Raw genomic sequence first — 114,535 nt, 5'->3', positions numbered from 1 at the left:
AAATGCTGGCAATCTGCAGCCGAACCGCCATTGCCGCAAGCAAGAATCTTGTTTCCATTAGACAGGGCACCGAACATTAGTTCCACGGCCTGCTCAATTGGGCGTGCCAATACTGATGCGGACTGGATTTTAAGCTCGGCACTTTCGTGGAAGTGACTGAGTATGCGTTGATTAATCATGGTGTGGGAATTATAGAGCAGTCCATCGCCAAGAGTGGCGCAAGACGTGGGATTTCAGGCTTCAATCGCGTTCTTCAGCCATGTCATCTGCTTGTCATCCAGAGCAATGACGTCGAAACGACAGGGCGGAGGGATGCCGTAACGCTGCAAGTAAATCTGCGCGGCCATGATCAATCGTTTCTGCTTGGCACTGCCGATGCTGGCAGCAGCACCGCCGAATTTTTGATCACTACGCATGCGGACTTCGACAAACACCAGCACTTTTCCATCTTGCATGATGAGGTCGATTTCACCGCCCTTGCAGCGGAAATTCCGCTCCAGCAGTTGCAAACCCTGCTGCTGCAAGTAGACCAGTGCCTGGTCTTCACCAGCTTGCCCGGCACGCTGCTGCGCAGTGCGCGGACGCAGGAATCCGGGCATGCGCATCAAAAACTTACTGCGCTTCGAGTGGCTGCACCATACCTTCACGATAAGTTGCAGGCTGCAGTACGCGTTCAAAGTAAGGCGCGCCCCGGCCAAAACGCACCGTCAGCTTGCCGGTCACGCCGTCCAGGGTGAAATCTGTTTGTTTGATGGCGATGTTCGCCGCTACCCGATAAGCATCGATACCCAGCGCATACAGGCGCTCAACGTCGGGGCTGCTGCGTTGGCCACTCACCTTCGCCAGACGTGGATAGGCCATCACGGCGGCATGATCCGGCTGCAATTGCCATGGCATATCCACCAGGCGTACACCTTCCAGGTCAGTCAGACGATCCGCATTCGCCCAGTCATCAAGTGCAAACGGATTCAACTGCGAAATACCGTACATCGTGACTTCGCCGCCGATCGCCAGACGCAGCTGTATAGCTTGTGCCGCGTCGAGCCCGACAAAAATCAGCGCTGGCTTTTCTGTCTGTATGCGCTTCTTGAGTTGCACCAGGGCATTCGCATTCATGAAACCACCGCTCATGGTGAGCTCCATCACTTCAGCCGTCATGCCCAGCTGACTCCATTGCGCAGCAAAGGCACTGACCGCACGGCGCTGCCATGCCGCATTGGTAGACAGCGCGAAAGCCTTCTGGCGTGTCCGGTTCTTGCCGACCCAGTTTGCCACCTGACGTGCCTCATCTTCTATCGACAAACCCATTACCAGCATACTGGTCGGCACCTTTACTTCGGCTTCGCCCGCGGCATTCAATTGCGTCAGCGTAATCGTCGGTTTGGTGACAGCATGATTTTGTACGATAGCCGTCGCGCCGCTACGCGTCAGTGGACCGACCACGATGTCATTGTTGGCAGCTGCTTCGGCATAACCGCTCAGTACGTCTTGTGCGGCATCGCCGGTTTCTACGAAATTGATGACGATATTGCCCGGTTCATGCTGGTAGGCCGCGATGAAACCGGCGCGTACCGCGTCCGACACTTGCGCCAGCGACTCCGAACGGCGCGGCAGCAACAGTCCGATCCGGACCGGAGGTAAGCGGGTGGTGATGACAGGGACTTCTATCGGCTCTACGATAGGGTCATCGAGCGGGGCGCTCATCGCTTCCGGCAATGCCAGATCGGTCTGCGCCAGCTGCATCATGTCCAGTGATGACCGCTGAGCCTGAATGCCGGGTACACTGGCAGAACTGTCAGCAGCGATGTCGGCAGTTGTATTTGCCAGCACAGGCGAGCACAATCCGCTGATGAAGCTTGCCAGCACGAACATTCTCGCTAAATTTCCCAACATCCGACTCTCCCCATGACTGAAACAAGCAACAGCCTTTCCACTATCTTGCCGATTATGCACGATGTGTCTAACCAGACCTATCCTCCGGCAACATTATATGTGGTGGCTACCCCGATCGGAAATGCAGGCGATATATCGTTGCGCGCTTTGCACACTTTATCGATAGTCGATGCGGTCGCTTGCGAAGATACGCGCAATACCGGCCATCTGCTGACACGTTACGGGTTATCGAAGAATCTGATCGCCGCACACCAGCACAATGAACGAGAAGTAGCGGAGAAACTCATCAGCCGCCTGCAGGCCGGTGAGCGCATCGCACTGGTATCGGACGCCGGCACGCCTGCCGTTTCCGATCCCGGCGCGCGCATCGTCGATGCCGTACGCACTGCAGGTTTACGGGTGATACCACTGCCTGGCGCATCTGCTGCGGTCACCGCCTTGTCCGCCAGCGGTTTGCTGAATGACCAGTTTTACTTCGTCGGCTTCCTGCCCGCCAAAGCCAAACAACGCGAAAGTATACTGTTCGGCTTGCAGGCAGTCGCCGCTACCATGGTGTTTTACGAAGCGCCACACCGTATTACTGAAACCGTCGCCGCACTGGCAGCGGCTTTTGAACCGACACGATACATTGTTTTCGCGCGTGAACTGACCAAGCTGTTTGAAGAAACACACAGATGCACGCTGGCCGAAGCCGTGACGTGGATCAACGCAGACGCCAACCGGCAAAAGGGCGAATTTGTCGTATTGCTGGAAGGCGCTCCCAGCGCGGGCGATCAGGATCAGATCGAAGCCGAACGCATACTCGGCATCTTGTTACAGGAATGTTCGGTGAAACAGGCGGCCGCACTGGCGGCTCAGATCACCGGACAGAAAAAGAATTCTCTGTACGAGCGTGCCCTGCAAATGAGGGACACCAGCGATCAGGACGAAACGTAACTCCGGATGGCACGTCCTGATTTTTTAATCAACGCTGTACGACAAATGGTTTATTGAGGCCGCTTTGCTGTACCTGCAAGGCGGCCGCAGCAGCTTCATCACGGCTGGCAAAAGGCCCGCTGTATAAGCGATACAGATTGTTCGACGGCTCCACTTTCAATTGCGGCAAGCTGCTGCCCACATCCTGCGTCACGCGCGCGCGTACCGCTTCCGCATTCGCCATTTGCGCATAGGCGCCGAACTGCAAATAGAAGCCCGACTGCAAAGGCGTCGCTGCTGCCGGTGCACTGTTGCCAGTTGCCGGGGGTGTGATCGGCGCGGCCAGTGCGACTGTCTCTACGGTCGGAGCCTGCACCGGCGAGGCATCCGAAGCGACGACTGTCGCCCCCTTGTTGGCATTGATGCGCTCAATATCCGCAGGCAGCAAACGCTCGACTTCCAGCTCGGCGCTGCCGTGCCCGATATAACCCAGCTTCAGCGCTGCGGTATACGACAAGTCAATCACACGACTCGAATGAAACGGCCCGCGATCATTGACGCGCACAATCACCTGCTTGCCATTGCTCAGGTTGGTCACACGCGCATACGAAGGAATAGGCAAAACCGGATGTGCCGCCGTCATCTGATACATATCGTAAGGCTCGCCGGATGAAGTCTTTTGTCCGTGGAATTTTTTGCCATACCAGCTGCCGCGTCCACGCTGCTTGAACGGACGCTCATCGGCGATAGGGACATATTTCTTACCGAACACGACATAAGGCTTATTACCGCGATTCGCATAAGGCTCTACGCGCGGCTCGGCATCGGGCAAATTTTCCAGGCCTTCCGGGATATTCTCACCAGGGCCATCGTCCTTGTAATAGCCACCACGACCGGAACCGGCAGGCGGCAAGACTGGCGTCGTTGAAGAACGGCTAGCGGAACTGCCGGGCGCCGGCTTACCGGCGGAAGGCGTGCTAAGAGGTGTGGTACTGCAACCTGCTAAAGCGACGATAGACGATATCGCCAGGACTTGTATTACAGTGCGAAATTGCATCGCTTGCTCCTGTTGATGACTGCATTGCACCTGCTACCTGCAATGCAGTCGATAAACGGTACATCAGCTTTGCATTAACTTCCTGTGCCGCTGAATGCTCATCAAAATGCCGACGCCCAATCCGAGCGTGACAAAGGCGGTGCCGCCATAACTGAAAAAGGGCAACGGTACGCCGACGACCGGAAGAATACCACTGACCATGCCCATGTTCACAAATGCGTAAGTAAAGAAAATCAGGGTAATTGCACCTGCCAGCAAACGACTGAACAAGGTCGGTGCATTCGCCGCGATGATCATGCTGCGCCCGATCAGCAATAAATACAGGAACAGCAGGACGCAGTTACCGATCAAACCAAACTCTTCCGAAAACACCGCGAAGATGAAATCGGTGGTTCGTTCAGGAATGAATTCGAGATGGGCCTGCGTACCGTTCAGCCACCCTTTACCGGTAATACCGCCGGAACCGATGGCTATCGTTGACTGGATGATGTGAAAGCCTTTACCCAGCGGATCGGTGGTCGGATCAATCAGCGTCAACACCCGTCCACGCTGGTAATCGTGCAGCATCGACCACACAACCGGCAAGCTGGCTGCCACTGCCACCGCTGCTGCCACCAGCACCTTCCAGGACAAACCCGCGAGGAAAATGACATAGAAACCCGCCGCCAACACCAGCAACGCGGTACCCAGATCGGGCTGGCGCATGATAAGGCCAACCGGTGCAATCAGCATCAGGCCTGCCACCAGGAATTCACGCCAGCGCGTTACGCCTTCACGTTTCTGAAAGAACCAGGCCAGCATCATCGGCATCGCGATCTTCATGATTTCTGACGGCTGCACCACCACACCCAGATCGACCCAGCGTCTTGCGCCATTGCGTATCAGGCCAAACTGCGCAACCGCCAGCAACAACACGATGCCTGTGATGTACAAAGGCACGGCAAAACGCATCAGCGTCTGCGGCGGAATTGCGGCAGCTACCCACATCACGACGAAAGCAATCGCGATGTTGCGCAGATGATCTTCCACCCGACCAGGGAAATCGATGCCGGCCGAGTACAAGGTGACCGTACCCACCGACAGAATCAGGCAGACGATCAGCATCAATGGCACATCAAACATTTGGATGTAAGGCTGAACGATTTGCCCGACGGAGCGTCGATTCATCTCATTACTCATTCGACGAATTCCTCCTTCGGCTCATTCTTGGGCTTGGGTGCCGGCTTGTCGTCAGGGCGCTTACCGAGCAGATAAAAATCCATCGCCTTCTTCGCAATCGGCGCCGCCGCTGCGCCGCCAAAACCGCCGTTTTCGACAATCAGGGCCAGTGCTATGCGTGGATTGTCGGCAGGTGCAAACGCGGTGTATAGCGCATGGTCATGATGGCGATCGGAAATCTTGCTGGCGTCGTACTTCTCGTTTTTCTTGATCGCAATCACCTGCGCGGTACCGGTCTTACCAGCCGATACATACTCGGCGCGCGCAAATGCACGGGCACCGGTACCTTCCTTGTTGACGCCCACCATTGCATTCTTGATGACGTCGATATTTTCCTGCTTCAACGGTATGCGGTAGCTTTCTTTCGGCACAGTCAGCGTGCGCTGACGCGTGGTGCCGTTTTCCAGCATCTTCACCAGATGCGGCTTCATTACCACGCCGTTATTGGCGAGGACTGCCGTCGCATGCGCCAGTTGCAAGGGTGTGAATGAGTTATAACCCTGACCGATACCGATCGAGATTGTTTCACCGGCGTACCATTTCTTTTGCTCCGGCTTGCGATAAGCCGCCGCCTTCCAGGCAGTGGACGGCAACACACCGGTACGCTCGAAGCGCAAATCGATGCCGGTCTTTTGACCAAAGCCGAACGGTTTCATGAAGTCATGAATTGCATCCACACCGAGATCGTTCGCCAGCATGTAGTAATAGGTGTCGCAGGATTGCACGATAGATTTGTACATATCGACAAAACCGTGCCCGCCCTCTTTATCGTCGCGGAATTTATGGTTACCAAACCAGAAATAACCCGGATCGGAAATGGCATCCGACGGCTTCCGCTTACCCAGCTCCAGCGCTGCCAATGCCATAAATGGCTTGTAGGTCGAGCCCGGAGGATAAGCACCGGACAAAGGACGATTCAGCAAAGGATGATCCGGCGAGTTATTCAGCGCATCCCAGTTTTGCTGGTCGATCCCTTCCACAAACAGGTTGGGATCAAACGTCGGCATCGAGACATAAGCCAGAATGTCGCCAGTGGACGGCTCAATTGCAATCAATGCACCGCGACGGTCACCAAAGGCCTGCTCAACCACCTTTTGCAATTCGATATCGATAGAAAGAATCAGATTGTCGCCCGGCGTCGCAGCAGTGCGCGACAAGGTACGGATAGGACGGCCACCAGCCGAGACTTCCACTTCTTCGTAACCGGTACGGCCGTGCAACTTGTCTTCGTAACTCTTTTCTACGCCTTCCTTGCCGATGTGCTCAGTGCCACGGTAATTGGTTGCGTCATCGCCCTCATCGATTTCCTTGGCTTCACGCTGATTGATACGACCGATATAACCAATCACGTGTGAAGCAACCGAACCAAGCGGATACTGGCGGAACAGACGCGCCTGAATTTCTACGCCGGGAAAGCGGTAACGCTGCGCCGAAAAGCGGGCCACTTCTTCATCCGTCAGACGCACCCGGATCGGTGAGCTGCCGAGCTTGCGCGACTCTTCCTGCAACTTCTTGAAACGACGCCTGTCTTTGGGCTGGATATCGACCAGTGTAGCCAATTCATCGATCAGCTTTTCGAGGTCACCGTTGATTTTCGACGGCGTGATTTCCAGTGTGTAGGCTGAATAATTACGCGCCAGCACCACGCCATTGCGATCCACGATCAGACCCCGATTCGGTACCACCGGCACGATGGAAATACGATTGTCTTCGGCCTGTGCAACGTAATCGTTGTGTTTGTATACCTGCAACCAGATAAAACGCGCCAGCAGACAGCCGAACAAAATGAACACCACAAAGCCTGCGACCGACAGGCGCAGGCGGAAGAGTTGTAGTTCGCGTTCGGTATTTTTTAATTCAGTCATGCGGGTTCAAATACCGGCTAAACATCAGATCAGGGCGGCCGCTTACAGCGGGCGCGTATCGTCGCGATTAATGGCGCGACGTTGGGGTGCCAGCAGGATCCAGGTCACCACCGGCCATAACAAGGCCGCCACAGCGCTTTCGGCAAAATACAACCAGCCCGGAAAACTCCCGCCGACAAACAGGCGCACGATGAGTTCGATGATTTGTGTCATCAGCAACAACAGGAATACATGCAAGGCTTGCGTCCCGATCGGGAACCACAGCACGCGGCGGTGGATCATGATCGCGATGTAAGACAGCAAGGTATAGGCCAACGCGTTCTCACCCAGCACAGCCGCATCATGCACATCCATCAGGATACCCATGGCGAACGCCACGCCGATACCGACCTTGCGTGGCTGGTGCATGCTCCAGAATACCAGCAGCAATGCCACAAAATCAGGCACACCTATCCATTGCCCCCACGGCAGCAGATTCAGCAAGAACGCCATAATCAGGCTCAACGCTATAAACGCCGGGCTCGCAGGCAACAGTATGTAATGAGGCTGGTGGTTCATCGCGGTGCACTCGCTGGCTGTGCTGGCGCAGGAGGCGCGGGTTGTAGATCGATACCCTTGCCTGAAGTTCCATTGGTACGGCTGGCGGCATGTCGCAAAATACCGGCCTGCTTCGCATTCTTGTCTTTTGCATCATCCGGTGCCCGCGGCGCCAGTTTGTTTTCAGTCAATAGAATCAACAACTGACGATTACGGTCGATACCAGCCGATGGCTGGCAGATGATGCGTGCAAACGAATCAACTGATTTATTTTCCACCTGCGCCACAGTCGCAACCGCCAGACCGGGCGGATAAATACCGTCGATACCGGAAGTCACCAATACATCACCCTTCTGGATATCCGCATTGGTCGGCATGAAGCGCAAATCCAGCACATTCGACTGACCGCGACCATAAGCGACACTACGGAGGCCGTTGCGCACCACTTGCACCGGGATCGCCTGGTTCTTGTCCGTCAGCAAGGTCACTTCAGAGCTGAAAGGGAACACCCGCGTGACCTGGCCGACTACACCGACATGATCAATCACCGGCTGGCCGAGCGCGACGCCATGCTGTGTACCGCGATCAAGTACGATCTTGCGGGTGAAAGCGTCACGGGTGTCGTACAGGATTTCGCCGAGTACCGACTTGACCGGCAGGCGTTCGCTGGTGCCCAGCAATTCACGCAGCTGGGTATTCTCAGCCAGCAGTTGCTGACCTTGCTGCAAATTGCGCGCGTTGAGAATTTGCTGTTGCTTGAGCTTTTCGTTTTCCTGCTTGATGTCGGAAAGCGAAGTGAAGTAATCGCCGACGTAATAAAGCGCGTCGCGCGGGGCGAGGGCAACTACCTGCAGAGGATAGAGTGCTGTCGAGATGACCTGGCGCACCACTGCGAGTGAGCGCATATGTGAATCCACTCCCAGCAGCACCAACGCAATCAAGGCGAAGAACACCATCTTTGCACGTGCCGAGGCACCTTGTTTGAAGAGTGGCGGTGGGCTGTATTCCATTTATTACTTGTTGGCCAAGCTGCCGAGGAGGTCCACAACAAACTGCGCTGCCGGGACATTGCGTCCGGCAGCGGCAGCCTGTGTTTCAAAAATATATGCTTTCATGACATTGTTCATGTCAGCCAGTCAGATGGGTAATGCGGTCAGGAACCGATTATTCGTAGGAGAAAATCGAACCCAGCTTATCCATACGTTCCAGCGCCATGCCCGAACCGCGCACCACGCAAGTCAGCGGGTCTTCTGCGACGATGACCGGCAAGCCTGTTTCTTCCATCAACAAACGATCCAGGTCGCGCAGCAAGGCGCCGCCACCGGTCAGCATCATGCCTTTTTCGGCAATATCGGCACCGAGTTCCGGCGGAGTTTGTTCCAGCGCGTTTTTGACGGCGGAAACGATGTTGTTCAGCGGGTCGGTCAGTGCTTCCAGGATTTCATTGCTGGAGATGGTGAACGAACGTGGAATACCTTCGGACAGGTTACGGCCCTTGACTTCCATTTCACGCACTTCGGAGCCCGGGAAAGCCGAACCGATCTCTTTTTTGATGGCTTCAGCAGTTTGTTCGCCGATCAGCATGCCGTAGTTACGACGGATGTAATTGACGATGGCTTCGTCGAACTTGTCGCCGCCAACGCGGATCGAGCCTTTATAGACCATGCCGCCCAGCGAAATGATGCCGACTTCAGTGGTGCCACCACCGATATCGACCACCATCGAGCCAGTTGCGTCAGATACCGGCAAACCGGCGCCTATCGCTGCTGCCATCGGTTCTTCGATCAGATATACCTGTGCCGCACCTGCGCCCAGCGCCGATTCACGGATCGCACGACGTTCCACCTGAGTGGAGCCGCAAGGTACGCAAATAATGATACGAGGGGAAGGTTTGAAGAGCTTGGTGTCGTGCACCATGCGGATGAACTGCTTGAGCATTTGCTCGGTAACGGTAAAGTCGGCAATCACACCGTCTTTCATCGGGCGGATCGCCTCGATATTGCCCGGTACCTTGCCCAGCATCTGCTTGGCTTCCTTACCGACGGCCATAATGGTTTTTTTGCCATTTGGGCCGCCTTGCTGGCGAATTGCCACTACAGAAGGCTCATCCAGCACGATTCCTGCACTGCGAACATAAATCAGGGTATTGGCGGTACCCAAGTCGATAGCCAGATCATTCGAAAAATAACTACGTAAAAATCCAAACATGAATTGTCCTGGTGCGCAGCAGTGGTGCGCTTAAGTAAAAAAAGGGGTTTATGGCCGCGGCGACCCCAATATCGGCGCCAGCAAGGCATTAACCCGATATTCTACCTTATAATTTACCTTAAATTAGTCGTCTAAAAAGGCAAAAATATCCGCTGGATGCGCTATTTTGCAAAGCTTTTGCCAACACTAGAAGACTTTTGCATCTTCCGATTTTCTTAACATTGAACAGCGGCACGACCGCAATCCGACCATGTCCCTCGAACTTTCCGATGTCAAACGCCTATCAACGCTCGCTCAAATCGAACTGACTGCAGAGCAATCCGCGCAAACGCTGGACAAGCTGAATGGCATTTTTTCGCTGGTTGAACAGCTGCGTGCCGTCGACACCACCGGCATCGAACCATTGAATCACCCGATCGCCGCCATGCAGCCTGACCTCGCGCTGCGTCTGCGCGAAGACATCGTCAGCGAAGCGAATCGCCGCGACGACTATCAGGCTGTCGCCCCTGCAACGCAGGACGGGCTCTACCTGGTACCGAAAGTCATTGAATAAGTCGCGCATCATTTATACGAGTACGCGCGCGGGCAGCATCCTGCCCCTCTAACCGAACACCAGAAATTCACTATGCATACCAAGACTCTAAAAGAATTATCCGCACTGCTGCATACCAAACAGATCTCCGCGACCGAACTCGCGCAACTGTTCCTCGACCGTATTGCGCAGAGCGATCTGAATGCATTCCTGCACGTCGATCCGGCACTGACGCTGAAAGAAGCCGCAGCGGCCGATCAGCGTCTGGCCAGCGGTGACACTACTGCATTGACCGGCATCCCGATTGCGCACAAAGATATTTTCGTGACGCGCGACTGGCGCTCGACTGCCGGCTCCAAGATGCTGGAAAACTACGTCAGCCCGTTCGATGCAACCGTCGTTGAACAATTCCGTCAGGCTGGCATGGTGCATCTGGGCAAACTGAATTGCGATGAATTCGCGATGGGTTCGTCGAATGAAAACTCTTACTTCGGCGCAGTCAAAAATCCGTGGGACAAGACTGCAATTCCGGGTGGCTCATCGGGTGGTTCTGCGGCTGCAATTGCTGCGCGCCTGACGCCGGCATCAACCGCGACCGACACTGGTGGCTCGATCCGTCAACCAGCAGCACTGTGCGGCGTCACCGGCATCAAGCCGACCTATGGCAGCGTTTCGCGCTTCGGCATGATTGCATTTGCTTCGTCGCTGGATCAGGGCGGCCCGATAGCAAAAACAGCAGAAGATTGCGGCTTGCTGCTCAACGCAATGACAGGTTTTGATCCACGCGACTCGACCAGCATCGAACGCGCGAAAGAAGATTTCACACGTGACCTGAACCAGCCTTTGCAAGGTTTGAAAATCGGTTTGCCACGTGAGTACTTTGGTGCAGGTCTGGCTGCCGATGTGGAACAGGCAGTACGCGCAGCATTGAAAGAATACGAAAAACTGGGCGCAACCCTGGTCGATATTTCTTTGCCTAAAACTGAACTGTCGATCCCGACTTACTACGTCATCGCACCAGCCGAAGCATCGTCCAACCTGAGCCGTTTCGATGGCGTGCGTTACGGCTATCGCGCACAGGACTACAGCGACTTGTCCGACATGTATCGCAAGACCCGTGCTGAAGGCTTCGGCGAAGAAGTCAAACGCCGCATTCTGGTCGGTGCTTATGTACTGTCACACGGCTACTACGATGCTTACTATCTGCAAGCACAAAAAATCCGTCGCCTGATCGCACAGGATTTCCAACAGGCGTTCACACAATGCGACGTCATCATGGGACCGGTATGCCCGACCGTTGCATGGGATCTCGGCGACAAAGCAGACGATCCTATCGCCAACTACCTGGCCGATATCTTCACACTCTCGACCAGTCTGGCTGGCTTGCCTGGCATGTCTATTCCTTGCGGCTTCGGTCAGGGCGAGAAAAATTCAAAACGTCCGGTCGGTCTGCAAATTATCGGTAACTATTTTGCTGAAGCGAAGCTGCTCAACGTGGCACATCAATACCAGCAAGCGACCGACTGGCATTTGCGCCAGCCTGCAGAATAAGCGTCATCAATACATCGCGAAGAATAATTAATCCGCTCAGTTAATACGCTAACAAGCGAGTAAGGAAATATATGCAGTGGGAAGTGGTAATCGGTCTGGAAACGCACACGCAGTTGACGACCCAGACAAAAATTTTCAGTGGCTCGCCGACCCAGTTCGGTGCAGAACCAAACACACAAACATCGCCGGTCGACCTGGCCTTGCCAGGCGCCTTGCCGGTGATGAATCGCGGCGCAGTTGAACGCGCGATTCAGTTCGGCCTCGCCATCGGCGCGACCGTCGCACCGCACTCGGTGTTTGCACGTAAAAACTATTTCTATCCTGATCTGCCGAAGGGCTACCAGATCAGCCAGATGGACCTGCCTATCGTACAAGGCGGCCGTGTTTCTTTCCCGCTCGAGGTTGATGGAAAAACTGAAATCCGCTCGGTGCAACTGACACGTGCACATCTGGAAGAAGACGCCGGCAAATCACTGCATGAAGACTACCATGGCATGACCGGCATCGATTTGAACCGTGCCGGCACACCGCTGCTTGAAATCGTTACAGAACCGGACATGCGCAGCGCAGCTGAAGCAGTTGCCTATGCCAAAGCCTTGCACGCACTGGTGACCTGGCTCGGCATCTGCGACGGCAATATGCAGGAAGGTTCATTCCGCTGCGACGCCAACGTATCGGTACGTCCGGTCGGGCAAAAAGAATTCGGCACACGCTGCGAAATCAAAAACCTGAACTCCTTCCGTTTCCTCGAAGACGCCATCAACTATGAAGTGCGTCGCCAGATCGAATTGATCGAAGACGGTGGCCGCGTGGTGCAGGCCACACGCCTCTACGATCCGGACAAAAAGGAAACCCGCGAAATGCGCAGCAAGGAAGACGCGCACGACTATCGCTACTTCCCTGATCCTGACTTGCCACCTCTGGTCGTCAGCGCGGAATGGATCGCACGTGTAAAAGCAGCGATGCCGGAATTGCCCGGCGCAATGCGTGAACGCTTTGTGCGCGACTACAGCCTGTCCGAATACGATGCAGCAGTGCTGACGCAATCGAAAGCCATGGCGAATTACTTTGAAGCCGTCGTCGCTGCTGCAGGCAAGGAACAAGCCAAACCTGCCGCCAACTGGCTGATGGGTGATGTCGCATCGACGCTGAACCGTGAAGGCATAGAAATCGCGGCTGCGCCAGTCGCAGCTACGCAACTCGCATTGCTGCTGCAACGCATAGCGGACGGCACGATTTCCAACAAGATTGCGAAAGAAGTATTCGGCGCAATGTGGGATGCCAAATCGGACAGCGCCAAGCTGGCAGATGACATCATCGAATCCAAAGGCCTGAAGCAAATCTCCGACAGCGGTGCCCTGGAAAAAATCGTTGATGATGTATTGGCAGCCAATACCAAATCCGTCGAAGAATTCCGCGCCGGTAAAGAGCAGGCGATTAACGCACTGATGGGTCAGGCGATGAAAGCCAGCAAGGGCAAAGCCAATCCGGCACAGCTCACTGAATTGTTGAAGAAAAAGCTGACCGCTTAATTCAGTCTGCTCATAAAAAAACGCGCTCCGTAAAACGAGCGCGTTTTTTGTTGTCTGCAGACATCGCTTAAGGTGCCAATGCCGTCTTTGTAATCTCGCGATAGCGTCGCAAAGTCAGGTCATATTTTTCATTGATCTGCGCCAGCTCAGCCTCGCAGTCTTTAATGCGTTTTTTTAAATCCTGCACGCTTTGCTCGGTGCGATCGTACTTGGCTTGCATGGCCGGTGAGAGCGCGCCTTTTTGCTTTTTCTCCAGGCCTGCAGCCTGCTCTTTCTCGGCACCATGCAAGGCTGCTTTGTACTGCGTGATTTGTATACTGACCAGATCAGTGTCACGCTTGCGTGCGGCAGCGATATCGTCCTCGCTGCGATAGCGTGCCGAGAGGGCGCGGTCGGCTCTCTTTTGTTCGGCGGCTGCCACCTGTTCAGCTTTTATCCGCTCCTGTTGCAATTCCAGCGCCTGCTTTTGCTCGGCGGTGAGTGGCGCTGCATAGTCCTTATGCTTGCTGCCATTGTTGCTGTATTCACGTACCGGACGGTCGGCACACTCCGGAATCGGGCGATCAGAGGAGAGTGTTTTACCGGATGCATCTTTGCACATGTAAATCTTTGCCTGTGCACTTGCCACCATCAACATCGAGAGAAAAAACAGTGTCTTGATTGCACCTTTCATTTCACTCCCCGCGGAAAAAAGTCTTGTTATGCCACGCCGTACCTCTTGCGGTAGGCCGCGACAGCTTCTTTGTATTTCGCCTGTTCCGAATCCGCACCGGCATTCGACAGGTATTCAAACAGATCCGACAAATTGCCTATCGACACTACCGGCATACCGTAGGTATTACTGACTTCCTGCACCGCCGAATGCGCAGACAGTGCGTTGTCTGCACCCGAGCGCTCCATACGATCCAGCGCAATCAATACTGCACATGGCGTCGCACCGGCCGCACGTATCATGTCGACCGATTCACGCACCGAGGTACCGGCCGAAATCACGTCGTCGATGATCACGACACGTCCTTGCAACTTGGCACCTACCATGGTGCCGCCTTCGCCATGATCCTTGGCTTCCTTGCGGTTAAACGCAAACGATACGTCGCGCCCCTTGTTCGCCAGCGCCACGGCCGTCGCCGAAGCGAGCGTGATGCCTTTGTAGGCCGGGCCAAACAACATATCGAATTCGATGCCCGAATCGATCAGGGTTTGTGCATAAAACTCTGCCAGCGTCGCCAGCGTACCGCCCTGGTTGAACAAGCCAGCGTTAAAAAAATAGGGCGATGTGCGACCAGCCTTGGTCACAAACTCGCCGAAACGCAGTACGCCGGTTTCAACCGAAAATTTGATGAATTCTTGCCGTAAATTGTTCAAAACGACTCCATAACGGATAAAAGTGACGAAAATTGTCGTTATTTGCTCGACTAAGGCCACATTTTAAAGCGTTATCGGGTCTGCATGCCTGTAAATGCAAAGGATATGCCTGCCCGCACCCACCGCTAGGGCCGAAGGCAAGCCGCACGGCTGCGAATCGGTTATCCTGATCGCCTCATTTTTTTGAACGACGCTATGTTGAAAATTGTTTCCGCCAACCTGAATGGCATACGCTCCGCCGCCAAAAAAGGCTTTTTTACCTGGATGGCCAGGCACGACGCCGACTTTATCTGTGTGCAAGAACTGAAGGCGCAGGCACCTGATATGACGCCTGAATTCCTGACGCCACCGGGCTATACCGGTTATTTCCACTATGCCGAGAAGAAGGGCTACTCCGGTGCCGGTGTGTACTGCAAAACCGTACCCGACAACGTGCAGATCGGCTTCGGCTGCGCCGAGTTCGATGCCGAAGGGCGTTATGTGCAATGTGACTTTGGCAAGTTGAGCGTGATTTCGGTGTATTGCCCGTCCGGCTCGTCCGGCGAGGAACGGCAACAGGCCAAGTTTCGCTTCATGGATGTATTCCTGCCGCACTTGCTGGAACTAAAAGCGCAAGGGCGCGACTTCGTCATCTGCGGCGACTGGAATATCGCGCACAATGAAATCGACCTGAAGAATTTCAAAGGCAATCGCAAGAACTCCGGCTTCCTGCCAGAGGAACGTGCATGGCTGTCGCGTGTATTTGATGAAGTTGAGCTGGTCGATGCATATCGTCGCCTGCATCCAAATACCACCGATGAGTGCTACACATGGTGGAGCAACCGCGGCCAGGCATATGCAAAGAACGTCGGCTGGCGCATTGATTACCAGGTGGCAACACCGGCACTGGCAGAGACCGCGCGTAGCGCTGCCATCTATAAAGATGAACGCTTCAGCGATCACGCGCCGTTGACGATAGATTACGACTGGAAACAGTAATGGCATGACCGCTTTTCACGAAGCGGTCATAAAGCATTTTTATAATCCCGGACTACGCGGGGATCGCACGACAATTTCCAAAACTCATTTCAACCATATCCGCGAACTTGGATATGATCGATAAGGGTTCAGCTTGGGGCCACCGGCGCATCGCAACTCAACCATCCTGGAAATAACCATGTCCGATCAGCCACAGCCTTCACGGAGACTAGCTCTTAAATTCCTCGCCAGCGCACCTTTGTTGCCGCTGGGCGCATCATCTGCCTTCCTTGCAGCCTGCAGCACAGCAGCACCATCCGCCGCAAAAGAATACGTCGCCACCAGCTTCACGACTATGGCTGCGCCGTCACTGGCGGATGCAGCCGCCATGGCCACTACTACGGTCGGCTCCACACTGAATGTGCACTACGGTGACAACTCGGTACAGAGCTATCGCCTCGCTTACCAACCATTCTTCATCACCGGACAAGCGGTACCGGATGGCAAGGGCGGCACCATTATTAGCGGCGGCTACTACGACATCAATAACAAGCCCATCATCGATCGCTCGGTTGCGGGGAAAGAAAGACAATTTTTCTCCGACTCGCCGGACGGCACTTCGCTGCTCGCACTGCCAAATGCGAACGTCGCCAATATCAAAGGCAAGGCAATATTCGGCGTCGTGCAGTTTGAATACACCACACGCGACCAGGCAGGTGCAGCAAGCGGCAAGAACAATGCATACGGCACCTTGCCTTCACCAATAGCAGTACTGACCCTGGACCAGGATCAAAGCAACGGCAAACTCTCACTGGTCAAATATCACAACGTCGATACCTCGTCCGTGCATGGCTTGTGGATCACTTGCGGCGCCAGCCTGTCACCGTGGAATACACATCTGTCCAGCGAAGAGTACGAGCCGGATGCGCAATTCATCAACGACAGTCCTTTCTTCAAAACTTTCAGCAAGAATTTGTTTGGTGATGAGAGCAAAGCCAACCCCTATCACTATGGTCACCTGCCGGAAATCACCGTGCATGCAGATGGCAGCGGCAGCATCAAGAAACATTTCTGCCTCGGTCGTATCTCACACGAATTGATACAAGTGATGCCTGACAATCGCACCGTATTGATGGGCGATGACTACACCAATGGCGGCCTGTTCATGTTCATCGCCGACAAGGAAAAAGATTTATCGGCGGGTACCTTGTATGTCGCCAAAGTAGGTGCGGGTTTCTCGGTCGATCCGGCTGCACCGGGTGCAGCACTGAGCTGGATTAAATTGGGTCATGCCAGCAGCGCAGAAATCGAAAAACTGGCGAACACCTTAAAGCCGTCCGACATCATGCACAGCGTCAAAACCGATCCGAATGACGCCAGCTATACCAAGCTATATGCCGACGGCATTGCGAACTGGGTCAAGCTGAAACCAGGCATGGAAAAGGCGGCAGCTTTCCTCGAAACACATCGCTATGCGAATCTGGTCGGCGCCAGCATGGGCTTTACCAAGATGGAAGGGACGACTGTCAACATCAAGGACAAGATCGCTTACTCTGCTTTGCAGAACATCCAGAACTCGATGGTAAAGAACGATCCGGCATGGAATCCGGCCAGCAACATCAGCGTCAACAAAGCCATCGTGGCTGGCGGCGTGTACGCGCACAAACTGACAGGCGGACAACGCGACACCGGCGGCACCGCAATCACCAGCGAGTGGGTACCGGTGCAAACCCGTGCCCTGTTAATCGGTGAAGATATCGCCGCCGATGCTTTGGGTAACCTGGCGAATCCGGACAAGATTGCGAATCCGGATAACCTGAAATTTTCTGAAAAAATGCGCACGCTATTCATCGGCGAAGACAGCAGCACGCACGTCAACAACTTCCTGTGGGCTTACAACGTAGACACCAAAAAGCTGGCGCGCATCATGTCTGTGCCGGCAGGCGCCGAATCCACCGGCCTGCACGCAGTCGATGAAATCAATGGCTGGACTTACATCATGAGCAACTTCCAGCATGCCGGTGACTGGAGTGGCAAATTGCACAGCAAGGTCAAAGACAAGCTGGATCCTTTGATTAAGGCCAACTACAACGACAGATTCAGCGCGGCAGTTGGTTACCTGACAGCAGATCCTATGCAACCCAGGTTGTCCAAATCTTGAGCCTGATTAAGATAAGCAGTCATGCATAAATAACAGGCGCTGCTTTTGCGCCTGTTTTTACATCTGCCGTACGCGATCCGGCCGAACACAATACAATTCAGCATTGCGTGCAAACGCAACCATTCCGCTTCTAGTTATCCGATGTCCACTGAATCCCTGTTATCCGCTGCGCCCCGCTTTGCCCGTTTGCGTTCTGCCGCCACGCCCTTTCTCTTCATTCTGCTGGGTGTGATCTATGCATCATGGGCAGCACGCATACCGGCAATCCGTGACGCATTGCAATTGAATCCGGCACAACTGGGCATGGTATTGCTGGGCGGTGGTTTTGGCGCAGTCGCATCCTTCCCTCTGGCTGCATGGCTGGTCGGGCGCTTCGGCGGACGACGCGCCGCCTGGTACTCGGGACTCGGCCTCATCGTTGTATTACCCGCGCTGGCATTAGCACCCAGCATGACATGGCTGGTGATCGTCGCGGTGGCGCTGGGCGCAGGCTCCGGTTGCTTCGATGTTGCGATTAATGCGATCGGCACCGAACAGGAAAAACAGGCAGGGCGCTCAACTATGTCGCTGCTGCATGCGTGGTTCAGCGTGGGTGCAGTCAGCGGTGCTCTGTTCGGCAGCCTGATGGCAGGCATAGGAGTCACACCGACCGTACACTTCATCATCACTGCACTTGCCTTGCTACTGCCCTTGTACATCGCTTACCAGGCATTGCCCACGGACCAGATAGAGCATGTCAGCAGCAAACAATACTTTGCAATTGCGCACGGCCCGCTGGTTGCGCTTGGCATCATCGGATTTTGCGGTGCAGTTGCAGAAGGCTCGATCGCCGACTGGAGCGGCGTCTTCATGAAGGATCGCATGGCTGCACATGATGGCGTTGCGCCATTGGCCTATGCAGGTTTTGCAGCACTCATGCTGGCGGCTCGCCTGGTGTGTGATCGCTTCAAGGACAGATACGGCGCGCGACGTGTGGTTGCAGTCGGTGCCTCATTCGCCGCATGCGGCATCTTTATTGCCGTTGCTGCGATCAACATTCCACTAACCATATTCGGTTTCGCGATAGCGGGCGCCGGCTTTGCTTCCGTCTTTCCATTTGTGTTCAGCTCTGCCGGACGACATGGTGCGACGGCATTGGCGGCGGTAGCCACCTTCAGTTACAGCGGCGGTCTGATCGGACCGCCTGTCATTGGCTTTCTGGCGCAAGGCTGGGGCATGCAGGTCGCACTTGGCCTGATTGGTGTCATGGCTATCGCGATTGCCATCTCAGCCAGCCGTGCACGCTGGCTTGAATAATATTAAAAACGTTTGGATACAGGTTGTCGGCTTCGGAAGCGCAAGGCGAGCATAGCCGACAGATACAGCAAGACTAGTCCGCCACTCAGCAAGATTTCATCCATCCAGTCGAAACGCTCATCGAATGCATCGCCGATGATGGCGAGTGTGAGCAACACCAGAATCAGGTGCGCACAGAACACCGGCAATGACGCAGCGCCCATCGTTTCCAGAAATTTAAAGCGAGGAAGCTCTACGCGCTTGGCACTGCCGATGTGCATGACGATCACTAGCAGTGCCATAAAATTAAGCAGGCGTAATGGCCCGAGGTGCCATTTATCCAGCCACAGATTCAATGTTTCATTGCCGGGGAACGGTATCTGCCCGACCGTATGACGCCAGATGAAAAACATCAGCGCCAGTGCAACTGCAGTCCACACCAGGCGCGGCATAAATGCATTACGTCCTTGCAAAACACCGTTCGCATCCAGCGAACCCAGCCACAAACCAAATACCCACAACAATTGCCATGCAAAGGTTTCAAAGGATCCGGTCTCGCGGAATGGAACTGGCAAACCAGTAACCGCAACCAGCATGCTGTACAGGAACGAAGACAGGCCGAACTGTGCGGCCAGCCACAAGGTTATGCTCACGATAAAGATGCCACGCCAGCCATGTCGCATGCCATGTGCGAGTATCCACGGACTGATCAGCAGCAACATCACATACAGCGGCAGGATGTCGAGCAAGGGCGGGTTGTAAATCAACATGATGCCGCCCAGCAAACCCGACACTGGATTTTCCAGATAGTAGCCAATCAGATTTTTCAGGCCGGACTGATCGAATTTCAATCCCAATGCGGCAATCAGCGTGAATAGCAGGAGCAGGCAGGCGACGTGGCAGGCGTAAACCGTCAGTGTGCGTTTGAAGAAAGCCCTGCGCATAGCGTCTACACCATCCCGCATAGCCTTGCTGGTGTAGATCATGCCCGCCATGAAAGCAGACAGCATGACAAAGCCTTCCGCCGCCGACACATAGCCCAGCGTCTGTCCGAATCCGATACTGAAACGGGTAGGCAGGTGAGTGGAAAACATCATGACCAACATCAAGCCGCGCAGGGCATCGAGCTCCCAGCGGCGCTGTATTACTGTATTCATGGATAGCGGCAGGCATATGCTGACGAGTAACAGCAATGCCTTGTTCGTTCAGGCAAGAACGACGGTAGACCTGTGTATGTACTAAAGGTTCGCGCAGATTGCTTACATCTGCATACGACCGCGCTGCTGCAGGTGATGCAGGACAACACCGACCACGAAACCAGCACCGACATTCCACATGCACAAGGCGGCGGTCAGCAACACTACGACGCGTGCGCCACGATCTGCGGGAAAAACGCTACTACCCAGTGCCAGCTGAGCTCCGGTGAGAAACAGAATGACGCCCAGCACCGCTGTGGGAAACAGCTTAAACAACACTTCTACTGAATCGCTGAAGAAAAATGCCAGCATCAGCAACACTGCCCCCAGGATGACTACCGCACCGCCGGTCCTCGCACCGAACGCAATATGTCCGGCCATACCACCTGCGCCATGACACATCGGAACGCCACCGACCGATGCACTGAACAAATTCATGAAACCAGTTGAGATCGATACGCTGCGCTCGCTCACTGGCCGCTGCGGAAACAAGCGGTTGTTCTCTTCCTTGATGGCGATCACGGCATTGCCGAGAGTCAAAGGGATTTGCGGCAATGCGAGCAAAACCGCACCCACAAAGAATTGATTCCACGATAGATCAGTCAGGGCAAATGTCGGTAAATGAAAACCTATATTGCTTTGTGCCAGTGCCGTCAGCAATTCCGGATTTTGCACTACTCCGACTGCCGCACCAAAGGCCAGCAAGACAAACATTGCGGGTATTTTTTTATTTCCCATCAACAGCAAGGTACCGCTACCGCCTATTACCGCAATCAGCCAATCGGTCTGCATCATCGTCACGCCTTGCAACATGAAGCCAAACCCCAGACCGAACACGATACCGATAATGACCGGTGGCGGCACCAGTCGCGCCACGCGCGAGACCAGGCCGGTCACGCCGAGCAACAGCCAGATGACGCCTGTCACCAGCGTTGCGCTATACACTGCGGCCGGAGTCACGACTGCAGTCTGCACCGCCTGCAAAGCCGCAACCGCGCCGATTGCCTTCATAGGTTGCACCGGGAATGGCGTCTTGTAATACAGGCCACACACCAGCATACAAATACCGAATGCAAACAACACGCCGAACGGGTTCATCTTCAGCACGCCGATATAGGCAGCAATGAACGGAATCAGCGTGCCCAGGTCACCAAAGGCACCGGCCCACTCCATGCGGTCGTAGCGATTATGCGGTGCGCTGTCGGTCAGCGGCGTATTACTGGATGCGCTCATATATCCGGTCGTGACAAATCAGGAGATCGATGCCAGCGGCAGATTCAACAATAAATTCTGCGGCTTGATGCGCAACAATTCTTCCGCATTCATTGCACAAGCCATATACACAGGGCGACCTGCGACATCGGCACGCACCACGGCCGGATCAACGAAGTCGAGCTGGAACAGGGACAGGATGCGGCGATTGCGCTCCTCTTCCAATTCCGACCCTGTATATAAATCATTCAGGATGGCGCTGGCTTCGGCATCCAGGCCTATATGCCAGGCCCAGTGCCTGGCTTCAATCGCACGCAACGGCCGCACGACTACGGAGACGCCGTAGAAGTGCTGTATCCACTTTTCCACGATCCGACAAAATGCTGTTAACGCGGCACGACCGTAGGCAAAGCTGATGACCGTATCGTGTCGTTCGTTGCGCGCCCAATAGGTGTCGGCGTTTTCCTGATCCAGCACATCCAGCTCGACACGCCGTGGCTTGGTATTAGCCTCTATCAGCAAACGACCGATATCGCCGTAATTGCCGCCAGTCGCATGCAACTCGACGGTATCGGCATCAGCCAACATGACGGCACCGTTTTCTATCGCTACTTTTTGTTTGCGGAAAAACAGTTCGGCAGCGCGGATTTGCAAGGCTTCTTCACTGCCATCCAGCATGCCGTGTACGATCATCTGTGTCAGCTGGTCGATGAAAACCGGCGGCACATTGATGCTCCCCCCACGGAATAAATCGAGATACGCCGCTTCCAGCGTAGGCGCTGCCAGCAAACGGTCACGCCACGCCAGCAGGATGCGATAGTTATCCTGCGCATCGGCATCCTGCAGCGCGCTGATGTCCGCTTCCGTGACGACCCGCCGTGGCTCGGCCAGCAAAGCAGCATGCAACGCACGTTCACGTTCACAAGATTCATCTATCGGCGCCACTTCCGGCCGGTGCCACCAGGCACGCAACAGGTCATCACTTAACAGCAAACGGCCGTCAACATCGCGACGGGTCAGTTTGTAACCAGAATGCGGCCAGAACTCCTGCCGGAACTGGGCCGCCATTATTTGCACACCCTTAGCTCGTTTGTCGTCAGTTCACAGTGCACACGGCTCTCCCTTACAACAAATCATCCGGCGGCTCATCGCCGGCCAATACACCGTAGTTGAATGGCAAACCTTCACCCTTACGTATCAACTCATCGGCCGTTTCATACACATTGGGACAACCTGTTTCCGCAATCAGCGCCTGCACAATGGCGACTTTCCAGGCATCGACACCTGCCGACTGAAATTCGCAGATCAGGTAACCCTTCTGGTCGCCATACCAGTCCACCAGCAAACCCGACAATTCATCTTCATCGCCTATTACCAATGGCAAACGCTTGGTCACACCCACCCGCTTACCCTTGGCAGCAGCAACACGTTTTTGGATCGCAGCCTTGACGCGACGTTTGATCAGCGCATGATCGACCGGTTGCGCTTCATCGAAAGTCCAGACGCGTGCCTGGATCTGGGATTTCGGTGCATGCGCAGCGCGCGCCAGGAATTTGCCTGACGACGAGCGCACCAGCGCGGTTGCACCCTGCTTCATGCGTTCCGCCGGCTTGCCATCAACGCGTTCGACTGCGGATGCATAAATCCATGGCTGGCGTGCGAGCAGGCTTTTTTCTTTGCCTTGTTTAATGGTGATGATCAGCATAGGAATAATTGCAGCGGTATAGGGAAGGCTCCCATGATAAACCGTCGTTAGCAGTTGCAGCAGAAAAACCCCCGTTATCCCTGCATTCCGGCGACAGGCATCGCTGCATCGCTTGCTGCCAGGGCACTCTTGTGTCAGCATCTCAGCCTGTTGGCGCAATGTCGCCACTCCTTTCAATCAAGGTAAGAAAAGATGATTTTTCGCAACAGCGATGGTGTACGGCGTTCATGGGCAGACACTTTCAAGGTCTATCTGGAAACCGCCACTTTGCGCATGCTGTTGCTCGGATTTTCCGCCGGATTACCCCTGATGCTGGTACTCGGCACGCTCAGCTTCTGGCTGCGCGAGGCCGGTATCGATCGCAGCACCATCGGCTACCTGAGCTGGGTCGGCCTGGCCTATGCGTTCAAATGGGTATGGGCGCCACTGGTCGACCGGGTACCTATCCCGCTGCTGACACGCTGGATGGGACGGCGCCGTAGCTGGCTGCTGCTCTCGCAACTGGCAATCATGGCCGGACTGGTCGGCATGGCATTGAACGATCCGCACGTCGCGCTGGAACCGGTGGTCTGGTGCGCGCTCATGGTGGCCTTCGGCTCCGCCACACAAGATATTTCCCTCGACGCGTTCCGTATTGAATCCGCGGATACCGACCGCCAGGCAGCACTGGCGGCCAGCTACCAGACCGGCTACCGACTCGCGATGATCTGGGCCGGTGCAGGCGTCTTGTGGATCGCGGCACGCGCGGAGATCGTCGGCAACGGCAGCTACCAGCCCGGTGCCTGGCGCGTCGCGTACTTCGCGATGGCGCTATCCATGCTGGTCGGTGTGATCACGGTCTTGTTCTCGGCGGAACCGGCGCGACGCGTCCTGCCGCCAGCCAAGAATGTCGCTGCGTGGCTGGACGACGTATTGATAGGGCCGTTCCGCGAATTCATCGTGCGCTACCGCTGGCAGGCGCTGCTGATCCTGGCCCTGATCGCGACTTACCGCATCAGCGATGTCGTGATGGGCATTATGGCAAATCCGTTTTATGTGGATATGGGTTACAGCAAGGATGAGGTGGCAGCTGTCACCAAGATCTTTGGCATCATCATGACGCTGGTGGGGGCCTTCATAGGCGGGGCATTGTCGATGCGCTTCGGCATGATGCGCATACTCGCGCTCGGCGCCATCCTGAGCTCTGCCAGTAATCTGCTGTTTGTCTGGCTGGCCGGGCACGGCCACGATGTGCAGGCGCTGGTACTGGTAATTTCTGCAGACAATCTGGCCAGCGGCATCGCCAGTGCCGCCTTCATCGCCTACCTGTCCAGCCTGACCAACATCAGTTACTCGGCCACGCAATATGCATTGTTCAGTTCGATGATGTTGCTGCTGCCGAAATTCATCGCCGGTTATTCCGGTGCGTATGTCGACAGTTTTGGCTACGCCAGCTTCTTTACCGGTACTGCCTTGCTTGGCCTGCCAGTCATCGTCCTGCTGTGGTTTGCGGCGCGCACGTCACCAAAAACGGCAGCGCAGGGAACGACAACCGCACAGCAGGAAAGTTAAGCCTTACTGCTTTTTCCGCAAACGGAATACAGCGAGGCTGCCGCGCCAGTTACGCATGAAGCTGACGGGCTCGCCTTCGTTCAGGGCGACACATTCCACGACTTCCAGCCCGACTTCATTCGCCAGTTCTTCAAAGTCATTGATCGTCGCGCAACGCAGGTTGGGCGTGTCATACCATTCATACGGCAGGCTTTTGGATACCGGCATGCGTCCGCGCAACAAGGCAATCCGATGCGGCCAGTAAGCAAAATTAGGAAAAGATACTATTGCCTCACGGCCGACGCGTGAAATATCGCGCAGCACACCCTCAACGTCTTTCATCATCTGCAGGGCAGACAGACACAAGACCGTATCAAATGCGTTATCGGCAAAAATCGCCAGGCCGGCTTCGAGATCGCGCTGGATCACGGAGACGCCACGATCGATACACAGCGGTATTTCCTTGTCGTCGATTTCTATGCCATAGCCGCTGCATTGCTTGTCCGATTGCAGATAGTCCAGCATGACGCCATCGCCACAACCGAGATCCAGCACCTTGGTGCCTGGATTGATCCAGTGTGCGATAAACGCGAGGTCAGGTCGCAGGGCGCTTAATTGTTGGAAGTTCATGCGCTTGCTCCTGCTTTCAGGCTACCGCCATCAATTTCTTCATACACCCGTGCAAAGTAGGAACGCACGACATTCATATAACGCTGGTCGTCGAGCAGGAAAGCATCGTGCCCATGCGGCGCATCGATCTCTGCATAGGTGACGGTGCGATTATTATTAACCAGTGCCTGCACCATTTCATGGCTGCGCTCAGGCGAGAAACGCCAGTCTGTTGTGAACGACACCAGCAGGAACTTGGCGCGTGTATGCTCCAAAGTCTTGGTCAGGTCGCCGCCGAAGTCCTTGGCCGGATCGAAGTAATCCAGCGCCTTGGTAATCAGCAAATACGTATTCGCGTCGAAGTAGGTCGAGAATTTGTCGCCCTGATAGCGCAGGTACGATTCAATCTCGAAGTCGATACCGAAACCAAATTGATACGAACCGGAACGCAACTCACGGCCAAACTTGGCCGCCATATCGTCGTCCGACAAATAAGTGATGTGACCCAGCATGCGCGCCACACGCAAACCATTCTTCGGCACTACACCGTGCGCGTAAAAATCGCCACCGTGATAATCAGGGTCGGTCAGGATCGCTTGTCGTGCCACATCATCGAAAGCTATGTTTTGTGCTGTCAGCTTCGGCGTGGATGCGATCACCACGCAATGGCGCAAACGTTCCGGGAACAGAATGCTCCAGGCCAGCGCCTGCATGCCGCCCAGCGAACCACCCATGACGGCAGCAAATTGCTTGATGCCCAACTCATCCGCCAGGCGCGCCTGCGACTGTACCCAGTCCTCTACTGTCACCACCGGGAAATGCGCGCCGTACTGTTTGCCGGTCGCCGGATTGATATGCATAGGCCCGGTTGAGCCAAAGCAGGAGCCGAGGTTATTGACGCCGATAACGAAGTACTTATTCGTATCCAGTGGCTTGCCCGGCCCGACCATATTGTCCCACCAGCCGGTAGTGCCCGCGTCTTCGCTATAGGTGCCCGCGACGTGGTGCGAAGCATTCAGTGCATGGCACACCAGTACCGCGTTCGAATGATCGGCATTCAAGGTACCGTAGGTTTCATACACCAGCGTGTAGCCGGCAATTTCCGCGCCGCTCTGCAAGGGCAGCGGTTTCGCGAAAAACATGGATTGCGGTGCAACGATTCCGATTGAGGTCATGTTATCTATTCAGGAGAAGGGCCTGCTGCTTCAGCACTGGTTTCTCTGGCATTACAAAAAAACAAAAGCCCGAAAGCGATCCGCTTATCGGGCTAAATTCGAGACTCAGTTGCGAGCACGCTTTAGCCGTATTTATTATGCGCCCGCAAGCTGATGTCAAATCGGCGCAATGCCATAAGAATAAACAAGTCGCCCCGCGCCGTCAAACGGGCTGCGCTTCTGCGGCAAACCATCATGGACAAATAAACAATAAAAAGACAGCGCCAGCAGCGATTCTGACCAAAAACAGTTGAAACAGCATGAAATCCGGCGCAGTCCCGAGTCCGCACCACAAAACCGAACGCAACATCTGATCAGGATAAGCGGCAATGTGTGTCGGAACATTGAGTTCGATTACCATAGGTTAAGACGGCTTATCGCATACCCGAATATATAAATTGAATACTCATGACCATTCATAACGCACGCGACGAGGACATACAACCCAAGACCGGGCCGCGCTCGCTTGCCGATCTGTTTTTTTCCTTCACGCTATTGGCACTGCAAGGCTTCGGCGGCGTACTCGCCATCGTGCAACGCGAGCTGGTGGAAAAGAAGAAGTGGCTGACACCGGAAGAGTTTGTGGAAGACTGGGCTGTCGCGCAAATCATGCCGGGGCCGAATGTCGTGAATATGTCCATCATTGTCGGTGGTCGCCACTTCGGCCTGGCCGGTGCGATGGCGGCTCTGGGCGGCATGCTCCTGCTGCCCTTGTTGCTGATCCTGACGATTGCCATTATCTACGCGCCTTTTGCACATTACCCGCCGGTGGTCGATGCCTTGCGCGCGATGGGTGCAGTGGCTGCAGGTCTGATACTCGCTACCGGCGTCAAACTGGCGCGGGGCTTGAAGAAGAATCCACTCGGGCCACGTCTGTGTCTTTTGCTCGGGGCACTGTGCTTTATTGGTGTCGCGCTGCTACGGCTGCCTTTGGTATATCCATTATTCGGCCTCGGTCTGGTCGGCTGCATACTCGCTTACCGGAAGCTGGCACCGTGAACACTTCCTTGCATCTATTCATGCAAACCAGCGACTGGTTGCATCTGTTCCTGCATTACGTATCCCTCTCCCTGCTCTCACTCGGTGGCGCGATTGCAGCGGCACCGGAGATGCATCGCTATCTGGTGGATGAACAGCATTGGCTGACCGATGCGCAATTCAGCACCTCCATCACCATCGCGCAGGCAGCCCCCGGTCCTAATGTTTTGTTCGTGGCTTTGATGGGATGGAATATAGGACTGAATGCAGGCGACATGAGTACGGGCTTGCTCGGCATGGTGGTCTGCATGACAGGGATACTGCTGCCCAGCACCACCTTCACGTATCTGGCAACGCGCTGGGTGCATCGCAATCGCGAGCTGCGCTCCGTGCGCGCGTTCAAACTGGGGATGGGACCTATCGTGGTTGGCCTTGTATTTGCAACCGGCTGGATACTCGCCAGCGCACATAGCAAGCCGTCCGAAGACTGGCCGTTATGGCTCATCACAGTCGTCACCGTATTGCTCATGTTAAATACACGCATCCACATCCTGTGGCTGCTGGCAGCGGGGGCGGTGATCGGTGCTCTGGGCTGGATTTAAAGTAAACGGGTAGTCACAACTGCGCTCGCAGACAGATTACAAAGTACGTAGTTTTTCTACCGCTTCGTTAATCGCTTTCGGCTCAAAGATGCGTGTGATTTTTTTGGTCACCGGTTCGAGTACGGTCAGATCGCTGTTCAAAATTTCATTCTTGACCGACAGCAGCTGCGACGGATGCATGGAGAATTCGCGCAAACCCATACCCAGCAAGAGACGCGTCATATTCGTATCACCGGCCATTTCACCGCATACCGAAATAGGCACGCCCGCTTTGGCCGCTATCGCTATCGTGCTCGATAACAGATACAAGACCGCAGGATGCAATGGGTTATACAAATGCGCGACTTCATGATCAACACGATCAATCGCCAATGTGTACTGAATCAAATCATTGGTTCCGAGCGACAGGAAGTCCATACGCTTGATAAACAAGGGCAGGGTCAATGCTGCAGCAGGAATTTCGATCATGGCGCCAACCGGCAGCTCCGGATCAAATTTGATTTTCTCTTCGCGTAACTGGGCCTTGGCCTGCCCTATCATCAACAGGGTCTGGTCGATTTCAAATGCATGCGCCAGCATAGGCACCAGCAGTTTGACCGGGCCAAAAGCCGAAGCGCGCAAGATCGCACGCAACTGCGTCAGGAACATTTGCGGCTCGGACAGACAGAAACGAATTGCGCGCAAACCCAGCGCCGGATTCAACGCCGTCTGCTCGGCAAAATCAAGCGGCTTGTCGGCACCGATGTCCAGGGTACGTATCGTGACCGGACGTCCTTTCATCGCAATAACGGCGCGCTTATAGGATTCGAATTGCTCGTCTTCCGAAGGCAGTTTATTCGCGTGACCAGTACGTCCCATGAAAAGGAACTCGGAACGGAACAAACCTATGCCATGCGCACCCGCATCCATCGCGTGTGCGCAATCGTCAGGGAATTCAATATTCGCCAGCAAGGTAATCGGTGTACCATCCAAAGTCAGCGATGGCGTTTTCTTCAGCTTGCCCAGTTTCTTGCGCTCGCGCACCTGGCGCGCCTGTTTCTCACGATACTGATCCAGCACGACCGGAGTCGGATCGACTACCACGACGCCGGCATCACCATCGATGATGAGCCAGTCGCCTTGCACGATCAGTTCAGACGCATTCGAGACACCGACGGTAGCCGGAATATCCAGGCTACGCGCGACAATCGCCGTGTGCGAGTTTTGGCCACCTACGTCGGTGATGAAACCATTGAAGGCACGATTGCGGAATTGCAGCATATCGGCCGGGGAAATATCGTGCGCGACCACGATCATGCTGGCACTGCCTTCACTGCCATCCGACTTCGGCAGCAGATTGGCGCTACCGGTCAGGACTTTGAGTACGCGTTCACCGACTTGCTGAATATCGGCACGTCGTTCGCGCAGGTAGGGATCTTCTATTTCCTCAAACTGTGCAGACAATTCTTCGATCTGCGTGACCAGCGCCCATTCGGCGTTGTAGTAGCGCGAGCGGATGATATCCAGCGGCATTTCCGAAATCATCGGATCAGAAAGTATCAGTGCGTGCACATCGATAAATGCGCCGAGTTCGGCCGGCGCATCCTGCGGCAATTCATTCCAGATGGTTTGCAATTCGGCGTGAACTGCCGCGATGGCTGATTGCAGACGCGAGACTTCCGCTTCGACCTGATCGTCGGCGATGAGGTAATGCTGTACATCGAGCGCTGCCGGCGCAAGCAGATGTGCGCGGCCGATTGCAATGCCGCGCGATACTGGAATGCCGTGTAGCGTGAAAGAAGTCATCGGTTCGGTCCGAAGCTAGGGAACAACAAAACGGAAATAAGGCCAGTCTGTGCAAGCAAGGTGCTTGCCAAGTTTATCGGCTTATTCGCCTTCGCCGAATTTATTTTGGATCAGCAGCTCGAGTGCATCGAAGCACTCTTTTTCATCCGGCCCGTCTGTTTCCAGGGTCACCTTGGAACCCTTGCCGGCGGCCAGCATCATCACGCCCATGATGGACTTGGCATTGACGCGGCGCTTGTTGCGCGTCATCCAGACTTCGCTTTTGTATTTCGCTGCCAGTTGTGTGAGTTTGGCTGATGCGCGTGCATGCAAGCCGAGTTTGTTGATAATTTCGATTTCTTGTTCGATCATTTTTCTTATAGATTTGGGTTCAAATTAATTCGGCGAAAGTCGTACGCGGTTGTCCACCCTGACCGCGCCGCCCTGGCCACCCGCCAGCGCCATTTCCACTACTACATCCAGTGTGTCTTGCCGATACGTAATTGCGCGCAACAGCATCGGCAGACTGATACCTGCAATGACGGCTACATTATCAACATTGCACAAACCCAAAGTACAGTTGGACGGCGTACCGCCCATGACATCTGTAATCACCAGCACACCAGAGCCATCATCCAGACCAACAATGGCTTTCTTCGCCAGGCGCTCAACTTCGCCTGTGTCCTGATCTGCGTTCACATCGACTGCGTCGAGGCGCTCCGGACGCGTGCGGAAGACATGAGTCGCAGCCGAGATAAAGGCTTGTCCCAGCGGCGCGTGCGTCAATAACAAAATACCGACCATCTATTTAATCCGAACCTTTTTCACGCCAGAATTTGCCCGGCAAGCGCAAATTCTATCAATTACTCAGGAATTCCAGGTTTCAACATTTTTTTCCAGTGCATCAACAAACATTCCGGCAACATCAAAGCCGGTTTGCTGCTTGATTTCCTGGAAGCAAGTAGGGCTGGTTACATTTAATTCAGTCATGTAACTACCAATTGCGTCCAATCCTACCAGTAACAAGCCTCTTTTTAGTAAAAGTGGCGCCAAAGCCTCACCGATTTCACGATCACGCGCCGAAATTTCACGCGCTACGCCGATGCCACCGACCGCCAGATTACCGCGTATTTCGGTCCCTTGCGGGATGCGCGCCAGGCAGTAAGGCACGACTTGTCCGCCGATCAGCAGGATGCGCTTGTCGCCATCGGTAATTTCCGGGATGTAACGCTGCACCATGATGGTACGGCTACCGTTATCAGACAGGGTTTCGATGATGGAACCCAGGTTCAGGGCATCGTCTTTAACACGGAAAATACCGGCACCACCCATGCCGTCCAGCGGCTTGAGGATGATGTCGCGATGCTCCTCATGGAAAGCACGCACCCGCGTCGCGTCGGCAGTGACCAGCGTAGGCGCAATGTATTGCGGGAATTGGGCAATCGCAAGCTTTTCGTTGAAGCTGCGTATCGCTTCCGGTTTGTTGAAGACACGCGCGCCCTGTTGCTGCGCCAGCTCCAGCAAATAGGTCGCGTAGATGTACTCCATATTGAAAGGCGGATCAGTGCGCTCGAGGATGGCGTCGAAGCTGGTCAACTCCTGCGCCACCGGCGCCTCCTGGCGATACCAGTCTTCCTGCCCGCCGCCTGTGAGAATCACGGGCGAGACATTGGCAATGACCTTGCCGCCTTCGAACGCCATATCCTTGTGCTGGAAAACATGGATGCTATGACCGCGTCGAGCCGCTTCGGCCATCATCGCGTAGGTAGAGTCCTTGTAGATTTTAAAACCAGCGAGCGGATCGGCAACAAAGACTATTTTCATTCAACACGTCCTGAAAAGCGCGCGGCCCGACTGCATCGGACCAGCATGTTATTGGTAGGTATTACAAAGGACTCAATTGTGACACCAAGTCGGATTTTTCACCGAAAGTGAAATCGCCACCGGCGAGGGTGGCGATGTGGGTCTTAATATACTTCTGGATTGGGATCGGTTTTTTCCATCTCCAGCGACGCCGCCAGCAGCGCCAGCCGTGCCACCACGCCGTACATATAGAAGCGGTTCGGTGCCACGGTTCCCGGCTTGGCCTGGTAATCCGGCAATGCATGCTGATGCGCAAAAGCCAGCGGTACGAAGTGCGCACCAGGCGCATTCAGGTTTTCATGATTGCCGCGTTCCGAGTGGACGCGATAGAAACCACCGACCACATAGCGATCTATCATGTACACCACCGGCTCCGCGACGGATTCATTGATACGCTCGAATGTCGGCACGCCTTCCTGCAGGATGACGTCTGTCACTTCCAGACCATCCTTGACCACCGCCATCTTGTTACGCTGTTTGCGATTCAGGTCTTTCACCTCACTCGCATCATGCACGGTCATGATGCCCATGCCATAGGTACCGGCGTCGGCTTTGATGACGACGAATGGTTTTTCCTTGATGCCGTATTCCTTGTACTTCTTGCGCATCTTGGCGAGCAGGGTATCCACATTCGAAGCCAGGCAATCTTCACCTGTATTGTCATTGAAGTTAATGCCTTCGCACTTCATGAAAAATGGATTCAGCATCCATGGATCGACATCAATCAGCTTGGCAAATTTCTTGACCACTTCGTCATAGGCGGCAAAGTGATTGGTCTTGCGTCGTACCGCCCAACCTGCATGCAAAGGCGGCAGCAGGTTTTGCTCATTCACGTTTTCCAGTATGGCTGGCAAGCCGGATGACAGGTCGTTGTTCAGCAGGATAGTGCAGGGGTCGAAGTTTTTCAGGCCGACACGGCGACCGTTCTGCGAACGCTCGAGTGGCTCCAGCGTCAGCGTGGTGCCGTCCGGCAATTCGATCGGCGTCGGGCCGGTCACATCCGGCGACAACGAACCCAGGCGCACATTCAAACCGGTCTGACGGAAGATTTGCATCAGGCGCGCGACGTTTTGCAGGTAGAAGGTATTGCGGGTGTGGCCTTCCGGCACCAGCAGCAAATTCTTGGCATCTGGACAATATTTTTCTATCGCCGCCATCGCCGCTTGCACTGCCAGCGGCAGCATTTCGGGCGAAAGATTATTAAAACCACCAGGGAACAGGTTGGTATCGACCGGTGCCAGCTTGAAACCTGCATTGCGCAAATCGACCGAGCAATAAAACGGTGGGGTATGTTCTTGCCACTCCAGCCTGAACCAGCGCTCGATGGCAGGGGTGGCGGTCAGGATTTTCTTTTCGAGGTCAAGCAGCGGACCGTTCAAAGCCGTGACGAGATGCGGAACCATATAAACCTTTTGTGCTGAAACTATCGTTAATTGAAGCTGATTCTAACGGGAAAAGCCGCTTGCGTCGTCCGCATTGCAGGCGGATTTGCTCAATTTGGCATACGTAGATTAGGGCTGGAAAGCCTTTTTAAAGTCCCAAACCAGCTCGCAAATGAAAAAAGCGCCCCGCGAGGGGGCGCTTTCTTTAGGTACCCCACTTGCGCGGGGCCATCACGTTACAACTGTTATCAGGAGTGATAAGCCGTTTCACCGTGGCTGGTGATGTCCAGACCTTCACGTTCCGCTTCATCCGAAACACGCAGACCGATGACCAGATCAACCAGTTTGTAGATGATGAAGGCAACCACAGCCGTCCACACTACAGTGATCAATACAGCTTTGAACTGCACCATCACTTGGTGAGCGATCGAGAAGTCTGCTGCACCGGTACCACCAAACGATGGGGCAGCCAGAACACCAGTCAGGATCGCGCCGACGATACCGCCAACACCGTGCACACCGAATACGTCGAACGCATCATCCGCACCCAGCAGGCGTTTCAGACCGCTCACACCCCATACGCAGACTGCACCGACGATCAGGCCGAGAACGATGGAGCCCATAGGACCGACGAAACCGGCAGCAGGTGTGATACCAACCAGACCAGCAACCGCACCGGAAGCAGCACCCAGCATCGAAGCCTTGCCTTTGAGCATGGATTCAGTGGTGATCCAGGCCAGTGTTGCAGCGCCGGTTGCCAGAATGGTGTTGATGAATGCCAGGCCAGCGATCGGGTTTGCACCCAGTGCGGAACCAGCATTGAAACCGAACCAGCCCACCCACAGCAACGATGCACCAACCATCGTCAATGTCAGCGAATGCGGAGGCATTGCTTCTTTGCCGAAACCGATACGCTTGCCGACCATGTACGCACCAACCAGGCCAGCTACACCAGCATTGATGTGAACCACGGTACCGCCAGCGAAGTCGAGTGCACCGTCACCGAACAACAGACCGGTAGGAGCCCAGACCATGTGCGCAACCGGGATGTAGCTGAAAGTGAACCACAGGATGCTGAACGCCAGCACTGCAGCAAACTTCATACGTTCTGCGAAGGCACCGACAACCAGTGCACAGGTAATCGCTGCAAAAGTCGATTGGAACGCAACAAACACATACTCAGGGATCGTGCCGGACAAGGTGTCTGGTTTGATACCGTTCAGGAAGAGTTTGCCGAAGGTTCCGACGAAGGAGCCGCCATCCGCGAACACCAGGCTATAGCCATACAGGCACCACAGCACGGTGATAGTCGAGAAGATCACGAAGACCTGCATCAACACGGACAACATATTTTTCGAACGGCCAAGGCCGCCGTAGAACAATGCGAGGCCAGGGATGGTCATCAGGATAACCAGCATCGTCGATGTCAGCATCCAGGCGGTATCACCTGTATTAAGCACGGCTTCCGGCGCAGGAGCAGCTGGCGCCTCAGCAGGTGCTGCGACTTGCGCTTCGGTCACAACCACAACCGCTTCAGCGGCTGGCGCTGCAGCCGGAGCTGCCGCGTCTTCTGCCATTGCAGGAGCCGAGAATCCGACTGCCAGCAACAGAGCACCTGTGGCAAGGGCACTTGTGAACATTTTCTTCATACTCATCTCATTCCCCTTAAAGTGCTTCTTTACCGGTTTCACCGGTACGGATGCGGACGACTTGTTGCAGGTCATAGACAAAGATCTTGCCGTCGCCGATTTTTCCGGTTCTTGCTGCAGTTTCGATCGCTTCAATCACGCGATCAACGATCGCATCATCAACCGCTGCTTCGATTTTTGTCTTAGGCAGGAAATCAACGACATACTCTGCACCGCGATACAACTCGGTGTGACCTTTTTGGCGACCGAAACCTTTAACTTCGGTAACGGTGATACCTTGCACGCCGATTGCAGACAAGGCTTCCCGCACTTCATCCAGCTTGAAGGGCTTGATAATGGCAGTAATCAGTTTCATGGGAACCTCTTACGTTATTTTTAAAATTAAAATGCTTTGGAGATCGACAGCACGCCTGTGGTACCAGCGGTTTTCTTGATCTTGCCGTTGCTGCCTGTTACTGGAGCGTCGCCACTGATATCGGTACCGATGATAGCCAGGCCAATTGTTGCGAAACCGAAGTCACGAGCCAGCGAAACTTTGTAATCGGTGTAATCAGATGCGCTGTTGTGACGCACTTTTTGATGACCGACGTGGAAGCCCAAAGTAGTTTTATCCATGACTTCGAAGTTTGCGTTCAACTCGAGGTAGCCCGAACCTTTGGAATCAGGTGTTGCAAAGAAATCCGATACGGTGTGGCTGTATTTCGCGGTGAACCATTTGTAACCGATCGAGCCGTATACTTCAGTCGTGTTGTACTTTTTACCGGTCGCGAAATTGTCTGCACCTGGGTAGTAGTAGTACAGAACACCGACATCCGCTGCGACGTCAGGTGTAATATTGAATTTGTAACCACCGTACAGATCCATTTCGATCGAACCGTTGGTAAACGAATTGCCGCTTACGCTCGAGTTCCAGTTACCAACGTAGAAACCGCTGGAGTGTGCGTAGTCGAAACCGCCTTGTACAGCTGGTTGTTTAAATGTTTGTGAAACACCACGGAAACGATAGTCGCTGACTACAGAAAGGTTGCCCGTAAACGAATGTTCTGGAATAACGTCTTCTGCGTGCGCCAGGCTACCGGCGAATGCACCCATTACAGCAACCGCGATAATCAGTTTTTTCATGATGTTCCCTTTAAAGTTTTGAAAGTAGAAACCAAACATTGGTTGTCTTCGATACATATTTAGCAGGACTCATGCCAGCCTTTTTTATGCTGGTTGTACTATCATTTTTATCGTTTACAGTTGCCGACAGACATATTTCTCGTAGCAAAACCTTGAAATATGCACTTTTATAGCACACGGACAGACGGATCGCACCATTATGGTGCCAAATATTTTTAATTCAGAGGATCACATGGAAAAGCCTAATTTCTTTAACGAGATGCAAGACAAGATCAACCAGGTGCTGGAAAACTCACCCGCCAAGGACATCGAAAAAAACGTAAAAGCAATGATGAGCCAGGGCTTCTCCAAACTGGATCTGGTCACACGTGAAGAATTCGACGTGCAGGCACAGGTACTGGCTAACACCCGCGCCAAACTCGAAGCACTGGAAGCACAGGTAGCAATACTGGAAGCGCAGCTGAAAAAGTAAGGCAGTAAAAGCACTATATATATGTCGCACACGATTCAGGCCGGCAACGCGCCAGTGCTGATCGTTTGCGCCAGGCAGTAGCGATACACAGTCGGCATCGGCATCCAATCAAAAATAAGGAGCAAGCCATGCGTATGAGCGACGAAGAGTACTTCCGTAGTTGCGTCTCCAAGGAGCGCCAACTGGCCCAGCTACTGGGCTGCCACAATGTCGAAGAGTTCTATGAGAATGCTGGTTCGCTCTGGGACAACGGCAGACAACTCCCGAAATGGACGCGCGACTGGCAAGCCTGCGGCCCATTGATTGCAGCTTATGAGTTAGCAATCACTTACCAGCAAACCCCCTCCGATCCTCATGGCAAAGCCATCCATATAGGCAGCACCGTGGTCCACATCTCGGATCATCCGAGCAAAGATCAAGCCTTGATGTTTGCCATCGTCAAGGCGACCATCGCACATCTCGAGCACGCCAGGCACTGCAAGCAGCGCGCGGAGCACCATCTTTAGCTATATATAGTCAACGCAAGGAGAGGCATGAGCTTAGCGGTTTTGACCAGCCGCGGATTGAGCGGCATGCAGGCACCGGAAGTCACGGTCGAAGTACATCTGGCAAACGGCCTCCCTTCTTTCACCATCGTCGGCTTGCCGGAAACCGAGGTCAAGGAATCCAAGGATCGCGTCCGCGCCGCCCTGCAAAACGCAGGCTTTGAGTTCCCGGCACGGCGCATCACTGTCAACCTCGCTCCCGCCGATTTACCGAAAGAGTCCGGGCGCTTCGATCTGCCCATCGCCCTCGGCATCCTCGCCGCCTCCCAGCAAATGCCGGCCGACACACTGAGTCAATACGAGTTTGCTGGCGAGCTATCGCTGTCCGGCGAACTGCGTCCGATACGCGGCGCCCTTGCCATGACTTACGCGATGCACCGTCGTGGTGATCGGGGTGGCCAACAACGTGCATTTATCCTGCCGCGCATGAATGCTGATGAGGCGGCACTGGTCGCAGATGTGACCATCTTGCCCGCTGATTCCCTGCTGCAAGTATGCGCACATTTTGCAGCGCATGATCCGGATACACGCCTGCTTCGTCATGTGGCCACACCGGCAACAGTATCGCCCGACTATCCGGATCTGGCCGACGTCAAAGGACAAGTTCAGGCCAAACGCGCATTGGAAGTGGCTGCCGCGGGAGGCCATAGTTTGCTGATGGTCGGACCGCCGGGAACCGGCAAGTCGATGCTGGCCAAACGCTTTGCCGGCATCCTGCCGCCCATGACGGACGAAGAAGCACTGGAATCCGCTGCCGTGCAATCGTTGACCAGCGGCTTCAGCAGTGCACGCTGGAAGCTGCGGCCATTTCGTGCCCCGCATCACACCGCATCCGGTGTGGCACTGGTCGGTGGTGGTGGCACACCCCGTCCCGGAGAGATTTCCCTCGCGCATCACGGCGTACTCTTTCTTGATGAGCTGCCTGAATTCCAGCGCTCCGTGCTGGAAGTTTTACGCGAGCCGCTGGAATCCGGTCACATCACGATTTCAAGGGCAGCACGACAAGCGGACTTCCCTGCACAGTTTCAATTGATCGCGGCGATGAATCCCTGCCCATGCGGCTATCTGGGTCACACCTCCAACAAATGTCGTTGTACACCGGATCTGATCGCGCGTTATCAAGGAAAAATTTCCGGCCCTCTGCTGGACCGTATCGATATGCAAATCCAGGTTGGCGCACTGCCACATGAGGACTTGCTCAGGCAGGCAGACGGCGAATCATCTGCAGATATAGCAGTGCGCGTTGCACATGCCGCAGCGACGCAACTTGCGCGTCAGGGCAAATCCAATCATGCCTTGGCGGGTAGTGAAATCGAATGGCACTGCAAGCCGGATAACAGCGGCGAACAATTGCTGCGTACCGCCATGAGCCGCCTCAACTGGTCAGCACGTGCTTATCATCGCGTATTGAAAGTAGCGCGCACCATCGCCGACCTGAGTGACGCCGTGATCATCAGCAAGCCGCATGTGGCAGAAGCGATTCAATATCGCAGGGCTTTGCGTGAGCAATAAGTATTTAATTCTGGCCCGCAATACTGACATGTCACTGGCATGATGCTTGCTAAGCTATCACTGCCGAATTGAAAGCGGTAGTTACACGTGATGACATTGCCGGTCGATATTCTTCCCTTTTATCGATCGGCAATCGAGCGCCTGTGTGACCAGTTATAGCAACACATCAACGCGCGTCAACGATCTCAGGCTCGCCATTCGGATATGGATGCAGACAATAGACTTTGCCGGTCTTGCCCTGCATATGCGCTTGCGACCATTTACCGCGAATCTTGTACAGGATGTCGCCGGCAAACAAAACCGGACCTTCGATTACTTTGGAATTTTTTAAGCCGCTCTTTTGCAGGCATGCATGTGCGGTGCTTTTGTACAAGGCATCCCATGCATCAGGAGATGATGCGTGGGCAGAGGCATTGAGAAAAATGAATGCAGCAAATAAAAGGATGTGACGCATAGCGATTTCCTCTTCAAGTATTCAACAGGTCTGCAGATTTATTCGACCGGGATGATTTTGGTTTCATACATTTTGGCCAGCGGCTTTTTTGCCTTGGCCCACGCCACAGCCTGTTGTGCTTCGGCCAGGCTCATGGTCGAAGCCTTGTCTTTGCTGCGTATGAAAGAGACTCCCTCAAATACGCCTTCCTTACTTTTCATCAGCTTGGCATAGACCGGCAAGTCTTTCTCCTGCGGCCCCGTTTTGCGTTGTTCGATGAAATAGAGTTGTTCTTTATCAGTCATAAGATTCTTTAAATAGTAGCTGAGTGCGCCGGGAAGACTCAGCCCAGTTTGCTGTTGTCGAAGGTCAGCATATTCCAGGTCACGCCCATGCGCACGTCATCCTTCAGTGCAACCAGCTGGCGCGACATATAAAGCTGATCCTTATCCTTGCGCAGTTTCTCACCCAGGGTATTTTTAAGGATGCCGGCACCCGCCATGATGCGATCTATATTGCCGTAGCTTTGCAGTAACTTGGCAGCAGTCTTCACGCCGACTTTGGACACACCGGGAATGCCGTCCGATACATCCCCCATCAAAGCCAGCAGATCCGTAAGCATTTCCGGCGGCACTCCGAACTTTGCTTCAACCCACTTGCTATCATGCCATTCACCTTTGAAGTGATCCCAGATCACTGCGCCGTGCTCTATCAGCGTATGCAAATCCTTGTCGGTGGAAACGATGATCGCTTCTCCACGGCCTTCACCCAGCCAGCGCAATACGCCGGTTGCAATCACGTCATCCGCCTCCACCTCAGGCACAGACACGACATGCAAGCCCAGCTCGGCAAGCTGCGCATAAAAATCAGGCAGGCGCTCTTTCAATGCTTCCGGCATAGGCGCGCGATTCTCGCGATAGCGTGCGTACAGATCATGGCGCCATGTAGGGCCACCAAAATCAAAAGCCGGCAAGACGTGCGTAGGCTGGTGCGCCACCAATAGTTTGCGAAAGGAGGCGACGGAATGGCGCAGGGCGGTATCTGCCTTGATGGCTTCATCCTCTTCCATATTCGCTTCATAGACGCGGCGCACTATATTCAGGCCATCTATAGCAAGCAGTTTTCCCATATTTCCCAGCCTTCTGCTAACAAGCGCCGCAGCATGCCGACGCATATAAAGATGGCCATTTTACAAGCCTTACGCAGGTCGGCACGTCTTTGAATTGCCATTATCACAATCAAAATGCCGTGGACATGTCACATATTTGACGAAATTCGGCAAAACCAATGTTTCCACATGGAAATATTGGTCATTTCCACCGATAATAGCGTCCGATTTACTGCAAAGCCACGTCATCTTCGGGCTTCAGCCAACTTCTTGCATATTTCACAGCAAGACAGTAGCCAGCAATCCAAGAGCTTCAACGTACATCGCGCAGCTTCGTCCACCCTGCCGTATCTTTGGAACAGATCATGAAAATCACAAACCTGAAAATCAGTACGCGTCTCAGCCTCGGCTTCGCACTACTGCTCACCTTAATGGTCGTCATGACCGTCGTCGGCATTCTGCGCCTGCAACAAGTCGGCACTTCGACCCAAATCATGGCCGATACCATGTTGCCGAAAGAACGCCTGGCACAGGAATGGCTGTCGGCAGTCGACGTCAACGGTGCGCGCACACTGGCCTCTGTGAAAACGACCAGCGCCGAAGACCAGGCTTTTTTCCAGAAGCAAATGGAAGCGACCAGCGCACGAGCCAGCGAACTGCAAAAAATCATAGAAGGCATGGTCAGGACGCCTGAAGACAAGCGCCTGATCGAACAGGTAGGCGTTGCGCGCAACACTTACCGCGACATCCGCCAGACTGTGCTCAAGACCAAAGCCAACGGCCAGATCGCAGAAGCGCAAAGCATGATCAGAGAAAAAATGTTGCCCGCGATGGAAGCGTATAGCAAGTCGATCGACGCGGTTCTGCAAAATGAAAAGAAAATGATCGATGAAGCCGGCGCCAGCATACAGGCCGCCTTCCTGTCCGGTCGTAGCTTGCTGATCGGCTTGCTGGTCGCCGCAGTCGCACTCGGCGTCTTCTTTGCATGGCGTCTTGCAATCAGCATTACGCGTCCGTTGAACCGTGCCGTCACGGTTGCACGCACGGTCGCTTCCGGTGATTTGTCAGCCAAGATAGAAGTCGCTTCGAATGACGAAACCGGACAGTTGATGCAAGCGCTGAAAGACATGACGCAGAGCCTGAACAAAACCGTTACTGAAGTACGCAGTGGTACCGAAACCATCGCCACCGCATCACGTCAGATCGCATCCGGTAATCTGGACTTATCCTCACGCACCGAAGAACAGGCCAGCTCACTCGGTGAAACCGCAGCATCGATGGGTCAGCTGACATCGACCGTGCGCCAGAATGCCGACAATGCACGTCAGGCCAACAGTCTGGCTATGTCTGCTTCCGATGTTGCCATCAAGGGTGGCTCGGTCGTATCCGAAGTTGTCGATACGATGGAGTCCATCAATGAATCGGCACGCAAAATTGTCGACATCATCAGCGTCATCGACGGCATCGCCTTCCAGACCAACATCCTCGCGTTAAATGCGGCAGTCGAAGCAGCACGTGCAGGTGAGCAGGGTCGCGGCTTTGCAGTTGTCGCAACCGAAGTGCGTAATCTGGCACAACGTTCAGCCGCTGCCGCCAAGGAAATCAAAGTACTGATAGGTGACTCGGTAGGCAAGGTTGAAGCAGGCAGCAAACTGGTCAATGAAGCCGGCAGCACCATGAATGAAATCGTCGATAGCGTCAAACGCGTCACCGACATCATGGCCGAAATCATGGCAGCCAGCCAGGAACAAAGCTCGGGCATCGACCAGGTCAATCAGGCGATCGGACAAATGGATCAGGTTACGCAGCAAAATGCAGCGCTGGTTGAAGAAGCCGCGGCAGCCGCCGAATCCTTGCAAGACCAGGCCAGCAACCTCGCGCGCGTGGTCAGCCAGTTCAAACTGGACGGCAATCAGGTCGCCTTTGCCAGCACGCTGGACGACATTCCGCTGGTGCGCAGCAGTACGCCAGCGATCCGCAACCAGGCTGCCAAACCTTTGTTGTCTAATCCGGCGCACGCACCCAAGCGCGAAAAAGCATCTGCCGGCGCAGATGACTGGGAAGAGTTTTAATCCGGCATACGCCCGATATCTCAGGCCAGCCTTGTGCTGGCCTTTTTTATTGCTGCTATCTGCGGTGTACCATAAGCATCCGATTGCCTGCATCCGCGCCTATTGCCGCTTACGCTCATGAAATTTGCTACCCGTTCTGTTACCAGCATCGTGTTGCTCAGTACTGTCTTCGTACTGGCAGCATGCTCGCCCAAATTTGACTGGCGCGAAATCCGCAGCAATGACGCACCGTACGCGGTCGCCATGCCCAGCAAGCCGAACACGGTGACACGTCAGATCGATTTGAATGGCAGCCAGGTTGCGATGACGATGACAGTGTCTACGGTGGAAGGCGTCACCTTCGCGGTGGGCACTGCAGAGTTGCCGGACGCCACCCAGGCGCAAGTTTCATTGAACTCTATGAAAACAGCGCTGGTCAAAAATATAGCTGGCACCGTCAAGGAAGAAAAAGTGCTGACGATGCCGCACGGCACGGCCAACGGGCAATTGGCAGTGACGGAAATGCAGGCGCTCGGCGCTGCCGGTGCCAACGGCGACGATCAGGTACGGGTGTTATTTGCCAGATTCGTGGCAAAAGATAAACGGGTATATCAACTGGTCGTTACTGGTGCAGAAAAAGCCGTAAAACGTGAATTAGTGGATACTTTCTTTTCGTCCTTTAAATTGAACTAAAAAACAGCTGTAAGCATCACTACACACCCGGCACAACTTCGCTAGAACACTTGCAGAAATCGTGCTAAGGTTTAAGCGTCGTTCACTTCAAGGAGGCTGCTCATGTTAATCACGTTCAAATCCAAAGCCGCAGCCGAGGTACTGATGTATGAAGAGCATGCAAAACGCATACTCGACCTTCTGCACAAAGATCATAAGCGCGGTGTCATTACCGCTGCAGAAACAGCAAATGCCATCAAATTGCTGGAACATGAAATCACCGAAAGCAAAGCCCATTTCGCCTCGGAAGCAGTACAACGCGATGTCGTCGCACATCATGGCGAGAACGGCGACGACAATGAACACGAGCAACCAGAACCAGTACGCTTCTCCTCGCGCGCCTATCCTTTACTGGAAATGCTGCGTGCAGCCCGCGCAGAAAACCAGGATATCGTCTGGGGCGTTTAGCAGCCAGCTCATACCCATAGCGTAAAAGGCCGGAATACGGCCTTCCACCCCAGCGCAACATAGTCTCCCACAGCAGACGCGGAGCAGTTTGCCCCAGGCAACTGTCTCCGCGTTTGTCTTCCAGCCGGCGCTTGCCGCTAGCTGTTCACCTGATCTGTTCCAAATATCCCCGGTTTTTTTCGATTTATCTGGCCCGTGAGCGCGTTTAGCGCGCGCGCACCGCTACAATCACGTCATTGAGAAATTCAGGAACCGGCGACCATCGGTTCTGGCTGGAGCATGCGACGCGGCACACGAGACGCGTGCGCTACAGCTTTAACGAAAAGATAACGTGACCACCATCAATTTAAAGCCCGACTCCCTCGCCTTCAGCTTGCATGGCGCCGCCCAAGCCGTTGCGGCCGTAGGACGCGGCGTTGCCCTGCCACAAGCACTCGCGCAAATCTTTGCGCAAACCCATGCCCTACCGCAAGCACGCGGTGCCATCCAGGACCTCTCTTACTACAGCATGCGCCATATCGGCCGGGCCGAGTCATTGCTCAATGCGATGACGACCAAACCAACCGAGCCTGCCGTTTTGCACGGCCTGCTGTGCTGCGCGCTGGCGCTGGTTTCTGACGCGCAAGAAGGCGAACCGCGTTACAGCGATTTCACCGTGGTCGATCAGGCGGTAACTGCCGCCGCTGCAGATCCGGACATGGCGCATGCCAAAGGTATGGTCAATGCGGTATTGCGCCGTTTCCTGCGTGAACGCGATGCATTAATGAAGAGTGCGGCGGGCAAACAGTTTGCGCGCTGGAACTACCCGGACTGGTGGATAGACCGCATGCGTTCAGCTTATCCGGAAACCTGGCAAGCCATACTCGAAGCAGGCAATGCTGCGCCACCACTCACCTTGCGCGTGAATCGCCGCAAGACGACTGTGGATGACTACCTCGCGATGTTGGCGGCACAATCCGTGCTCGCTACCCGGGTCGGCGCAGATGCCGTCAAGCTGGCGCAACCGACGCCAGTCAACCTCATCCCGGGCTTCAATGAAGGTTTGGTCTCGGTACAGGATGCCGCCGCCCAGTTGGCTGCTCCGTTGCTGGACTTGCGCGACGGCATGCGGGTACTCGACGCTTGTGCTGCACCAGGGGGTAAAAGCGGGCATATTCTGGAAAGTGCTGATGTCGAACTGATCGCGCTCGACAATGAAGCCCGCCGTGTGCCGCGCATTGCAGAGAACCTCGAACGCCTGCAATTGCAAGCCCAGCTGTTGACCGGCGACGCCAGCAGCACTGACTGGTGGGACGGCAAACCGTTTGACCGCATCCTGGCTGATGTACCGTGCACCGCATCCGGCATCGTGCGTCGTCATCCGGACATACGCTGGCTGCGTCGCAAGGGAGATACAACACAGTTGGCGGCAATTTCTGCCAAAATTCTCGACAACCTTTGGCAGATGCTACAAGCGGATGGTAAATTGCTGTTTGTCACCTGTTCGCTGTGGCCGCAGGAATCGGAAGCGCAGGCAGCGGCATTTGCCGTACGTAATAATGCAACCCGCTTACCTGCGCCCGGCCAATTGTTGCCAACGGCAAGTGCGGATCATGACCATGACGGTTTGTTTTATGCATTGTTTCAAAAAACCGTCTCCTGATTTTTAGCGTAACCACTTAACTTACCAGGCAGTTTGTTCTGCCTTCCCAAGACGCGTGAAACGAAAACTTTTCTTTCCCCTTTACTGGCTGTGCGCCATTATGTTGCTGGCGTTCTCGCTGCAACATAGCAATGCACAAGCAGCGGAAAGCATAGAAATCGTCGAAGCCCATCTGGAAGACAGCACCGAAGGTTACCGCCTGGCAGCTACCTACTCCTTTGATTTGAGCCGCGGCCTCGAAGATGCATTAACGCGCGGCATCCCGCTGTACTTCACCACCGAAATTGAAATCAACAAACCGCGCTGGTACTGGTTTGATGCCAAGGAAGTGAGTGAAAGCCAGACCATACGCATCTCCTACAACGTCCTGACCCGCCAATATCACGCCGCCATCACCGGCCGCTTGCAACAAAGCTTTGCCTCACTGGACGATGCCTTGTCCATGGTGCGCCGTCCGAATCGCTGGATCATCGCCGACCGCAACACGCTGAAAGTCGGCCAGACCTACGAAGTCGCGGTGCGCATGCAGCTGGATGTGGCGCAATTACCCAAACCGTTCCAGGTCCATGCGATGAACAGTAGTGACTGGCGACTGTCGTCGAGCTGGAAACGCTTCACTTATACGGCGGAACGTCAGTGACCCGACTCCTTCGGTATCTGCTGGTCGTCGGCGGGGCGGTAGTCAGTATATTGTTGTTCCTGCTCGCGTCTGCATCTGAAAATTCCAACCTGTTTGAACAAAACTATCCGTGGCTGCTGATCCTCAATGCAGTCGTCGCCGGAGCCTTGCTGCTGCTGGTCATCCTGCTGCTGGTACGCCTCTACAAACGCTATAAACGCGGCAAGTTCGGTTCCAAGCTGATGGCGCGGCTGGTGCTGCTGTTCGCCGTCATCGGCATCTTGCCGGGCGCCGTTATTTATACGGTATCGGTGCAATTCGTCTCGCGCTCCATCGAATCCTGGTTCGACGTACGGGTTGAGTCAGCATTGGAATCCGGCCTCAACCTTGGCCGCGCCGCACTCGACTCCTCGCTGAGTGACTTGCAAACCAAGGCGCGCAATATGGCGCTGGAACTATCCGACTTGTCGGATGCGATGCAGATCACCCAGCTGTCACGCATGCGCGACCAGAACCTGCAGCAGGAAGCGGTGATCGTGACCAGCAACGGCCAAATGATCGCCAGCTCCGGTTCGCAACTCAGCTCGCTGCTGCCGGATCTGCCGACCGCCGCCATGTTGCGGCAGGCGCGTCAGACCCGTTATTACGCGGTCATCGAAGGCAATAACGAATTCCAGGACGAGACCAGCACCAGCAAACCGGCGACTAACACCAATCCGGTCGCCAACAATGCCAACAGCATGTATCTGCGCGTAGTCGTTGAAATCCCTACTTCCAGCAAGGCCTTGCTGCTGCAGACCGATACGCGCTACCTGCAATTACGCCAGCCGGTACCGGAACAACTTGCCAGCAATGCGGAAGCCTTGCGCCTTGCCTACAGCGAATACCAGGAGCGTTACCTGGCCCGTACCGGCTTGCGCAAGATCTACATCGTCACACTTACACTGACGCTGCTGCTGGCGATCTTTGGCGCAATTGCCGCCGCCTTCCTGATTGCCAGTGACCTGGCCAAACCACTGCTGTTGCTGGCGGAAGGTACCAAGGCGGTGGCCGAGGGCAACCTGTCGCCGCGTCCGATTGTGGCCTCCAGGGATGAGCTCGGAACACTGACCCAATCCTTTAATACGATGACGCGCCAGTTGGCCGATGCACGCGCGTCGGTCGAGAAAAATCGCTTCGAACTGGAAAACGCCAAAGGCTATCTGGAATCGGTGCTGGCCAATATGTCGGCGGGTGTGATGGTCCTCGACCGCAACTTCAAATTAGTCACCTGCAATGAATCCGTTGAGCGCATACTGCAGCACGACTTTGCCCAGCACATAGGCAAACCGTTGAAGGACATAGATGGTCTCAGCACCTTCGCCCAGGTGATCACGCAATCCTTCTCCGAACAGAGCGCACAATCAGCCGCTGGCCGCGCTGGTGGTGACAGCCTGCATTGGCAGCATCAGATCGATGTGCCGCGCCGCATGGGCGGACCGGAAACCGAGAACGACATCTCGCTGCTGGCACGCGGCTCACGCCTGCCGGGTGGACGCGAAGGTAGTTATGTGGTCGTGTTCGATGATATTTCCGACGTGATTTCGGCACAGCGCTCGATCGCCTGGGGCGAAGTCGCACGGCGCCTGGCGCATGAAATCAAAAATCCGCTGACACCTATCCAGCTCTCCGCCGAACGCCTGCACATGAAGCTGGAAGGCAAGCTGAACGAGGCCGATGCCAAAGTGCTGGAACGCAGTACCGAAACCATCGTGAACCAGGTCTCTGCCATGAAGCGCATGGTGGACGATTTCCGCGACTACGCGAAAACCCCACCGGCAGTATTGTCTTCGCTCGATCTGAATGCGTTGATAGAAGAAATTTTGCATCTCTATCTCAACGGCGACGGTGGCGACATCATCCATGCGTCACTGGCACAGGACTTGCCACTCATCATGGGCGATCCGACACAACTGCGCCAGGTCATCCATAACCTGCTGCAAAATGCGCAGGATGCGGTGGCCGATCGCGGTGAAGAGGCCGCCGCAGCCCGCATCGATATCATTACCGAGGAAATCCACTACCGCAGTTCCGACGGCGCGGTGAGCAACGCAGTGCAGCTGACCATCACCGATAATGGCCCGGGCTTCACGCCAAAAATCCTGGCGCATGCATTCGAGCCCTACATTACGTCGAAGCCGCGCGGCACCGGCCTCGGTCTGGCCATGGTCAAAAAAATTATCGAAGAGCACGGCGGCCGCATAGATATTCAGAACCGTAGCGATACGAACGGTGCGAAAGTAGCTATTTTGCTGTTAAAGTTATCCTCCGAATGAAAGCTGAAATAAAACACGGCGCATTAGGGGGGCAATCAAGATGAGGGAGGGAAACAGATGGCAAATATTCTAGTTGTTGACGACGAGATGGGCATACGCGAATTGCTCTCGGAAATCCTTGGGGATGAAGGGCATGTCGTGGCAACCGCGGAGAATGCTCAACAGGCGCGCGAACTGCGAGCCGCTGCCAAACCTGACCTGGTCTTGCTGGATATCTGGATGCCTGACACCGACGGCGTCACCCTGCTCAAGGAATGGCAACGCGATGGCATGCTGACGATGCCCGTCATCATGATGTCCGGCCATGCGACGATAGATACCGCCGTCGAAGCGACCCGTATCGGTGCACTTAATTTCCTCGAAAAACCGATTTCGCTGCAGAAATTATTAAAAGCAGTACAGCAGGGTCTGACCCGCGGCCAGGAAGTCACGCGTATCGCCAGCATGCCAGTGCGCGCGCCTATCGCCGCTACCGACCATCATCACGCACCGCTGGACAAGGCGCTCCCTGCCACCTCCAGCCAGATGTATCCGCCTATCGCCAGCGCACCGTTGATGTCGGCTGATACGCAATTTTTCACCGCGTCATTTGAACTGCCTTTGCGTGAAGCACGCGATGCATTTGAACGCGCCTACTTCGAGCACCATCTCGGCCAGGAAGGCGGCAGCATGACCCGCGTCGCGGAAAAGACCGGCCTCGAACGCACACACTTGTACCGCAAGCTCAAGCAACTCGGCGTTGAACCCGGCAAAATCGCTAAAAAAGGGGTATGACACTCACCTCGCTGGTTCTGGGCGGACGCGCCGCCAACCGTGAAAGCACGATACACAGCCGTATTGACGCCACACAAGATACCGCCATCATTCTCGAAGGGCTGCCCGACGGGCACAGCGCCCTCGATGACTTGCCTGCAACAGCTCCACTCCTGAAAATCGCCCGTATCGCCCCCGGCTGCATGCATTGCACCGGCAGCCTGATCATGCGCGTCACACTCAACCGCATACTGCGCGACAAACCCGCCCGCCTCTATATCAGCGTCGCCAACACCGAGCACCTGGAACAACTGCGCCTGTCCCTGACGCAAGCCCCGTACGACGCCTGGCTCAAGCTGACGGACGACCTAGACTGCACCGCGCAGGCAAACTGAGGCCCGGTTTTGCCAGAATTGTGGCCTGAATTGTTAATCTTTCTGTCGGGCACTTAATTTCTTTTCTTACAGTCCGTTACCAACTTATGGGCGGAATCCCTGTCCAACACTTGAAATTGCTCCGAACAACGCCATTTCCCTATCAACGCGATGATTTCTTCATTGCAATAGCGACAGGAGATTATATGAACGTGATCTACAACAGCGAGCAATACAGCGTCGTAGAATTCGGTGCTGATGACGGGCAGGACGCCCTGCGCTTTGGCGGCTATGAAATCATGGATAAGCCAGCCAAACGTGAAATATTCATCGCCGGTGCTTCCGCCGAATCCTTCCGCAAAAATGTCCGCGATTTGATCGCAACCGAACCGAGCGTCGAAGAAATCGATGAGTTTCTGGCTAATTACGATGTCTACATGAGCCAGGCACTGACCATACACTAAGCCGCTTTTACCATGCCTGCATAGCCCTTTGCGGACTATGCAGGCATAATTTAGCCTTCTCTGTTAACGCTTCATCGCGATGTACGCGAATTCCCATTTCATCACCAGCAGTCAGACCGAAGCGCATGCGCAATTGCAAACGCAGGTAGTGCGTCACGCGCAACACCCGTTCCGCAAACCAATCACGAGCTACAACCGCAGCGCGTTTGACGACAGCATCGCGCGCTGGCAAGCCGCAGGCGCTAAACCACTGATACTGGACGCCGGCTGCGGCGTCGGTTTATCCACCTTCAACCTGGCACAGCAATACCCGGATCACTTTGTCATCGGCGTCGATCAGTCAGAAGATCGTACTAGCCGCAACACGCAATGGCCGGATGCGATACCGGATAACTGCCTGCGCGTACGTGCGGATCTGGTCGATTACTGGCGGCTGCTGCTGGACAGCCGCATCCGTCCGGCACGTCATTACATCCTGTATCCGAATCCGTGGCCAAAGATAGGGCACCTGACGCGACGCTGGCATGGCCATGCCATCTTCCCGACCATCGTCGCATTGGGAGGTGCGCTGGAGTGCCGCAGTAACTGGCAGATTTATATAGAAGAATTTGCTGCTGCCCTACAACTTTTGGGACAGCAGGAAGTCGCTTGCGAGCGCTATGCACCAGATCACTGCATCACGCCTTTCGAACAAAAATACCTGGCATCCGGGCATGGCTTATGGCGTTGCCGGCTACAACTGGCAGCAAGCTAAACACCGCGCTCACTTAGTCTTGCTTAGCCCCGCGCAATATGGCAAGCAATTTATTCCCCGCCACATCCAGCGGCCCGCTATTATCCAGCCGGATTACCTGCCCCTGTGCCGTCGGCACGAATTCCTTTGCACGCTGCAAACGTTTCAGCAAAGCCGGGCCTTGCTCGCGCTGGCGCGCTTCCAGGCGTTCACGCACTATGTTTTCATTCGCGTCTATCCAGATCACAATCGCATCCGGAAAAGCCTGCAGCAATTGCGGCACATACGCCCGCGAACCATTGATCACCACATCGCGCCCGGCTTTAAGGTCTGCTTCTATGCCGCGCCGTACGCCGTAACACAGGTCATTCGCCTGCCACACCATCGCGAACTGACCACTGGCAGCCAGCCGCCAGAAGCCGGGCGCATCCACCACCTCGTGCACTTCATTGCCTTGCGTCGCGCGCGTGATCGTCCGTTGCGCAAACACCAATTTCTCGTCGCCGGCACACTGTGCGCGTACCCAATTCAGCAAGCTATCCTTGCCAACGCCGGACGGACCGACACAAAAAAATATACAGCCGCTATCCGGCAAGCCTGCACGTTCAGATAATCCAGAAAAGGGGATGCGTTGCCACTCGACAAAAGGGGCGCCCGGGTATTCTTCACGCGCTATCGTCAATGCATCTATCGTCAGCGGTGCGCTTGCAGCCGCGGCTGCAAAGTGCTGTTCCGCCGTCTTGCGTATCGTATAAATCACATCCGCATCGGCGTGCATCATGGCATCCGTCAGCGTCATATGGAAACGGAAGAATTCCTCCGTAAATGGATAGCCCCAGCGCTGCAAGAGCGTACTCTGGCGTGCCGTCAGACCCGCCTGGCGACGCCTGGCCAATTCCGGCTCGGTCAGCGGCGCACGTAAAAGGTCAAAGTAAGTGACGCAGCGCATCGCAAGTCCGCCGATTTCATCCAGCGGGCCATTCACCTGCAAGGCCAGAAAATCCATCAACGGCCGTACCCGCACCTCATCCAGCACGATCGCTTTCTGGGTAGAACAAAATGCCCGTGCCATGTGCAGCAGATGGTCTTCGGTAAAACCCTCGAACAGACGAAAGGGCGCTTTCAGCGTCGCATGAAAGCCATAGCGACGTGCGTCTGCCGTCAGGCTGGCGAGTAAAAGCCTGGGTATGCCTGGAATATTGACTTGCTCGACAAGCTCGGCACTGGCGTGGCGCCTGCCCAGCCAGCTGCTACCGGCCTGCGCCCACGGCGAGTCGTTTGCAGGCGTATAGTAAAGGGCGTAGCGCGTCATGTTTACAGATGATACTCGCACGCCGGGCAAAGGGCTGGCCATATCGCCGTCAGCCCGTGCGCCCTGCACGAAACCGGTACTGCCGTGCATCAGCAAATCCCGAGTGCGCATACGTCACCTGTATATGGGTTAGTTGCTGCCATGCTAGTCGCCGATTGTGACCGGACTTTGACATGGCATCAATCTCGCCTCATGCCGTGTAACAAATGAGACAGAGCGGAATACCGGGCAATACGCCTGATCCAACATACAACTGGCATTCCTTATATCAACGGAGATTGTCATGACAGCAAAACGCTTCCTCCATCTGGCACTCATCAGCCTCGTCATCACCCTGGTGGGATGCTCAACAACACCCATACCTGCAAAAATCAAAGCGCAGATGAGTACCAGCCAGGCCGTCGTTGCCTATTTCAGCAATGGCGAGACGGCACAAAGTTGCAACTGCACGTCAGGAGTGGATTCGAACTACTCGCTAACGCCGGTTCCAAACGGCTACTACCGGGTTCTGCTGGGACGTAATGCCGAGGGTCTGTTTCTGGTTCAGGATTTTTATCAAAAGAATAAACGCCCACAATCCTCACCGGTGTGGATCAAAGAGCCCGACGATATCTTTAACTTCAATAGCAATATCATCATAGGCTCCGCAACGCTGTACTACCCTGACGGCAAGATACTGGAAACCTTCACTAACACCGACAAGGAAAGCAGAAGCGGAGAAGGCTTTTATAAAAGCGGGCAACGCGCAACAAAATACGTAGAAGACAATACGGGTACCCAGTTTGAATACTGGTATCAGTCCGGCAAGCCGGCCGCCAGATACGGCCGATCCGCATCTGGTCAACTAAACTATGCGGAAGCCTGGGATGAGAGTGGCGATAAAACCGAGAACATAGATGCCATCATCATCGATATCGCCAGGAAAATGGACCCCGAACCCTGAGCATCTGTCCTGCCAGTACGATCCTACCCAGATCCATAACGATAGTTACGCCATCACGTTTTTACAGGCGCAGACTTACTCCCTCTTACCCATCACCTGCCAGCCAGCGCAGCGGTGGTGGGTGAGCTGATCCGCCGTTTCCCGAGCCAACAAGAAAACTCTACTTTTAGCGGCACCGCTTTTTCATCAGGAATTACTGAGTATGATGCCCTGATCAAAACGCACATGAGTCTCTATCAATGGAATCAGTCATGACATCAACACGTTACCTCTACCTGACACTTATCGGCATCGTCATCACACTGAGCGGGTGCGCAACAACGCAAATACCAACGGACATCAAAGCCCAGATGACAACGACTGAACCCGTCATAGGTTATTTCAGTCGCACTCCGACCATGCAAGGCTGCGGTTGCGGCTCATCACGTATAGACCCGCAGTATTCTCAGACTCCGGTCGAAGATGGCTACTATCGCGTGCTGCTCGGACGCAATGCCCAAGGCCTGTTCCTGATCCAGGACTTTTATCAGAAGAACAAACAGCCGCAATCATCACCACTCTGGGTCAAGGATCCCCTGCACGTATTCAGCTTCGAGAGCGATGTGGTCGTAGGTCCGGGCGTACTTTATTATCCTGATGGCAAGGTAGTAGAGAAATTCAATAATACAGACCGCGATACCAGGCAAGGTGAAGGCTACTATCCCAGCGGCGAACGGGCGCTGACCTACACACTGGATCGCCAAAAGACCTGGTTCGAATATTGGTATAAATCCGGCAAGCCTGCAGCCAAATACGTCGAGTCCCTTAACCGAGGTTCGGAAGAAACAGAAGCCTGGGATGAAAACGGCAATAAGGCAGAAAATGCGAACGACATTATTGATCGCATAATTGCAGAACTGAAATCAGGCTCAACCAAATAATGCACCACGGTGCTCCCTCTCTGGGAGCACCTTACTCGCCGCTCTGGCTATCCCACATCATTCTGCCTCCAGGCGCTCAAGCCAAACGCTCTAAGCTGTGTTTTTGTGTGAAAATTGAGCCATGTGTCACTGCGTCGCGTTCTTCAATACCAGTTGCGTCACCTCGCAAATCTGCAGGTGTTCCCACTAAGCCCTTGTATCCACAAGCTGTTGAGCCGGCAGACCACCCTAACTAAGGAAGAAAATGTGCCAGCTTCTCGGAATGAACTGCAATGTCCCGACTGACATTGTGTTCAGTTTCACCGGCTTCGCCACGCGCGGCGGCCGTACCGATATCCACAACGACGGTTGGGGCATCGCATTTTTTGAAGGCGCCGGCGTGCGCCACTTTGTCGATCATCAGGCTGCGGTTGAATCGCCGGTCGCCGACCTGATCCGCCGTTACCCGATCAAATCGAAGAATGTCATCGCGCATATCCGCAAGGCGACCCAGGGTCGTGTCGCACTGGAAAACTGCCATCCCTTCGTGCGCGAACTATGGGGGCGTTACTTCGTGTTTGCCCACAATGGCGACCTGAAGGATTTCAATCCTGAACTGAACGGCCCTTACCAGCCGGTCGGCACCACGGATAGCGAAGCTGCGTTCTGCTACATCCTGCAAGAGCTGCGTCGTCGCTTTGACGATGCCTTGCCGATGCTGCCGCAATTGACGGCTGCAATCGCCGAGCTGACGAAAGAGATCGCGCAATACGGCACATTTAACATGATGCTGTCAGACGGCTCCGCACTGTTCGCGCATTGCTCAACCAATCTGCACTACATCGTGCGCCAGCATCCGTTTGCCGAAGCGACCTTGTGCGATGAAGATGTGAAAGTGAATTTCTCGGAAGTGACAACGCCGAATGATCGCGTCGCCATTATCGTGACTGAACCGCTGACCACGAATGAGACATGGACAGCATTCAAAAGCGGAGAACTGAAAGTATTTATAGATGGTACGCCGCTGGCCTGAACGGACCTAGCCGTTCAGCCAGCGACTATATGCTTCAGGACAGATTAGGTGCGAGCCAGCGCTCTACATCTTCCTTGGCTACACCGCGACGCTCTGCCATATCGTTGACCTGATCGTCGCCTATCTTGCCGACTACAAAGTACTTCGCTTCCGGGTGCGCAAAGTAGAAGCCCGACACCGCCGCGCCCGGGAACATCGCGTAGGAATCGGTCAGCATCATGCCTATCTCTTCCGCCTGCAAGGTGTCGAACATTTCCCTCTTGACTGTGTGTTCAGGACAAGCAGGGTAACCTGGCGCAGGACGGATGCCGCTGTACTCTTCCTTGATCAGCGCTTCATTCGGCAACTGCTCATCCGGCGCATAGCCCCACAAGTCTTTACGCACACGCTCGTGCAAATGCTCGGCAAAGGCTTCCGCCAGGCGATCTGCCAGCGACTTCAGCATGATGGATGAATAGTCGTCATGCGCATCTTCGAAACGCTTTTCATACTTCTCAATGCCGAGGCCTGCAGTGACCGCAAACAAACCGATGTAGTCGGCGACACCTGATGATTTAGGCGCAATGAAATCTGCCAGACACTGGTTAGGACGCGCGACACCATCGATCACAGGCTTCACGGTTTGCTGGCGCACACCGTAGTAGGTGAACGCAACTTTCGTACGGGTTTCGTCGGTATAGATTTCGATATCGTCGTCATTCACCGAATTGGCTGGCAACAGTGCGATCACACCATTCGCCTGCAACCAGCGGCCTTCGATGACTTTTTTCAGCAAGGCCTGACCCTCAGCAAATACCTTGGTCGCCGCATCACCCACCACCTCGTCTGTCAGGATGGCCGGATAAGGGCCCGCCAGATCCCAGGTCTGGAAGAACGGGCCCCAGTCGATGTACTGAGCAATCGTCGCCAGATCCACATTCTTGAATACGCGGCGACCGATGAATTTCGGTTTAACCGGCGCGAACTTGCCGCTGAACTCAAGCTTCATCTTGTTCGCACGCGCTTCTGCCAGTGTCAGCATAGGCACGGCTTTTTTGTTCGCATGCTGTTCGCGTATGCGTTCGTAATCAGCCGCGATTTCGGCGATGTAAGCATCGCGCTGTTCCGGCGTCAGCAGCGATTGCGCAACCGAAACCGAACGCGACGCATCCGGCACATACACGACCGGGCCGTCATAGTTGTGTGCAATCTTGACCGCTGTATGCGCACGGCTGGTGGTTGCACCTCCGATGAGCAATGGCATTTTCAAACCACGGAAGTATTCATCGCGCTGCATTTCCTTCGCGACGTACGCCATCTCTTCCAGTGACGGCGTGATCAGGCCGGAGAGACCGATGATGTCAGCGTTCTCTTCCTTGGCCTTGGCCAGGATTTCAGAGCACGGCACCATCACGCCCATGTTCACGACTTCAAAGTTATTACATTGCAGCACGACCGACACAATGTTCTTGCCGATATCGTGCACATCGCCCTTGACGGTGGCGATGACGATCTTGCCTTTCGGTTTGCTGACGATGCCAGTCTGTTCCTGCAGCAAACGCTTTTCTTCTTCGATGAACGGAATCAGATGCGCGACCGCCTGCTTCATCACACGTGCCGATTTCACCACCTGCGGCAAGAACATCTTGCCCTGGCCGAACAGGTCACCGACGATGTTCATACCGTCCATCAGCGGACCTTCGATCACATGGATAGGGCGACCGCCATTGGTCAGCAATTCCTGACGCGCTTCTTCGGTGTCTTCCACGATCCACTGCGTAATACCTTGCACCAGCGCATGCGCCAGGCGCTGCTGCACCGTGCCGCTACGCCATTCCAGCGTGGCTTCTTCCTTCTTGTCGCCAGCCTTCAACGTCGAAGCGATTTCGATCATGCGCTCAGTCGCATCTTCGCGGCGGTTCAGCACCACGTCTTCGACGCGCTCGCGCAATTCTGCCGGTAAGTTATCGTAGACGCCAACCATACCTGCGTTGACGATACCCATCGTCATACCAGCTTTGATCGCGTGGTACAGGAATACTGTGTGTATTGCTTCACGTGCTGGGTCATTGCCACGGAAGCTGAAGCTGACGTTGGATACACCGCCGCTGATTTTTGCGTGCGGCAGGTTTTCCTTGATCCAGCGTACGGAGTTAATGAAATCAACTGCGTAGTTATTGTGTTCTTCAATACCGGTTGCGATCGCAAAAATATTCGGATCAAAGATGATGTCTTCCGGCGGGAAGTCCACTTTATTCACCAGCAGCCAGTAAGCGCGTTCGCAGATTTCTATCTTGCGCTCGAAGGTATCGGCCTGGCCACGTTCATCAAAGGCCATGACGATGACGGCCGCACCGTAGCGACGGCACAGCTTGGCTTCATGCAGGAATTTTTCTTCGCCTTCCTTCATCGAAATCGAGTTGACAATAGCCTTGCCCTGCACGCATTTCAACCCTGCTTCGATCACCGACCACTTCGACGAATCGATCATGATAGGCACGCGTGCGATATCCGGCTCGGAGGCAACCAGGTTCAGGAAGCGCGACATCGCAGCCTGCGAATCCAGCATCGCTTCATCCATGTTGATATCGATGATTTGCGCGCCGTTTTCTACCTGCTGGCGCGCAACTGCCAATGCTTCATCGTATTGCTCGTTGATGATGAGACGTGCGAATGCCTTGGAGCCGGTGACGTTGGTACGTTCACCGACGTTGACGAACAGGGACTGGTCATCAATGATGAAAGGCTCCAGGCCGGACAATTTCAGGGTCGGCTCTACCGTCGGTATCACGCGTGGCGCGATGGTCTTCACAGTGTCGGCAATCGCCTTGATGTGATCCGGCGTGGTACCGCAGCAACCACCGGCCACATTGACGAAACCGCTATCTGCGAAATCTTTCAGCAGTGATGAAGTAACGTCCGGTGTTTCATCAAAGCCGGTATCACTCATTGGATTCGGCAAACCCGCGTTCGGGTAGATACAGACATAGGTGTCGGCGATCTTCGACAACTCTTCCGCATACGGACGCATCAGCGCAGCACCAAGTGCGCAGTTCAGACCGACGGTCAGCGGCTTCGCATGACGAATCGAATGCCAGAACGCAGGAACGGTCTGACCGGACAGGATACGGCCCGATGCATCAGTCACCGTGCCGGAAATCATAATAGGTAAACGCTTGCCGGATTCTTCGAAGAACTGATCAATCGCGAACAGCGCGGCCTTGCAGTTCAAGGTATCGAAAATAGTTTCGACCAGCAGCACGTCGGCGCCGCCTTCGACCAGACCACGTGTCTGATCCAGGTAGGCAGCAACCAGTTGATCAAAGGTGACGTTACGCGCAGCAGGATCGTTCACATCAGGTGAAATCGACGCAGTCTTCGGTGTAGGTCCGAGTGCGCCCGCGACAAAACGCGGCTTGTCCGGTGTCGAATACTTATCGCAGGCGGCACGTGCGAGGCGCGCCGAAGCGACGTTCATTTCATAGGCCAGGTGACCCATGTGGTAATCGTCTTGCGCCACGGTGGTCGCACCGAAAGTATTCGATTCGATCAGGTCGGCACCGGCCGCCAGGTATTGTTCATGAATCTGGCTGATGACGTCGGGACGTGTCAACGACAGCAATTCATTATTGCCTTTGACGAAGAGTTCCTTGCCCGGAACAGAGAAGTCGGCGAAACGCGTACCGCGATAATCCTCTTCCGTCAGCTTGTATTGCTGAATCATGGTTCCCATCGCGCCATCCAGGATCAGGATGCGGCGTGCCATCAGGTCGCGCAGGAGAACTTCGGTAGGGCAGAGTGCGTCGCGTTTCATCTTTAATTCTTTATCTATTCGTTATCGGTTCAGCCACATAAAGACAAAAACCCGGACACAGGCTGCGCCGGGTTGTACGTGTATGAAAACTAAGGATAAATTATACGCCAAAGCCCCGCTCCCCAGTCGTTTCCGGGGCTGACTGCCATGTATTACTTAGCATTTCCGCAACAGGGCAGTAAGGGCCGACAGGGGCTAAAGAGCGGCAGTCGCCTCCGTCAGGCGGCCATGTCCGGCCTGTAAGGCTCGTGGTTCGTTCATTTTCAGGGTCAGGCATTTGGCTGCACCGCCTGCTTTCATGAACTCGGTCAGCGCAATTTGCTGCACAGTGAAGCCCCAGCGTTCCAGTTGTGTACACAAGGCTGGCGACGCCTGGTTCAGGAACACATGTTTGCCGCTGTTGACTGCATTGCAAGCAAAGCTGAGTGCATCCTGCTGCGTCACCGCATAACGTTTATGCGCCGGAACCCGCGCAGCGATACGTTCTTGCGCAGCAGCATCAAAAGCGCCGGGGTAGTACAGCAGATAACCGCCCTGCAAAGGACAGAAACAGGTATCCAGATGATAGAAACGCGGATCGGCCAGTTTCAACGGCTGCACCTCTATCTGCAGTATGTCGGCGATGACAACAGCACAGCCGATATCCGAACGATGGCCATGGCCCAGCCACAAGAGTTCACTCCCGCGATCCAGCAAAGCATCTCCCGCACCTTCGAACGGCAAACCTGCAGGCATGCGCAACACCTGCAAACCACGCGCGGCGAACCAGGCAGCAAAGTGCGCTTCTTCCGCTTGCCGCTCTACATGTTTGAACGCTGACAGAATCACTTTATCGCCCAGCACCAGACCGCCGTTTGCAGTGAATACCATATCCGGCACACCGGCTGCCGACGGCATGCAAGCGACCCGCGCCACGCTGCGCAGCGCATGGTTCAGCTCCTGCCATTGACCCTGTGCGGTGAGGCGATCGCCATGTGCGACATTACCTTCCATCCAGGGATTGATGATGTAGGCAACTTCAAAGTGTTCAGGTGCGCACATCAGGAAGGTATCGGGCGCGATGGACGTGATTGTTGTCATTTGCAGACCTCCATATGTGTGGTCGGAAAAGTGGCGAATACATGTTCGATGATGTGCAAGGCAGCATCGACTTCATCCGCGCTGATAATCAGCGGCGGTGCGAAGCGCACCACTGTGTGATGCGTTTCCTTCGATAGGACGCCGTTCTCCATCAGACGTTCGCAAAAAATGCGCGCCGAGATCAAAGCGGGGTCCAGTTCCAGCCCTATCAGCAAACCCTTGCCACGTACACTGCGTATCGCCGGATGCCGTATTGCATGCAGGCCGGCACGCAATTGCTGGCCACGTGCCTCCGCCGCCTCTATCAATCCGCCATCGCGCAGTAGCGACAAGGCCGCGTAACCAACAGCAGCGGACAAAGCGTTACCGCCAAAAGTGCTGCCGTGGTCACCAGGTGTAAACACATCCATCACATCACTGCGCGCAAGAAAAGCCGAGACCGGCAATAGACCACCACCCAATGCCTTGCCGAGGATCAGGCCGTCCGGCCGGATGCCTTCATGGTCGCAAGCCAGCAGGCGTCCGCTACGACCAAGCCCGGTTTGCACTTCGTCGCAGATCAGCAAGACATTACGTCGGGTACAGATCTCGCGGCATTGCGCGAGATAGCCATCCGGCGGCACGATGATGCCGCCTTCGCCCTGTATCGGCTCGACCAGAAAAGCTGCCGTGCGTGATGTGATCGCCGCCTCGAGGGCCGCCGCATCACCGTAAGGAATGGTCACAAAGCCACCGTCAAACGGGCCGAAGCCGGCGCGATATTGTGCTTCCGAAGAAAAGCCGACGATGGTGGTGCTGCGTCCGGCAAAGTTACCCGCACATACAATAATTTGCGCCTGTTGATCGGGCACGCCCTTGACCTGGTAGGCCCATTTGCGCGCCGCCTTCAATGAGGTTTCCACTGCCTCGGTACCGCTATTCATAGGCAATGCCCGGGCCATGCCCGTCATCTCGCACAGCAGTTGCAGGAATTTGCCCAGTTGATCGCTATAGAACGCACGTGAGGTCACGGCCAATTGCCCTGCCTGCTGCGTGAGCGCAGCGACCAGATCGGGATGACTATGACCAAAGCTGACAGCAGAGTAGGCCGACATCATGTCCATATAGCGCTTGCCGTCTTCATCCCATAACCAGATGCCGCGCCCTTTGCTCAACACCACCGGCAGCGGTGCGTAGTTATGCGCGCAGTAACGATCTTCCAGTGCAATACGTGGGCTGCTCACGATAAGGCTCCTTATGGCAACAGGACGGGGCAAGGACGCTTACATGGTAAGGCTTATGCAATGAAATATTTCTGCGTTATTCAACGTGAATTGGGTATAAAGTGAACGTATCTTGCGCGTAAGGAGGGATTTATGAATGAATTCGATCGCTATGACCGCATCTTGCTGCAAACGCTGCAAAACAACGGGCGCGCGTCTAACGTGGAATTATCCGAGCAAGTGCATCTGTCTCCGCCGCAATGCTATCGACGCGTGCAAAGGCTGGAGCAGGAGGGCGTGATACGCGGCTATAGCGCGCAAGTCGATGCTGCTGCACTCGGGCTGGGCGTAACTGCTTTCGTGAATCTGAACATCGCACGCGAACAGTTCAAGCAAGTGCGCGAACTGGAAAAGGCGATCCGGCAATTTCCGGAAATCCTGGAGTGTTACACCATCTCCGGCGACTTCGACTATTTGCTGAAAGTGGTGGCGACGGATCTGAAATCGCTGTCTTCATTCCTGACCGACAGGCTGATGCAGGTACCCGGCGTGGCCGGCGTGCGTTCCATGGTGTGCCTGGAAGAGATCAAACCCGCCAGCCCTTTACCGCTGCCGGATTAACTCTTACTCCATCAGGCGACCACGTTCGCCGCAGCCTTGCAGCTTGCGCTTGCCTATCGTGACTTCGGCAGTCCACGGATACTGCGCACCCGACATGCTGTCTGTGCATGTTTGTTGCAACATGCGTATCTCTATGGTCGTGTGCTCGTTGCTGGCTTTGAAGGTACGCGTACTTTCATCGTGACCGAATTCTGAATACGGGAAGTATTCAGCTGCTTCACCCAGGCTCTCGAAGCGCACCTTGCCGGAGTCTGAGGTGAATTTCCAGAACGGTTCATTGCCATGCGCCCACCAGATCACTACATTCGCCATCGAGAGATTGCGCTCCGGCGCGGAGCCCGGCGTTCTTTCCCTGATGGCATCCGGACTTTGGCAGGCAGCCAGCAATAGCGTTAATAAAATCAGGCAACGTCGCATCGCATTTCTCCAGTCTTTGCAGATCAAACAGAGTGCATGAACTTACTGGAAGTGTTTGTCTTCCAGCGTAAAACCTTTAAGAAATTCAACTGCCGATAAACGCTTGCCACCCGGCTTTTGCAGCTCAGTCACACGCAAGGCGCCGTCGCCGCATGCAACCAATACACCGTCATGCGGATTGGCTGCAATCACCTGCCCTGGCGGCAATTGATTCGACGCAGGCAGCGCCTGTGCATGCCAAAACTTGATGAGGGTGCCGTCGCAGGTCGCGGCAGCGCCGGGGAAGGGATTGAAGGCGCGTATCTTGCGCGCCAGTTGCTCGGCCGATTGCGTGAAGTCCAGCGTCGCTTCATCTTTCAAAATCTTTGCTGCGTAGTTCGCGCCATCCGGCTGCGGCACTGCATGCAAATCGCCTTGCTCCATCTCGCGCAAGGTCTGCACAATCATCTCGCCACCCAGCGCCGCCAGCTTGTCGTGCAGGCTCGCCGTGGTGTCGTCAGCTGTTATCGGCAAGCGTTGCATCGCCAGCATAGGGCCCGTATCCAGTCCCAGCTCCATCTTCATGATGGTGACGCCGGTTTCTGCATCGCCGCTTTCTATCGCGCGATGGATAGGGGCAGCACCACGCCAGCGCGGCAACAGGGATGCGTGAATGTTGATGCAGCCGCGCGGCGGAATATCGAGTACCGATTGCGGCAGGATCAGGCCGTAAGCCGCCACCACCATCACATCATGCGGCGTCGCCTTGAGCAGTGCATGCGCTTCTGCCGCCACCTCAGGATATTTACCATCGAGACGCAAGGAGACCGGTTGCGCCACCGGAATGTCGTGTGCCAGCGCAAATTGCTTGACCGCTGACGCGTGCAATTGCATGCCGCGACCGGCAGGGCGATCCGGCTGCGTTAATACCAGCGGGATTTCAAAACCTGCAGCGTGCAAAGCCTCAAGGGCGACTGCCGCGAATTCCGGCGTGCCGGCAAAAATGATTTTCATGGAATGGATTGTAGTACGGGCAGCGCCGGATGCGAACCCGGGCGTACCTAATGATATTAACGAGGGGAACTGCAGGCCCGATGGGCCTGCCAGTGATCAGCGTTGTCCGACGCGCTGTTTGTTGGCGCGCGCCAACTCGCGCTCTTCCTTGATCATCTTGGCTTTGATGCGATTGCGCTTGAGCGGCGACAGGTATTCGACAAAAACCTTGCCCTTGAGGTGATCCATTTCATGCTGGATACATACTGCCAGCAAGCCATCCGCCTGCAGCTCGAACTCTTTGCCATCAGCATCAAAAGCCCGCACCTTGACCTCGGCATGACGCTCAACGCCGTCGTAGACGCCAGGCACCGACAGACAGCCTTCGTCATAGACCTTCATTTCCGGGCTGGCCCAGATGATTTCCGGGTTGATATAAGCACGCAATTCGCTGCGGTCTTCGGTGGTATCGATCACGATGACCTGCTCATGCACGTCGACTTGCGAAGCGGCCAGACCCACGCCCGGCGCGTCGTACATGGTTTCCGCCATGTCTGCGACCAGGGTTTTGATGCGCTCATCGAACACAGTGACTGGCTTGGCAACTTTATGCAGCCGTGGATCGGGGTAACGCAAGATATTTAATATGGACATACGTGCTTTTGCGCAACAAGGCGACAGGTTGAGAGCGTGGTTCTTCTTGCTACTTCAATGATTTATGGGCAGAATTTGATTCAATTTGGCAAGTTTTTTCACGAATTCCTTGATTCGTTATTAACATGCAGCAGCGCGGTAATGGCGTCACAATTGGTCAAGCTCACCGGACAAACCATGAAAAATTTTAGCACAGCTGCACTCTTCCTAGCATTTGTCTCAGCCGTCATACCTGTCAGCGCGCTCTCCCAAACACCAGCAAACGCCACTCCGGGCACAGCCCGCTGTGCTTTCTTGCCAAATGCACCAGATCAGCATGTGGTGGTACGCGGCGATACCTTATGGGACATCTCTGGAAAATTCCTGCAGCGCCCCTGGTGCTGGCCGCAAGTCTGGGACATGAATCGTGATCAGATACGCAACCCGCACTGGATCTATCCTGGCCAAATCGTCTATTTCGACCGGGTGGCCGGCAAACTGCGCCTCGGCAAAGGAGTGGGCGCAGACAATAGCGGCGTTCCTACCGTGCGCCTGTCGCCGCAAGTACGCTCGACCGATTCGGCATCGGATGCGATTAGCACCGTATCCTTCAAATCAATAGAACAATTCCTGACCAAACCGCTGATCGTCGAACTCAATGAGTTGAAGGACGCACCTCGCATCGTCGCAACGCAGGAAGGCCACGTGTTCCTGGCCAATGGCGACAAGGCATATGTGCGCGGCGACCTGAAAGACAAAACCAGTTTCGAAGCCTTCCGTCCGGGCAAGCCGCTGAAAGATCCGGTCACCAAGCAAATTATCGGCTACGAAGCCATGTACCTCGGCACACTCAAGGTACAACGCGTCAGCAAGGTTGAAACTGAACCCCATACGCTGACAGTACTGACAGCGAAAGAAGAAATGGGCGTCGGCGACCGCCTGATCCCGACCGAGCCGACTCCGTTCATCAACTACGCGCCGCATGTGCCGGCACAACAAACTGATGCGCGCATCATCTCGGTCTACGGCGGCGTGTCGCAAGCAGGACAAAACCAGATCGTTGCCATCAATCGCGGCAGCAAGGACGGCCTCGATATCGGTACCGTACTGGATTTGCGCCGTCTCGGCCTGATGGTTCCGGACCGCACTACCGGCAACGGCCGCGGCCTGATCAAGCTGCCGGATGAACAATACGGCGAACTCTTTATCTTCCGCGTATTCAATAACATCTCCTACGGCCTGGTGATGCAGGTGCAGGATACGGTGCAAGTTGGCGACATCGCCACCTCACCGGAATAAACGACAGGGCACGGCCACATGCCTGCACCGGACGATCTCGCAGACTGGCTCAGGCTGGAGCAGACGCCCGGTGTCGGAGCCGACAGCGCACGCAAGCTGCTGTCGGTATTCGGTCTGCCGCACAACATCTTCAACAGCAGCTTGTCCGCACTGCAGGAAATCACCGGCAGTCGCATCGCACAGGCATTGCTGGCGCCACCTTCCGACACCCTGATCGCGCAGATAGCACGCACGCAGGAGTGGGCTGCGCATAGCGAGAATCACGTCTGCACGCTAGGCGATGCCGACTATCCACAGGCCTTGCTGGAAATCCACGATCCGCCCATCCTGCTGTATGCCAAAGGTCGCATCGATTTACTGAACCAGCCATCAGTCGCCATCGTCGGCAGCCGCAACGCCAGCGCACAAGGCATCAGCAATGCCGAGCTGTTCGCCACCGCACTCAGCACCTCCGGCCTGACCATTATTTCGGGTCTCGCACTCGGCATAGACACCGCGGCACACCAGGGCGCACTGGAAGCACTGTCAAACCAGCCACAAGCCGGCTCCACCATCGCCGTCATCGGCACCGGCGCCGACATCGTCTACCCGGCACGCAATCGCGCACTTGCACACCAGATCGCTGAACACGGCTGCATCCTCAGCGAATACCCGCTCGGCATGCCTGCGATCGCTTCCAACTTCCCGCGCCGCAATCGCATCATCAGCGGGCTTGCGCGTGGCGTGCTGGTAGTGGAGGCAGCCCTGCAATCCGGCTCGCTGATCACCGCCCGCATGGCGGCAGAGCAGGGACGCGATATGTTTGCGATACCCGGCTCGATACATTCGCCACTGGCAAAAGGTTGTCACCTGTTAATCAAGCAAGGCGCGAAGCTGGTCGAGTCGGCACAAGACATCCTGGAAGAACTGGAATATGCCAGCACAACTACGCTGCAGCCTGCGGCCACAGCGCCTGCCGACGATGCACCGTACGCGCATGTGTTGCAGCACATGGGCTATGACGCGGTAGATGCCGACACTCTGGCGCAACGTTGCCAGCTCGACATGGCAGAACTGCACGCCCACCTGCTGGCGCTGGAACTGGACGGGCATGCAGAAATGCTGGCCGGTGGCCTGTATCGCCGCGTAGATCGCCGCATTGCCTGAACGATATCGCCGATTTCAATTTGTCATCAGCCACTAACAAAAAATCCGTCCGCTATAGTCAGCATCATTTTTAATGGTATGCTTCTTCTCAGTAAGCGCTGTTTTTGATCTGCCGCTGTCGTAACACCTCTTTGTAGTGTGTGTTGTGTAAAGAGCGTGATTCATACGCATCCGATCCTGACGGCACCAAATGGTGACGTCTTAACCCAAGCGCTACGGTGAAGCCATGTTTGACGTCCTAGTCTATCTGTACGAAACCTATTACCGGCCCGATGCCTGCCCGGACTCTGAGGCGCTGGTAAAGAAACTATCCGCTATCGGCTTTGAAGAAGAAGAGATCGCGAAGGCTCTCGGTTGGCTGACTGCGCTGGCTGAGACCACCAACGAACTTTCCGACTCCTATCCGCATCAGACGGCGTTCTCCTTCGGCATCCGTATCTACGCAACACAGGAAATGGATGTGCTGGGCACACCTGCGGTCGGCTTCATCCAATTCCTCGAATCGGCCAAGCTGATCAATCCGGTACAACGCGAGATCGTCATCGAACGCGCACTGGCAGCCGGAGAATCGCCTATTTCCCTCGAAAAACTGAAAGTCATCGTGCTGATGGTGTTGTGGAGCCAGGGCAAGGAACCGGACGGCCTGATTTTCGACGAACTCTTCGTTGACGACGAAGATGCACCCCCACGGATGTTGCACTAAGCAACAGGCCGAGCAGGCATGCCCGCCCGAGCCGGACATGCCTCTTCAACAACATCCGTTTTGTCTCCCGCTTGCGGATTTCCCAGCAACGCGCTTATCATTGGCCGCTTGACGGCTATGCAATTATTATATTAGGCGGCTTTTTCATGAGAAATTGCCTCTGCGGTATGCTGCAAGCCGTCGCATGTAGTACCTATTGTGCGTATAGAAACGCGCCACTTTCGAGATCCTATTTACTATGACAAAGACCCTCATCATTGCCGAGAAGCCATCCGTCGCGAACGATATCGCGAAGACGCTCGGCGGCTTTACCAAGCACGATGAGTACTTTGAATCCGACGAATACGTCCTGTCTTCCGCGGTCGGCCATCTGGTCGAAATCACCGTACCGGAAGAATATGACGTCAAACGCGGCAAATGGACCTTCACCCATTTGCCGATGATTCCGCCGCATTTCGCACTCAATCCCATCGCCAAGACCGAATCACGCCTGAAAGTGCTGAACAAGCTCATCAAGCGTAAAGACGTCACCGGCCTCATCAACGCATGTGACGCCGGGCGCGAAGGGGAACTGATTTTCCGCCTGATCGCGCAATACACGAAGGCCAAGCAACCTATCAAGCGCCTGTGGCTGCAGTCGATGACACCGGGTGCGATCCGCGAAGCGTTCAAGAATCTGCGCAGCGACGATGAAATGCTGCCGCTGGCCGACGCCGCGCGCTGCCGCAGCGAAGCTGACTGGCTGATCGGTATCAACGGTACCCGCGCCATGACCGCTTTCAACTCGAAAGAAGGCGGCTTCTACCTGACTACCGTTGGTCGTGTACAGACGCCGACGCTGTCCATCGTGGTAGAACGCGAAGAAAAGATTAAGAAGTTCGTCCCGCGTGATTACTGGGAAGTGCGCGCCGAGTTCGTCTGCGCCGCCGGTATTTACCAGGGTCGCTGGCTGGATACATCCTTCAAAAAGGATGAAACCGATCCGGAACGTCGCGCCGAGCGTCTGTGGAGCAAGGCTGCGGCCGAATCCATCGTTGCGGCCTGCCGCGGCAAGCAAGGCAATGTCACCGAAGAATCGAAACCGACCACTTCGATGGCACCGGCCCTGTTCGACCTGACCAGCCTGCAGCGCGAAGCCAATGCGCGCTTCGGCTTCTCCGCCAAGAACACGCTGGGCCTGGCACAGGCACTGTATGAAAAACACAAGGTGCTGACCTACCCGCGTACCGATTCGCGCCACCTGCCGGAAGATTACCTGCCGACCGTGTTGCAAACGCTGGACGTGATCGCAGAAAACAATAATTACCATCAGTTCGCGAAGCAAATCACGGACAACAAATGGGTCAAACCGAACAAGCGGATTTTCGACAACACGAAAATCAGTGATCACTTTGCAATCATCCCGACTACGCAAGCGCCGAAGAACTTGTCCGAGCCGGAACAAAAACTGTACGACCTGGTGACACGCCGCTTTATGGCGATCTTCTTCCCTGCGGCAGAATTCCAGGTCACCACACGCTTTACCGAAGTCTCCGGCCATCAGTTCAAAACTGAAGGCAAGGTCATGACCAATCCGGGCTGGCTCGCGGTCTACGGCAAAGAAGTCATCGACGAAAAAGATCCGGAAAACAGCGGCACGCTGGTACCGGTCGCCAAAGGCGAGAAAGTCAAAACCGAATCGGTGGTCGCCAACGGTCTCGTCACCAAACCGCCAGCACGCTATTCTGAAGCGACGCTGTTGTCGGCGATGGAAGGCGCAGGCAAGCTGATCGACAATGACGGCCTGCGCGATGCGATGGCTGGCAAGGGCCTCGGCACACCAGCGACACGCGCCGCCATCATCGAAGGTTTGCTGAACGAGAAATACCTGCTGCGTGAAGGCCGGGAAATGATCCCGACCGCCAAGGCATTCCAGTTGATGACATTGTTGCGCGGTCTCGGCGTGAATGAACTGACAGCACCAGAACTGACCGGCGAATGGGAATACAAGCTGTCGGAAATGGAACGCGGCAAGATCAGCCGTGAAGAATTCATGCGCGAAATCGCGCAAATGACGCAAATCATCGTCAAGCGCGCAAAAGAATACGACAACGACACCATCCCCGGCGATTACGCGACACTGAAAACGCCATGTCCGAATTGCGGCGGCGTGGTGAAAGAAAATTACCGTCGCTTCGCCTGCACCAAGTGCGAATTCTCGATGAGCAAAACGCCGGGTAGCCGTCAGTTTGAAATCGATGAAGTCGAAGAATTGCTGGCCAATAAAACGATAGGACCGCTGCAAGGCTTCCGTTCGAAAATGGGCCGTCCGTTCGCTGCCGTGCTGAAAATCTCGCGTGACGAAGAGATCAAGAACTACAAGCTGGAATTTGATTTCGGCCAGAACGACGACGATGAAAACGCCGAAGCAGTCGACTTCAGTGGCCAGACTTCGCTCGGCCCGTGCCCGAAATGTGCCGGCGGCGTCTACGAATTGCCACTGTCCTATGTTTGCGAAAACTCGGTAGCCAAGCCGAAGACTTGCGATTTCCGCAGCGGCCGCATCATCCTGCAACAGGAAATCCTGCCGGAACAAATGAGCAAGCTGCTCAACGAAGGCAAGACCGATTTGCTGCCAGGCTTTGTCTCGCAACGCACACGTCGTGCGTTCAAGGCTTACCTGGTACGCGGCAAGGATGGCAAAACCAGCTTTGAATTTGAGCCACGCAAGGAAAAAGCACCAGCCAAAGGCAAGGCGACAGCGAATGCGGACGACGCGGCGGAAGCGACCGAAGAAACAGCAGTAGCGGCCAAACCGGCGAAAAAAGCAGCGGCCAAACCTGCAGCCAAGAAAGCCGTAGCCAAAAAGAAAGCGCCAGCTAAAAAAGCTGCCGCCTAATCAGCGCACCGTACTGTGTAGCGTGCCCCGCTGCACAGTACATTCTGCAGTACAATCTTTGCGTCAGGTAAGCGAACACGTAGCACACGGCTTTGATCGTTAATCTTGTATCAGCTACCGGGGGAATACCATGGATCAACTTGAACCACGCGTCCCAAGCAAAGATGAATGCAATATCGCCATGCTGGGCCACCTGCTCGGCATCTTCACCGGCTTCCTCGGCGCTCTCATCATCTGGATCATGAAGAAGGATGATTCCGCCTACATCGCCAACCAGGCGAAAGAAGCGCTGAACTTCCAGATCACCATCACCATAGGCTTCGTCATCGCATGGGTGCTGGCCTTCATCCTGATCGGCTTCATCTTCATTCCGGTGCTGCTGGTACTCAATCTTATTTTTTGCATCATTGCAGCAATGGCCGCATCCAAAGGTCAGGACTATCGTTATCCGTTGACACTGCGCCTGGTGCAATAACTCTGCATACACTTCGTGACGGACAGCGCTAGATCGCTGTCCGTCACTCTTCTTATTATTACGACACCATGGCTGACAATCTGCTCGTCCCTCCCACCGATCTGCCTGTGCCACAAGATGACGGTGCCTGCGACCACCTGCGCGGCATGCAAGTGCCTGCCATCAGCTTGCAGGCGACATCGGGAGTAACGGTGAATCTGGCGCAAGAGGGTGCGCCGTGGGTGGTCGTCTATTGCTACCCGCGCACCGGCAGGCCCGGGCAGGAATTGCCCGGCGGCGCCGATGCATGGAATGCGATACCGGGTGCACGTGGCTGTTCACCACAGTCCTGTGCCTACCGTGACCATTACAGCGAATTACAGGCGCTGGGCGCGACCGTATACGGTCTGAGTACACAAGACAGCGATTATCAAAAAGAAGCGGCAGAACGCCTGGAATTGCCGTTTCCGTTACTCAGCGATGCACAGCTCGCCTTTGCTCAGGCTTTGCGTTTGCCTACCTTCAGTTTTGCCGGACTGGATCTGATCAAGCGCCTGACCCTGATCATCCGCGCCGGACGCATAGAAGAAGTGTTCTATCCGGTTTTCCCATCCGACTCGGATGCCGGACATGTGGTGGCCTGGCTCAGTACGCACCAGGACAAGTAATCAATTTACCGCTACGCCTTCCAGCGCCAGCAGGAAGCGTTTACGTTCCACTCCACCAGCGTAGCCGGTCACCGCTCCGGATGAACCGATCACACGGTGGCAGGGCACGATAATCGATACCGGATTCTTGCCTATCGCCGCCCCCACTGCGCGCAAGGCCTTGGGATTGCCCAGCTTTTGCGCATGCTGTGCATAGCTGACACTGGCGCCAAACGGAATGGCACTCAGTTCCTGCCAGACCGAACGCTGAAATACGGTCCCCGTCATATCAAGAGCCACATCAAACTCGGTGCGTCGGCCAGCAAAATACTCATCCAGTTGCTGCGCCGTCGCCTGCAAATGTTTCCATCCAGCCGACTGTGTCGACGCTTGTTGCCAGCCATCCTTGCCCTTGAAGTGTTTGTGCTCTTCAAAATAAATACCGCTCAGGCCTTGCCCGCTTGCTGCCAGCAACAAGCGTCCGACCGGACTGGGATGTTCTATGTAAAAAATCATGATGCTTCCTTTATCGCTATCGCTACGACTAGCTCAATGCGTTCCACAACAACAGCGCGGTATAAGCACGCCACGGCGACCAATTGACGGCACGCGCCAGTAGTTCCTTTTCCGTCAGCCGCGCACCGCCTGCTACCTCCACTGCCGCCTTTTGCAAACCCAGATCACCAGCCGGGAACGCATTCGGAAAGCGCAAGGCACGCATCGCTACATACTGCGCCGTCCATTCGCCGATACCGCGTACGGTTTTCAGGACGGTCACACATTCTTCCAGCGAAGCACCCGGCTTCATCTGCAAGCCACCTTGCGCGGCGAACTGTGCCAGGCTTTGTATCGCCAGCGCGCGAGCACCGGGCATACCGAGGCCAGCGATTTCGGACACGCTGGCCTGCGCCAGTCTCTCCGCCGTCGGGAAGTGCCGGTTGATCCCGATGAATGGCGTCTCGGCAGGTGTGCCAAAAGCCTGCACCAAGCGTCCGGATACCGTGGTCGCGCCAGCCACACTCACTTGCTGTCCCAGCACTGCACGGATTGCCAGCTCAAAGGTATCGAAGGCACCAGGTACGCGCAGGCCCGGTACCAGCCTGATCTGCTCAGCCAGCAAGGGATCGGCAGACAAATGGGCAGCGATGATTTCCGGATTTGCGTCGAGATCGAACTGCTTGCGCACGCGTGCCAACATCGGCATCAGCACCGGTGCGAGATGCGCCGGCAACGACAATTCCAGTTGCTTGCGCGCAGGCAGATGCGTCACACGTAACCAGCCTGCCAGGCCATTCAACATCACGCTGCGCACATAAGAGTGCGTACCGGGCGTTTCTTCGCTCACACCTTCGACACCCGGTATTGCACGTCCGGCGAGATAAGTCAGCATAGGCTGCCATGCATAGGGCGGGCGATAAGCGAGACGCAGCGTAATCGCATCCTGCCCGCTTGCAGGCGTCACACCCGCTGCACGCCGTATGCTGGTCGGAGCCATGCCATAGCGTGCGAGGAAGAGCGCATTAAACCGACGTATGCTGCCAAAGCCCGCTGCATAAGCGACATCACTCATGGACAAATTGGTTTCCTGCAGCAATTTTTTTGCGAATAACAAACGTTGCGTCTGCGCCAGCTCAACCGGCGTCACACCGAAATGTTCAAGCAAAACACGCCGCAATTGTCGCGACGACAAGCCGACCTCCGCCGACAATTTTTCCGTATCGCCATCGTTCAGTGCGCCCGCCGCTATTCGTTGCCATACCGCATACGCCAGGTTTTGTTGCAGGGCATACGGCGCCAACTCCGGCCTGCACCGCAGGCACGGACGAAAACCGGCAGCTTCCGCTGCGGCCGCGGTAGTGAAGTAAGTACACGAAGATTCGCGTGGGGTTTTAACGGAACAGACGGGGCGGCAATAAATACCCGTGGTCTTTACCCCGACGAAGAACACACCATCGAAGCGCGCATCCCTGGCTGCCAATGCACGATAGCAACTCGCTGCGGTCAGCAGCGAAGCGGGCTGGTGCGATGAGCCAGGTGAGATATCCATGGCGTATTTATACGCGCCGGATCAGTCATCGTCTAGCCGTTTTCGGACAAGATCCCCGGCAGGATAATTCCATGCGGCAGTGACCGCATGGGACTGGATTTACTTATCAGCACCGGCCTGTTTATGCATCTGGAAGGCCAGCGAGATATGGGCGAACTCGATCAGGATATCCTGCGTGCCGCCATTGAAAGTGCTAAACGAGTTACCGGTGCGCACCACCAGACGCGGCGGGAACAACCAGCTGAGGAAAGGGATACCTATCATCTTCGCACTGCGCACATCGCGCCATTCGACCTGCCGGTTATACAGCCAGGTTTGCGTGATGCCCTTGTCATCGATGGTGATGGTTGAGCGCAGGAACCAATAGTAGCTGACCACCAGCATAACAGCAGCACCAAACAACAGGACTTTGACACTGAGGCCATACTCCAGCAGCGGAAAGCGTCGCGTGATATCGATCGCGTAAACAAACAGGCTGATCGAAAAAACGCTGGCCAAAATCTTGAACCACAAACTGTAGGCCGGGCCGGTGACGGTTTTTTCCGGCTTGTAGAAATTCATTGTCATATTATTACTGATCGATTCATGGACGTGGCGGCATCATCGCACATCTGCCCGCCACAGTCGAAATTACCGTACAACCGGATCGCGCAACGCAGCCCGGCGCGCGATGATGTTGCGCCAGATTTGCCGCCGCCCCTCGTGCTCGACCGCACCCCATACCGTGATCTCGTCTATGGTACGCATGCAGCCGCTGCAATAGCTCGTGCGGGCATCCACCCGGCAGATACCTATGCAGGGCGACGGTAATGGTGTTGCATCGATATCGAGATAAGAGATCAGGACGTCGAGATCTTCAGGGCGCGCAGGTTTTCGGCGCATAGGGCGGATACCGGAGGTTGGCAGATAGCCGCAAGTATAAACGGCTGCCGACCACGAGTGGCAGGCAGCCGTCTGAATGACGCAATACCGCAATACTAATTAAGCAGCGAGTGCTACCGGCATCGAAGGACGCAGCAAGACCGGGATCGACTTCGAGGTAGGGGTATTGCAGACATCACCGACGCTGTTGAGCGGCACCAGTGGATTGGTCTCCGGATAGTAAGCACCAATACAACCGCGCGGAATATCATACTCAACCAGCAGGAAGCGATTCGCATGACGTTCTATGCCATCGTCCCACACCGTACTCATATCCACCCAGTCACCAGCCTTGTAGCCCAGCATCAGCAAATCTTCAGGGTTAATGAAGACCACACGACGCTGACCGAAGACACCGCGATAACGATCATCCATCGCGTAGATCGTCGTGTTGTACTGATCGTGCGAACGGGTGGTCATCAGTGTCATCAGCTGTTCACCATGTTGTTGCTTCGCGCGGCGGATAGGCGTGTCTTGCTGAATATTGTGCACGATGAAATTCGCTTTGCCGGTATCAGTCAGCCACTCACGTTCACGCGAAGCTACACGCAGGTGGAAACCACCTGGTTGCGCTATGCGTTCATTGTAGTTTTCAAAGCCGTCGAGCACGCTTTCTATCGCATCGCGCACCAGCGAATAATCTGCCGCGTAGCCCAGCCAATTTACCTTCTCCGAGCCCAGCGTCGCATGGGCGATGTTGGCGACAATCGCAGTTTCCGACATCAGATTTTTCGATGCTGGCGTATTCATGCCGTAAGAGATGTGCACCATGCTCATCGAGTCTTCTACCGTCACGCCTTGCGCCACACCATTCTGCTTGTCGATCTCGGTACGACCGAGCGTAGGCAGGATGAGGGCATCGGTGCCATGTATCAGATGGCTGCGATTCAGTTTGGTAGTGATGTGCACCGTCAGATTGCACGAACGCAGTGCATCAAAGGTACGCGGTGTATCCGGCGTCGCCATAGCGAAGTTACCGCCCAGGCCGATGAATACTTTCACGTGGCCTTCCAGCATTTCATGGATGGTTTCAACCACGTCATAGCCGTGACCGCGTGGTGGTTCAAAGTTGAATACCTTGCCCAGGCTGCTAAGGAATTCCTGCGATGGCTTTTCTTCGATGCCGACAGTGCGGTTGCCCTGCACATTCGAATGACCACGCACCGGGCACAGGCCGGCACCTTCGCGACCGATATTCCCACGCATCATCATCAGGTTGGACAGCATATGCACCGTCTGCACCGAGTTCTTGTGCTGGGTGATGCCCATGCCCCAGGTGGCGATCACGCGTTTACCGTTGACATAGATACGGCTCAGTTTTTCGATATCGTCACGCGACACGCCAGACTCATCGACCAGCTCCTGCCAGTCCTGCATGCGCAGGTCCGCTGCAAAAGCGTCAAAGCCTGCGCAGTGTTCTGCTATGAATGCAGTATCCAGCACGCGTTCGCTGCCCAGTGCGACGGCTTCATCATCCAGTTCCAGCGTGCGCTTGGCAACGCCTTTGATCAAAGCAAAGTCGCCACCCAGTTTAGGCTGGATGAAAGTCGATGCAATCTTGGTGCTCGACAAGGTCAGCATTTCCACCACGCTTTGCGGATCGGCAAAACGTTCAAGGCCGCGTTCACGCAAAGGATTGATGGAAACGATCACTGCACCACGTTTCGAGCATTCACGCAATTCACCCAGCATGCGAGGATGGTTGGTCGCAGGGTTCTGACCGAAAATGAGCAAAGTATCTGCGTGTTCGAAGTCATCCAGCGTCACCGTACCCTTACCGACGCCTACCGTAGAAGGCAAGCCGCGGCTGGTCGCTTCGTGACACATATTCGAACAGTCAGGGAAGTTGTTGGTGCCGAACATACGCACAAACAATTGATATACGAAAGCCGCTTCATTACCGGCACGCCCCGAAGTATAAAAAGCAGCCTGGTGCGGATTGTCCAGTGTATGCAAATGCGATGCGATCAGTTTGTACGCATCATCCCAGCTGACAGGTACGTATTTGTCAGTCTTCGCGTCGTAACGCATAGGATCGGTCAGGCGACCGTGTTGCTCGAGCTCGTAGTCGGATTGCTCCAGCAAGGCCGCTACAGTGTTCTTTTCAAAGAAGGCAGGTGTTACGCGTTTGCTGGTCGCTTCCGCCGCAACTGCCTTCACACCATTTTCACAAAACTCAAATGTCGATGCGTGCTGACGGTCCGGCCACGCACAGCCGGGACAATCAAAACCTTCCGGCTGGTTCTGTTTGAACAGCGTACGATATTTACCGCCGGCGACTTTCTCCTTGATCATATTGATGGCGACATACTTCACCGCACCCCAGCCACCGGCCGGATGATCATAGGTTTCTATAGTGCCTTGCGACTTCGACTTTTCCACGTTTGCTTTCCTTTGCCCGGGCCCACCGCCACGCAGATAGTTCATGCATGATCACCTTGTGTACCACCTGAATGAAGCTTAGGACTACATGTGATTGCGCGAAGCGTACACATTGATATCAATAAAAAGAGTACAGTTTGAATAGCGACAAATCTGTGCTTTGTTTGGCGCTTGAAGAAACAGCAAAAATCCTTGGTAACCCGCATGAACACTAGGATATTTTGCAAATGAATATGACTCATTACAGGCGAAAAAATTAACATGACGAGTAGCAGGGGCATTTGTGAAGCTGTATGAAAAGCTGGCAAAAGATATCGAAGAACTGATCGAGAACGGTGTGTTCCGACCAGGTGAACGCCTGCCGTCAATACGCCAGACCAGTCAGCATCATCGCCTCAGCATCACCACCGTCGTGCATGCATTCCTGCTACTGGAAAGCAAAGGCGTGATTGAAAGTCATCCGCAATCGGGTTACTTCGTGCGCGTGCCACCGCAGTCGGCCAACGGCAAAGTACAGCAGGAATTACGCACCTCACAACCGCTGGCGATCTCGTCGCAAGTCGATGTCAGTCATCTGGTGCTATCGACCTTGCGTTCAATTACCAACGATGCCGTACCACTCGGCTCGCCTTACCCTGATCCCAGTCTGTTCCCGTCAGAAAAAATCAATCGCTATGCATACGGCATCACGCGACGACAAACCAAGTGGGGTGTAACCGACGCCTTGCCACCCGGCCATCCGGACCTGATACGGCAAATCGCCAGACGTTATCTGGAAAACGGCAGTGCGATCGATCCGAATGAAATCGTCGTCACGGTCGGCGCCACTGAAGCTATCAATCTTTGTTTGCAGGCCGTCGGCAAGGCGGGTGATATCGTCGCGGTCGAATCGCCAACCTTTTATGCGATGTTGCACGCGATCGAACGTATGGGCATGCGCGCGATAGAAGTCGCCACCCATCCGCGCGAGGGTATAGACCTGGCAGCGCTGGAAGAAATACTCGACCAGCATGAGATCGCCGCCTGCATGGTGATGCCCAACTTCCAGAACCCGCTCGGCTTTCAGATGCCGGATGAAAAAAAACGCGCACTGGTCGAACTGATTACCAGGCGCCAGGTGCCTGTCATCGAGAATGATGTCTACAACGAGTTGTACTTCGGTGATGCGCATCCGACTTCGCTCAAGTCTTACGATACCGAAGGCCTGGTGCTGCACTGTGCATCTTTTTCAAAGAGCCTGACTTCGGCTTACCGCATAGGCTGGGCAATGCCGGGACGTTATCGCGACCAGGTGGAGAAGCTGAAATTCCTGAATACGCTGACCACACCGACCATTCCGCAACTGGCGATCGCCGAATATCTGGAGCACGACGGCTACGAACATCATCTGCGCCATATCCGGAAAATCTATGCTCAGCAGGCAAACATTATGCGTGCTGCCGTCACACGCTTCTTCCCGGAAGGAACGCAGACCTCAGAGCCGAAGGGCGGTTATGTGCTGTGGGTGGAGCTGCCGTCACAAGTCAATTCGATGAAACTGTATGAGCTGGCATTGCAGGCCGGCATCACCATCGGTCCCGGCTATATGTTCTCTGCCACCAACGGTTACAGCAACTTCATCCGCCTGAACTACAGCTATCCGTGGTCGGCCAGCATAGAAGATGCGCTCAGGACCATAGGTAAGCTGGCCAGTGACTGCATACGCCAGGCGGAACGCGCGGTTGCCGCGCGCGCACGCGAAAACTATAATACCTAGAACTCATTTCACAAATACCCGTGAGATGCGTTCTAACGGCAGCCCTGATGCTGCCGTGCGCATGACGCTCCACAGAGAGCGCAGCGGAGACGGGATGTCCGATGCAGGATTCCTCGCATGCCAGCGGGGCCGGACATCAGCACATGTGCATTAAAAGGAAGCCTTTCATCATGGTGAACGCAAGCGCGCAACACGAGGACGATCTGGATCCGATCAAAGTCACCATCCTGCGGCACTTATGGGAAGCGTCGCAAGAGAGCGATGGCAAAGCATGGTCGCTGGCCAAACTCAGCAAACGCACATGCGTCCCCATGAGTACCTTGCGCCGTACACTAAGCGAGTTTGAAGATGCCGGTATCGTTGAAGTGACGAATCATGAAGACGGTCGTATCTTTGCAGCACTCAATGACACTGGCATAGAACTCTTCCCTACGCTATTCAGCACGCAATAGCGCTCAAGCCGGGCTGGCAACATCCGGTAGCAACTGCCAGATCCACATCTGACCATTTTCCGCATCGTCGGACACACCGGTAAACTGAAAACCGAATTTCGTCAGTATCGCGTTCGACGCATTTTCTTCATTCGCTGTATGCGCAATCACTGTCAGGCGCGGTTGCGCGGCTTGTGCGATGAGCAGTAATTGCTGCACCATCGCCGTGGCCACACCCTGTCCTTCGTAGTCAGGGAAGGTGATATAACCGATCTCTACCTTGCCATCCTGCGGCGGCGCCTTGAAGGCGCACGCACCCACCAGCTTGCGCTCCCTCTGCGCGAGGTAACCCAGCCAGGGCGGAGCAAATCCTGCATCCGCATACAAACGTGTAGTCGCTGCACACACTTGCCGTGCAATGTCGCTTAGTACGCCGACCTTGCCCACCGGTTTTCCGTGCACATTAATTTGAATCAAATCGATATCAGACATGGCTGGGATTCCGCTCACTGTTTGTAAGCGTCACGTAAGAAAAAACACAGCGACGATCACGCGTTGAAAAATATTTGAGTTATTTAATCAGAATAACTGCAACGCCACAAACGCGACTTTGTGACATCGAAGCGCTCGCCATCTTGGTGCATGTAAGTTCCGTGCAAGCTTTCGTTTGCTACTTTTCAGAGTTGGAAAAATATCGTGTTTTCCCTATGAAACACGCTCTTGTTTTCATCTGAAAATTTCGACAAAAAGTGCAAGAAAAAATATCTCGGGCATCAGCCATCAACATTTAACACATATGATTTTTTAATAGCGATTTCAAAAAACAGCGTGAAAAAAAACAGGCTACTTGTTGCGATGCAACTTGACATATGCATACGAAAGCGCATTCTACTCACGTCAGTACTGCCGCCATTAAAAATCAATGGATGCTACCTGTCGGTTGATGAATCAAAGTGATTTCTAAAAAATATAAAAGGAGATACACAATGAAGAAGAGCCACAAGCAGAATCAGACGACTACCTCCTCCCGCCGTAAATTCCTGGGGACCGCAACAACCGCAAGCGCAGCAGCCGCACTTAGCTTCCCGATGATTTCGACAGCACAGACTGTCACCCAGATGCGCTTCCAGAGCACCTGGCCTAGCAAAGATATTTTCCACGAGTATGCACAGGACTTCGCCAAGAAGGTCAATGACATGACCGGTGGCGAACTCAAGATTGAAGTTTTACCTGCAGGCGCCGTAGTGCCAGCCTTCGGCCTGCTGGATGCGGTATCGAAAGGTACACTCGACGGCGGCCACGGTGTGATGGGCTACAACTACGGCAAACAAAGCGCAATCGCATTATGGACATCCGGTCCGGTCTTCGGCATGGATGCGAACATGGTGCTGGCATGGCATAAATACGGCGGCGGTAAAGAACTGCTGGAGAAACTCTATACCTCCATCGGCGCCAACGTCACCTCCTTCCTGACCGGTCCGATGCCGACCCAGCCTCTCGGCTGGTTCAAAAAGCCGATCACCAAGAAGGAAGATCTGCAAGGCCTGAAGTTCCGTACCAACGGCCTCGCGATTGATTTGTTTACCGCGATGGGTGCAGCGGTGAATGCACTGCCAGGCGGCGAGATCGTACCGGCCATGGACCGCGGCCTGCTGGACGGCGCTGAGTTCAACAATGCCAGCTCTGATCGTGTACTTGGCTTCCCTGACGTTTCCAAAGTCTGCATGCTGCAAAGCTTCCATCAAAGTTCCGAGCAGTTCGAAATCACCTTCAATAAAACCAAGTACGAAGGACTGCCGCCGAAGATGAAGGCCATCATCGCGAATGCGGTAGAGGCTTCGTCAGCAGATATGTCATGGAAAGCCATCGACCGCTATTCGAAAGATTATCGCGAGATGCAAACCAAGGATGGTGTCAAATTCTACAAAACGCCAGACGCCATACTGCAAACACAACTCACCATCTGGGATGATGTCGTCGCCAAGAAAGGGGCTGACAATGCATTGTTCAAAGAAGTCGAGAAGTCACAAAGAACCTTCGCCGAACGTGCCATGAAGTGGGACATGGACACCAATAATAACAGGCGCATGGCATACAACCATTACTTCGCCCGCACCGCTCCGAAGAAAGCCTAAGCGGCATCGATCGCGTTTTCTACGACACCATCCAAGGCATCGGATGGTGTTTTATTAAGCGCAGACAAAGGTCGCATTTGCGACTACATCCCCTGTCTTTGAATCGGAGCCTTTATGCAGAATCTTTTATTTTTCATCGACAAGGTCAGCAGTTGGGTAGGTCAATTATTTTCCTGGCTTATCGTCATTTTGACCTTTCTCATTTCGTGGGAAGTGTTCGCACGCTATGCGCTGAACAGTCCTAATCCCTGGTCCTTTGACCTGATGATCATGGCCTACGGCACTGCCTTCATGATGGCGGGTGCATACACGCTGGCAAAAAACGGACATGTCCGTGGCGACGTGCTGTACGGCTTTTTCCCACCGCGACTACAAGCCGGGCTGGACCTGACCTTGTACTTTGTTTTCTTTATTCCCGGTGTCATCGCACTGGTATGGGCTGGCTATACCTATGCCGCGGAATCGCTAGCCATCAAGGAACATTCGACACTTACAGCGAACGGCCCACCGCTCTATCCGTTCAAGATGGTGATTCCGGTCTCGGGTGTGCTTCTGCTGATGCAAGGTGTGGTTGAGATCATCCGTTGCATCATTTGCCTGAAAGAAGGCGAATGGCCTTCGCGTGAAAAAGACGTGGAAGAAGTGGACGTAGATAAACTCAAGGCGATGGTACATGTAAAAGATAAAGACATCGCCGACGCTGACCGGCTCATCGTCAACAACACAGGGGGTAAGCCATGAGGAAAGAAGTCTGGTTCGGCCTGTCCATCCTGATTGCCATTGTTATCGGCTTGTTCGTCCTGATGCCATCACCCGAACATATGACCAACGGTCATCTGGGCTTACTGATGCTGGCACTGGTGGTCGTTGCCATTATGCTGGGTTTCCCTACCGCGTTTACGCTGATGGGCATGGGCGTCATGTTTGCATGGTTCGCCTTCTATAGTCGGGACCCCAATCTTGCCACGCAGCAGACGCTGGATCTGATGGTGCAGCGAGCTTATTCGGTCATGGCTAATGACGTGTTGATCTCCATACCGCTATTTATCTTCATGGGATATCTGGTCGAGCGTGCCAACCTGATCGAAAAACTGTTCAAGAGCCTGCATATCGCCATGGCACGGGTTCCTGGCTCGCTGGCGGTCGCTACCATTGTTACCTGCGCCGTATTTGCAACGGCCACGGGTATCGTTGGTGCGGTCGTCACGCTGATGGGCTTGCTCGCCTTGCCGGCCATGCTGAAGGCCGGTTACAGCACTCAGCTGTCAGCAGGTGCAATCACTGCCGGCGGCTGCCTGGGCATCTTGATCCCGCCCTCGGTCTTGCTGATTGTGTATGGTGCGACCGCAGGTGTATCGGTAGTCAAACTGTATGCCGGCGCTTTCTTCCCCGGCATCATGTTGGCCGCTCTGTACATAGGTTATGTGATCGTACTGGCGAAACTGAAACCCAGCGTGGCCCCGCCATTGTCTGCCGCGGAACGTCATGTTGACCTGCCAGCTTACGCGGAAAAAATCTCCACCTCCGTCAGCAACAATGTATTGCCCGGCCTAATAGGTGCACTCAAGGGACGTCGCAATGCAGATGTCTCCACCCGTACCTTGCTCTCGCAACTGGGCATAGCGCTATTGCCTGCGCTGGCATTCGCACTCGTCATGGGAACCACCTATCGTCTGGTGACTACACCGGAAGCAGCTCCGGTCGAAATCATGGAGATGGGTATAGGAGCAGAAGAGAGCGCTACTGAATCCGGCTCCCTCAATGATGGCTTCGGTGAACCTCCGGCAGAAGGTGGCCTCAGCGAACCCCCGGTAGAAAACGCAGCGGCAAGCACGACAGAAGCTGCAGCTGCGAGTGCGCCAACGGCACCGACTGCACCAGCCACGCCACAAGCTAAGGCTGCGCCGCAGAGCTACTGGATCGCATTCGGCATAGGCTTCGCAGCGATGATCGTGTTCTACGCCTTCTTCACCTTTGCCCGGCTGGAGATCTTCAAGATGTTGCTGGGCTCATTATTTCCGCTCGCCTTCATGATACTGGCGGTGCTGGGCAGCATCGTATTCGGCCTGGCAACCCCAACTGAAGCGGCGGCCATGGGTGCATTCGGCGGCATCGTGCTGGCAGCCTGCTACCGTCGCTTTAATTTCGGCATGCTGAAAGAGTCGGCTTACCTGGCAACCAAAACCAGTGCCATGGTGTGTTGGCTCTTCGTCGGTTCCAGTATCTTCTCCGCTTCCTTTGCACTACTGGGTGGGCAAGAGATCATCAACGACTGGGTACTGTCGCTGGATATGACGCCACTGCAATTCATGATACTGGCGCAAATCATTATCTTCTTGCTGGGCTGGCCGCTGGAATGGACGGAGATCATCGTGATCTTCATGCCTATCTTTATTCCGCTGCTGGCGCACTTTGATATCGATCCGCTGTTCTTTGGTTTGCTGGTGGCGATGAATTTGCAAACAGCATTCCTGTCACCGCCAGTCGCAATGTCGGCCTTTTACTTGAAAGGCGTCGCACCTGCGCACGTGACACTGAATCAGATATTCCTTGGCATGATGCCCTTCATGGCGATACAGATCGTTGCACTCATCCTGCTTTACATGTTCCCGGCCATTGGTTTGTGGCTGCCGAACATACTGTATAACTAAGCAGGCGCATGACAAAAAACGGGATGTCAGCCCTGGCTGCATCCCGTTTTTTATTGCCCGGCCTGAAACAGGCCTAGCCGCAACTTGCTCCGCGCGTGGCCGCGATCGCATTACCGGCGCGACTGACAGCCTTGCGTCCCAGTTTGTTGGAAATGAATTGCCCGGCATCGACCACCATATCGAAATCGATACCGGTCTCTATGCCCAGCCCCCGCATCATGTACAGCACATCTTCCGTCGCCACATTACCGGTCGCGCCTTGGGCATAAGGACAACCGCCGAGGCCTGCCACTGATGCGTGATAAATCGTGATGCCGACTTCCAGGCTCGCATAAATATTCGCCAGCGCCTGGCCGTAGGTGTCGTGGAAGTGACCGGACAAACGGTCGATAGGGAATTCCTCTATCGCACGCTGCATCACTGTTTGTACATGCCGTGGTGTGGCCACGCCTATGGTGTCGGCAATATCGATTTCATCACAGCCCAGTTCACGCAACTGGCGCACCACATCGGCCACGCTATCAGCTGTCACCTCGCCCTGATACGGGCAACCGAAAGCGCAGCTCAAGGCACCACGCAAGCGCAGATTATGTTGCTTGGCCGCCTGCGCGACATCACGGAAACGGGCGATTGATTCGGCGATAGAACAATTGATATTCTTTTGCGAAAAAGCTTCCGATGCCGCGGCAAAGATCACCACTTCATCGACGCCTGCCGCCAGCGCCGCTTCGAAGCCCTTCATATTCGGCACCAGCGCCGAGTACAGCGTACCCGGGCGTCGTGTAATGCCCGCCATCACTTCGGATGAAGTCGCCATCTGCGGCACCCACTTCGGCGACACAAAGGATGCGGCTTCGACGTTCGCAAAGCCTGCTTGCGATAAACGGTTCACCAGTTCTATCTTGGTCTCGGCGCTGATGGTTTGTGCTTCATTCTGCAAACCGTCGCGCGGCCCGACCTCGATAATTTTGACGGATGCTGGCAGTGGCTGGGCAAGATTCAATTGAGGAACCTCAACTTGGCGGTGGAAGGAAAAACGGCCGGTCGAAAGTATCAACCGGCCGCATCAATTTCAAAAGTTACTAATTACGACGGCGTTACATCGCAGCGCGCATCGATAGCGGTGCTGCGGGTATGCATGCCGAGTTTTTCCAGCAAGTCCTGATCAGCCATCGCTTCAGGATTACCGGTAGTCAGCAATTTGTCGCCGTAGAAAATCGAGTTTGCACCAGCGACAAAGCACAGTGCCTGGATCGCTTCACCCATTTCGCGACGACCTGCGGACAAACGTACACGTGCTTTAGGCATGGTGATACGCGCGACCGCAACGGTACGCACGAACTCCAGCGGATCGATCGCTTCAGTACCGTGCAAAGGCGTACCTTCAACCTGCACCAGGTTATTCACCGGTACTGATTCAGGGTAAGGATCCATATTGCACAATTGCGCGATCAGGCCGGCGCGTTGCAGACGCGATTCACCCATGCCGACGATACCGCCGCAGCAGACTTTGATACCGGCACCGCGCACACGACCCAGCGTGTCGATACGATTCTGGTAATCACGGGTCGAGATCACGTTCGAGTAAAACTCGGGCGCGGTGTCCAGATTGTGGTTGTAGTAATCGAGACCGGCGTTTTTCAGTTTCTCTGCCTGGCCTTCGCCCAGCATGCCGAGCGTAGCGCACGTTTCCAGGCCCATGGCCTTCACTTCACGCACCATCTCTTCGACTTTTTCCAGATCGCGGTCTTTCGGTTCGCGCCATGCTGCACCCATGCAGAAACGGGTTGCGCCGTGTGCCTTGGCTTCACGCGCAGCGGTCAGGACTTCTTCCAGCGGCAGGATTTTTTGTGCGGTCACGCCGGTGTCGTAGCGCGCAGCTTGCGGGCAGTAGCCGCAATCTTCAGGGCAGCCGCCGGTTTTGATCGACAACAGGGTCGCCAACTCAACTTCGGTCGGATCGAAGTTTTCACGATGCACGGTTTGTGCACGGAACATCAATTCATTGAACGGCAGGTTGAACAAGGCCAGCACATCGTCCACTGGCCAGGCAGTAGGAACGATAGGCTTTACAGGCTCTTGGAATGTTACTGGTTGCGACGACATCGAAAAACTCCTGACTAAAATTTAAATCGGGTATTCGCCAGATCAGGCCTGAGGCCAGTTCGGCAAACACGAAAAATCCAGATACGAAGCAGCAGCGGCGGGCAGCGGTGCCGACAAGCGCGGCACACAACCCAGCAGCGGCGCGGACAAACGCGCGCGTAATGCTTCGACATTATCCTCGGCAAACGGCATGGCGGCATCTACTGTATTTGCCACCCAGCCGACCAGCTTCAGGCCGCGTGCAGCAATCGCATCGGCGGTCAATAAAGCATGATTCAGGCATCCCAGCCGCAGCCCGACCACCATTATGACGGGCAAAGCCAGTTCCTGGGCTAAATCCGCAGTATCCGCATGATCAGACAAAGGCACGCGAAAACCGCCTACGCCCTCGACCACCACCGCATCCGCCATCTCACGCACCTGCGCATAACAGCTCTTAATATGCGCGATATCTATAGCAACGCCTTGCAACTCCGCAGAAACGTGCGGCGCGCAGGCTTCATTCAGCAAATACGGCGTCGCCAATTCGCGCGGCAAAACCACATTTGCAGCCTGCGCCAGCGCGTCAGCGTCGTCATTGTGCCAGACCTGACCCTCACTTGTCTGAATTGGCGTGGCGCCGGCCGCCACACTTTTGATCGCCGCCGCCCGCACCCCTTGTTGCACCAGGGCATGTAACAAGGCGGTGGAAATCATGGTTTTACCGATTTCGGTATCGGTTCCGGTCACAAAACAATTAAAAGTAGCAGCCATTTTTATCCTCGGAGTTCCAGTTGCTGCAGCGCCTCGACCAATCGCGTCACTTCAGCCGCAGTATGCGCCGCCGACAAGGTCACGCGCAGGCGCGCCGTATTGGCAGGCACGGTAGGCGGCCGGATCGCCGGTACCCACAAACCTTGTTCATATAAAGCGGCGGCGATCTTCATCGCCTCATCGTTGGCACCGATGATGACAGGCTGGATCGCGGTATCCGACGCCAGCGCCTGCCAGCGTTGCGGCTGCAACGCACCGCGCCATTGCGCGATTAGTGTTTGCAGGTGTGCACGCCGTTCGCTGCCTTCCGCACCTTCTATGATATCCAGGCTGGTCAGCAAGGCATGCGCAATCGCTGGTGGCGCCGCGGTGGTGTAGATATATGGCCGCGCACGTTGCACCAGCCATTCGATCACGCTCTTGTGGGCGGCGACGAATGCACCGGCCACACCGGCTGCCTTGCCTAGCGTCCCCATATACACCAGGTTGGGCGAGCTCAATGCATAGTGTTCCAGCACACCGCGACCATGCTCACCGAGCACGCCAAAACCATGCGCATCATCGACTACCAGCCATGCATCATGCTGTTCGCATAAAGCCAATAACTGCGGCAAGTCAGCGAGATCGCCATCCATGCTGAACACGCTATCGGTCACCACCATCTTGTTACTGGCAGTACTCGCCGCCAGCAGGCTGGCAAGTCGGGTGAGGTCGCCGTGCGGATAAACCTGCACATTGGCGCGCGACAAACGTGCGCCATCTATCAGCGACGCATGATTCAGTGATTCAGAAAACAGGTCGGCACCGCTGCCGGACAAGGCGCTGAGGATGGCGATATTCGCCATATAGCCAGTGCAGAAATACAGTGCGCGCGCATCGGCAATCTGCGGCGCGACGAACTCTGCCAGGCGCTCTTCCAGCTCGGCATGCGCTCGGCTGTGACCACTGATCAGATGCGAAGCACCGCTACCGGCACCATACAGGCTGGCACCTTCCTGCAAGGCATTCACGATGCGCGGATGCGCCGCCAGGCCGAGATAATCATTGCTGCAGAATGCCAGCATGTCACGACCATCAAGCTGCACCCGTGGCGCGCATGGCGACTCGGTAATGCGACGACGCCGACGCAGACTTTGCGCATCGATTTGCGCGAGTTGTTGTTCCAGTCCTGCGATCAGCTTACTCATACCCGCATGACCTTTGCAAAAACGGTTTGCGTACGCGCTGCCAGTCCATCAATTTCTTCATTGCTCAGGATGTAGGGCGGCATCAGGTACACGGTGTTACCGATAGGGCGCAGCAATAATTCATGCTCGAGCGCAGTCGTGAAGAAGCGGCGCGAGAAAGTTGCCGCTGCATCTGCATCAGCTATCACCGCATCGAAAGCCCAGATCATGCCGCGTTGGCGGAAATTGCTGACTTGCGGATGCGCTGCCAGCGGCTCCAGCGCTTCGGTCAAGCGTGCCGCTTTGATGCGATTGGCATTAATCACATCATCTTCTTCAAAGATCGCCAATGTCGCCAGTGCAGCACGGCAAGCCAGAGGATTACCGGTATAGGAATGCGAATGCAGGAAGCCGCGCGTCACATCACCGTGATAGAAGGACTGATAGATGTCATCACGTGTCATCACCAGCGACAGCGGCAGGTAACCACCGCTAATACCTTTGGACAAACACAGGAAATCAGGCCAGATCGCCGCCTGCTCGCAAGCGAAGAAAGTACCGGTACGACCACAGCCCACCGCGATCTCATCCGCGATCAGATGCACCTGGTACTTGTCGCACAGTACGCGTACTTCCTGCAGATAAACCGGGTCATACATCGCCATACCGGTAGCACATTGCACCAGCGGCTCGACGATGAGGGCAGCAATATGTTTGCCACGTTCCTGCAACAGCGTTTCCAGTGCAGCGGCAGCACGACGTGCCACATCGGCAGCGGTTTCTCCGTCGCGTGCAGCACGTGCATCCGGGCTCATCACCACATGCGCATGCTGCAGCATGGAGTCGTAGGCATCACGGAAAATAGGCACATCCGTTACTGCCAGCGCGCCTATGGTTTCACCGTGATAGCTGCCTTTCAGGCAAACGAATTCACGCTTGTCAGCAAAGCCATTGTTGCGCCACGAGTGGAAGCTCATCTTCAGCGCGATCTCTACCGCCGATGCACCATCCGATGCATAGAAGCAGTGACCCAAAGCATGACCGGTACGCGCCGACAATTGTTCCGATAACTGCACCACAGGCTCATGCGTGAAGCCAGCCAGCATGGCATGTTCCAGCATATCGAGCTGGGAACGCAGCGCGCTATTGATGCGCGGATTGGCGTGGCCAAACATATTGACCCACCAGGAACTGATCGCATCCAGATAACGCTGACCATCGCTGTCGTACAGCCATGCACCGCGACCGTGGCTGACCGGCACCAGTGGCAGGGTTTCGTGATGCTGCATCTGGGTACATGGATGCCAGACGCTACGCAGGCTGCGCGCGACCAGATCGTTATCCTTATGCGGCGCTTTATTAATTGCATCCACCATTGAGTGTCTGCCTCTCTGCAATAATTTATTCGGGGAAGACGCCGTCTATATAAAACCAGCGTCCGTCTTCGCGTACGAAGCGGCTGATCTCGTGCAAGCGCTGCGCACGGCCACCGCTCTTCGAACGCGCGACAAACTCAACCGTTGCCTCATCCTGCCCGGGTACAAACTGGCGCACTTCCAGCCCCAGCCATTTGGTGGCGGCATCATGCACAAAATCGGTCAGTGGCGGCCGTGTCGATGCGTGCCAGGTTGCATGCACATAGTGCATCAGGCCCAGGGCATACGCGCTGTAGCGCGAGCGCATCAGCGCTTCGGCAGTCGGCGCGGGCGTGCCGTCGTGATACGGCTTGCAGCACGTCGCGTAATCGCCTTGGCCGCAGGGGCAAGCGGTCGTGATTGTTTTTGCCATCTTCTGTCCTGCTTGTTCAAGTTGCAATGACGTAATCCGAACGAACACCGTAGAATGACGTCATGCATTTCCGTCGGCTATTGTAGGCGCGCCTACCGGGAATGTGAATCTTATTGGCTTGATACGGGACCGCGATGAATTTGCTTGAAGCACAACTAGCCTATCCATTTGACGACACGTTGCCAGACGTTGGCAGCACATTCGAGGTAATGCCCGGCATCAAGTGGCTACGCATGGGCCTGCCCTTCGCCCTCAACCACATCAACCTGTGGCTGCTGGTCGATGAATACGAAGGTGAAAATGGCAAGGTACGCGGCTGGACCGTGATCGACTGCGGTATCTCCAACGACGCCACCTGCGCCGCCTGGGAAACCATCTTCGCCACGCAACTTGAAGGCTTGCCGATAGTGCGCGTCATCGCCACCCACTGCCACCCCGATCACGTCGGCCTGGCCGACTGGATCTGCAGTCGCTGGAAGGTGCCGCTGTGGATGACAACAGGTGAATACACCTTCGCCCGCATGATGTCCGCCGCCTTGCCCGGCGCGGACGGCACCTCGATGTTCCCGTTCTTCAAACGTCATGGCCTGGCTGATCCGCAAATGCTGGCCGAGCTGGAAGGCCGCCGCAGCTACTACCCGACGCTGGTACCTAGCGTGCCGACTTCATACATACGCATGCATGACCAGCAAAGCTTCCGCATAGGCGATCACGCCTGGCGCGTCATCACCGGCTTCGGCCACGCACCGGAACATGCGGCACTGTACTGCGCAGACCTCAACTTATTAATCTCCGGCGACATGGTGCTGCCGCGTATCTCGACCAACGTCTCGGTATTCGCGGTAGAACCAGAATCGAATCCGGTACAGCAATACCTGGACTCGCTGCTGAAATACAAAGACCTGCCGGAAGACACGCTGGTACTGCCATCACACGGCAAACCTTTCCGTGGCTTGCATACGCGCATCCAGCAATTGTTTGACCACCATGCAGCGCGACTGGAAGAAGTATTGAAAGCCTGCGTCACACCACAATCGGCAGCGGACATCGTGCCGATTATGTTTGTACGCAAGCTGGATTCACATCAACTGAGTTTCGCCCTAGGTGAGGCGCTCGCGCATTTGCACAAGCTGTGGAAGGATGGGATGTTGAAGCGGATTATTGGTGAGGATGGGGTGATTCGGTTTCAGGTTTATTAAGGCGTTAGTGAGGAAAATTGAAGTACAACGAGACAAAATATAACTGCTTACGAATGCAAGCCCAATCAGCTCGCTGTTTTACTCAATAAAAAAATAGAAGAGGTCACATGGCACTCAAAGTAATGGGTTTCGCAGACGGTGAGAACCTAGTTTATCGCTATGAAGACATGGTAAAGAATGGCGCAGTTCCTCGCGACGATGTTATTCATTTTCCGGGCCAAATTGTTTGGCACCCCGAGATGACCACCCGACATATATTTGACTATATTCGCATATCTTATTACCAGACCGTAGTTGGTGATGAGCCCAAAGTGGACAACTTAAAAAGAAGTATTTGTGATATTTGCTACGAATACAATTCAGATATAACGCACCCAACACTAGAGGTACTCAGTGCTGGATATCTGTGTCCACGCGTCTTTAAAAAGGAACACAAAGGTGCAAAATCGAAAAGCGTCGATATCAATCTGACTGTTGATATGATGCGTCATGCGACTGCAGATAGAAAAACGGATGTATTAATACTATTCAGTGGCGATGGCGACTTCCTACCTTTAGTTGAAGAAGCTGGAAAACATGGCAAACAAATCCTACTCGCAGCATTCTCGAAAGGTTTGAATAAAAATCTTAGGTTTGCAGCTGACGAGTTCATAGATTTAGATACCATCTTCTTTAAGTCAATTCCCACATCGTATTAGTTTACCTAAGAAGTTTTACGCGCCTTCCTAGGCGCATTAGCAAACAAAAAATCATAAGCCCAGTTAGGCAACAACCTAAGCACCTTAGCCACCACTCCCATCTGCCAAGGAATCACCCGATAGCTGCAGCCCGCAGCTATAGTGGCAGTAGCGACTTCAGCAAACTTCTCCACCGGCATCAAGAAGGGCATCGCGTAATCATTCACTTGCGTCATAGGTGTATCGATGTAACCAGGTGCTATCGTCACCACCTTGATCCCTGACTTCTTCAACTCCACCCGCAGCGATTCGCAGTAGCTGATGACAGCCGACTTCGACGCACTGTAAGCACCCGCACCCGGCAAGCCACGTATGCCTGCCACGCTGCCTATACCGACCAGACGGCAAGCAGTATGTCCGGCCGCAGCCTGTGCCTGCATGGTCGCAATGAAGGGTGAGAAGGTCGCCACCGTCGCTGTGACGTTGGTCGCAAACACTTGCTCAAAAACTTGCAGATCTTCCGCATACTCGGTCAGCGTCCCGCGCGAGATGCCTGCGTTCGCAATGACGATGTCTATGCCTTGCGCGTGCGCGATGAAGGCAGTCGCAGCTTCTGTCAGCGCAGCATGATCGTTGACATCCAACGCATAGATCTGATGATCAGCTGCGTGCGGCAAAGCCGCTACCAGTTGCTGCAGCATTTCGCGACGCCGCGCCACCAGCCCCAGCACTGCACCTTGCTCTGCGTATTTACGCGCCAGCGCTGCACCCAGTCCGCTGGATGCACCTGTGATGAATACGCGTTGCCGGTTTGTTGTCATGGACGTTCCCCAATAAAAAATCCGCAATCTTGCGAGTTGCGGATTTTACTCATGCTGCGATGTGCTGAGTACTCAGCACTATAAATTTACTTTGCCGATTTGGTAACCAGCCAGTCCATGACTTGCAGGGTAGCTTCGTGCAAGATGGCTTCCGGTCGGTTGCCCAGCGATGCGCCGACGATGGATGGCGAGGTGATGTAACGGCCATCGATTGCGATCATCGGTACGCCGTCAACCTTGTACGCGCCTTGCAGTTGGGTTGCGCGCTGTACTTTGGACTGAATGCCGAAAGAGTTGTAGGTTTCGGCGAATTTCTTCGTGTCTACGCCTTGCTTGGCGATGAAGTCAGCGATTTGCTTGTCGGTATCCAGCGGTTGACGCTCTACGTGGATGGCACGGAATACTTTGCCGTGCAGGGAGTTAACCCAGCCCAGTGCTTCCAGCGTGTAGTAGAGCTTTTGTTGCGGGATGAAGGAGTCGCGGAAGGCAACTGGTACACGCTTGAAGTTGATTTTATCGCCTTGCTTTTTCACCCATGCTTCGAGCGATGGTTCCAGCGCGCTGCAATGTGGGCAGGAGTACCAGAAGAATTCGGTGACTTCGACTTTCTTGCCGCTGTCGACTTGCTGGGCTTTTTCCAGTGTACGGTAATCGGTGCCATTGACCGGAGCGGTCGGCGAAGCGCCGGCGGTCGCGGCAAACAAACTCAGACTTGCGACAGCCAACAGGTGTTGAATAAAACGCATGTGATCCCTTTCAGTTATTTGCCGATGCGCACCACTGCAACATCGACGCCGTTATCAGACAGCTTGCCACGCACTCGGTTCATTGTTTCCAATTGGCCGAACGGACCGATACGCACACGGTGCAATGCACCGGTATCGGCCTGATAGGCAGAGACGCTTGCTTCGAAACCTAATAATGCCAGTTTTGCCTTCATGTTTTCTGCATCGGCACGTTCACGGAACGCGCCAGCCTGCAGATAGTAAATCCATTTCTCATCGCTTTCAGCCTTGGCTGCAGCTTCCACCTTGGCCTGGGCTTTTTCCTTGGCCAGTGTCGATTTGTCTACGACTGGCGCAACAGGTGTTGCCGGCTCAGTGGTTTCTGCTGGCTTAGGCTGCTTCTTGCCGTACAAAGGCTTGTTCGGATCGGACAGGTCGTTGGTCGCTGGCGGCAGCTGCGTCGAACGTTCCGGTTGCGCCCCGGTTTTGTTGGTGAACGGCAGCGGCGTTTTGGAAATCATCAGCGCCACACCGACCGCTATACCCAAACCGATAATCAGGCCGAGGATGAGGCCGAGCAAGGTACCGCCAGCCTGTTTTTTTAAATCTTTAGTCATAAATATCCTGTTACATGCGTGCCGGCGCAGACACACCGATCAGGGCCAGGCCGTTACGCAATACTTGTCGTGTTGCACTCATGAGGGCGATACGCGCCATCTTCAGTGCTTCATCATCTACCAATACACGTTCTGCATTGTAGTAGCTATGTAATTCGCCTGCTAAGTCACGCAGGTAGAAAGCGACCTGATGCGGGCCGAGTTCTTCCAGTGCTTTTTGCAGGGTTTCCGGATATTCGGCGAGCTTGGCCAGCAGCGCTGCTTCGCGCGGTGCGGTCAGCGGCGACAGGTCTACATTCGTCAGACTGGCTTCATCACCATCGATCCATTGTGCGAGTACCGAGCAGATACGTGCATGCGCGTACTGCACGTAGTAGACCGGGTTTTCGTCGCCCTGGGTCAATGCGATATCGACGTCGAATACGAATTCGGTATCGGCCTTGCGCGAGATGAGGAAGAAACGCACCGCATCGCGGCCACGGGTCAGGTCGCGTGTTTCGCCTTCAGCGGTTTCGCCATTCGACCATTCGATCAGGTCGCGCAAGGTGACATAGGAACCGGCGCGCTTGGAAATTTTTACTTCCTCGCCGTTACGCATGACGGTGACCATTTTGTGCAGCACGTAGTCGGGATAGCCTTGCGGGATGCCGATGTCGAGTGCCTGCAGGCCAGCGCGCACACGTGCGATGGTGCCGTGGTGATCACTGCCCTGGACGTTGATCGCTTGCGTAAAGCCACGCTGCCATTTGACGGTGTGATAAGCGACGTCCGGTACGAAGTAGGTGTAGGTACCGTCGGATTTTTTCATCACGCGATCTTTGTCATCGCGGTAGTCAGTGGTGCGCAACCACAGCGCGCCATCCTGTTCGTAGGTCTTGTCGGCCTTGATCAGCGCTTCCACGGTTTTTTCTACTTTGCCGTCAGCATAGAGCGAAGACTCGAGGTAGTAGTTGTCGAACTTGACGCCGAAGGCCTGCAAGTCCAGATCCTGCTCGCGACGCAGATAGGTCACGGAGAATTGACGTATCGATTCGATGTCGTTGATGTCGCCGCTGGCGGTAACTGGCTCGCCATTGCTGGCCGAGACTGTTTTCTTCGCCAGGAAGTCGTTCGCGATGTCCTGGATATAGTCGCCGTTGTAGGCCGATTCCGGCCAGCCTTCGACGCCCGGTTTCAAACCCTTGCCGCGTGCCTGCACCGAAGTGGCCAGGGTAGCGATCTGTACACCAGCGTCGTTGTAATAGAACTCACGGGTGACGTCATAGCCTTGCGCCTGGAACAGCGAAGACATCGCATCGCCCAATGCACCCTGGCGACCATGGCCGACGTGCAGCGGACCAGTCGGGTTGGCGGAGACGAATTCGATGATGACTTTTTTGTCATTGCCCAGATTGCTTTTGCCGAACCCGGCACCTTGCTGCAAGACGGTTTTCACCACAGCCTGGCGCGACGCTGCGGTCAGGCGCAGGTTGATGAAGCCCGGACCGGCGATGTCAGCCGATTCAATCAGGTCACGATTTGCAGGGTTATCAAGCAGGGCGGCGACCAGCGCCTGCGCTACTTCGCGTGGATTTTTCTTGAGCGGCTTGGCAATTTGCATCGCCAGGTTGCAGGCGACGTCGCCGTGGCTGGGATCGCGCGGGCGTTCCAGCGTGATGTTCGGCTGCAAATCGGTACCGGCCACCAACGGTGCGACGGCGGCTTGGAAGAGTTCGGTGAGGCGTTGTTTTTGTGCTGCGAGCATGGAGTTGTTTCTGACGGTACAAGACCGAATATTGAATTGGAATAAACGTAGACGGAATTATACTGGCTAGCCAGCCCTCATCCGCCCATTTTGTCGCTGCAATACGTCCCTATGAAACGCGACATCCGGAAAGCCTGCGGCTCCCACGGCAAGCCGGAAAGACGTTGTTCAGCCAAAAAGATGTAAGTACACGCTATCACGGTTTCGCCTGATTTTATTACAACATTCACGTTCTGGCGGCGATATTCGCTACCCTCAAACTGATCCAGCGCGGCCACGTCCTGCGGCGTAACATCATAATAAAGTACGCCTTCCACCACTGCATCAGCCTGCGCCACCATGCCGGGATAGGTATCGTCGGCCAGCGCATAGCGGGCGTGACCGCTGAGCGTTGCTGTTGCCGTAAGGTAATTGCCGCGCACGACGCGCTGCCAGATTTGCGGAAACATCAGCGAGCCGTAGGTAAATATATGCATAGGGGCGAATAGGGCAGAACAGTTACGCGGGCAGGATATGCCGCCGACTTTCGACCAGATATTCTAAGGGAAGTGCCCTAAGGCAGTGTGACAGCGGGAGAGAAATGAAAAAGCAGGTCATGCGACTAATCCGCATGGCCTGCCTGACTAAGCAATGACTGAATACTTAATGCGCGGACGGATCAGCCGCGATGGCGTCATGCTCATCCAGCACGCCTTGCTGTGCCGCCACTTTACGCGCCAGCGCTTCCGCACTATCGACCAGGCGTTCGGTCGCCTCGCTCACCAGGTTCACATTGCCATAGGCAATCGCTTCCGCCACCCCGGCATGCAGCAAGGCCGTGACCGACAGGTAATCGAAGCTGTTGTAATGGCAAAACCAGAAACGCCGTGACAAGCCCTGGATGGAACGCAGGCTGTCGGTAAGGAATTCATTGCGTGCGCAGTTGAGGCACAGTTCATTGAACTCTTTATCGTTGCGGATAAAGAGCATCTTGTCATTCGTCAGCGAAGCACGGCGGAAGTTTTCACCCAGCAGCGCGAACTGGCGACGCTGCTCGGGCGTGGCGCGCCGGGCGGCATGCTGGAACACCAGCCGGTCTATTTCACGACGCACTTCCAGCAGACGCAGTTGCGCAACCGGATCGACTTCGGTCACAAAGATACCGCGCTTGGGTTTCACCACCAGCAAATGCTCAAAGCACAGCTTGCGCACTGCTTCCCGTACCGGCGTGCGGCCAAAGCCGGCGACGTCGCTGAGAAAAGCTTCGTTCACATCGGTGCCCGGCGGGATTTCCATCGTGACGATGGCTTCCTCTATGCGCAGGTAGGCGCGTTCAGACGAGCTCGCGACGGATGGTCGCGGCGAGGGTAAGGGTAGACGGGTCGGCGTAAGCTCAGGCCCGATGGATACTGGTTTGACTGCAATGCGGTTAGTCGCCATAAATATTATTCTCTGTATTTCTATGTTCAGGCTAGCCTGGTCTCTACCCATTTGACGATACCGTCCAGGGTACGAAAATCTTCTGCCGAGCGCGCCTCCACCGTCGCGCCCAGTTCATCAAACATACGACTCAGCGCACGGCCGGGCCCGAGTTCCAGTACGACAGTGACACCGCGTTCCAGCGTCGTCTCCATGCAATCCTGCCAGCGTACCGGCTCGGCGATCTGCGCCGACAAGGTATCGGCTATTGTCGCTTCGGCTCCAGCCAGGCCATTGATGCCCGCCAGCACCGGTGCTTTCAGCATGCGGGCAGGCGTACTTTTCAATAAATGCCGGAAGGGCGGTACTGCAGCCCGCATCACCGATGTATGCGAAGGAATAGCCACATCCAGCGCCTTGCACCAATGACCTGCAGCCGTGATTTCCGCTGCCGCCAGGTCTATATTCTGCCGCACACCACCCAGCACAAAGTGATCATCTGCATTGATGATGGCCAGCTCCAGACTATAGCGTTTGCAGATGTCATCCCGTGCGGTGGCCGACAGTCCTTTCACTGCCAGCATGCCTGCATGCGCCGGTGCAACCTGATCCATCAGCAATGCACGCTGCGGCACCAGCAAGCCCAGCTCCCTGACGTTCCACGCACCGGCACAGCCATATGCGGCCAGTTCACCCACGCTGTAACCGATAAATACTTCCGGTTGCGGCAGGCGTTCCTGCAATGCGGTCCAGGTTGCGATCTCCGCACCGCAGATCAGCAATTGCGCATTGCGGTTGCTGAATAAATTCTCACCGCTGGCGGCCAGCGCAACTACATCCACTCCAGTCGTCGCAGAATATGTCGCCAGCCATTCACGTGCTGCCTCCGATTGCAGCGCGAGGTCAAACATCTTCGGATGCTGCGCACCCTGCCCCGGACAAGCTATTGCCAGGCCGCTCATATCACTACCGCCCGTTCCGTCACCGCTGCGACGAACAGGGTTGCCGCCAGCAAATCAGCCGAACCACCCGGACTCAAACGGCGCGCAACAAAAGCATGATGGATGTACTGCGCGCGTTGCAACCAGTTCATCGCGAACACGCCACCTTCAGCCAAAAAAGAAATCGCTGACGTGCGTGCATAGTGCAAGCCATCCGCACCGGCCCTGTGCAACAGATTGGTATCTTCCAGCGCCGCCATGATGGCGAAGAAGGCCTGGCAACGTGCAGCCATCACACTACCGCCGACCTGATGAATAGCCGCCAGCGTCGGCAAGCCTATCTTGAAGACATGCGGGAAGCCAGCCGCTGCTTCACCGCGTGCACCGCCGACCGCGTACTTGCGGCACACCAGGTTGCCGTGACTGGAACTCATGTCCTTGCTGTCTGCCAGCTTGATGTCGGCACCCCAGCTATCGATCACGATTTGCGCCAGGTCGGCATGAGGCAACGCGGCAGCATCCGCTTTGCCCAATGCTGCGCACAACAAGCCCAGGTTGAAGATCGCACCGCGATGCGTGTTCACACCTGCAGTCGCACGCAACATGGCCACTTCTGCTGCGCGGCCCAGGTGCGTGAGTTCGGCAAAGTCGGCATCACGGGTACCCGCCTGATAAATCGCCGCGAAGTAATGACGCAGGCTGAACAGGCTTTTGATAAAGGTGGCTGCCTGCATATCATCGTGACTGCCGTTATCCGTTTTGCTGACCAGTCCCGGTTTCGGATACAGGCACATCTCGTCATACAGCGCGCGCACCGCTGCCCGCGCAACCTGTTGCGTGCGGAGTGGATGTGCTGCGCTTGCGATCAATGCCATGCCGATTGCTTCCATACTGATTCCAGCGTTGCCAATGCAACGCCTTCGTTACTCTTGACCATGACCAGTCGGGTATGCGCCAGTAATTCTTTCCATGCGACGGCACGACCATCCGGAAATATCATTTCACCATCGAGTCGTACGCGACCTTCTTTTTCCACCGCATCCAGCAAGCGTAAACCGGCATGTGCCTGTTCCAGCGTAGCCGGTGCCAGCAGCAAATCGACATCCGAGTTATCTGCCAGGTAAGGTGTACCGGTCACACATTGCCAGGCCAGCGAGCCGTAGATGCGTAAATTCAGTCCCAACTTCAGCGCATCTGTCTGCAGATGCATCAGCGTGTCATACCAGCCGTTCGGCAACGGCGTTTGCTGCAGCAATGCCTCCGACAAACTCAGCGCATCACTTGCTTCACGCACCACCGAGGCCGGCACGCAAAATGCCAGTGAACGCTGATCCGTCGTGCGCGGCAGGCGCAAGCCGAGCTGCACCATGTCGGGCCGCTCACCGGGCTGGCGACTACGCGCGACGAAGGGCAAACCACGCGCCGCATGCTGGTGTATCGCAGCAGCTTGCACGCCATCCTGTACATGCATACATTCAGCAGCTTCCGGCCAGTTCAGCCAGACCCGCGCATGGCGCTTGTAGAAGAATGACGATGATTGCGGCGCGATCATGTGAGGCTCCGTCAGTGTGCACGCACCAATTGCGCTACCCGTGCAGCGCCAGTGCGACCACCACGACTGGCACCCAGTTCGCGGCGCAGATCCAGTTTGTTTTTCTTTGCCAGCGCCGTCAGCAAACATTGCTCCAGCGGGCCTTCCCAGATTTCTTCGACCGCACCAAGAGCGACGAAGTTATGCGCACCCGGACCGAGGATAGGCGAAGTACGACACAAGGCTTCCAGTTCTTCCAGCGGCAGCTTGGTGATGCGCGACATTGCAGGCAGCGCCATCACGCGTATCTGTGCACCGGGCACGGCATAAGTTTCATCCGCGATCATGCCGAGCGAGAGGAAGCCACCACTGACTGCTTCGCTGTACACCACGCTCAGTAATTGATGACCACGCGTGCGCGCTACGGCAAAACATTTCGCCAGATGCGCGAGGAACGGGCTGTTGCCTAATAATTCATCACGGCGCGACAGCTGCTGTCCCTGTGTATCGACCAGCATCAGGATGGGCATGCGCGGCTGATCGTTCATGATGGCGATCACGGCCTCGGACAATTGCAACGCGATGTCGACGCCGATAGCAGCATGATCCAGCGTGCCGACTACCGCGACCGTTGCATCGCCTGCGCGTCCCTGTCCGGTCAGTACCTGACCACTGGCCTCGACCGTATGCCCTTGCGGGAACAGCTGGTCACATAATTCTTTCCACTCAAGCATGTTCTTCCCTCCGCACGTGTGCGCTCATTTCCAGGAACTCGGGTATCTCGGCCAGCGGCACATTCTTCGCATCCGCCACGCCCAGCGCCTGCCAGATTTGCGTCGCATCGGCGCAATCAGAGAAACGCTGCATACGATTCTGCAAGGCTGCGTGTTCCTGCGTGACGCTTTCCAGCGTGAGCGGGCGCGATGCGCCGAGCAGGCTGATCGCTGCATCACGGAACGCAGCAACATCATCCGGCACGATCAGGTCGGCATCACCCATCAGGTAACGATGCTTGCCACCCATGGTGCGCCACACCAGCGCGCGATCACGGGCGTCGAATTCTTCCACACCTTTCGCCGCTTCTATGACTTCAGGGCCGGAGACGGACAGGCGACCTTCTTCCGAGATGATCATGTGATCACAGCATTTGGCGACGATGCCTATGCCGCCATAGCAACCATTGGAGCCGCCTATCATCACGATGACCGGGATACCGGCGTGCCTGACTTCAAATACGGCGCGCTGAATTTCAGAGATAGCGATCAAGCCCGCATTCGCTTCATGCAAACGTACGCCACCGGTATCGAGCAACAGCAATACAGCAGCCGGACGCTGTTCTACTGCGCGTTCCAGCAAGCCTGTCAGCTTCGCACCGTGGATCTCGCCCACCGAGCCACCCATAAATGCCGGCTCTTGCGCTGCGATCAGAACCTTGGCACCACTCAGCAAACCGGAGCCAATCACGATGCCGTCATCAAATGCGACGGGCTGACCGAGTACCGGCAAATGCGGGCTGAAATGACGTTCTGCCGGCGGCAGGATTTCTGCGAAGCTGTTTGCATCCAGCAAGTCGGCGATGCGCTGGCGTGCAGTCCGTTCGAGGAAGCTCTTATGTGCGCCGCTCATGCGTTCCCCCTGAATTCTTCGACTGCCTGCATCAGGCGCAGACTGACGACGGCCGGAGTTGCACCCGCATCATTGATGGTGATGACCAGATTAGCCAGGCGATAGCGTTCGGCGCAGGTACGCGTGACTGCACGCCAGGTTTCATCGAAACCATGTACCGAGGTTGCGATGATGAACTTCACTTTATCGTTCAGCTCTGCCGGTTCAAACAGCACTTCAAGGTTGCCGGAACCGACGACACCGACCAGGCCGCTGCCTATATTGCGATCAGGGTGGTCACAAGGACCAACTTCAAATTCAAGTGTTTGCATGGATGCCTACCAGTTTCTGAATCTGTTTGGTGGTTGATAGAGATTGCCCGACCATCTGACCAAATCCTTCATGGACTTGGCGGCCAGCAAATCGCGTGTCGCCAGCGATACATCGACGCCTATGTCTTCCGGCCGCTGGATCACGCCGCGGTCGCGCAGGTTGTCGACCACGCGCTGGTCGCGCTTGAGGCCGACTGCGGTAAATCCTGCAACGCCGCGCACCGCTTGCTCACGCTCCTGCGGGTTGCTGCATTTATGCAGATGCGCGATCCCTTCTTCGGTCACGATTTGGGTGACGTCATCGCCATAGACCATGACCGGCGGCAGCTCGAGTGAAAGGTCTTCCATCAGCTGCCAGGCATCCAGTTTCTCGGTGAAAGTCGGGCTCATTTTTTCGCGAAAGGATTCGACCATCTGCACCACCAGTTTGCGGCCGCGCGGCATGGTGGCACCGGTAGCTTGCGCCGCCTCTTCGCCTGCCTTCAGCCATGGATAGCTGACATGACGGCGTGCACGTGACTCGGAACCGAAGTTGGGCGCGCCACCAAAACCGGTGATGCGGTTGAGGGTAGCGGTCGAGCTATTGCCCTGCGTATCGACTTGCAGGGTCGAGCCTATGAACAGATCCGAATAATGACCTGCAATCTGGCAAAACACGCGATTCGAACGCATGCTGCCATCCGGTCCGTTGAAGAAGACGTCAGGGCGTGCCCGCACATACTCTTCCATGCCGAGCTCGGAACCGGCGCAATGTATGCCTTTGACGAAACCGGATTCGATGGCCGGGATCAGCGTCGGGCATGGATTGACCGTCATGTAATTACAGATCTTGCCGCGCAGACCGAGTGACTCTGCGTATGTCGGCAGGATCAGTTCTATCGCTGCAGTATCGAAGCCGATGCCATGATTCAGACGGGTGACGCCATACGGTGCATACAAACCCTTGATGACCATCATCGCCATCAGGATTTGCGTTTCGGTAATCTGGGCCGGATCGCGCGTGAAGATAGGTTCGATGTAATGCGGCTTCGGCGCCTGCACCACATACGATACCCAGTCACCCGGCACGTCAACGCGCGGCACAGTATCAACGATTTCGTTAACCTGCGCGATGATGATGCCGTTCTTGAAGGCGGTACCTTCCGCCACTGCTGGCGTGTCTTCTGTATTCGGACCTGTATAGAGATTGCCGTTGGCATCTGCACTTTGCGCCGCGATCAGCGAGACACGTGGCGTCAGGTCCATGAAGTAGCGACCATACAACTCAAGGTAAGTATGGATCGCACCGACATTGATCTTGCCCGCCTTGATCAGACGTGCGAGGCGCACACCCTGATCGCCGGAATAGCAAAAATCCAGCCGCGAAGCGACGCCGCGTTCGAATACATCCAGATGCGCAGCCAGTGCCAGATTGGATTGAATGATGTGCAGGTCATGCACCAGATTCGCATCCATTTTAGACAAGGCCGTAGCGAGGAAGTCCGCATGCTTCTGGTTATTGCCTTCGACGCACACACGATCACCGGATTCGATCACCGCATGCAGCAGGGCGGCGATGTTTTCGGCGGCGACGACCTTGCCGCTGGCGTGCGACGCACCGCGCCTGAGGCGCGTCGCAGTGTTGCGGGCCAGCGTATCCCAGTGGAAGTCCGGGGACATTTTCATGCTGCCACCTCCACCACTTTAGACCGCTTGCTGAAGAGGCCGGAGATGACTGGCCACATCAATGTGATCAGCGCCAGCGTCGTGATGGAACCGACCAGGTAGTTGGACCAGAAAATTTCCATGCCGCCATGCGACAGGAGCATGGTTTGACGGAACGCATCTTCTGCCTTGTCACCCAGCACCATCGCCAGTACCAGCGGTGCCAGCGGGTAGTCGAGTTTCTTCAGTACATAACCGATAATACCGAATACCACCATCAGCCAGACATCGAACATCGCGCCGTGCACGGTATAAGCACCGATTGCACACAGCAGGATGATGACAGGCGCAACAATGGTGAACGGTACACGCAGGATGGCAGCGAAGAATGGCACAGTACTCAGCACCACAATCAGGCCGACGATGTTACCGAGATACATACTGGCGATCAGGCCCCAGACGAAATCCTTTTGCTCAACGAAAAGCATAGGGCCCGGTTGCAAACCCCACACCATCAGACCACCGAGCAAAACCGCAGCAGTAGCCGAACCCGGAATGCCGAGCGCCAGCATAGGCAGCAAGGCGGTCGTGCCGGATGCGTGCGCCGCTGTTTCCGGTGCGATCACACCTTCCAGGCTGCCTTTACCGAACTGGTCTTTCTCTTTCGAGAAGCGACGTGCGATACCGTAGCCCATAAAGGAAGCAGCCGTAGCGCCGCCAGGCGTCACGCCCATCCACGCACCTACCACCCAGCTACGCACCAGCGATGCCCAGTAGCGCGGCAACTGACGCCAGGTTTGCAATACCACTTTCAGGTTGATACCTGCCTGCTTGCCGCGGAAGGCCAGACCTTCTTCCATCGTCAACAGGATTTCACCGATACCGAACAAACCGATCACGACGATCAGGAAGTCTACGCCGCGCAGCAACTCATCGAAGCCGAAAGTCATACGCAAGCCGCCGGTGATGGTATCCATACCGATGGTGGCGAGGCCAAAGCCCAGCATCATCACAAGTATGGTCTTGAATGGCGAGCCACCACCCATGCCGACGAAACTGCAGAAGGTCAGCAAGTACACCGCGAAGAATTCCGGCGGACCGAATTTCAAAGCGAACGAAGCAACCAGCGGTGCCAGGAAGGTAATCAGTACGACTGAAAAGAATGCGCCGATGAACGAACCGCTGAAAGCGGCCGTTAACGCTTCCCCGGCCTTGCCTTTCTGCGCCATCGGATAACCGTCAAACGTCGTCGCGACCGACCACGGTTCACCCGGAATGTTGAACAGGATGGAGGTGATCGCACCGCCGAACAAGGCGCCCCAGTACAGGCAGGACAAGAGGATGATGCCGGCGGTCGGCTCCATCGAAAACGTCAGCGGCAACAGGATCGCCACGCCGTTCGGCCCACCCAGCCCCGGCAATACGCCGATCAGGATGCCCAGCGTGACGCCTATGAACATCATTAAAATATGCTGTCCCGTAAGGGCGACAGAAAACCCATGCATCAAATAGCCCAGCTCTTCCATGAATGTCTCCTTCTATGGATATCTTTTTTAGCGAGATTCAGTAGCCGAATGCCGCTTCAAGCGGGCCCTTGATCAACGGAACCATGAATTGAATTTCAAACAGCCAGAACACGACTGCCACTACCGACAAACCTACCGTCAATGACTTCAGCCAGCTGTATTTGCCGAGTACGCGCATGAAGCCTGCGATGAGTGCCAGTGCTGCGATGTACATGCCGAGGAATTGTGCTATCGCGACAAAGCCGAGTATCGGTGCCAGTACCTGCAGCACTGGCTTGAGTTCACCACGTGTGACAAACGATGAACTGTTGATGGCTTTGCTGCGGGTCGCGTTGAACATCACGACCGCAGCAGCGATGCACATGATGATGCCGATGCGGAACGGGAAGTAACCGGACTTCGGTCCGGCACTTCCCCAGCCTGCGCCCCGGTGGTAGCTGTCCCAGATCAGCAAACCACCGGCAATCATGAATGCCAGGGCGCAGGCGAACTCCGCCACACCGTGCTTGATGAGAACACGGTCTTCTTTTTGATTGCTATCCATGTTGCTGCTCCGTTTATTTGCCAGCGGCCAGGAAGCCAGCTTTTTTCAGCAAGTCGTAATGCAAGTCGGCATCGGTTTGCAGGAATTTCTGCAGGGCAGGACCAGTGAGGAAGGCATCCTTGAATGCATTGCGATTGGAGAATTCTTCCCACTCCGGTGTGGCAACGATTTTCTTCATTTGATCAACGTAGTAAGCAACCTGCTCAGGCTTGACTCCTGTTGGCAGGAACACGCTGCGTTGCATCAGATAAGTAACGTTGAGGCCTTGCGATTTGCAGGTAGGAATGCTGGACCAGGATTCAGTCGTAGTGACTTTCTCGGTTTGTGCCATCGGCTTGTCGTCGAATACGCACAATGGGCGCAGCTGACCGGCACGCCATTGCGATACTGCTTCGACCGGATTATTGACCGAAACGTCGATGTGATTGCCGACCAGCTGGGTTGCCACGTCACCGCCGCCTTTGTATGGGATGTAGTTGAATTTCACCCCTGCGGCTTGTTCAACAGCTGCAAACAGCAAATTGTCTTCACGTTTGGAGCCTGCACCACCGGCGCGAATCTGACCCGGCTGCGCTTTTGCCGCTGCGAGCAATTCAGCTGCCGTTTTGTATGGCGAAGCTGCATTCACCCACAGCACGAATTCATCCATCACCAGGTTGGCGACCGGCGTCATGTCTTTCCATGAGAACGGAACGTCTGCAGTCAGCGGCAACATATACATGTGCGATGCAGAGATCAGGATTTTGTGCGGATTACCTGGTGAGGTTTTCAAATCGATGAAACCTTCAGCACCACCTGCGCCACCCTTAGGGGTAACGATGTACGGCTTTTTTGCCAGACTGTGCTTGACCACGATGCTGGACATCAGGCGCGCCATTTGATCAGTACCGCTGCCACTACCGGATGGCAACACCATTTCTACAGCTTTGCCTGGCTCCCATGCGTAGGCCGGGGCACAGAGCATGGCGGCGGCGACGACAGATAGCGACGCGCGTGCGACGTTAAGGCGATTCAACATTTTTGTCTCCTAATTTTTATTAACGACGTTTTCTTAACTTCGTTTTTTAGCCGCGCAAACTCGTGATGCACGGTCTGGTTGGTGGCGCTTTTTTGCACCTGATTGATATATTCTTCTCATATATTAGTTGTGTCAATCAATTTTGCAGAAAATTTTAATTTATTGACGCGCGGGCAAAATACGACAAGTATCTGGAGTATGGATTTGCACTTCAAAACAAGTGTCAACAACGCCAAAACCGCACCAGGACTGGGCATCTGGCGGATGTCGCATAAAGTTGACGGGTGTTGCGAGAACGCCGCAGCAAGAAGTGCGCAGGTAGCAGGGACGGCATTTGCAGTGACAATCAGGGTTATGAGGGCGCTCACACTCCGTGGAAAACCGCTAAATTACGGGCTGAAAGATAGCTTCCACAGAGCAACAATTTAACGCAATCATCAAATAAATCGCGCAAAGAAATATTTGTGATATCTTAGATGAACATAATTAATATATAAAACGTTCTGAGACCCATTCCCATCCCCGGAGGAGACTATGAAAAAGCCCGTTTCATCAGTTGAAGTTTCATCAGTGAAGGTTCCATCCATCCAACGTCGTACCGTACTCAAAGCTGCCGGTGCCGGTATCGCTACCGGATTGCTTGGTATGCCGGCGTTTGCGCAAAACAAACCTTTGCGTGTCGGCGTCATCGCACCACGCGGCGGCGTCGCCGGCACGATCGGCGAATGCGGTTTGCGCGGCGTCGAATGGACCACTGCCCGCATCAATGCCGCCGGTGGTATCGGCGGTCGCAAAGTCGAACTGGTGATCCAGGAAGAGACCTCGCCTAAAGACACCATCGATCGCTTCCGCAAACTGGTACTGCAGGAAAAAGTGGATTGCGTACAAGGTATCGTGTCCTCCGGCGTCAGCCTGGCACTGGCACCGGCCGCCGAAGATTCGCGCATGCCGACCATTTTCTGGGATGGCACCACACAGGACGGCGTGAAAGAAACCATGCCGAAACCGAAGTATGTGTTCCGCAGCACCGATAACGAATGCGAAGCCGTGATGGCGTCACTGCTGGCGATCAAACATTTCAAAGGCAAGTTCAAACGCATCGCCTGCGTCAACCCTGACTACTCATATGGCCGCAATACCTGGACCGCGTTCCAGGCACTGCTGAAAAAATACGGCATCGAACACGAAGTCGTATCCGAACAATGGTCGAAGATCGGCAACCTCGATCTGACCGCCAACGTCGCCGCATTGAAAGCAGCCAAACCTGACCTGATTTTTTCGTCCCTGCTGTTTGCCGATTTGCCGGTCTTCATGAAGCAGGCGCACAACGCCGGTCTGACCGAAGGTACCCGCTTCATCCTGCCAGCAGCTGGTTGGCAGCACACCGCGATGAAGAAGGAGTTCACACCTGAAGGCATCGTCTGGGGTCACAACACGATGTACTTCGATGATCCGAAAGCGTCAGCGACACAGAAGGAATTCGTCAAATGGTATGCCGACAAGTACAAGGATTACCCGCACTGGGAAGCTGACCGCGCTTATTTCTCGATGATGGTCTACAAAGCTGGCGTAGAGAAAGCGCTGGCGGCGAAGAAATCATGGCCAACAGCGGAAGAGATTTGTCTGGCGATACCGGGCGTGCAGATCGAGTCGCTCGGCGGTAAAGGGGCAATGCGTGCCGACCATATCGCCAACCAGACTTTCCATCAGGGCTTGTCGACCAATAAGAATAGCTACGACTTCCCTACGCTGGCATCAGTCGAGACTATGTATTCCGACCAATTGCAGAAACCGACAGGCGCGGATTTCTGGGAATGGCTGAATACCGCAAACTTCAAGATCTAACACCTGACAAAGAGGAGGGAACTTCCCTGATCCGTACTTAGTAATAAGAACTGATCAGGGAGGGGTGTATCTATGGCTCCGTTTTTCAATATCCTTTTGGCTGGTGTGTTCCAGGCGGCAGTACTGTTCCTGGTGGCGTCCGGCTTGCAACTTATCTTTGGCGTACAGCGCATCATCAACCTGGCGTGCGGCTCGATTTATGCGCTCGGCGCGTACTTCGGCATCTTCGTCACGTCGTGGGCGCTGAACCAGGGCTTGCCCGTTCATCTGTTCCCGCTGGTACTGCTCGGCGCCGGTATCGTTATCGGTCTGATCGGCCTGCCGCTGGAACGATTGATACGCACTATCTATAACCGCCCGGAATCATTCCAGTTACTGCTGACCTTCGCAGTCATGCTGATGTTCCAGGACGTACTGCGTTTCTTCTGGGGCGCCGACCCGCAGCAATTGCCTAACGTCTCGATGACTTTCGGCACCATGTCTGCCTTCGGCGTCAGCATGCCTACCTATAACGTGATGGTGATTGCAGTTGCGGTCACCCTCGCGATCGGCATGGCGTACTTCCTCGGCAAAACCAAAACCGGCAAAATCCTGCGCGCAACCGCAGAGAATCGGGAAACCAGCGCGGCGATGGGCATTAACGTGACCCGCGTCTACGTGATGGTGTTCACACTTGGCACCATGCTCGGCACCATAGGCGGTGCACTGGTAATTCCGAATGCTGCGGCTTCGCTGGAGATGGGCGTCGAACTGGTGGTTGAGGCATTTGCGGTGGTGGTGATCGGTGGTCTCGGCAGCATGAAAGGCGCAGCAGTCGGCGCCCTCATCGTCGGCCTGATCCGCGCCCTCAGCGCCATGTACTACCCCGAAGCTGAAATCCTGGCTATCTATGCAATTGTGTTGGCGGTCCTGATCTGGAAGCCGGCAGGTCTCTACGGAAAGGCTGAAGCATGAGAACCGATACCGTACACAGCGCGCCTGTTACCGCGCCGGAGGAACTGGAATTTGTCGCACCACCTCCGATTTCCCGCGCCAAACTGATTACCGGAGGCCTGGTGCTGGCCGTACTGGCAGTCGCGCCATTGGTCATCAGCCAGTACTACATGACGCTGCTGATTCCATTCTTTGCCTATGCGGTCATCCTGCTCGGCTTTAACCTGCTGTTCGGTTACGGCGGCCTGCTGTCTTTCGGTCACGCACTGTTCGTTGCGATTGGTGCTTACGCCGCAGCGGCCATGGTATCGAAGACCGGCATGGTCTCGTTCGAGATGATGTTGCTGACAGCTGTCGTCGCCTCCTTCGTGATATCTATCCCGATTGCCTGGCTCGCAAGCCGCTTTACCGGCATCTTCTTCGGGATGCTGACTTTGTCGTTCGGCATGCTGTTCCACTCTTTCCTGAACAAGTTTTACTACATCACAGGCGGTGACAGCGGCATGCGTGTACCACGCCCCAGCCTGTTCGGTATGGAACTGGATCAGTTCGACAAGACAGCCTTCCTCGGCGGCCCTTTCTATTACTACTGTCTGGTGATGGTGTTGCTGCTGACCTGGGTCATGTGGCGCATCGTGCGTTCGCCTTACGGCATCCACCTGATGGCTTCGCGTGACAATGCAGTCAAGGCGCTGTATCTCGGCGTCAAGGTACGCAGCGTCCGTGCCATCGCCTTCGTGGTGTCTGCCGTGTATGCGTCCATCGGTGGCGTGATCCTCGGCGTCAACACCGGCCTGGCCGATCCGGAACTGGCGTACTGGACGCATTCGGGTCATCTGGTGTTCATGGCGGTGCTTGGCGGCTATCAGGAATTCCTTGGCCCTGTACTTGGTGCGTTCGTCTTTATCCTGCTGCAGGATGAGCTGTCCTCACTGACGCAGTACTGGCGCTTCTTCCTCGGTGCCATCCTCGCCATCCTCGTCGTCGCCCTGCCGGGCGGCATCATGGGTGCCATCCGTAAATTCAAGTCCAAAGGAGAGCAAGCATGAGTACCAGCGATGTATTGCTCCGCGCAGAACAGATTTCACGTCACTACGGTGATTTCATCGCGCTGCATAATGTGGATCTGTCCGTTTCCCGCGGCGAGTTTGTTTCCGTGGTCGGGCCGAATGGTGCAGGCAAGACGACACTGGTCAATGTGCTGACCGGTTTGCATCAGCCAACCACTGGCCATGTCAATTTCAATGGCGACAATATCGCCGGAGTCGGTGCGGTCGATCTGGCAACACGCGGCCTCGCACGCGCCTTCCAGCTCACCAGTATTTTCCCCGAGCTGACCGTGCGCGAGACCATCGCTGTGTCAGCCTGCTCTTACCTGAATCAGCGCTGGAACGGCTTTGGTCATTTGTTCGGCAGTCGCAAGATCAACGACATCGTAGTGCGCACTGCCGATGCCTTCGGCCTGTCGCCGTGGCTGGATACCAAGGGCGGTTCACTGCCGCATGGCCGGCGCAAGCTGCTGGACGTGGCCAGTGCGTTCGCGCTGCATCCGAAAGTCATGCTGCTGGATGAACCGACTGCCGGCGTGTCCACCGCCGACAAACACGGCGTCATGGAAACCCTGTTACGTGCCGCCAAACATATGGGGATAGAAGCAATCATGCTGGTAGAACACGATATGGACCTGGTATCGCGCTATTCGACACGCATCGTTGCCATGCAGGGCGGCAAGAAGATTGCCGACTTGCCGCGCGATGAATTTTTTGCCAATGAAGAAGTGGTATCCATCGTAGTCGGCAAAGGAGCGCACTGATGTCTCTCGCACTCGATAAGGTTAACGTCATCCTGGCCGGCAATCCGGTCTTGCGCGATATCTCCATGCGCATCAATCCGGGTGAGCTGGTTTGTCTGGTCGGTCGCAATGGCGCCGGCAAATCCACTACCTTCCGTTCCATCATGGGTTTCCAGGGCCTGAAGTCCGGCGCGATCAAATGGAAAGAAAAAGCGATCAACGGCATGCAAACGCACAAGATCGTGGAACTCGGTCTCGGCTATACGCCGGAAGGCAGCGATGTATTCGGCGATCTCACGGTGGAAGACAATATTGCGTTGCCGACCTGGACCCGCAAATCAACGCGCAGTGCACAGGAACGCATAGATGAAGCGTATGCGGTTTTCCCCAAGCTCAAGCAGTATTTGCATAGAGGCGGGCAGCAACTGTCCGGCGGCGAACGCAAGATGGTTTCCATCGCCCGCGCACTGGCGCTGGACCCGGAGCTGCTGTTACTGGATGAGGCGTTTGAAGGTTTGTCACCCGCCATCATCCCGACCATCAGCGAAGGTTTGCAAAGCATCCTGAAGCAGGGACGCGGCGTGTTGCTGGCCGAGTCCAACTTCTATCACTTGCCACCGTTTGCTGATCGCTTGTACGTAATAGAACGCGGCGAGATCGTATTTGAAGGAACGCTGGCGCAGGCAGAAGCCGATACCGCGACCATGAAGATCATCAAGGGAACCTGAGGCTGTATCCATGCACTGTATGGCGACAGGTACACAATGCCTGTCGCTATTGCAGCAAAGGGGATGATGAAAAAAGGGCTGCATCTGCAGCCCTTTTGTTTGAGTGATTCCGTTCTTAGTCGCCCAGGGTGCCGTGCCACGCGGCATCGATGATGCACGCATAGGCAGCAGGAACATCCTGCACCGGGAATGCTTTCGCCAGGCGCGTCACCGCCAGTGCATCGCGTGTCAGATCACCCAGATGTTCACGACCGACACCAAAAGCCTGCAGCGTGGTCGGGATACCGAGTTCGCCGATCAGATCACGTATCACCACCGGCACCTGACGCACTGCCGCGACCGGATCTTTGGTGTCTATGCCGAACAAACGCGCCACTTCGAGCAACTCAGTCGCACGCTCTGTGCGCAAGGCATCCAGCACATACGGCAGCATTACGGCATTGGTACTGCCATGCGTGGCATGCGTGAGGCCGGCTACAGCATAGGCGATACCGTGCACCGCATTCAAACCCGCACCGCCGTATGACAGCGCGGCATAGTGACTGGCGTAAGCCATGCCTATGCGCGCTTCGGTATCTGCGCCATCTTTATACGTACGCATCAGGAAGCGTGCGCACAGGTCTATCGCTTCACGTGCAAACAACATGGTCAGCGACGAGCGCCCGCTGTAGCCGGGATCTACCTGGCCACCACGATCAAACTCGGCCGAGTCGAGCGTCAGGTAAGACTCGACCGCATGGGTCAGTGCATCGATGCCGGAATCAGCCGTCACACGCGGCGGACAAGTGTAGGTAAATTCAGGATCAATCAGCGCGATCACCGGACGCAGGACGTTATCCATCACCGCGACTTTGGTCGCATTTGACGGATCGATCAGGATCGCACCCGGCGTCGCTTCCGAGCCGGTACCTGCGGTGGTTGGCAGAGCGATCAGCGGCAAGGCTTTCGGCGCGGCAGGCAGGGCGCCAATGAAATTCTTCACCGGCAAGCCATCCGGTATGGTGACGCACAGGGCTTTGGCCAGATCGATATTGCTGCCGCCACCGAGTGCGATGATGTGATCCGGTTGCTGCGCACCGATTTGCGCGCGTATCAGTTTGGTCGCATCGTCACACAATGTCGTAGTCGGATCGGCTGCGCCGCCGTCAAACACGATGGTGCTGATGCCCAGCGCTTCAGCGGCGGCGATGTATTCCCGCACCCACGGTGTTTGCTTGCTGAAAAAGGTATCCGTTACCAGCACACCGGATTGATAGCCGAGACGTTCCAGCAAGGCAGGTAATTGCGCACGACTGCCGCAACCGAGTACGACCCGTGCAGGCGGACAAAAATGGATAACATCATTACTTCTCATGGGAACTCCGCAGGGTTGGAATATCAGATAAAAAAGCACGCATTTCGTCGGCAACGCGCGCCGTGTTTTGCGTCAATATGCTGTGCATCGCATGTTCTATCGTGCACAGACGGGCTTGCGGCAAACCCTGTTCCAGCAATTGCGCATGCGCATAGGGTGAATCTTCATCATCGCTGCCGTGCACAATCAGCACCGGCAAGTCCATCTCCGGCAGCAGCGACCGCTGATCGCTGCGGCTGATGCTTTGCCAGGTCCAGGCTACCGCATCACGATCCGCCGCGTCGCGCAAACCAAGGCGCTGCTCGCGTGCGGTAATTTCTTCCAGCAGGGCGCCGTGCTCCGTTGCATGGAACCAGCTGGTCTGTTGCAGCACCGGGCTGCCCGACATCAGGATCAGCGCCTGCGGCAAGGGCACGCCCTGTTTGCGCAACAAATCCATGGTCGCCAGCGTGACCGAAACGCCCATGCTCCAGCCCGCCAGCACGTAGCGCGGCGTCGTCACGTAGCAAGTGATTACTTTCGCGATTTCGGCGGCAAATGCTTCAAGGCTGTAATCGTCGCTGCCATGGCCGCGAAAAGCCTGGGCCCGGCCGCGCAGATTTGGCAGAACCCAGCGCACCTGTTCGCCCAGCGCCTCGGTCAATGCCTGCCAACTGGCGCGCGTGCCCTGGATGCCATGCACCGCGACTATTGTTATGCCGCCGCCACCGCGGCAAACCACGTCCATCACCTCTCCTTGCGCAGTTTTTGCCTGCTTTCGCGGCACATTTCCCTGTGCATTTACTTGTTCCACTGCAAGCTTATTGAAATTGTTCATACTAGCCATATATAAGATGAATTACAGTAGGCAAAACGACTTTTTAAAACCATAATTGCAGACATGTACAAAGCGCTGCATCTTTCATCCAGACTGACCACAACCATTTGATCGCCCCATGACAGCTACTAAAAAAGCGCCACGCAAATCAGGTGCAACAAAAACTGCGAAGCAGGCAAAAATGCCCTCTCCTCAATCTGCGATACAAGACATGGCCGAACCCAAGGTAAAGCTGACCGATATCGCTTACGAGCAAATCGAAGAAGCCATCATCACCCTGCGCATACCGCCGGGCTCCGTGATCTCCGAACTGACCTTGAGCGAAATGCTCAACATCGGTCGCACGCCGATCCGGGAAGCCATCCAGCGCCTGGCCCGTGAACATTTGCTGCTGGTCTTGCCGCAACGTGGTTTGCTGGTTCCCGAGATTGATCTCAGGAAGCAACTCAAACTGCTGGAAACCCGCCGCGAAGTGGAGCGCCTGATCTGCAAGAGTGCTGCCCGTCGTGCGCTGCCGGAAGAACGTGAACGCTTTGCCCGCCTGCACGATGAATTCGTTCATGCCGCCGCGACCGACGACGACGTTGCCTTCCTGCGCTCCGACCGCGAGTTCAACGAACTGTCGCTGGTTGCAGCACGCAATGAATTTGCCGAGGGTGCGATGCGTCTGATGCATGGTCTGTCACGTCGCTTCTGGTATTTCCACTATAAGCAGGCTGCCGATGTACCTGAAATGGCACGTCTGCATGCCGCGGTCGCTGGTGCCATCGCCAAAGGTGATGTGAATGCAGCTGGTGAAACCCTGGACCTGCTGCTGGATAACATCGAAACCTTTACCAAAGCCACGCTGATGTCTGACATGTAATGACTAGACCTTTTCCCGCAACGCCGCTGATGCAAGTGCGACGATGCGGAAAACAGTGCAAAAAGCGCCGGGCATAGACCCGGCGTTTTTTATGTTCAGAGTACGAGACCGCGATCTATGCTCGCTTCTTCTTCCTTGGTCAGCTGCGGGCCGTCCAGCGTCACGCGGGAATCGTCGTAACGGAAGCGTTTGATGATGGGCTTGAGCTCTTCCTTGATGTGCTCTTCGCTGTAGCCATTGAACAGGTGGCCGATCAGACCGCGGTCCAGATCAGTGCTGCCCATTACCCAGTCGGCAATCGGGAAGGTCAGGTTCATGTTGTACTTCATCATGATGCCCTGATTGTGATGCGCAGTATGGTGGCGGCGTATCGTGTTGATGAAGGGCATATTGCGAACGAACCAGTTTTCGTGCACGTGGCAGCAATAGTGGAAAGTTTCATAAATCAGATATTGCGCCACCATCGTGATGAACAGGATGTAACCGGCATTCGTATTAATCAGCACCGACGCCAGATAACCCAGAGTCAGACCGCCCACACCCAGCGTAATCAATACGCGCCACGGGAAGAACACGATACGGAATTCACGCGTGGTATCGATGGTCGCTTCATTGTCGGTGAAGTACTGATGATGCTGACGGGTGTGACGATCATAGATCGCGCGCAATGCAAAGACGTCTATCTTGCGATGCATGACGAAGCGATGCATCGCCCATTCGACAAAATTCCCTGCCAAAAACACCGGGATGACGATCAGCCATTCCCAGCCTGAATTCTGTAACTGCGATACGCAGTACCAGATAGCCGCAATCCCGGTCGCATACATCACACCTATGTGCAGCAAGCCGTTGTACAGCGGGCTGATGTCCGCCTTGTATTCTTCGCGGAATTTCCGCTGGCGTTCACTCATCATGATAAATCTCCTGAAGTAGATGAATTATTCTTATTGTGTATGACTGACATATTAGTAGTATCCGAAAGCGCTGTCAAGCGCGCTTTTGGGATTCTGTTGGCGCGGCGGCTTTTACCTGCTAATGTGCAATTGCATGGTCAATATGCAAACAAGAAACATAAGAGACAGGCAGTGCTGGTGCGCTTTTCCGCAGCTAATGGCCTGAATGGGGCTGGCAGGGGATAAGGTCTGGCTACGCCAAAAAAACAACAGATTCCATACAGAAACCAGGTCAGCTTCTTACACCAAAAGCCATTGGAGACTTGCCATGCTTGAACTCATTTCAGACCCACAAATCTGGTTGGCCTTCATCACCCTCACCGCACTGGAATTGGTGCTGGGTATAGACAACATCATTTTTATTTCCATCCTGGTCGACAAGTTGCCGGTCGAGCGCCGCGAATTTGCCCGCAAACTGGGGCTCTTCATCGCCATGTTCATGCGCATAGGCTTGCTGATGGTGCTGGCCTGGATAGTCGGCCTGACCGCACCGTTGTTTACCGTGCTGGGACAGGAAATATCAGGACGAGACCTGATACTGATAGGCGGCGGGCTATTCCTGATATGGAAGAGTACCGGCGAGATCCATCAATCGCTGGAAGGTGAGGAAGGGCATGCATCCAGCGCGGTGAAGGCAACCTTCACTGCCGTCATCCTGCAAATCATGGTGGTGGATATGGTGTTTTCGCTGGACTCCATCATCAC

The 114,535-nt window shown here is 55.2% G+C and carries 113 protein-coding genes (2 of these 113 only partly in view); 47 read left to right on the top strand and 66 right to left on the bottom strand.

Features of this window, described 5'->3' with window-relative positions:
• The 3 genes in view from DBR37_RS04295 to DBR37_RS04285 are tightly spaced (at most 54 nt apart) and all read right to left on the bottom strand, a layout consistent with a single transcriptional unit that may run on beyond the window.
• Window positions 1-179, bottom strand: the 5' end (the start) of a protein-coding gene (locus DBR37_RS04295; RefSeq protein ID WP_124573179.1) for a phosphoheptose isomerase. 418 nt of this gene lie to the left of the window's left edge; only the first 179 of its 597 coding nucleotides appear in the window; the start codon lies at window positions 177-179; the stop codon falls past the left edge of the window.
• Window positions 180-233: 54 nt separating this feature from the next.
• Entirely contained in the window at window positions 234-605 is a 372-nt protein-coding gene (locus DBR37_RS04290) for a YraN family protein (RefSeq protein WP_124573177.1), read from the bottom strand.
• Between the two features lie 7 nt (window positions 606-612).
• Window positions 613-1,893, bottom strand: a complete 1,281-nt coding sequence (locus DBR37_RS04285) for a penicillin-binding protein activator (protein ID WP_124573175.1) — start codon at window positions 1,891-1,893, stop codon at window positions 613-615.
• Window positions 1,894-1,905: 12 nt separating this feature from the next.
• On the opposite strand from DBR37_RS04285, the gene rsmI reads away from it, so the two are divergent.
• Window positions 1,906-2,829, top strand: coding sequence for a 16S rRNA (cytidine(1402)-2'-O)-methyltransferase (gene rsmI / locus DBR37_RS04280; protein ID WP_124573173.1), 924 nt, complete (start codon window positions 1,906-1,908; stop codon window positions 2,827-2,829).
• Window positions 2,830-2,857: 28 nt separating this feature from the next.
• On the opposite strand, the gene DBR37_RS04275 is transcribed toward rsmI, so the two are convergent.
• The 6 genes from DBR37_RS04275 to DBR37_RS04250 all read right to left on the bottom strand — a co-directional run bounded on the left by DBR37_RS04275 (window position 2,858) and on the right by DBR37_RS04250 (window position 9,693).
• Window positions 2,858-3,865 carry a septal ring lytic transglycosylase RlpA family protein gene (locus tag DBR37_RS04275; protein ID WP_124573171.1) on the bottom strand — a complete coding sequence of 336 codons (1,008 nt, stop codon included), beginning with the start codon at window positions 3,863-3,865 and terminating at the stop codon, window positions 2,858-2,860.
• A 63-nt stretch (window positions 3,866-3,928) separates the two neighbouring features.
• Complete coding sequence (gene rodA / locus DBR37_RS04270; protein ID WP_124573168.1) at window positions 3,929-5,032, bottom strand: rod shape-determining protein RodA; 1,104 nt, start codon at window positions 5,030-5,032, stop codon at window positions 3,929-3,931.
• An 8-nt stretch (window positions 5,033-5,040) separates the two neighbouring features.
• Window positions 5,041-6,948 (bottom strand): penicillin-binding protein 2, encoded by a 1,908-nt coding sequence (gene mrdA, locus DBR37_RS04265; protein WP_124573166.1) that lies wholly within the window; start codon window positions 6,946-6,948, stop codon window positions 5,041-5,043.
• 42 nt (window positions 6,949-6,990) lie between these two features.
• Window positions 6,991-7,506, bottom strand: coding sequence for a rod shape-determining protein MreD (gene mreD / locus DBR37_RS04260; RefSeq protein ID WP_124573164.1), 516 nt, complete (start codon window positions 7,504-7,506; stop codon window positions 6,991-6,993).
• On the bottom strand, window positions 7,503-8,495 hold the full coding sequence (gene mreC, locus DBR37_RS04255) for a rod shape-determining protein MreC (protein ID WP_124573162.1): 993 nt from the start codon (window positions 8,493-8,495) through the stop codon (window positions 7,503-7,505). The genes mreD and mreC overlap by 4 nt, the downstream gene beginning before the upstream one ends.
• Window positions 8,496-8,649: 154 nt before the next feature.
• A complete protein-coding gene (locus tag DBR37_RS04250; protein WP_011979422.1) occupies window positions 8,650-9,693 on the bottom strand; it encodes a rod shape-determining protein in 1,044 nt (347 codons plus the stop codon).
• Between the two features lie 250 nt (window positions 9,694-9,943).
• On the opposite strand from DBR37_RS04250, the gene gatC reads away from it, so the two are divergent.
• The 3 genes from gatC (at window position 9,944) to gatB (ending at window position 13,308) form a co-directional block, all read left to right on the top strand.
• On the top strand, window positions 9,944-10,246 hold the full coding sequence (gene gatC, locus DBR37_RS04245) for an Asp-tRNA(Asn)/Glu-tRNA(Gln) amidotransferase subunit GatC (protein ID WP_124573160.1): 303 nt from the start codon (window positions 9,944-9,946) through the stop codon (window positions 10,244-10,246).
• A 72-nt stretch (window positions 10,247-10,318) separates the two neighbouring features.
• Window positions 10,319-11,776, top strand: a complete 1,458-nt coding sequence (gene gatA / locus DBR37_RS04240) for an Asp-tRNA(Asn)/Glu-tRNA(Gln) amidotransferase subunit GatA (protein WP_124573159.1) — start codon at window positions 10,319-10,321, stop codon at window positions 11,774-11,776.
• Between the two features lie 71 nt (window positions 11,777-11,847).
• Window positions 11,848-13,308, top strand: a complete 1,461-nt coding sequence (gene gatB / locus DBR37_RS04235) for an Asp-tRNA(Asn)/Glu-tRNA(Gln) amidotransferase subunit GatB (protein ID WP_124573157.1) — start codon at window positions 11,848-11,850, stop codon at window positions 13,306-13,308.
• Window positions 13,309-13,375: 67 nt separating this feature from the next.
• On the opposite strand, the gene DBR37_RS04230 is transcribed toward gatB, so the two are convergent.
• Both DBR37_RS04230 and pyrE read right to left on the bottom strand, forming a co-directional pair.
• On the bottom strand, window positions 13,376-13,981 hold the full coding sequence (locus DBR37_RS04230) for a DUF4124 domain-containing protein (RefSeq protein ID WP_124573155.1): 606 nt from the start codon (window positions 13,979-13,981) through the stop codon (window positions 13,376-13,378).
• 26 nt (window positions 13,982-14,007) lie between these two features.
• Window positions 14,008-14,673 carry an orotate phosphoribosyltransferase gene (pyrE, locus tag DBR37_RS04225; protein ID WP_124573154.1) on the bottom strand — a complete coding sequence of 222 codons (666 nt, stop codon included), beginning with the start codon at window positions 14,671-14,673 and terminating at the stop codon, window positions 14,008-14,010.
• Between the two features lie 195 nt (window positions 14,674-14,868).
• On the opposite strand from pyrE, the gene DBR37_RS04220 reads away from it, so the two are divergent.
• From DBR37_RS04220 to DBR37_RS04210, 3 genes are all read left to right on the top strand, one after another.
• On the top strand, window positions 14,869-15,651 hold the full coding sequence (locus tag DBR37_RS04220) for an exodeoxyribonuclease III (protein ID WP_124573152.1): 783 nt from the start codon (window positions 14,869-14,871) through the stop codon (window positions 15,649-15,651).
• 178 nt (window positions 15,652-15,829) lie between these two features.
• On the top strand, window positions 15,830-17,791 hold the full coding sequence (locus tag DBR37_RS04215) for a PhoX family phosphatase (RefSeq protein ID WP_124573150.1): 1,962 nt from the start codon (window positions 15,830-15,832) through the stop codon (window positions 17,789-17,791).
• 141 nt (window positions 17,792-17,932) lie between these two features.
• Window positions 17,933-19,087: an MFS transporter gene (locus DBR37_RS04210; protein WP_124573148.1), complete on the top strand. Its 1,155-nt coding sequence runs from the start codon at window positions 17,933-17,935 to the stop codon at window positions 19,085-19,087.
• 2 nt (window positions 19,088-19,089) lie between these two features.
• On the opposite strand, the gene opgC is transcribed toward DBR37_RS04210, so the two are convergent.
• From opgC to DBR37_RS04190, 4 genes are all read right to left on the bottom strand, one after another.
• A complete protein-coding gene (opgC, locus tag DBR37_RS04205) occupies window positions 19,090-20,223 on the bottom strand; it encodes an OpgC domain-containing protein (protein ID WP_124573146.1) in 1,134 nt (377 codons plus the stop codon).
• 102 nt (window positions 20,224-20,325) lie between these two features.
• Window positions 20,326-21,495 carry a putative sulfate/molybdate transporter gene (locus DBR37_RS04200; protein ID WP_124573144.1) on the bottom strand — a complete coding sequence of 390 codons (1,170 nt, stop codon included), beginning with the start codon at window positions 21,493-21,495 and terminating at the stop codon, window positions 20,326-20,328.
• An 18-nt stretch (window positions 21,496-21,513) separates the two neighbouring features.
• On the bottom strand, window positions 21,514-22,542 hold the full coding sequence (locus DBR37_RS04195; protein WP_124573142.1) for a DUF6352 family protein: 1,029 nt from the start codon (window positions 22,540-22,542) through the stop codon (window positions 21,514-21,516).
• Between the two features lie 55 nt (window positions 22,543-22,597).
• Complete coding sequence (locus DBR37_RS04190; protein WP_124573140.1) at window positions 22,598-23,179, bottom strand: SAM-dependent methyltransferase; 582 nt, start codon at window positions 23,177-23,179, stop codon at window positions 22,598-22,600.
• Between the two features lie 192 nt (window positions 23,180-23,371).
• On the opposite strand from DBR37_RS04190, the gene DBR37_RS04185 reads away from it, so the two are divergent.
• Window positions 23,372-24,730 carry an MFS transporter gene (locus DBR37_RS04185; RefSeq protein ID WP_124573139.1) on the top strand — a complete coding sequence of 453 codons (1,359 nt, stop codon included), beginning with the start codon at window positions 23,372-23,374 and terminating at the stop codon, window positions 24,728-24,730.
• A gap of 3 nt (window positions 24,731-24,733) precedes the next feature.
• On the opposite strand, the gene metW is transcribed toward DBR37_RS04185, so the two are convergent.
• Both metW and DBR37_RS04175 read right to left on the bottom strand, forming a co-directional pair.
• A complete protein-coding gene (metW, locus tag DBR37_RS04180; RefSeq protein ID WP_124573137.1) occupies window positions 24,734-25,339 on the bottom strand; it encodes a methionine biosynthesis protein MetW in 606 nt (201 codons plus the stop codon).
• Window positions 25,336-26,493 (bottom strand): homoserine O-acetyltransferase, encoded by a 1,158-nt coding sequence (locus DBR37_RS04175; RefSeq protein ID WP_124573135.1) that lies wholly within the window; start codon window positions 26,491-26,493, stop codon window positions 25,336-25,338. Before DBR37_RS04175 ends, metW begins: the two co-directional genes overlap by 4 nt.
• A 447-nt stretch (window positions 26,494-26,940) precedes the next feature.
• Between DBR37_RS04175 and DBR37_RS04170 the strand changes: the two genes are divergently transcribed.
• Both DBR37_RS04170 and DBR37_RS04165 read left to right on the top strand, forming a co-directional pair.
• On the top strand, window positions 26,941-27,531 hold the full coding sequence (locus tag DBR37_RS04170) for a chromate transporter (RefSeq protein WP_124573133.1): 591 nt from the start codon (window positions 26,941-26,943) through the stop codon (window positions 27,529-27,531).
• 20 nt (window positions 27,532-27,551) lie between these two features.
• Window positions 27,552-28,112 (top strand): chromate transporter, encoded by a 561-nt coding sequence (locus DBR37_RS04165; RefSeq protein WP_199739038.1) that lies wholly within the window; start codon window positions 27,552-27,554, stop codon window positions 28,110-28,112.
• 36 nt (window positions 28,113-28,148) lie between these two features.
• Here DBR37_RS04165 and ptsP read toward each other — a convergent pair whose 3' ends face one another.
• From ptsP to DBR37_RS04125, 8 genes are all read right to left on the bottom strand, one after another.
• Entirely contained in the window at window positions 28,149-29,897 is a 1,749-nt protein-coding gene (ptsP, locus tag DBR37_RS04160) for a phosphoenolpyruvate--protein phosphotransferase (protein WP_124573128.1), read from the bottom strand.
• Between the two features lie 81 nt (window positions 29,898-29,978).
• Window positions 29,979-30,248, bottom strand: coding sequence for an HPr family phosphocarrier protein (locus DBR37_RS04155; RefSeq protein ID WP_124573126.1), 270 nt, complete (start codon window positions 30,246-30,248; stop codon window positions 29,979-29,981).
• A gap of 24 nt (window positions 30,249-30,272) precedes the next feature.
• The gene (locus DBR37_RS04150; protein WP_124573125.1) at window positions 30,273-30,680 is read right to left on the bottom strand and encodes a PTS sugar transporter subunit IIA; all 408 of its coding nucleotides are present in this window, start codon (window positions 30,678-30,680) and stop codon (window positions 30,273-30,275) included.
• A 63-nt stretch (window positions 30,681-30,743) separates the two neighbouring features.
• Entirely contained in the window at window positions 30,744-31,700 is a 957-nt protein-coding gene (gene gshB, locus DBR37_RS04145; protein WP_124573123.1) for a glutathione synthase, read from the bottom strand.
• 143 nt (window positions 31,701-31,843) lie between these two features.
• A complete protein-coding gene (gene gshA, locus DBR37_RS04140) occupies window positions 31,844-33,142 on the bottom strand; it encodes a glutamate--cysteine ligase (protein WP_124573121.1) in 1,299 nt (432 codons plus the stop codon).
• Between the two features lie 227 nt (window positions 33,143-33,369).
• Complete coding sequence (locus tag DBR37_RS04135) at window positions 33,370-34,770, bottom strand: ammonium transporter (protein ID WP_199739037.1); 1,401 nt, start codon at window positions 34,768-34,770, stop codon at window positions 33,370-33,372.
• A gap of 16 nt (window positions 34,771-34,786) precedes the next feature.
• A complete protein-coding gene (glnK, locus tag DBR37_RS04130) occupies window positions 34,787-35,125 on the bottom strand; it encodes a P-II family nitrogen regulator (protein ID WP_011979395.1) in 339 nt (112 codons plus the stop codon).
• A gap of 26 nt (window positions 35,126-35,151) precedes the next feature.
• On the bottom strand, window positions 35,152-35,892 hold the full coding sequence (locus tag DBR37_RS04125) for a TorF family putative porin (RefSeq protein WP_124573118.1): 741 nt from the start codon (window positions 35,890-35,892) through the stop codon (window positions 35,152-35,154).
• A gap of 232 nt (window positions 35,893-36,124) precedes the next feature.
• Here DBR37_RS04125 and DBR37_RS04120 point away from each other — a divergent pair, with 232 nt between their 5' ends.
• From DBR37_RS04120 to DBR37_RS04110, 3 genes are all read left to right on the top strand, one after another.
• Window positions 36,125-36,364, top strand: a complete 240-nt coding sequence (locus DBR37_RS04120) for an accessory factor UbiK family protein (RefSeq protein WP_124573116.1) — start codon at window positions 36,125-36,127, stop codon at window positions 36,362-36,364.
• A gap of 128 nt (window positions 36,365-36,492) precedes the next feature.
• A complete protein-coding gene (locus DBR37_RS04115) occupies window positions 36,493-36,870 on the top strand; it encodes an aminoacyl-tRNA synthetase (protein WP_124573114.1) in 378 nt (125 codons plus the stop codon).
• Between the two features lie 27 nt (window positions 36,871-36,897).
• Entirely contained in the window at window positions 36,898-38,421 is a 1,524-nt protein-coding gene (locus DBR37_RS04110; protein ID WP_124573113.1) for a YifB family Mg chelatase-like AAA ATPase, read from the top strand.
• 166 nt (window positions 38,422-38,587) lie between these two features.
• Here DBR37_RS04110 and DBR37_RS04105 read toward each other — a convergent pair whose 3' ends face one another.
• From DBR37_RS04105 to DBR37_RS04095, 3 genes are read right to left on the bottom strand one after another with little or no spacing between them, the layout of a single operon-like run.
• Window positions 38,588-38,875, bottom strand: a complete 288-nt coding sequence (locus DBR37_RS04105; protein ID WP_124573111.1) for a hypothetical protein — start codon at window positions 38,873-38,875, stop codon at window positions 38,588-38,590.
• A gap of 38 nt (window positions 38,876-38,913) precedes the next feature.
• Window positions 38,914-39,159: a hypothetical protein gene (locus tag DBR37_RS04100; RefSeq protein ID WP_124573109.1), complete on the bottom strand. Its 246-nt coding sequence runs from the start codon at window positions 39,157-39,159 to the stop codon at window positions 38,914-38,916.
• 38 nt (window positions 39,160-39,197) lie between these two features.
• Window positions 39,198-39,983 (bottom strand): 5'-3' exonuclease H3TH domain-containing protein, encoded by a 786-nt coding sequence (locus DBR37_RS04095; protein WP_124573107.1) that lies wholly within the window; start codon window positions 39,981-39,983, stop codon window positions 39,198-39,200.
• A 344-nt stretch (window positions 39,984-40,327) separates the two neighbouring features.
• Here DBR37_RS04095 and DBR37_RS04090 point away from each other — a divergent pair, with 344 nt between their 5' ends.
• The 10 genes from DBR37_RS04090 (at window position 40,328) to DBR37_RS04045 (ending at window position 50,074) form a co-directional block, all read left to right on the top strand.
• Window positions 40,328-42,034, top strand: coding sequence for a methyl-accepting chemotaxis protein (locus tag DBR37_RS04090; RefSeq protein WP_124573105.1), 1,707 nt, complete (start codon window positions 40,328-40,330; stop codon window positions 42,032-42,034).
• Window positions 42,035-42,151: 117 nt separating this feature from the next.
• On the top strand, window positions 42,152-42,706 hold the full coding sequence (locus tag DBR37_RS04085) for a hypothetical protein (protein WP_124573103.1): 555 nt from the start codon (window positions 42,152-42,154) through the stop codon (window positions 42,704-42,706).
• Between the two features lie 102 nt (window positions 42,707-42,808).
• Window positions 42,809-43,153, top strand: a complete 345-nt coding sequence (locus tag DBR37_RS04080) for a DUF1840 domain-containing protein (RefSeq protein ID WP_124573102.1) — start codon at window positions 42,809-42,811, stop codon at window positions 43,151-43,153.
• Window positions 43,154-43,484: 331 nt separating this feature from the next.
• Complete coding sequence (rsmB, locus tag DBR37_RS04075) at window positions 43,485-44,795, top strand: 16S rRNA (cytosine(967)-C(5))-methyltransferase RsmB (protein WP_124573100.1); 1,311 nt, start codon at window positions 43,485-43,487, stop codon at window positions 44,793-44,795.
• A gap of 100 nt (window positions 44,796-44,895) precedes the next feature.
• Window positions 44,896-45,435: a DUF4390 domain-containing protein gene (locus DBR37_RS04070; protein WP_124573280.1), complete on the top strand. Its 540-nt coding sequence runs from the start codon at window positions 44,896-44,898 to the stop codon at window positions 45,433-45,435.
• On the top strand, window positions 45,432-47,729 hold the full coding sequence (locus DBR37_RS04065; protein WP_124573098.1) for an ATP-binding protein: 2,298 nt from the start codon (window positions 45,432-45,434) through the stop codon (window positions 47,727-47,729). Before DBR37_RS04070 ends, DBR37_RS04065 begins: the two co-directional genes overlap by 4 nt.
• A 57-nt stretch (window positions 47,730-47,786) precedes the next feature.
• Entirely contained in the window at window positions 47,787-48,503 is a 717-nt protein-coding gene (locus tag DBR37_RS04060) for a response regulator (protein WP_124573096.1), read from the top strand.
• Window positions 48,500-48,877, top strand: coding sequence for a GTPase (locus DBR37_RS04055; protein WP_124573094.1), 378 nt, complete (start codon window positions 48,500-48,502; stop codon window positions 48,875-48,877). Before DBR37_RS04060 ends, DBR37_RS04055 begins: the two co-directional genes overlap by 4 nt.
• Window positions 48,878-49,062: 185 nt before the next feature.
• A complete protein-coding gene (locus DBR37_RS04050) occupies window positions 49,063-49,320 on the top strand; it encodes a DUF3567 domain-containing protein (RefSeq protein WP_124573092.1) in 258 nt (85 codons plus the stop codon).
• 79 nt (window positions 49,321-49,399) lie between these two features.
• On the top strand, window positions 49,400-50,074 hold the full coding sequence (locus DBR37_RS04045) for a tRNA (guanosine(46)-N(7))-methyltransferase TrmB (protein ID WP_124573090.1): 675 nt from the start codon (window positions 49,400-49,402) through the stop codon (window positions 50,072-50,074).
• A gap of 13 nt (window positions 50,075-50,087) precedes the next feature.
• Here the strand turns inward: DBR37_RS04045 and phnN are convergent, their stop codons facing one another.
• Window positions 50,088-51,476: a phosphonate metabolism protein/1,5-bisphosphokinase (PRPP-forming) PhnN gene (gene phnN / locus DBR37_RS04040; RefSeq protein WP_124573089.1), complete on the bottom strand. Its 1,389-nt coding sequence runs from the start codon at window positions 51,474-51,476 to the stop codon at window positions 50,088-50,090.
• A 172-nt stretch (window positions 51,477-51,648) separates the two neighbouring features.
• Here phnN and DBR37_RS04035 point away from each other — a divergent pair, with 172 nt between their 5' ends.
• From DBR37_RS04035 to DBR37_RS04025, 3 genes are all read left to right on the top strand, one after another.
• Window positions 51,649-52,308, top strand: a complete 660-nt coding sequence (locus DBR37_RS04035) for a hypothetical protein (RefSeq protein WP_124573087.1) — start codon at window positions 51,649-51,651, stop codon at window positions 52,306-52,308.
• A 251-nt stretch (window positions 52,309-52,559) separates the two neighbouring features.
• Window positions 52,560-53,228: a hypothetical protein gene (locus DBR37_RS04030; RefSeq protein ID WP_124573085.1), complete on the top strand. Its 669-nt coding sequence runs from the start codon at window positions 52,560-52,562 to the stop codon at window positions 53,226-53,228.
• A gap of 244 nt (window positions 53,229-53,472) precedes the next feature.
• The gene (locus tag DBR37_RS04025; protein ID WP_124573083.1) at window positions 53,473-54,240 is read left to right on the top strand and encodes a class II glutamine amidotransferase; all 768 of its coding nucleotides are present in this window, start codon (window positions 53,473-53,475) and stop codon (window positions 54,238-54,240) included.
• Between the two features lie 34 nt (window positions 54,241-54,274).
• On the opposite strand, the gene metH is transcribed toward DBR37_RS04025, so the two are convergent.
• The 3 genes from metH to rocD all read right to left on the bottom strand — a co-directional run bounded on the left by metH (window position 54,275) and on the right by rocD (window position 60,336).
• The gene (gene metH, locus DBR37_RS04020; RefSeq protein WP_124573081.1) at window positions 54,275-58,033 is read right to left on the bottom strand and encodes a methionine synthase; all 3,759 of its coding nucleotides are present in this window, start codon (window positions 58,031-58,033) and stop codon (window positions 54,275-54,277) included.
• A 195-nt stretch (window positions 58,034-58,228) separates the two neighbouring features.
• Window positions 58,229-59,113, bottom strand: coding sequence for a dimethylarginine dimethylaminohydrolase family protein (locus DBR37_RS04015; protein WP_199739028.1), 885 nt, complete (start codon window positions 59,111-59,113; stop codon window positions 58,229-58,231).
• Window positions 59,110-60,336: an ornithine--oxo-acid transaminase gene (gene rocD / locus DBR37_RS04010; RefSeq protein ID WP_199739027.1), complete on the bottom strand. Its 1,227-nt coding sequence runs from the start codon at window positions 60,334-60,336 to the stop codon at window positions 59,110-59,112. The genes DBR37_RS04015 and rocD overlap by 4 nt, the downstream gene beginning before the upstream one ends.
• Window positions 60,337-60,468: 132 nt before the next feature.
• Between rocD and DBR37_RS04005 the strand changes: the two genes are divergently transcribed.
• A complete protein-coding gene (locus tag DBR37_RS04005) occupies window positions 60,469-60,936 on the top strand; it encodes an Lrp/AsnC family transcriptional regulator (RefSeq protein ID WP_124573078.1) in 468 nt (155 codons plus the stop codon).
• 3 nt (window positions 60,937-60,939) lie between these two features.
• Here the strand turns inward: DBR37_RS04005 and DBR37_RS04000 are convergent, their stop codons facing one another.
• The 3 genes from DBR37_RS04000 to def all read right to left on the bottom strand — a co-directional run bounded on the left by DBR37_RS04000 (window position 60,940) and on the right by def (window position 62,979).
• Entirely contained in the window at window positions 60,940-61,353 is a 414-nt protein-coding gene (locus tag DBR37_RS04000) for a COG3650 family protein (RefSeq protein WP_124573076.1), read from the bottom strand.
• A gap of 42 nt (window positions 61,354-61,395) precedes the next feature.
• Window positions 61,396-62,346 (bottom strand): methionyl-tRNA formyltransferase, encoded by a 951-nt coding sequence (gene fmt, locus DBR37_RS03995; RefSeq protein WP_124573074.1) that lies wholly within the window; start codon window positions 62,344-62,346, stop codon window positions 61,396-61,398.
• A 96-nt stretch (window positions 62,347-62,442) separates the two neighbouring features.
• The gene (gene def / locus DBR37_RS03990; RefSeq protein WP_124573072.1) at window positions 62,443-62,979 is read right to left on the bottom strand and encodes a peptide deformylase; all 537 of its coding nucleotides are present in this window, start codon (window positions 62,977-62,979) and stop codon (window positions 62,443-62,445) included.
• A gap of 177 nt (window positions 62,980-63,156) precedes the next feature.
• Between def and DBR37_RS03985 the strand changes: the two genes are divergently transcribed.
• The 6 genes from DBR37_RS03985 (at window position 63,157) to DBR37_RS03960 (ending at window position 70,106) form a co-directional block, all read left to right on the top strand.
• Window positions 63,157-64,257: a LysM peptidoglycan-binding domain-containing protein gene (locus tag DBR37_RS03985; protein WP_199739026.1), complete on the top strand. Its 1,101-nt coding sequence runs from the start codon at window positions 63,157-63,159 to the stop codon at window positions 64,255-64,257.
• 18 nt (window positions 64,258-64,275) lie between these two features.
• The gene (gene dprA, locus DBR37_RS03980) at window positions 64,276-65,403 is read left to right on the top strand and encodes a DNA-processing protein DprA (protein ID WP_124573068.1); all 1,128 of its coding nucleotides are present in this window, start codon (window positions 64,276-64,278) and stop codon (window positions 65,401-65,403) included.
• A gap of 226 nt (window positions 65,404-65,629) precedes the next feature.
• Window positions 65,630-66,106, top strand: a complete 477-nt coding sequence (locus DBR37_RS03975; protein ID WP_011979366.1) for a DUF494 family protein — start codon at window positions 65,630-65,632, stop codon at window positions 66,104-66,106.
• 238 nt (window positions 66,107-66,344) lie between these two features.
• Complete coding sequence (locus tag DBR37_RS03970; RefSeq protein WP_124573066.1) at window positions 66,345-68,984, top strand: DNA topoisomerase III; 2,640 nt, start codon at window positions 66,345-66,347, stop codon at window positions 68,982-68,984.
• 130 nt (window positions 68,985-69,114) lie between these two features.
• On the top strand, window positions 69,115-69,459 hold the full coding sequence (locus tag DBR37_RS03965) for a DUF4870 domain-containing protein (RefSeq protein ID WP_124573064.1): 345 nt from the start codon (window positions 69,115-69,117) through the stop codon (window positions 69,457-69,459).
• A 68-nt stretch (window positions 69,460-69,527) separates the two neighbouring features.
• A complete protein-coding gene (locus tag DBR37_RS03960) occupies window positions 69,528-70,106 on the top strand; it encodes a peroxiredoxin (RefSeq protein WP_199739025.1) in 579 nt (192 codons plus the stop codon).
• On the opposite strand, the gene DBR37_RS03955 is transcribed toward DBR37_RS03960, so the two are convergent.
• The 5 genes from DBR37_RS03955 to DBR37_RS03935 all read right to left on the bottom strand — a co-directional run bounded on the left by DBR37_RS03955 (window position 70,107) and on the right by DBR37_RS03935 (window position 75,435).
• Window positions 70,107-70,601, bottom strand: coding sequence for a methylated-DNA--[protein]-cysteine S-methyltransferase (locus DBR37_RS03955; protein WP_124573062.1), 495 nt, complete (start codon window positions 70,599-70,601; stop codon window positions 70,107-70,109).
• A 28-nt stretch (window positions 70,602-70,629) separates the two neighbouring features.
• Window positions 70,630-72,132 carry a DNA-3-methyladenine glycosylase 2 gene (locus DBR37_RS03950; protein WP_124573060.1) on the bottom strand — a complete coding sequence of 501 codons (1,503 nt, stop codon included), beginning with the start codon at window positions 72,130-72,132 and terminating at the stop codon, window positions 70,630-70,632.
• A gap of 99 nt (window positions 72,133-72,231) precedes the next feature.
• Complete coding sequence (locus DBR37_RS03945) at window positions 72,232-72,699, bottom strand: hypothetical protein (RefSeq protein WP_199739024.1); 468 nt, start codon at window positions 72,697-72,699, stop codon at window positions 72,232-72,234.
• 63 nt (window positions 72,700-72,762) lie between these two features.
• Window positions 72,763-73,014, bottom strand: coding sequence for a DUF1289 domain-containing protein (locus tag DBR37_RS03940; protein WP_124573058.1), 252 nt, complete (start codon window positions 73,012-73,014; stop codon window positions 72,763-72,765).
• Window positions 73,015-73,113: 99 nt separating this feature from the next.
• Window positions 73,114-75,435: an FdhF/YdeP family oxidoreductase gene (locus tag DBR37_RS03935; protein WP_124573270.1), complete on the bottom strand. Its 2,322-nt coding sequence runs from the start codon at window positions 75,433-75,435 to the stop codon at window positions 73,114-73,116.
• Window positions 75,436-75,718: 283 nt separating this feature from the next.
• Here DBR37_RS03935 and DBR37_RS03930 point away from each other — a divergent pair, with 283 nt between their 5' ends.
• Both DBR37_RS03930 and DBR37_RS03925 read left to right on the top strand, forming a co-directional pair.
• On the top strand, window positions 75,719-77,191 hold the full coding sequence (locus DBR37_RS03930) for a PLP-dependent aminotransferase family protein (protein ID WP_124573056.1): 1,473 nt from the start codon (window positions 75,719-75,721) through the stop codon (window positions 77,189-77,191).
• 170 nt (window positions 77,192-77,361) lie between these two features.
• On the top strand, window positions 77,362-77,643 hold the full coding sequence (locus DBR37_RS03925) for a helix-turn-helix domain-containing protein (protein ID WP_124573054.1): 282 nt from the start codon (window positions 77,362-77,364) through the stop codon (window positions 77,641-77,643).
• Between the two features lie 3 nt (window positions 77,644-77,646).
• Here DBR37_RS03925 and DBR37_RS03920 read toward each other — a convergent pair whose 3' ends face one another.
• The gene (locus DBR37_RS03920; RefSeq protein WP_124573052.1) at window positions 77,647-78,114 is read right to left on the bottom strand and encodes a GNAT family N-acetyltransferase; all 468 of its coding nucleotides are present in this window, start codon (window positions 78,112-78,114) and stop codon (window positions 77,647-77,649) included.
• A 494-nt stretch (window positions 78,115-78,608) separates the two neighbouring features.
• Here DBR37_RS03920 and DBR37_RS03915 point away from each other — a divergent pair, with 494 nt between their 5' ends.
• From DBR37_RS03915 to DBR37_RS03905, 3 genes are all read left to right on the top strand, one after another.
• On the top strand, window positions 78,609-79,757 hold the full coding sequence (locus DBR37_RS03915; RefSeq protein ID WP_124573050.1) for a TRAP transporter substrate-binding protein: 1,149 nt from the start codon (window positions 78,609-78,611) through the stop codon (window positions 79,755-79,757).
• A gap of 114 nt (window positions 79,758-79,871) precedes the next feature.
• The gene (locus DBR37_RS03910) at window positions 79,872-80,498 is read left to right on the top strand and encodes a TRAP transporter small permease subunit (RefSeq protein ID WP_124573048.1); all 627 of its coding nucleotides are present in this window, start codon (window positions 79,872-79,874) and stop codon (window positions 80,496-80,498) included.
• Complete coding sequence (locus DBR37_RS03905; protein WP_124573046.1) at window positions 80,495-82,408, top strand: TRAP transporter large permease subunit; 1,914 nt, start codon at window positions 80,495-80,497, stop codon at window positions 82,406-82,408. Before DBR37_RS03910 ends, DBR37_RS03905 begins: the two co-directional genes overlap by 4 nt.
• A 73-nt stretch (window positions 82,409-82,481) precedes the next feature.
• Here the strand turns inward: DBR37_RS03905 and DBR37_RS03900 are convergent, their stop codons facing one another.
• From DBR37_RS03900 to DBR37_RS03875, 6 genes are all read right to left on the bottom strand, one after another.
• Window positions 82,482-83,411, bottom strand: a complete 930-nt coding sequence (locus DBR37_RS03900) for a hydroxymethylglutaryl-CoA lyase (protein ID WP_124573045.1) — start codon at window positions 83,409-83,411, stop codon at window positions 82,482-82,484.
• Between the two features lie 83 nt (window positions 83,412-83,494).
• Entirely contained in the window at window positions 83,495-84,514 is a 1,020-nt protein-coding gene (gene bioB / locus DBR37_RS03895) for a biotin synthase BioB (protein ID WP_124573043.1), read from the bottom strand.
• Between the two features lie 42 nt (window positions 84,515-84,556).
• Window positions 84,557-85,267, bottom strand: a complete 711-nt coding sequence (bioD, locus tag DBR37_RS03890) for a dethiobiotin synthase (RefSeq protein WP_124573041.1) — start codon at window positions 85,265-85,267, stop codon at window positions 84,557-84,559.
• 2 nt (window positions 85,268-85,269) lie between these two features.
• A complete protein-coding gene (bioF, locus tag DBR37_RS03885; protein WP_124573039.1) occupies window positions 85,270-86,454 on the bottom strand; it encodes an 8-amino-7-oxononanoate synthase in 1,185 nt (394 codons plus the stop codon).
• Window positions 86,451-87,809, bottom strand: a complete 1,359-nt coding sequence (gene bioA, locus DBR37_RS03880; protein WP_124573037.1) for an adenosylmethionine--8-amino-7-oxononanoate transaminase — start codon at window positions 87,807-87,809, stop codon at window positions 86,451-86,453. Before bioA ends, bioF begins: the two co-directional genes overlap by 4 nt.
• 25 nt (window positions 87,810-87,834) lie before the next feature.
• On the bottom strand, window positions 87,835-88,221 hold the full coding sequence (locus tag DBR37_RS03875) for a YchJ family protein (protein ID WP_124573035.1): 387 nt from the start codon (window positions 88,219-88,221) through the stop codon (window positions 87,835-87,837).
• Window positions 88,222-88,355: 134 nt separating this feature from the next.
• On the opposite strand from DBR37_RS03875, the gene DBR37_RS03870 reads away from it, so the two are divergent.
• On the top strand, window positions 88,356-89,420 hold the full coding sequence (locus tag DBR37_RS03870; protein ID WP_124573033.1) for an MBL fold metallo-hydrolase: 1,065 nt from the start codon (window positions 88,356-88,358) through the stop codon (window positions 89,418-89,420).
• 107 nt (window positions 89,421-89,527) lie between these two features.
• Window positions 89,528-90,118 (top strand): NYN domain-containing protein, encoded by a 591-nt coding sequence (locus tag DBR37_RS03865; protein WP_124573031.1) that lies wholly within the window; start codon window positions 89,528-89,530, stop codon window positions 90,116-90,118.
• A 5-nt stretch (window positions 90,119-90,123) separates the two neighbouring features.
• Here DBR37_RS03865 and DBR37_RS03860 read toward each other — a convergent pair whose 3' ends face one another.
• From DBR37_RS03860 to DBR37_RS03785, 16 genes are all read right to left on the bottom strand, one after another.
• On the bottom strand, window positions 90,124-90,918 hold the full coding sequence (locus tag DBR37_RS03860) for an SDR family oxidoreductase (RefSeq protein WP_124573030.1): 795 nt from the start codon (window positions 90,916-90,918) through the stop codon (window positions 90,124-90,126).
• An 86-nt stretch (window positions 90,919-91,004) separates the two neighbouring features.
• Window positions 91,005-91,664, bottom strand: a complete 660-nt coding sequence (locus DBR37_RS03855; RefSeq protein ID WP_124573028.1) for a thiol:disulfide interchange protein DsbA/DsbL — start codon at window positions 91,662-91,664, stop codon at window positions 91,005-91,007.
• A gap of 14 nt (window positions 91,665-91,678) precedes the next feature.
• On the bottom strand, window positions 91,679-92,260 hold the full coding sequence (locus DBR37_RS03850) for an SPOR domain-containing protein (RefSeq protein ID WP_124573026.1): 582 nt from the start codon (window positions 92,258-92,260) through the stop codon (window positions 91,679-91,681).
• A 10-nt stretch (window positions 92,261-92,270) separates the two neighbouring features.
• Entirely contained in the window at window positions 92,271-94,004 is a 1,734-nt protein-coding gene (gene argS / locus DBR37_RS03845) for an arginine--tRNA ligase (protein WP_124573024.1), read from the bottom strand.
• A 77-nt stretch (window positions 94,005-94,081) separates the two neighbouring features.
• Window positions 94,082-94,480, bottom strand: coding sequence for a gamma-glutamylcyclotransferase family protein (locus DBR37_RS03840; RefSeq protein ID WP_124573022.1), 399 nt, complete (start codon window positions 94,478-94,480; stop codon window positions 94,082-94,084).
• Between the two features lie 166 nt (window positions 94,481-94,646).
• Entirely contained in the window at window positions 94,647-95,423 is a 777-nt protein-coding gene (locus tag DBR37_RS03835) for a GntR family transcriptional regulator (RefSeq protein WP_124573020.1), read from the bottom strand.
• A 26-nt stretch (window positions 95,424-95,449) separates the two neighbouring features.
• A complete protein-coding gene (locus DBR37_RS03830; RefSeq protein ID WP_124573018.1) occupies window positions 95,450-96,364 on the bottom strand; it encodes an ACP S-malonyltransferase in 915 nt (304 codons plus the stop codon).
• A complete protein-coding gene (gene mdcB, locus DBR37_RS03825; protein ID WP_124573016.1) occupies window positions 96,361-97,218 on the bottom strand; it encodes a triphosphoribosyl-dephospho-CoA synthase MdcB in 858 nt (285 codons plus the stop codon). Before mdcB ends, DBR37_RS03830 begins: the two co-directional genes overlap by 4 nt.
• The gene (gene mdcG, locus DBR37_RS03820) at window positions 97,209-97,895 is read right to left on the bottom strand and encodes a malonate decarboxylase holo-[acyl-carrier-protein] synthase (RefSeq protein ID WP_158610222.1); all 687 of its coding nucleotides are present in this window, start codon (window positions 97,893-97,895) and stop codon (window positions 97,209-97,211) included. The genes mdcB and mdcG overlap by 10 nt, the downstream gene beginning before the upstream one ends.
• Window positions 97,896-97,906: 11 nt before the next feature.
• Window positions 97,907-98,608 (bottom strand): biotin-independent malonate decarboxylase subunit gamma, encoded by a 702-nt coding sequence (locus DBR37_RS03815; protein ID WP_124573011.1) that lies wholly within the window; start codon window positions 98,606-98,608, stop codon window positions 97,907-97,909.
• Window positions 98,601-99,500, bottom strand: a complete 900-nt coding sequence (locus DBR37_RS03810; RefSeq protein WP_124573009.1) for a biotin-independent malonate decarboxylase subunit beta — start codon at window positions 99,498-99,500, stop codon at window positions 98,601-98,603. Before DBR37_RS03810 ends, DBR37_RS03815 begins: the two co-directional genes overlap by 8 nt.
• Window positions 99,497-99,811: a malonate decarboxylase acyl carrier protein gene (mdcC, locus tag DBR37_RS03805; protein ID WP_124573007.1), complete on the bottom strand. Its 315-nt coding sequence runs from the start codon at window positions 99,809-99,811 to the stop codon at window positions 99,497-99,499. Before mdcC ends, DBR37_RS03810 begins: the two co-directional genes overlap by 4 nt.
• A 6-nt stretch (window positions 99,812-99,817) precedes the next feature.
• On the bottom strand, window positions 99,818-101,476 hold the full coding sequence (gene mdcA, locus DBR37_RS03800; protein WP_199739022.1) for a malonate decarboxylase subunit alpha: 1,659 nt from the start codon (window positions 101,474-101,476) through the stop codon (window positions 99,818-99,820).
• Entirely contained in the window at window positions 101,473-102,981 is a 1,509-nt protein-coding gene (locus DBR37_RS03795) for a tripartite tricarboxylate transporter permease (protein ID WP_124573005.1), read from the bottom strand. Before DBR37_RS03795 ends, mdcA begins: the two co-directional genes overlap by 4 nt.
• A gap of 37 nt (window positions 102,982-103,018) precedes the next feature.
• Complete coding sequence (locus DBR37_RS03790; protein ID WP_124573003.1) at window positions 103,019-103,525, bottom strand: tripartite tricarboxylate transporter TctB family protein; 507 nt, start codon at window positions 103,523-103,525, stop codon at window positions 103,019-103,021.
• Window positions 103,526-103,538: 13 nt separating this feature from the next.
• Window positions 103,539-104,543 carry a tripartite tricarboxylate transporter substrate binding protein gene (locus DBR37_RS03785; protein ID WP_124573001.1) on the bottom strand — a complete coding sequence of 335 codons (1,005 nt, stop codon included), beginning with the start codon at window positions 104,541-104,543 and terminating at the stop codon, window positions 103,539-103,541.
• A 534-nt stretch (window positions 104,544-105,077) separates the two neighbouring features.
• Between DBR37_RS03785 and DBR37_RS03780 the strand changes: the two genes are divergently transcribed.
• The 5 genes from DBR37_RS03780 to DBR37_RS03760 all read left to right on the top strand — a co-directional run bounded on the left by DBR37_RS03780 (window position 105,078) and on the right by DBR37_RS03760 (window position 109,841).
• Window positions 105,078-106,388, top strand: coding sequence for an ABC transporter substrate-binding protein (locus DBR37_RS03780; protein WP_124572999.1), 1,311 nt, complete (start codon window positions 105,078-105,080; stop codon window positions 106,386-106,388).
• Window positions 106,389-106,460: 72 nt separating this feature from the next.
• Window positions 106,461-107,342: a branched-chain amino acid ABC transporter permease gene (locus tag DBR37_RS03775; RefSeq protein WP_124572997.1), complete on the top strand. Its 882-nt coding sequence runs from the start codon at window positions 106,461-106,463 to the stop codon at window positions 107,340-107,342.
• Window positions 107,339-108,370 carry a branched-chain amino acid ABC transporter permease gene (locus tag DBR37_RS03770; RefSeq protein ID WP_124572995.1) on the top strand — a complete coding sequence of 344 codons (1,032 nt, stop codon included), beginning with the start codon at window positions 107,339-107,341 and terminating at the stop codon, window positions 108,368-108,370. The genes DBR37_RS03775 and DBR37_RS03770 overlap by 4 nt, the downstream gene beginning before the upstream one ends.
• Window positions 108,367-109,134, top strand: a complete 768-nt coding sequence (locus tag DBR37_RS03765) for an ABC transporter ATP-binding protein (protein WP_124572993.1) — start codon at window positions 108,367-108,369, stop codon at window positions 109,132-109,134. Before DBR37_RS03770 ends, DBR37_RS03765 begins: the two co-directional genes overlap by 4 nt.
• A complete protein-coding gene (locus DBR37_RS03760; protein ID WP_124572991.1) occupies window positions 109,134-109,841 on the top strand; it encodes an ABC transporter ATP-binding protein in 708 nt (235 codons plus the stop codon). The genes DBR37_RS03765 and DBR37_RS03760 overlap by 1 nt, the downstream gene beginning before the upstream one ends.
• A 115-nt stretch (window positions 109,842-109,956) precedes the next feature.
• Here the strand turns inward: DBR37_RS03760 and DBR37_RS03755 are convergent, their stop codons facing one another.
• The gene (locus tag DBR37_RS03755; RefSeq protein WP_124572989.1) at window positions 109,957-111,195 is read right to left on the bottom strand and encodes an iron-containing alcohol dehydrogenase; all 1,239 of its coding nucleotides are present in this window, start codon (window positions 111,193-111,195) and stop codon (window positions 109,957-109,959) included.
• On the bottom strand, window positions 111,185-111,922 hold the full coding sequence (locus DBR37_RS03750; RefSeq protein WP_124572987.1) for an alpha/beta fold hydrolase: 738 nt from the start codon (window positions 111,920-111,922) through the stop codon (window positions 111,185-111,187). The genes DBR37_RS03755 and DBR37_RS03750 overlap by 11 nt, the downstream gene beginning before the upstream one ends.
• 271 nt (window positions 111,923-112,193) lie before the next feature.
• Here DBR37_RS03750 and DBR37_RS03745 point away from each other — a divergent pair, with 271 nt between their 5' ends.
• Entirely contained in the window at window positions 112,194-112,877 is a 684-nt protein-coding gene (locus tag DBR37_RS03745) for a GntR family transcriptional regulator (RefSeq protein ID WP_124572985.1), read from the top strand.
• A 95-nt stretch (window positions 112,878-112,972) separates the two neighbouring features.
• Here DBR37_RS03745 and DBR37_RS03740 read toward each other — a convergent pair whose 3' ends face one another.
• Entirely contained in the window at window positions 112,973-113,791 is an 819-nt protein-coding gene (locus tag DBR37_RS03740; protein WP_124572983.1) for a sterol desaturase family protein, read from the bottom strand.
• 307 nt (window positions 113,792-114,098) lie between these two features.
• Between DBR37_RS03740 and DBR37_RS03735 the strand changes: the two genes are divergently transcribed.
• Window positions 114,099-114,535, top strand: partial view of a TerC family protein gene (locus DBR37_RS03735; RefSeq protein WP_124572982.1) — the 5' portion only. Its footprint extends 331 nt past the window's final position; the window shows 437 of its 768 coding nt (coding positions 1-437); it begins with the start codon at window positions 114,099-114,101; its stop codon lies beyond the right edge, outside the window.

It is taken from the genome of Herminiimonas sp. KBW02 (genome assembly GCF_003852535.1).
Taxonomy (GTDB): Bacteria; Pseudomonadota; Gammaproteobacteria; order Burkholderiales; family Burkholderiaceae_D; genus Oxalicibacterium.
This window is presented reverse-complemented; position numbering and strand designations above follow the sequence as displayed.

Bases quoted from the DNA above. Each gene is read 5' to 3' on its own strand.
- DBR37_RS03905 (WP_124573046.1), top strand. From the start codon at position 80,495: ATGAGGAAAGAAGTCTGGTTCGGCCTGTCCATCCTGATTGCCATTGTT.
- DBR37_RS04230 (WP_124573155.1), bottom strand. From the start codon at position 13,981: ATGAAAGGTGCAATCAAGACACTGTTTTTTCTCTCGATGTTGATGGTG.
- DBR37_RS03830 (WP_124573018.1), bottom strand. From the start codon at position 96,364: ATGAGCGGCCTGGCAATAGCTTGTCCGGGGCAGGGTGCGCAGCATCCG.
- DBR37_RS04250 (WP_011979422.1), bottom strand. From the start codon at position 9,693: ATGTTTGGATTTTTACGTAGTTATTTTTCGAATGATCTGGCTATCGAC.
- DBR37_RS04200 (WP_124573144.1), bottom strand. From the start codon at position 21,495: ATGAGCGCATCCAGTAATACGCCGCTGACCGACAGCGCACCGCATAAT.
- DBR37_RS03875 (WP_124573035.1), bottom strand. From the start codon at position 88,221: ATGGCAAAAACAATCACGACCGCTTGCCCCTGCGGCCAAGGCGATTAC.
- DBR37_RS04115 (WP_124573114.1), top strand. From the start codon at position 36,493: ATGCGTATGAGCGACGAAGAGTACTTCCGTAGTTGCGTCTCCAAGGAG.
- DBR37_RS04035 (WP_124573087.1), top strand. From the start codon at position 51,649: ATGACAGCAAAACGCTTCCTCCATCTGGCACTCATCAGCCTCGTCATC.
- DBR37_RS04095 (WP_124573107.1), bottom strand. From the start codon at position 39,983: ATGGGAAAACTGCTTGCTATAGATGGCCTGAATATAGTGCGCCGCGTC.
- DBR37_RS04215 (WP_124573150.1), top strand. From the start codon at position 15,830: ATGTCCGATCAGCCACAGCCTTCACGGAGACTAGCTCTTAAATTCCTC.
- gshA (WP_124573121.1), bottom strand. From the start codon at position 33,142: ATGGTTCCGCATCTCGTCACGGCTTTGAACGGTCCGCTGCTTGACCTC.
- DBR37_RS04090 (WP_124573105.1), top strand. From the start codon at position 40,328: ATGAAAATCACAAACCTGAAAATCAGTACGCGTCTCAGCCTCGGCTTC.
- mrdA (WP_124573166.1), bottom strand. From the start codon at position 6,948: ATGACTGAATTAAAAAATACCGAACGCGAACTACAACTCTTCCGCCTG.
- bioF (WP_124573039.1), bottom strand. From the start codon at position 86,454: ATGAGTAAGCTGATCGCAGGACTGGAACAACAACTCGCGCAAATCGAT.
- DBR37_RS03815 (WP_124573011.1), bottom strand. From the start codon at position 98,608: ATGCTTGAGTGGAAAGAATTATGTGACCAGCTGTTCCCGCAAGGGCAT.
- DBR37_RS03970 (WP_124573066.1), top strand. From the start codon at position 66,345: ATGACAAAGACCCTCATCATTGCCGAGAAGCCATCCGTCGCGAACGAT.
- gatC (WP_124573160.1), top strand. From the start codon at position 9,944: ATGTCCCTCGAACTTTCCGATGTCAAACGCCTATCAACGCTCGCTCAA.
- DBR37_RS04060 (WP_124573096.1), top strand. From the start codon at position 47,787: ATGGCAAATATTCTAGTTGTTGACGACGAGATGGGCATACGCGAATTG.
- DBR37_RS03740 (WP_124572983.1), bottom strand. From the start codon at position 113,791: ATGATGAGTGAACGCCAGCGGAAATTCCGCGAAGAATACAAGGCGGAC.
- DBR37_RS04150 (WP_124573125.1), bottom strand. From the start codon at position 30,680: ATGGTCGGTATTTTGTTATTGACGCACGCGCCGCTGGGACAAGCCTTT.
- DBR37_RS03770 (WP_124572995.1), top strand. From the start codon at position 107,339: ATGAGAACCGATACCGTACACAGCGCGCCTGTTACCGCGCCGGAGGAA.
- DBR37_RS03985 (WP_199739026.1), top strand. From the start codon at position 63,157: ATGAAAAATTTTAGCACAGCTGCACTCTTCCTAGCATTTGTCTCAGCC.
- dprA (WP_124573068.1), top strand. From the start codon at position 64,276: ATGCCTGCACCGGACGATCTCGCAGACTGGCTCAGGCTGGAGCAGACG.
- ptsP (WP_124573128.1), bottom strand. From the start codon at position 29,897: ATGACTTCTTTCACGCTACACGGCATTCCAGTATCGCGCGGCATTGCA.
- DBR37_RS04045 (WP_124573090.1), top strand. From the start codon at position 49,400: ATGTACGCGAATTCCCATTTCATCACCAGCAGTCAGACCGAAGCGCAT.
- mdcA (WP_199739022.1), bottom strand. From the start codon at position 101,476: ATGAAAATGTCCCCGGACTTCCACTGGGATACGCTGGCCCGCAACACT.
- phnN (WP_124573089.1), bottom strand. From the start codon at position 51,476: ATGCGCACTCGGGATTTGCTGATGCACGGCAGTACCGGTTTCGTGCAG.
- mreD (WP_124573164.1), bottom strand. From the start codon at position 7,506: ATGAACCACCAGCCTCATTACATACTGTTGCCTGCGAGCCCGGCGTTT.
- DBR37_RS03910 (WP_124573048.1), top strand. From the start codon at position 79,872: ATGCAGAATCTTTTATTTTTCATCGACAAGGTCAGCAGTTGGGTAGGT.
- DBR37_RS04025 (WP_124573083.1), top strand. From the start codon at position 53,473: ATGTGCCAGCTTCTCGGAATGAACTGCAATGTCCCGACTGACATTGTG.
- metW (WP_124573137.1), bottom strand. From the start codon at position 25,339: ATGAACTTCCAACAATTAAGCGCCCTGCGACCTGACCTCGCGTTTATC.
- DBR37_RS04170 (WP_124573133.1), top strand. From the start codon at position 26,941: ATGACCATTCATAACGCACGCGACGAGGACATACAACCCAAGACCGGG.
- DBR37_RS03795 (WP_124573005.1), bottom strand. From the start codon at position 102,981: ATGGAAGAGCTGGGCTATTTGATGCATGGGTTTTCTGTCGCCCTTACG.
- DBR37_RS04000 (WP_124573076.1), bottom strand. From the start codon at position 61,353: ATGCGACGTTGCCTGATTTTATTAACGCTATTGCTGGCTGCCTGCCAA.
- DBR37_RS04085 (WP_124573103.1), top strand. From the start codon at position 42,152: ATGAAATTTGCTACCCGTTCTGTTACCAGCATCGTGTTGCTCAGTACT.
- DBR37_RS04165 (WP_199739038.1), top strand. From the start codon at position 27,552: ATGCAAACCAGCGACTGGTTGCATCTGTTCCTGCATTACGTATCCCTC.
- DBR37_RS04055 (WP_124573094.1), top strand. From the start codon at position 48,500: ATGACACTCACCTCGCTGGTTCTGGGCGGACGCGCCGCCAACCGTGAA.
- DBR37_RS03915 (WP_124573050.1), top strand. From the start codon at position 78,609: ATGAAGAAGAGCCACAAGCAGAATCAGACGACTACCTCCTCCCGCCGT.
- DBR37_RS03920 (WP_124573052.1), bottom strand. From the start codon at position 78,114: ATGTCTGATATCGATTTGATTCAAATTAATGTGCACGGAAAACCGGTG.
- gatB (WP_124573157.1), top strand. From the start codon at position 11,848: ATGCAGTGGGAAGTGGTAATCGGTCTGGAAACGCACACGCAGTTGACG.
- DBR37_RS03860 (WP_124573030.1), bottom strand. From the start codon at position 90,918: ATGACAACAAACCGGCAACGCGTATTCATCACAGGTGCATCCAGCGGA.
- metH (WP_124573081.1), bottom strand. From the start codon at position 58,033: ATGAAACGCGACGCACTCTGCCCTACCGAAGTTCTCCTGCGCGACCTG.
- DBR37_RS04050 (WP_124573092.1), top strand. From the start codon at position 49,063: ATGAACGTGATCTACAACAGCGAGCAATACAGCGTCGTAGAATTCGGT.
- DBR37_RS04195 (WP_124573142.1), bottom strand. From the start codon at position 22,542: ATGGCGGCCCAGTTCCGGCAGGAGTTCTGGCCGCATTCTGGTTACAAA.
- DBR37_RS04070 (WP_124573280.1), top strand. From the start codon at position 44,896: ATGTTGCTGGCGTTCTCGCTGCAACATAGCAATGCACAAGCAGCGGAA.
- mreC (WP_124573162.1), bottom strand. From the start codon at position 8,495: ATGGAATACAGCCCACCGCCACTCTTCAAACAAGGTGCCTCGGCACGT.
- DBR37_RS03755 (WP_124572989.1), bottom strand. From the start codon at position 111,195: ATGAGAAGTAATGATGTTATCCATTTTTGTCCGCCTGCACGGGTCGTA.
- DBR37_RS04120 (WP_124573116.1), top strand. From the start codon at position 36,125: ATGGAAAAGCCTAATTTCTTTAACGAGATGCAAGACAAGATCAACCAG.
- DBR37_RS04155 (WP_124573126.1), bottom strand. From the start codon at position 30,248: ATGATCGAACAAGAAATCGAAATTATCAACAAACTCGGCTTGCATGCA.
- DBR37_RS03955 (WP_124573062.1), bottom strand. From the start codon at position 70,601: ATGATTTTTTACATAGAACATCCCAGTCCGGTCGGACGCTTGTTGCTG.
- argS (WP_124573024.1), bottom strand. From the start codon at position 94,004: ATGCTCGCAGCACAAAAACAACGCCTCACCGAACTCTTCCAAGCCGCC.
- DBR37_RS03855 (WP_124573028.1), bottom strand. From the start codon at position 91,664: ATGCGTTTTATTCAACACCTGTTGGCTGTCGCAAGTCTGAGTTTGTTT.
- DBR37_RS04190 (WP_124573140.1), bottom strand. From the start codon at position 23,179: ATGCTGATCATCACCATTAAACAAGGCAAAGAAAAAAGCCTGCTCGCA.
- DBR37_RS03975 (WP_011979366.1), top strand. From the start codon at position 65,630: ATGTTTGACGTCCTAGTCTATCTGTACGAAACCTATTACCGGCCCGAT.
- mdcG (WP_158610222.1), bottom strand. From the start codon at position 97,895: ATGATCGCGCCGCAATCATCGTCATTCTTCTACAAGCGCCATGCGCGG.
- DBR37_RS03925 (WP_124573054.1), top strand. From the start codon at position 77,362: ATGGTGAACGCAAGCGCGCAACACGAGGACGATCTGGATCCGATCAAA.
- DBR37_RS04015 (WP_199739028.1), bottom strand. From the start codon at position 59,113: ATGACAACAATCACGTCCATCGCGCCCGATACCTTCCTGATGTGCGCA.
- DBR37_RS04100 (WP_124573109.1), bottom strand. From the start codon at position 39,159: ATGACTGATAAAGAACAACTCTATTTCATCGAACAACGCAAAACGGGG.
- DBR37_RS04030 (WP_124573085.1), top strand. From the start codon at position 52,560: ATGACATCAACACGTTACCTCTACCTGACACTTATCGGCATCGTCATC.
- DBR37_RS04125 (WP_124573118.1), bottom strand. From the start codon at position 35,892: ATGAAAAAACTGATTATCGCGGTTGCTGTAATGGGTGCATTCGCCGGT.
- DBR37_RS03810 (WP_124573009.1), bottom strand. From the start codon at position 99,500: ATGAGCGGCGCACATAAGAGCTTCCTCGAACGGACTGCACGCCAGCGC.
- DBR37_RS03850 (WP_124573026.1), bottom strand. From the start codon at position 92,260: ATGACTAAAGATTTAAAAAAACAGGCTGGCGGTACCTTGCTCGGCCTC.
- DBR37_RS04185 (WP_124573139.1), top strand. From the start codon at position 23,372: ATGATTTTTCGCAACAGCGATGGTGTACGGCGTTCATGGGCAGACACT.
- gatA (WP_124573159.1), top strand. From the start codon at position 10,319: ATGCATACCAAGACTCTAAAAGAATTATCCGCACTGCTGCATACCAAA.
- bioD (WP_124573041.1), bottom strand. From the start codon at position 85,267: ATGGCTGCTACTTTTAATTGTTTTGTGACCGGAACCGATACCGAAATC.
- DBR37_RS03780 (WP_124572999.1), top strand. From the start codon at position 105,078: ATGAAAAAGCCCGTTTCATCAGTTGAAGTTTCATCAGTGAAGGTTCCA.
- DBR37_RS03750 (WP_124572987.1), bottom strand. From the start codon at position 111,922: ATGGACGTGGTTTGCCGCGGTGGCGGCGGCATAACAATAGTCGCGGTG.
- DBR37_RS04275 (WP_124573171.1), bottom strand. From the start codon at position 3,865: ATGCAATTTCGCACTGTAATACAAGTCCTGGCGATATCGTCTATCGTC.
- glnK (WP_011979395.1), bottom strand. From the start codon at position 35,125: ATGAAACTGATTACTGCCATTATCAAGCCCTTCAAGCTGGATGAAGTG.
- DBR37_RS04290 (WP_124573177.1), bottom strand. From the start codon at position 605: ATGCGCATGCCCGGATTCCTGCGTCCGCGCACTGCGCAGCAGCGTGCC.
- DBR37_RS04285 (WP_124573175.1), bottom strand. From the start codon at position 1,893: ATGTTGGGAAATTTAGCGAGAATGTTCGTGCTGGCAAGCTTCATCAGC.
- def (WP_124573072.1), bottom strand. From the start codon at position 62,979: ATGTCCATATTAAATATCTTGCGTTACCCCGATCCACGGCTGCATAAA.
- DBR37_RS04105 (WP_124573111.1), bottom strand. From the start codon at position 38,875: ATGCGTCACATCCTTTTATTTGCTGCATTCATTTTTCTCAATGCCTCT.
- DBR37_RS03950 (WP_124573060.1), bottom strand. From the start codon at position 72,132: ATGGATATCTCACCTGGCTCATCGCACCAGCCCGCTTCGCTGCTGACC.
- DBR37_RS03745 (WP_124572985.1), top strand. From the start codon at position 112,194: ATGCCCTCTCCTCAATCTGCGATACAAGACATGGCCGAACCCAAGGTA.
- rodA (WP_124573168.1), bottom strand. From the start codon at position 5,032: ATGAATCGACGCTCCGTCGGGCAAATCGTTCAGCCTTACATCCAAATG.
- bioB (WP_124573043.1), bottom strand. From the start codon at position 84,514: ATGTCGTCGCAACCAGTAACATTCCAAGAGCCTGTAAAGCCTATCGTT.
- DBR37_RS04080 (WP_124573102.1), top strand. From the start codon at position 42,809: ATGTTAATCACGTTCAAATCCAAAGCCGCAGCCGAGGTACTGATGTAT.
- fmt (WP_124573074.1), bottom strand. From the start codon at position 62,346: ATGAAAATCATTTTTGCCGGCACGCCGGAATTCGCGGCAGTCGCCCTT.
- DBR37_RS03965 (WP_124573064.1), top strand. From the start codon at position 69,115: ATGGATCAACTTGAACCACGCGTCCCAAGCAAAGATGAATGCAATATC.
- rsmI (WP_124573173.1), top strand. From the start codon at position 1,906: ATGACTGAAACAAGCAACAGCCTTTCCACTATCTTGCCGATTATGCAC.
- DBR37_RS03940 (WP_124573058.1), bottom strand. From the start codon at position 73,014: ATGCGCCGAAAACCTGCGCGCCCTGAAGATCTCGACGTCCTGATCTCT.
- DBR37_RS03775 (WP_124572997.1), top strand. From the start codon at position 106,461: ATGGCTCCGTTTTTCAATATCCTTTTGGCTGGTGTGTTCCAGGCGGCA.
- DBR37_RS03960 (WP_199739025.1), top strand. From the start codon at position 69,528: ATGGCTGACAATCTGCTCGTCCCTCCCACCGATCTGCCTGTGCCACAA.
- DBR37_RS03760 (WP_124572991.1), top strand. From the start codon at position 109,134: ATGTCTCTCGCACTCGATAAGGTTAACGTCATCCTGGCCGGCAATCCG.
- DBR37_RS04220 (WP_124573152.1), top strand. From the start codon at position 14,869: ATGTTGAAAATTGTTTCCGCCAACCTGAATGGCATACGCTCCGCCGCC.
- gshB (WP_124573123.1), bottom strand. From the start codon at position 31,700: ATGAAAATAGTCTTTGTTGCCGATCCGCTCGCTGGTTTTAAAATCTAC.
- opgC (WP_124573146.1), bottom strand. From the start codon at position 20,223: ATGAATACAGTAATACAGCGCCGCTGGGAGCTCGATGCCCTGCGCGGC.
- DBR37_RS03835 (WP_124573020.1), bottom strand. From the start codon at position 95,423: ATGGCGACTAACCGCATTGCAGTCAAACCAGTATCCATCGGGCCTGAG.
- DBR37_RS03840 (WP_124573022.1), bottom strand. From the start codon at position 94,480: ATGCATATATTTACCTACGGCTCGCTGATGTTTCCGCAAATCTGGCAG.
- bioA (WP_124573037.1), bottom strand. From the start codon at position 87,809: ATGGTGGATGCAATTAATAAAGCGCCGCATAAGGATAACGATCTGGTC.
- DBR37_RS03865 (WP_124573031.1), top strand. From the start codon at position 89,528: ATGGCACTCAAAGTAATGGGTTTCGCAGACGGTGAGAACCTAGTTTAT.
- DBR37_RS04135 (WP_199739037.1), bottom strand. From the start codon at position 34,770: ATGAAGAAAATGTTCACAAGTGCCCTTGCCACAGGTGCTCTGTTGCTG.
- DBR37_RS03785 (WP_124573001.1), bottom strand. From the start codon at position 104,543: ATGTTGAATCGCCTTAACGTCGCACGCGCGTCGCTATCTGTCGTCGCC.
- DBR37_RS04175 (WP_124573135.1), bottom strand. From the start codon at position 26,493: ATGACCTCAATCGGAATCGTTGCACCGCAATCCATGTTTTTCGCGAAA.
- DBR37_RS03945 (WP_199739024.1), bottom strand. From the start codon at position 72,699: ATGACAATGAATTTCTACAAGCCGGAAAAAACCGTCACCGGCCCGGCC.
- DBR37_RS04210 (WP_124573148.1), top strand. From the start codon at position 17,933: ATGTCCACTGAATCCCTGTTATCCGCTGCGCCCCGCTTTGCCCGTTTG.
- DBR37_RS03870 (WP_124573033.1), top strand. From the start codon at position 88,356: ATGAATTTGCTTGAAGCACAACTAGCCTATCCATTTGACGACACGTTG.
- DBR37_RS04005 (WP_124573078.1), top strand. From the start codon at position 60,469: ATGAATGAATTCGATCGCTATGACCGCATCTTGCTGCAAACGCTGCAA.
- DBR37_RS04110 (WP_124573113.1), top strand. From the start codon at position 36,898: ATGAGCTTAGCGGTTTTGACCAGCCGCGGATTGAGCGGCATGCAGGCA.
- mdcB (WP_124573016.1), bottom strand. From the start codon at position 97,218: ATGGCATTGATCGCAAGCGCAGCACATCCACTCCGCACGCAACAGGTT.
- DBR37_RS03765 (WP_124572993.1), top strand. From the start codon at position 108,367: ATGAGTACCAGCGATGTATTGCTCCGCGCAGAACAGATTTCACGTCAC.
- mdcC (WP_124573007.1), bottom strand. From the start codon at position 99,811: ATGCAAACACTTGAATTTGAAGTTGGTCCTTGTGACCACCCTGATCGC.
- DBR37_RS03790 (WP_124573003.1), bottom strand. From the start codon at position 103,525: ATGGATAGCAATCAAAAAGAAGACCGTGTTCTCATCAAGCACGGTGTG.